Below are 97,601 nucleotides of genomic sequence, written 5' to 3'. Positions count from 1 at the left end.
ATTCATCGCTGAATCCCGCTGACCCGGCGGCTTGCGTGCCGTTGTTCCGTGTCAGTGGAGGCGCATTATAGGGAGTTCTGAGACGTTGACAAGCCCTGTTTTCAAAAAATCTTTCAACCGTCTCTTTTTTGTGCAAAACGCTATGAAAGCGGTAATTTTTCCAGCGATTCGAAGCCGTAGCGCCGCAAAACGCTCAAAAGCTGTTCGGTTTCAGGCGTCAGCGCCATACAGTAGGCAATATTGGCATCACTCGATTTTGCGTCAGGCGCTTCGTGCTCTAATAGCCAGGCCGTGCGACGCGCAATCGCCGCCCCGGAGTCGATCATTCTCGTCCCTTCCGGCAGAACCTGCTGCAGCTCTTCCTGTAATAGAGGGAAATGCGTACACCCCAGCACAACCGTATCAGGCGGTTCCTGCATTCGCAGCCAGGGACGCAGGATACGCCGCAGTTCATCCAGCGGGACCGGCTCACCGTGGAGCTTAGCCTCCGCCAGCTCCACCAGCTCTGCCGACCCCAGCATTTCGATTTTGCATTCATTCGCAAAGCGGGAGATCAGTTCGCGCGTATAAGGACGTTTTACCGTTCCGCGCGTTGCCAGCAGGCCAACAACGCCATTCGCCGTTAAGCGTGCCGCGGGTTTTATCGCCGGAACGACGCCGACAACCGGAAAGGCGAATTTATCGCGTAATGCGGGGAGGGAAACGGTACTTGCGGTGTTACAGGCAATAACGGCCAGCGCCAGTGGATAGCGCTGCTGAACTGCGGTAACGATCTCAAGGACGCGTTCAACAATAAACGCTTCGCTCTTCTCGCCGTACGGGAAAGCAACGTTGTCGAAAGCGTAGATATAATGCAGATCCGGCAGAAGCTGCCGAATCTCGTTGTAAACCGACAGCCCACCGACGCCGGAATCAAACACCAGCACGGTGGGACGTGGATCAGAAGGTGTAGCTGCCAGACAAGTAGTATTCTCGTCCTGCAGTTTGGTAGCCATAAGCTGTCTCGTAATCTTTATCGAACAGGTTAGCTATTTTACCACGAACTGTCAGGCGATCGGTGATCGGATACGATGCAGAAACGTCTACCGTGCTGTAGCTCGGCAAAATCCTTTGCGTATTGTTGTACTGGGAGGTGTTGTTATCGTAGCGCTTCCCATAATACTGCCAGGACACATCCATATCGACATCAAACACGGACCAGTCCAGCTGATACTTTGCCTGTCGTTTAGAACGTCGGGCCAGCACTTCACCGTTATCATCGTTACGCGGATCGACATACTGCAGCGTTACGCGATGGCTGAAAATACCGGTGTCGACACTTCCCGTCCACTCCACGCCTTTAATCGTCGCGGCATTAATATTGTCGTACTCCCCTTCATAGGTGACAGGATCGGAGTAATAGGTAATCAGATTAGTAATCTTGTAATGGTACGCGGACAAGCGCCAGTCCACGGGACCAGTGAGCCCTTCCAGCCCCGCTTCCCACTGCTTCGACTCTTCAGGCTTCAGGTTGGGATTCGCGTTGATACCAAATCGGGTCGAACCAAACTGTTGCCCTAACGAAGGCGCAAGGAAGCCGGTACCGTAGCCGAGGGTCAGGCGATAGTTTTCGACAAATTCCCAGCCTGCGGTCGTCTGCCAGGTACCGTGCCAGCCAAACTGCTCATCGTGGTCTTCACGCCCGGAAGCTTCGAGGGTCACATCGCCAAACTGCTGCTGGCCCGTCAGATATAACCCCGTATTGTCACGTTTATAGGTATCCGACATCGTCGTGTCTGATGACGTTAACCGCTGCTGCTGCCAGTCCACCCCTGCGCTGACAGAACCATGACCCACAATAACGTTATTGCCCCACTGCAGGTTACGCTGCGTCATCCTGTCGAGCGTCGTCCCATCATTATAACGCCCATAAATACTGCTGTAGTTATAGTCCTTTACCTTCTGATAGCTGGCGATAAGCTGAGAGGAGTAGATACCGGAATTAAAGTTCAGCCCCGCATCCCAGCTTTGGTTATAGAGCTGGCTTTCATCGGCGCTGTAGGCCGGGCTATACGGCGGGCTTCCAAGATCGTAATCAGAGTTGTTGGTATAGCTGTGTCCGCGGAAGAAACCGTCAAAATTCTCGTTAAATTTATGCTCGAGGCTGCCCCAAAACGTTTTATTACGAAAACCGTCGCGATCGCCGTCGTGCTCCCAGGTTGAACCCGGCTGAACGTTGAAGCCTTTATTACCCTCATAGGAGCCCGCAACCGTCGCCACCGTATCGCCAAAGCGATGGCGCAGGGTGCCGTCATATTGTTGGTAACCTTTAGAACCTACCCCAGCGGTAATTTTGGATTGTTCTTTATCAGAATGCGTAATGACGTTAATCACCCCGCCCATAGCCCCGGATCCATAAATCGCCGAACGCGGGCCACGGATATATTCGACGCGCTGCACCAGTGATAAAGGGATCTGATTCAAATCAGGGTTGTTTGTAATTCCAGGTCGGGCCATGGGAACGCCGTCAACCAGCACCAGTACCTGTTTGGCTTCAGTACCACGGATAAACAGAGAGGAAGATTGCCCCATGCCGCCATTTTGCGCGACGTCCACGCCAGGCAATCGGCGCATCACATCGTTCAAATCTTTCGCCTGCCAGCGCTCGATATCTTCCCGGGTAACCACATCAGTCGGCGCAAGGACCGTATTGACCGGCTGTTGAAAACGGTTTGCTGTGACCACTAACGTATCTGAATTGCTGTCCTGCGCCCAGCCGGAAAATGCCGTGACGGAGAGCGCCGTCATCAGCGAAGCTTTTTTAATCATTTTAAAGCATCCGTAATAAACAAAGGATGCCGCCGGCTCTATCAGTAGCACGCGATGATAGAAACCAAATGCGACGTATTCCGGCAGGTCTTCGGGCTTGGAGTGTTTGATGGATGAGGACTTCCCGCTAAATAACCGCAGTGTCTGCATAATGCGCTCATCCCACTTTTCCTTACCGCTGCGCGTCAGCTCCAGATTTACACTGGATTCCCTATTAACTCATAGGACCGGTAGCACGATGCTATAATCAGAAACATATAGATGTCCAGACTTCTACCGTTATATTTCCTTATATCATCAGGGCTGGACATCCCCGGCGCTTTCCCTACAATCCCCCGCGTACTTATTTTATTCAGGATGCACCATGACCCCCGAACACCTTCCTACCGAACAATATGAAGCGCAGCTGGCAGAAAAAGTCGTCCGTTTGCAGAAAATGATGGCGCCTTTCAGCGCCCCGGTTCCGGAAGTGTTTCGTTCGCCGGTCAGCCACTATCGTATGCGCGCAGAGTTCCGTCTGTGGCACGATGGCGACGATCTGTACCACATTATGTTCGATCAGCAGACCAAATCCCGTATCCGCGTCGATACCTTCCCGGCCGCCAGCGAGTTGATTAATCAGCTGATGGCCGCGGTGATTGAAGGCGTACGCGATAACCCGGTACTGCGTCATAAACTGTTTCAGGTGGATTATCTGACCACCCTGAGTAATCAGGCCGTGATATCACTGCTGTATCATAAGAAGCTTGACGACGAATGGCGTCAGCAGGCTGAGCGCTTCCGCGATGCGCTGCGGGCGCAAAATCTGAATGTGCACCTGATTGGCCGCGCCACAAAGACGAAAATCGAGCTGGATCAGGACTATATCGATGAACGTTTGCCAGTTGGCGGGCGCGAAATGATCTATCGTCAGGTTGAGAATAGCTTCACCCAGCCGAACGCGGCGATGAACGTCCAGATGCTGGAGTGGGCTATCGATGCTACCAAAGACGCAACCGGCGACCTGCTTGAGCTGTACTGCGGTAACGGCAACTTTTCGCTGGCGCTGGCGCGTAATTTCGAACGGGTGCTGGCAACGGAAATCGCCAAACCGTCCGTCGCGGCGGCGCAATACAATATTGCAGCGAACCACATTGATAACGTGCAGATTATCCGGATGTCGGCGGAAGAGTTTACCCAGGCGATGAACGGCGTACGGCAGTTTAATCGTCTACAGGGTATCGACCTGAAGAGCTATCAGTGTGAGACGATTTTTGTCGATCCGCCGCGCAGCGGGCTGGATAGCGAGACGGAGAAAATGGTGCAGGCGTACCCGCGTATTCTGTATATCTCCTGCAATCCTGAGACCCTATGCCAGAACCTGGAAACGCTCAGTGAGACCCACGAGATCGCGCGCCTGGCGCTGTTCGACCAGTTCCCGTATACCCATCATATGGAATGCGGCGTGCTGTTGACGAAGAAGTAAAGTCGGGTGAGAAAACCCGGCAACAACGCTGTTGCCGGGGGAAAGATTATTCCGCGACCGCGTTCTTGCGATTGCGCAACTTGTAGCCAATCCAGAACACCATAATCACCGACAGAACCGCCGGGAAGAAGTTAGAGCCGATGTCCGGATATTCCGCGCGCACGACGGTGCTGTAAACCAGCACGCCGAGAATAAAGCAGGCTGCGGCAAGCCCCGGCAAACCCACGGGCATACTACGATTCTGATAGCGCTGATGCAGGCAGTAAACCGTCAGCACCAACGACAAAATAGGGAAGATGGAAAAAGGGACAATGGAGCTGAATAGCGCGGCGAAGGTACCATTAATGGATAAACCTGCGATCAGCGCCAGCAGCAGCGTACCTCTATCTTGTACTGAGTGTTTCATTGCTCGTCCTTCACGTTATTCGGAATGATTTGATATTTTTTCTTGTTCACGGCGATACCAGTAATACGCGCCTTTCGAGATCATTCTGAGCTGCAGCACCAGGCGTTCTTCCAGCTGTCGACGCTGCTCCGGGCCCACATCGAGAGCCTCGGCGCCAGCGCTAAATACGATGGTGACCATAGCTTCAGCCTGCGCTTCGGTAAAGGCGCGCGGCATATGGTTTTCGATTTCTAAATAGTCGGCAAGTTCCGCGATAAAATGCTGAATTTCACGCGCCACGGCGGCGCGAAACGCCGCAGACGTACCGGATCGTTCCCGCAGCAGCAGGCGGAAGGCGTTCGGATTGTTGCCAATAAATTCCATAAAGGTGGAAACAGAGGTGCGAATGACGCTGCCGCCTTTCGCAATACGCTGGCGCGCCTGGCGCATCAGCTGGCGCAGCATAAGCCCGCTTTCATCCACCATGGTCAGACCAAGCTCATCGACATCACGAAAATGGCGATAGAAGGACGTCGGGGCGATCCCCGCTTCCCGCGCAACTTCGCGCAGGCTTAAGCTGGCAAAACTGCGTTCAGCGCTTAGCTGACTAAATGCCGCTTCCACCAGCGAACGCCGGGTTTTTTCTTTTTGTTGCGCTCTTACGCCCATCACGTTGTCTGAATCCTTCCATAAGCCCTTCCGGCACTATACCAGAGATCAGAACCAATCGGTTTACACTGGATTGTGAATGATTGTTTACGAGCTGTTTCTGCTTTTATGCCGCAAAAAAGCACAACGATAATTGGGTTAAAGCGCGGCGAATGTTATCATCGTGTTTATTTTATGTATAAAACAGGTGAGTAATGCCATGTCACACTCTTGGGATTATGATGCAATTGTGATTGGTTCCGGTCCTGGCGGAGAAGGTGCCGCCATGGGGCTGGTGAAACAGGGAGCACGCGTTGCCGTCATTGAGCGCTACCATAACGTCGGCGGCGGTTGTACCCACTGGGGTACCATCCCGTCAAAAGCCCTCCGCCATGCCGTCAGCCGTATTATCGAGTTTAACCAAAATCCCCTCTACAGCGACCATTCCCGTCTTCTTCGTTCTTCCTTCGCCGACATCCTGAACCATGCAGACAGCGTCATTAACCAGCAAACCCATATGCGTCAGGGTTTCTATGAGCGTAACCACTGCGAAATCCTGCAGGGCAATGCCCATTTTGTTGATGAGCACACTATCGCGCTGGAGTGCCACGACGGTACCGTGGAAACGGTGACGGCGGAAAAGTTCGTGATTGCCTGTGGTTCACGCCCGTACCATCCGGCAGACGTCGACTTCCATCACCCGCGCATTTATGACAGTGACTCGATCCTTAGCCTGCACCACGAACCGCGCCATGTGATCATTTATGGGGCCGGGGTGATCGGCTGCGAATATGCATCGATCTTCCGCGGAATGGAAGTGAAGGTGGATCTGATCAACACCCGCGATCGCCTGCTGGCGTTTCTCGATCAGGAAATGTCCGACTCCCTCTCCTATCACTTCTGGAACAGCGGCGTGGTCATTCGCCACAATGAAGAGTACGAAAAGATTGAGGGCGTGGATGATGGCGTCATCATGCACCTGAAATCCGGTAAAAAGCTCAAAGCGGACTGCCTGCTGTACGCTAACGGCCGCACCGGGAATACCGACTCTCTGGCGCTGGAAAATATCGGCCTGCAAACCGATAGCCGCGGTCAGCTGAAGGTCAACAGTATGTATCAAACCGCCCTGCCGCATATTTATGCCGTCGGCGATGTGATTGGCTACCCGAGCCTGGCCTCTGCCGCCTACGACCAGGGGCGCATCGCAGCCCAGGCGCTGGTGAAAGGCGAAGCCTCGGCGCATCTGATTGAAGATATCCCTACCGGTATTTACACCATTCCGGAAATCAGCTCCGTTGGCAAAACCGAGCAGCAACTGACGGCCATGAAAGTGCCTTACGAGGTAGGGCGCGCGCAGTTCAAGCATCTGGCGCGAGCGCAGATTGTCGGCATGAGCGTCGGTACGCTGAAGATCCTGTTTCATCGCGAAACGAAAGAGATCCTTGGGATTCATTGCTTTGGCGAGCGCGCGGCCGAAATCATTCACATCGGCCAGGCGATAATGGAGCAGAAAGGCGGTGGTAACACCATTGAGTACTTCGTTAACACCACCTTTAACTACCCGACGATGGCGGAAGCCTATCGGGTAGCCGCGTTAAATGGCTTAAACCGCCTGTTTTAACGCGGTATCGAAATGGCCATCCATCTTCCCGCGGATGGCCTCTGCCAGATGTTCATAGCGGCTACGCAGCGGCGAACCCGGGCGATAAACCAGCCCCACGGTACGTCTCGGTTCCGGCTTGATACAGGGCACATAGACCACGCCATCGCGCTTTCTCTCCTGCGGCACGGCTAAGGCTGGCAGCAACGTGATGCCGCTACCGGCAGCCACCATGTTACGCAACGTTTCGAGGCTGGTCGCCCGGAAATGCGTATCTTCATCGGCGCCCGCTTCAAAGCAAAAACCCATCGCCTGATCGCGCAGGCAGTGGCCGTCTTCCAGCATCAGCAGCTTTTCACCGGCCAGGTCCGACATCGGCACGCACTCGCGGTTCGCCCACGGGTGATCTTCGTAAATAGCCAGCATCATGGGCTCATCAAACAGCGGCACCTCAATAAACGCTTCGCTCTCTTTGACCAGCGCCAGAATCGCGCAGTCGAGCTTACCGCTATCAAGCTGCGCTAAAAGCTGATGGGTTTGTGCTTCATGCAGGTACATTTCCAGCTTGGGAAAGGTCTGATGCAGCATCGGGATAATCAACGGCAGCAGATAAGGGCCAATCGTCGGGATCAGCCCAATATGCAGCGGCCCGGACATGGTCTCTCCCTGCTGGCTTGCCATTTCCTTCAGCACTTTGACTTCGCGTAGCACGGTACGCGCCTGATCCACCAGCAGCAGCCCTGCCTGGGTGAACAGAACCTTACGGCTGGTGCGTTCCAGCAACATCACGCCGAGCTCATCCTCCAGCTTACGGATTTGCCCGCTAAGCGTAGGTTGGCTGACGTGGCAAGAATCCGCCGCACGGCGGAAGTGGCGGTGTTCGGCTAGCGCTACCAGATATTCAAGATCGCGAATATTCATTATTCATCCTCCATCGCCACGATAGTCCATGGCGATAGATAGAATAGCAACGAACGATTATCCCTATCAAGGTTTCTGTTCAATAATAAACCCATAAATGAGGAAAACTGCAGAAAATCATCGCGCTTCCTCAACAGTTTTCTACCCGGATAACTAAAGCCAACGTGAACTTTTGCGGACCTTGTGTCCGCTTTTTTTTGGCATAAAAAAAGCCCGGGCGTTGCCCGAGCTTCATATATTGACCACCTTACAGGCAGCCCGCAGACGACTCAAACCAGGCGCTGTTTAGCGTCGGCAATCGCCTGAGCAACCTGCTGAGGAGAAACGCCGCCTTTAGCCGCACGCTTATCCAGACACGACTGCAGCGACAGGATTGGATAGACATCCTCGGCGATAACGCGGCTAAATTTCTGTAAATCGGCCAGGGGCAGATCTTCCAGCGGCTTGCCCTGGGCAATGGCCTCGACCACCGCTTCACCGACAATATGGTGCGCTTCACGGAACGGCACGCCTTTAGCAACCAGATAATCCGCCAGTTCGGTGGCATTCGCATAACCCTGCTGCGCCGCTTCTTCGCAGCGCGGGCGTTTTACCTGAATACCGTCGAGCACCAGCGCCGCCATATGCAGGCAGTCGAGCCAGGTATCAAGCGCGTCAAACAGCCCTTCTTTATCTTCCTGCATATCTTTATTGTAGGCCAGCGGCAACCCCTTGAGGGTCATCATCATGCCGGTCAGCGCGCCCTGCACGCGGCCGCATTTACCGCGGATCAGCTCCAGCGCATCCGGGTTTTTCTTCTGCGGCATCAGGGATGAGCCAGAAGTCACGCGGTCAGAAAGCTCAACAAAGCCCGCTTCGCCGGTATTGAAGAAGATCAGATCTTCGGCAAAACGCGACAGGTGGACCATACCGATTGAGGCATCGGACAGCAGTTCCAGTACGTGATCGCGATCGGACACGCTGTCCAGGCTATTGCGGGTCGCCGATGCGAAGCCCAGCCAGCCGGCAAGCTGTTCACGATCGATTTCATAGGCGGTACCCGCCAGCGCTCCGCAGCCCAGCGGGCTGACGTCCAGACGTTTAAGCGCATCCTGCAGACGGCTTTCATCACGCGCCAGCATTTCGACATAGGCCAGACACCAGTGGGCGAACGTCACCGGCTGCGCGCGCTGCAGGTGAGTATAGCCCGGCATGACGGCGTCCTGGTTATTCTCCGCCGTCTCGACCAGCGCGCTTTGTAGCTGACGATTCGCCGACAGCAGTTCCACAACGGTATCTTTGCACCACAGCTTCAGGTCGGTCGCCACCTGGTCATTACGGCTACGCCCGGTGTGCAGCTTTTTGCCCAGCTGGCCGACTTTGTCGATCAGCTTACCTTCCACCCAGCTATGAATATCTTCCGCATCGCTTTCGAGGATCTGCTGCGGGTTAGCCCGCACGTCTTCCAGCAGAATGTTCAGCGCCTCTTCCAGCTGCTGTTGTTCATCAGCAGTCAAAACACCCACCGTCACCAGCGCTTTGGACCAGGCGACAGAGCCAACGATATCCTGCTCCGCCAGGCGATAGTCAAAGCGCAAAGAGTCGTTGAACTGTTTGAACCGCTGATCCGCTGCCTGAGTAAAACGCCCACCCCAAAGTGCCATAACATGCTTCCTTAATATCTTTGAATTTTATTGCCCGGCGGCGCTGCGCTTACCGGGCCGACAAAATGATAAATTGATTATGCCAGAATACGCGTGCCGATCGGCGTGCCGTTAAACAGCGCCGGAAGCTGCTCCGCGTGGCGCCAGGAGGCGATATCGACCGGGCGGCCTAATGTCCGCGCCGCGTCCAGGGCCGCATTCACTTTGACGATCATGCCGTCGGTGATAATGCCCTGCTCGATCAGCTGTTCAGCCTTCTCGGCGGTCATTTCCGCAATGCGCTGCCCTTTGCCATCAAGAATGCCGCTCACGTCAGACAGCAGAATCAGGTCTGCGCCGAGCGTTGCCGCCAGCGCGGTCGCCGCCTGGTCGGCGTTGACGTTCATCAACTCGCCTTCATCGGTGACGCCGATGGAGCTAACGACCGGCATATAACCGCCCGCCAGCAGCGTGTTAATCAGCGCCGGAGAACCCGGCTGAGCGAATCCGACATGACCGAGCTCTTCATCAAGCTGCGTCACTTTGACGCTATCGCCGTCGCCGAGGAATAGCCCAACGGCAGCCAGGCCGTGCTTCTTCGCCCATGCCAGCAGCGTTTTATTGGCAGTTCCCGCCAGCGCGCCGGTAATAATGTCGATCTGATCCGCCGGCGTGACCCGCAGACCGTTTTTCTTATTTACCGGCAGGTTGAGCTGCTTCATGAGCTCATCCACCACGCAGCCGCCGCCGTGCACAATAATCAGCGGGCGCTGATGGGATTCGCGGTAGTTCACCAGCGCCGTAAACAGGCGCTCCAGCGCTTCTTCGCTATCCAGCAGGACGCCGCCGAGTTTGATAATTAAAGGATTCATCATCACACCTTAAATAAGAGACTGCGTCTCAGCGAAGCCGAAACGAATATTAGCGCACTGCACGGCCTGCGCGGCCGCGCCTTTCAGCAGGTTGTCTTCCGCCGCCACCACGATGATGTGTTCATCCTGGACCGCAAAACCGATATCACAGAATGGCAGACCCACGACATTTTTCAATGCAGGGACACCTTTATCGTATAAACGTACCAGCGGTTTATCCGCATAGGCCTGCTGGAACACCGCCGCGACCTGCTCTTTGCTCACGCCGGGCTTCAGACGGCAGGTAATGGTCTCCAGAATCCCACGCTTAAAATTGCCCAGATGCGGGGTAAAAATCACATCCGCGCCCAGGTGGGTTGAAATTTCCGGGTGATGACGGTGGTTGAAAACGCCGTAAGGTTGCAGGCTGACTTCGCAGAAGCTATTGCCGATAGAGGCTTTACGCCCGGCACCGCTGACCCCGCTGGTCGCGTTGATCACCGGCCACTGGTTAAGATCCAGCAGCCCCGCGTCGATCAGCGGTTTTAACGACAGCTGAGCCGCCGTCGGGTAGCAGCCCGGTACGGCGATCAGATTGGCTTCTTTTAGCTTTTCGACGCTCCACTCGGCCAGGCCGTAAACCGCCTGCTCCAGCAGTTCAGGATGCTGATGAGTGAAACCGTAATATTTTTCATAGAAGGCGCCGTCATTCACGCGAAACGCCCCGGAGAGATCGAACACGACGCAGCCAGCGGCGAGGAACTGCGGCGCCAGGTCATGGCTGACCTCGTGCGCGGTAGCCAGAAAAACGACATCGACTCCGGCGCTAAACTCGCTGATATCGGACATCGGCTGCAGCGGCAGATCGACAATGCCTTTCAGCTGCGGATGCAAATCGGAAACTAATTTTCCCGCATCATTGCTTTGCGCGGAGACCGTCAATGCGGTTATGGTCATATGAGGATGGCGATTTACATAGGCCACTAGCTCTGCGCCGGCATAACCGCTGGCGCCCACAATCAGCGTGTTCAACATTGGGGCTCTTCACCTTCTTGCTTACGTATATTTGCCCTGGAAGACCGTTGCCTTCCCCACCCTGTTGAGCCGTAAGAGCATCATCCTTACATTCGATGGGTTTTCTTACGCTCAACGATAATGTATTTTTATTCACAAATAATGCATGAATATTGATACTATCACGACCCGAGGTGTGTCAACAATGAAAAACAAATTACCGCCCTTTATCGAGATTTACCGCGCGCTGATCGCCACACCCTCCATCAGCGCAACCGAAGAGGCGTTGGATCAAAGCAATGAGTCTTTAATCAATTTACTGGCTGGCTGGTTCCGCGATATCGGCTTTAATGTTGAAGTTCAGCCAGTCCCGGACACGCGCAATAAATTCAACCTGCTGGCCAGCAGCGGCCACGGCGCTGGCGGCCTGCTGCTTGCCGGGCACACCGATACCGTCCCGTTTGATGATGGCCGCTGGACCCGCGACCCTTTTACCCTGACCGAGCACGACAATAAGCTGTATGGTCTCGGCACCGCGGATATGAAAGGCTTCTTCGCTTTTATTCTTGACGCCCTGCGCGACGTTGACGTCACTCAGTTGAAAAAGCCGCTCTATATTCTGGCGACGGCCGATGAAGAGACCAGCATGGCCGGCGCCCGCTACTTCGCCGAGACGACCCAGTTGCGACCGGATTGCGCCATTATCGGCGAGCCCACATCGCTGCAGCCGATACGCGCGCACAAAGGCCACATGTCCAACGCGGTTCGCATTCAGGGGCAGTCGGGCCACTCCAGCGACCCGGCACGCGGCGTCAACGCGATTGAACTGATGCACGACGCCATTGGCCGCATCATGCAGCTGCGCGACGACTTAAAAGAGCGTTATCACTATGCCGCCTTTACCGTTCCCTGGCCGACGCTGAATCTCGGCGCCATCCACGGCGGCGATGCCTCCAACCGCATTTGCGCCTGCTGCGAACTGCATATGGATATTCGTCCGCTGCCTGGAATGACGCTCAACGATCTCAACGGGCTGCTGAACGAGGCGCTGGCGCCGGTGAGCGAGCGCTGGCCTGGCCGCCTGACCGTTTCTGAACTGCATCCGCCGATCCCCGGTTACGAATGTCCGCCGGACCATAAACTGGTTGAGGTCGTAGAAAAACTCCTCGGCGCGCAAACCGACGTGGTGAACTACTGTACCGAAGCGCCGTTTATTCAGACCCTCTGTCCGACGCTGGTATTAGGCCCGGGCTCTATCAACCAGGCCCACCAGCCGGATGAGTACCTGGAAACGCGCTTTATTAAGCCGACCCGCGAGCTCATCACTCAGGTGGTCCACCATTTTTGCTGGCATTAAATACGCATCCTCTCGGGCGATTTCATCGACGCGAGAGGGTGACAATTATCACATTTTCATAAGCAACACTTATCAAGCGACCTCCGAGTTAAATTTCGCAAATTGCCGCCATTTATTCGTTTGCTGAAGCGATTTCGCAACAATTGACGTGGGGGTTTTTACGTGGCTTTATAAAAGACGGTTGCTTATCCACTGCTCAAATTATCGAGCGCCGGATATAACAAAATAAAATGAGATGGGGTGTCTGGGGTAACATGAACGAACAATATTCCGCTTTGCGTAGTAATGTCAGTATGCTCGGTAAGGTGCTGGGCGACACCATCAAGGATGCGCTAGGAGAAAACATTCTTGATCGTGTCGAAACTATCCGTAAGTTGTCCAAATCTTCTCGCGCTGGCAATGAAGCCAACCGCCAGGAACTGCTCACCACGTTGCAAAACTTGTCCAACGACGAGCTGCTGCCGGTGGCGCGCGCCTTTAGCCAGTTTCTGAACCTGGCGAATACCGCTGAGCAATACCACAGCATTTCGCCAAAAGGCGAAGCGGCCAGTAATCCTGAAGTGATTGCCCGCACCCTGAGAAAGCTTAAAGAGCAACCCGACCTCAACGAAACCATTATTAAGCAAGCCGTTGAATCCCTGTCGCTGGAACTGGTGCTGACCGCGCACCCGACCGAAATCACGCGTCGTACGCTGATCCATAAGATGGGTGAAATCAACAGCTGCCTGAAGCAGCTCGATAACAACGACATTGCGGACTATGAACGTCATCAGGTCATGCGCCGTCTGCGCCAGCTGATTGCCCAGTCGTGGCACACCGATGAAATCCGCAAACATCGCCCGACCCCGGTGGATGAAGCGAAATGGGGCTTCGCGGTTGTTGAAAATAGCCTGTGGGAAGGCGTGCCAAACTACCTGCGCGAGCTGAATGAACAGCTGGAAGACAACCTGAACTATCGGCTGCCGGTCGACTTTGTTCCGGTTCGCTTTACTTCCTGGATGGGCGGCGACCGCGACGGCAACCCGAACGTGACCGCCGACATTACCCGCCACGTCCTGCTGCTCAGCCGCTGGAAAGCAACCGATCTGTTCCTGAAAGACGTCCAGGTGCTGATTTCCGAGCTATCGATGGTCGAGTGCACCGATGAGCTGCGCGATCTGGCCGGCGCAGAAGGCGCGCAGGAACCCTATCGTTACCTGATGAAAAAGCTGCGCACGCAGCTGATGGAGACGCAGGCCTGGCTGGAAGCGCGCCTGAAAGGGCAGAAACTGCCGAAACCAGCGGGTCTTATCACGCAAAACGAGCAGCTGTGGGAACCGCTTTACGCCTGTTACCAGTCGCTACAAGCCTGCGGTATGGGCATTATCGCCAATGGCGAGCTGCTCGACACCCTGCGCCGCGTAAAAGCCTTTGGCGTACCGCTGGTGCGTATCGATATCCGTCAGGAAAGTACCCGCCACACCGAAGCGCTGGGCGAAATGACCCGCTATCTCGGCATCGGCGACTATGAAAGCTGGTCAGAAGCCGATAAACAGGCCTTCCTGATCCGCGAACTGAACTCCAAACGCCCTCTGCTGCCGCGCCAGTGGGAGCCAAGCGAAGAAACTCGCGAAGTGCTTGAGACGTGCAAAGTGATCGCCGAAGCGCCGCGCGGCTCGATTGCGGCCTACGTGATTTCGATGGCCAAAACGCCGTCTGACGTCCTGGCTGTGCATCTGCTGCTGAAAGAGGCCGGTATCGGCTTCGCGCTGCCGGTCGCTCCGCTGTTCGAAACCCTGGACGACCTGAATAACGCCGACGACGTCATGACCCAGTTGCTGAATATCGACTGGTATCGCGGCTTTATCCAGGGCAAACAGATGGTCATGATTGGCTACTCCGACTCGGCGAAAGATGCGGGGGTTATGGCCGCTTCCTGGGCGCAGTACCAGGCGCAGGACGCCTTAATTAAGACCTGTGAAAAAGCCGGTATTGAGCTGACCCTGTTCCACGGTCGCGGCGGTTCTATCGGTCGCGGCGGCGCGCCGGCGCACGCGGCCCTGCTCTCTCAGCCTCCGGGAAGCCTGAAAGGCGGCCTGCGCGTCACCGAACAGGGCGAGATGATCCGCTTTAAATACGGCCTGCCGGAAGTCACCATCAGCAGCCTGTCGCTCTATACCAGCGCGATTCTGGAAGCCAACCTGCTGCCGCCGCCGGAGCCCAAAGCGCAATGGCGCGACATCATGGCCGAGCTGTCAGACGTCTCCTGCGAGATGTACCGCGGCTACGTGCGTGAAAATAAAGATTTTGTTCCTTATTTCCGTTCCGCAACGCCGGAGCAGGAGCTGGGTAAACTGCCGCTGGGCTCGCGTCCGGCCAAACGTCGCCCGACCGGCGGCGTCGAGTCGCTACGCGCCATTCCGTGGATCTTCGCGTGGACGCAGAACCGCCTGATGCTGCCAGCCTGGCTGGGCGCCGGCGCCGCGTTGCAAAAAGTCGTCGAAGGCGGCAAGCAGAGCGAGCTGGAAAGCATGTGCCGCGACTGGCCGTTCTTCTCGACCCGCCTCGGCATGCTGGAGATGGTCTACTCAAAAGCCGACCTGTGGCTGGCGGAATATTACGATCAGCGTCTGGTGAAACCAGAACTGTGGAAGCTCGGCGAAGAGCTGCGCAAACTGCTGTCCGCCGATATCAACGTGGTGCTGGCCATCGCCAACGACTCCCACCTGATGGCGGACCTGCCGTGGATCGCGGAGTCTATTCAGTTGCGTAATATCTATACCGACCCGCTGAACGTGCTCCAGGCCGAGCTGCTGCACCGTTCGCGTCTGGCAGAAGAGAAAGGCGAAAAACCGGATCCGCGCGTTGAACAAGCGCTGATGGTCACCATCGCCGGCGTTGCGGCAGGTATGCGTAATACCGGCTAGTTCGCCTTAAGAAACCTGTAGCCCGGCTAAGCGTAGCGCGAGCCGGGTTAAAAACCGTAGCTCCGGTAAGCATCGCGTTTACCGGAGCTATTTTTTATTAGTGGTGCAGCATTTCGTCGACAATCTGCTCTTTATGCAGCGCATAAGGATAGTAGGTTGGCCAGTTATCCATCTCTTTCAGCAGCGCTTCCTGGGACTCATTGCCCATAAAGATGTGGAAATGCTGGGACTTGCGTGGCGCGATGGTGTGATCGCTAAACTGAACAAACTTCGGCGCTTTTGAATCCGCCTGCTGGCATTCGAACAGGTAGCGCACGCCTTTTTTACCGGATGCGTAGGTCAGAATTTTGTAACCGGAATAGCTGTACTTACAGGCGTTGACGGTTTTCCCGACGTGAAACTCCATGACGTTATCCTCGATACCAATCTGGTCGACATCGGTAGCGTAGCCCTTCTTATAATATTCCCGATATTCCGCCACGCTTTTACCGGCCTTTTTGGCCTTCTGCTCCAGAACCGGATCTAAATCCCCGTTCAGCAGATAGGGGTTAACCGACTGCCAGATCCCCTCCCAGTCGCTCAGCGCCCTGTCCTTTACGTCATGGTCAGCAAAAATGCCTTCACTCGCCTTTTGTTCCGCTTCGGTCAGCGCCGGGCCATGACTATGGTGACCGTGGGCAAAGGCCTGGCTGCTCGCCATTACCATGCCAATGCCAAACGCTAGGGCGGAAATCTTTTTGGTCATCACTCTCTCCTGAGTTTATGTTTGCAATAATATGTTACGATATAACATATCAACCAAATCTTACAATACACTTCGCAGAAAAACCGCGCGGCTTTTCCCTCTGCCAGTTTGTTAGGTATGATGAAAAAAGATCGCATTACGCGGAGAGAGAATGGATAGCGACATTAATCAGGTCATTGATTCTTTTGTTAAAGACCCGGCGGTCGTGGGAAAGATTCGCTTTTCCACCGAGACCAGGCCGGCTTCTGAGAATGCGCTATGCGTCGATTTTCCGCGCCTCGAAATCATGCTTACGGGTCAGCTTCACGATCCGGCGATTAAAGCCGATCGCGCCCAGCTCATGCCGCACGATGTGCTGTATATTCCCGCTGGCGGATGGAATGACCCGCAATGGCTGGCGCCCTCCACTCTGCTCACTATCTTATTTGGTAAACAGCAGCTGGAATTCGTCCTGCGCCACTGGGACGGCAGCGCGCTTAACGTGCTGGATAAACAGCAGGTTCCGCGCCGCGGTCCCCGGGTCGGCTCTTTTCTGCTGCAGGCGCTGAATGAAATGCAGATGCAGCCGCGGGAGCAGCACACGGCCCGCTTTATTGTCACCAGCCTGCTCAGCCACTGTGCCGATCTGCTGGGCAGCCAGGTACAAACCTCATCGCGCAGCCAGGCGCTTTTTGAAGCGATTCGTAAGCATATTGACGCCCACTTTGCCGACCCGTTAACCCGGGAGTCGGTGGCGCAGGCGTTTTATCTCTCGCCAAACTATCTATCCCACCTGTTCCAGAAATGCGGGCCAATGGGCTTTAACGAGTATCTGAATCACATCCGCCTGGAGCAGGCCAGAATGCTGTTAAAAGGCCACGATATGAAAGTGAAAGATATCGCCCACGCCTGCGGTTTCGCCGACAGCAACTACTTCTGTCGCCTGTTTCGCAAAAACACCGAACGCTCGCCGTCGGAGTATCGCCGTCAATATCACAGCCAGCTGACGGAAAAAACAGCCCCGGCAAAAAACTAGACTTTTGTGTGTTAAACCTGACTTTTGTGCGCGCTTTTATTCCGGCCTTAATCCGGATGACGGGATAAACGTGATCTAAATCATCCTTACTCATAATGCGTACATTTATCCAGTTTTTGGCAAATTTGTCATCTGGCGACCCTTCGAGTGAAAGCCGTATTCTTACCTCAACGACACTACCGAATTAAGCACTGAGGAAAGCATCATGGAACTCTATCTGGACACCGCAAACGTAGCAGAAGTTGAACGCCTGGCACGTATCTATCCGCTGGCTGGAGTCACCACCAACCCCAGCATTATCGCTGCCGGTAAAACGCCGGTTTGGGATGTTCTGCCGCGCCTGCAAAAAGCCGTCGGCCCGGAAGGTATTTTGTTCGCCCAGACCATGAGCCGCGACGCGCAGGGCATGGTGGAAGAAGCCAAACGCCTGAGCAACGCCGTCCCCGGTATTGTAGTAAAAATTCCGGTGACTGCTGAAGGCCTTGCCGCTATCAAGTTGTTGAAAAAAGAAGGCATCCCTACGCTTGGCACAGCGGTCTACAGCGCCTCTCAGGGTCTGCTGGCCGCGCTCGCTGGGGCAAAATACGTTGCGCCTTACGTGAACCGCGTCGACGCCCAGGGCGGTGACGGCATCCGTATGGTCCAGGAACTGCAATCCCTGCTGGAACTGCATGCGCCGGAAAGCAAAGTGCTGGCCGCCAGCTTTAAGACGCCTCGTCAGGCTCTGGACTGCCTGTTAGCCGGTTGCGAAGCTATTACCCTTCCGTTAGACGTAGCGCAACAAATGCTCGGTACCCCTGCGGTAGAGTCAGCCATTGAGAAGTTTGAGCAGGACTGGAATAACGCCTTTGGAACTCTGAACCTGTAACCCGATCGGCGAGCCGCCCAGGGGGGTGGCATCACGGTCATCCAGGAGGAATAGAAATGGATCGCATTATTCAATCACCCGGTAAGTATATTCAGGGCGCGGACGCAATGACTCGCCTTGGCGGCTACCTCAAACCGCTGGCTGAACGCTGGCTCATCGTTGGCGATAAATTTGTCCTCGGTTTTGCCGAAGAAAAACTGCGTAAAAGCCTGGCGGATGCTGGGCTGGTCGGCGAAATCGCTCCATTTGGCGGTGAATGCTCACACAATGAAATCAATCGCTTGCGTGGTATCGCCGATTCTGCCCAATGCACAGCCGTGCTCGGTATCGGCGGCGGCAAGACGCTGGATACCGCAAAAGCATTAGCACATTTTATGAATCTTCCGGTGGTTATTGCGCCGACGATTGCCTCTACCGATGCGCCGTGCAGCGCACTCTCGGTCATCTATTCCGATGATGGTGAGTTTGATAGCTATCTGATGCTGCCGCGCAACCCGAACATGGTGATTGTTGACACGCAAATCGTTGCTGGGGCCCCGGCACGCCTGCTGGCAGCCGGTATCGGCGATGCGCTGGCGACCTGGTTTGAAGCGCGTGCCTGCTCCCGCAGCGGCGCGACCACCATGGCGGGCGGTAAATGCACCCAGGCGGCGCTGGCGCTGGCTGAACTGTGCTACAACACGCTGATTGAAGAGGGTGAAAAAGCGATGCTGGCGGCAGAGCAGCACGTTGTGACGCCGGCGCTGGAACGGGTGATTGAAGCCAACACCTACCTGAGCGGCGTCGGGTTTGAAAGCGGCGGCCTGGCGGCTGCGCACGCTATCCACAACGGCCTGACCGCGATTCCGGATGCCCATCATTACTACCATGGTGAAAAAGTCGCCTTCGGCACGCTCACGCAGCTGGTTCTGGAAAACGCGCCGGTGGAAGAGATTGAAACGGTGGCAGCGCTGTGCCATAGCGTCGGGCTACCGATCACCCTGGCGCAGCTGGATATTAAAGCCGATATCCCGGGCAAAATGCGTACCGTGGCGGAAGCCGCCTGCGCGGAAGGTGAAACCATCCACAATATGCCCGGCGGCGCGACGCCGGATCAGGTCTATGCGGCGCTTCTGGTGGCCGACCAGTACGGCCAGCGCTTCCTGCAAGAGTGGGAATAACCCCTCCAGACACGTCCGTCTTTTGACGGACGTGTTCTTTTATGTTCCTTTCACGCCCCATTGCCAGCCAAAACGATGTGTTTTATAGTGCGATTTTCCTTTGGGTGAATCGTAGATATGCAGTCATCAGATCGAAGAATGAGCATTTACGCCATTCTGCAACAGGACAAAAAAGTCGTCGTTAATGAACTCGCCGACAAGTTCGGCGTCACCAAAATGACCATCCGTCGCGACCTCTCTTTCTTTGAAAAACAAGGCATTGTAAAAACAACCTACGGCGGAGCCTATTTAACCAGCGGCGCCAGCGTCGAGCCCAGCTTTCAGCTAAAATCGATACAAATGGTCGATGATAAGCACCTGATTGGCCAGAAAGCCGCCGGGCAGGTTGAGGACGGCGACACGATCATTATCGACTGTGGCACCACGCCACTGGCGCTCGCCCAGTTTATTTTCGATAAAAAAATCATGGTGATAACCAACTCCGTTCCGGTAGTTAATCTACTGAAAGGAAGAAAAAATATAAAATTGATCGTGGCGCCTGGCGAATATGAAGATGACAGCCAGGGGTTGATCTCTTTCAGCACCGCCGACTTCTTTCGTCATATCCACGCCGACAAGGTTTTCCTCAGTACTCAAGGCGTCAACGAACTCGGTGAGTTAACGGTACCCAAAATGACCGACGCCCACGTCAAGCAAGCGCTGATGCGCGCCGGGCGGCAAAAAATCCTGCTGGCGGACAGAAGTAAATTTGGTCAAACGTTCCTTGCGGGCCATGGTCGTCTGGCCGACTTTGACCTCGTTATCAGCCAGACCGGCCTGCCCCCTGATACCCTTTCTCTGATGAAGACGCAAAACGTACCGCTGCTGCTGGCTGATAGACACCTCTGATTGCTCAGGCGCCTGGTTTTATCGATCGTACAAGTGTTTCAGCAGGATGCTTTTAAGGAATAACCAGAACACGCGGCGCCGAATAATATGCTTCGACGCCGCAAAGAAAAGAGAGAATAGAAGGAAGCCTGCTTACGCCGGGCGCACGCCCAGCGTGTGGCAAATCGCGTAGCTCATTTCCGCGCGGTTCAGGGTATAGAAGTGGAAATCCTTCACCCCTTCGCGGCTTAGAATCTTCACCATATCCATGGCGATATTCGCCCCTACCAACTGGCGGGTTTCGGCGTCATTGTCCAGACCTTCAAACATTTTCGCCATCCACGTCGGGATACGCACGTTGGTCATATCGGCGAATTTTTTCGCCTGCTTAAAATTAGAGACCGGCAGAATGCCCGGAATAATTTCGACGTCGATACCTGCGGAGACGCAGCGGTCGCGGAAACGCAGGTAGCTTTCCACATCAAAGAAAAACTGGGTAATCGCGCGATTGGCGCCGGCGTCGACCTTGCGCTTCAGATTAAGCAGGTCAGCCTGCGCGCTTTTAGCTTCAGGATGGACTTCCGGATAAGCCGCGACGGAAATATCAAAGTCCCCAACCTCTTTCAGCAGCGTGACCAGGTCGACCGCATACATATCCGGCTTACCGCTCCCCGGCGGCAGGTCGCCACGCAGCGCAACGATATGGCGAATCCCGCTATCCCAGTAATCTTTGGCAATGGTACGCAGCTCATCACGGCTGGCATCGATACAGGTCAGATGCGGCGCGGCTTCCAGACCAGTACGATCTTTAATGCCTTTGATAATGCTATGGGTGCGATCACGTTCACCGGAGTTGGCGCCGTAGGTCACGGAGACAAACTTCGGCTTCAGGCTGCTCAGGCGATCGATGGATTTCCAGAGGGTTTGCTCCATTTCACTGGTGCGCGGCGGAAAGAATTCAAAAGAGACGTTAATCTGGCCCTGTACTTCCGCCAGGCTCTGATTCAGGGCTTCCCGCTGATTGGCGTGAAAAAAGCTCATACCTTACCTCATCAATCGCATTTTATTGTTTGTTGTGTCGCGAACTTCTATACGTTTAGACGTCCAGATGTAAAAATGACGGAAAAGAGCACCGGCGTCAATAGAAAAATCAGCGTAAACAGTGAGGAATATTCAGACAAGATGAAATTAATTCAAGTCGCATTCGCTAAGGTAATGATTTTTCAAGGACTGCTATCACCCTTTCCCGTAACCCCTCATTTGCGGGCATTGTGACCACGCCCAGCCTAAGCGGAAGCTGCTGGCTGGCATCACGCAGAGAACAAAAAACCACCCCCTGACGCTGGATAGCGGAAAATGATGCCGGCAGGAGGATCATGCCTTCTCCGCGCGCAATGCGCGCCAGCAGAACATCATGCTCGGCGGGCTCCTCCACGTAAGCGGGCGAATAGCCTGCCCGATCAAAAATACGTCGCGTATAGTCAAAAAAATCGGGATTACGCTCGCGTCTAAACCAGAACAGCGGCCGATGATTGAGCGCGCTTAACGCCAGGTCCGCCGTGGCGGCCTCCGGCCAGGATGCGGGTAACGCAGCGATGAGCGGCTCCTGGTAAGACAAAGGATGCAGGTGAAGCCCCTCGGTATTCAGCGGCAGCGCCACCAGCGCCGCATCCAGCTTGCCCTTTCGCACCAGCCGGGCCAGCGCCGGTGATGACTGACGAGTGATATGCAAAGCGCCGGTCTGTTCCCCCAGAGCGGATTCCGCGGCGGCGAAAACGCCCTGTTCAAAGGCCGTCGTCAGCCCCAGTCGCAGAAGCTGCTGCGCAGGCGCCGAGAGCTGGCTCAGCGCCGCCAGGGTGTGCTCCTGAAGCGCCAGCAGCGGCCGAACGATGTCCAGCACCCGTCTTCCCTCGTCGGTAAGGATCAGGCCTTTGGTATGGCGTAAAAACAGCGTCACCCCTAGCTGCGTTTCCAGATGACGAATATGGCGGCTCAGCGGCGGCTGCGAGATAAAGAGCCGCTCTGCGGCCCGGCTGATGTTATTCTCCTCCGCCACCACGGCAAAGTAGCGCAGCAGGCGAATATCGAGGGTATGTAAGCGTGAATTTGTCATGCTTAAAAGGTATCACGAAAAGGGTATTACTCAAGTCCGCTAAACTTCCCTAACCTTCCTCGTAACGCATAATCACACCGAGGAATAGGCTATGAGCAGCGAACGTTATACCACCGGACAAGAAATGCTACAGCGCGTGGACGGCAAAGGCGGCGATGCCGTCGTCAACAGCCTGAAGGATATCGCCCCCGATTTCGCCCGCTATCTGATTGAGTTCCCCTTCGGCGATATTTACGCCAGGCCGGGACTCGATTTACGCAGTCGTGAAATAGCCACCATCGCCGCGCTCACGGCGCTCGGCAACGCCGCGCCGCAGCTAAAAGTGCATATTGCCGCCGGGTTAAATGTCGGGCTGACGCAGGAAGAGATTACGGAAGTTATCATGCAGATGGCGGTCTATGCCGGATTCCCGGCGGCTCTGAACGGTCTGTTTGCCGCCAAAGACGTTTTCGCGGCGCACTAGAGCGGAAAGACCAGGCGTCGCCTGGTCTTGTATTTATGGCTACAGCAGCTGCGCCAGGCGGTTGATATCCGACTGAATCGCCCCGGCGGTCACATCGCGACCGGCGCCCGGACCGCGGATCACCAGCGGATTATCGCGATACCAGCGGCTCTCAATGGCAAAGACGTTATCACACGGCAGCAGCGCCGCCAGCGGGTGCTCTTCGCGCACCGCTTCCACGCCGACGCGGGCTTTACCATTGGCGTCAAAACGCGCGACGTAGCGCAGCACCAGGCCCATCTCGCGCGCCGCTTCCAGACGCTGCAGCATCTGGTCGTTCAGCGCTTCACCGTTCTCGAAGAAGTGATCAACAGAGCCCTCTTCGCAGTGGGCCGGCACCAGGGACTCCACGCGCACCTGATCCGGTTCGATGTCGTAACCCGCCTCACGTGCCAGAATCACCAGCTTACGCATAACGTCTTTCCCGGAGAGATCGACGCGCGGGTCCGGCTCCGTCAGTCCTTGTTGCCAGGCCTGATCGACCAGGTCAGTAAACGGCACGGTACCGTCAAACTGCAGGAACAGCCATGAGAGGGTGCCGGAGAAAATACCGCTCAGCGCCAGAATGGTATCGCCGCTATCAATCAAATCGCGCACCGTGTGGTTGACCGGTAAACCGGCGCCGACGGTGGCGTTGTACAGCCAGTGGCGCCCGGTCTTCTCGAACGCGTCGTGGATCTGGCGATACTTACTGCTGCTACTGGCGCCAGCCAGCTTATTCGCGCTGATAACGTGGAAGCCGTGGCTGGCGAAATCCAGGTACTGGTCGGCCAGCTGCGCGCTGGCGGTCACGTCCAGCACCACAAGATCATCGTACGGATGCGCGCGCATCCACAGGAACAGCGACTCTTCATCCTGTTCAATCGCTTCATCATTAAAGAACGCCAGCGCACGACTGGCGTCGAGGCCTTCATAATTGAGCAGGCTGCGGCGGCTATCCACGACCCCGGCAAGAATAAATTCAAAACCGGTACGAGCGGAGAGCGTCGTCTGCTCGCGAGCGAACAACTCCAGCCAGCGGGAGCCGATATTGCCTTTGCCAAACAGCACCAGGCCAATGCGTTTTTCCGCGCGGAACAACGACTGATGCAGCCCCTGAATAAGGCTTTCCGTCGGCCCGGCGCGCAGCACCGCGACCAGGCTGATGCCCTCTTCTGATTGCCAGGTAAACTCTACCGGCTGGCCTTTCAGCTGCTGCCAGAAACGGTGGCAGTGCAGCGGATTACGGGTCACGCCAGCGCCAACCATCGCCACCAGCGCCAGCTTCTGACGCAGACGCAGCTCGCCCGGCAGCCCCGCTTCGTCCAGCAGCTTCAGCGCGCTGTCGGCCACTTCAGAGGTGTAGCAGAACTGCAGCAGCTTACGGTCGGCGTGTACGCCAACCGCCAGCGGCCGCAGCTGGGCGCGTTTTAAAATGGCGTCCAGCTCTTTATGCGCCAGTTTGAAATCCTGACCGCCGGGCACCTGGAACTCAATCAGGCAAACATCGTCATGGCTGGTGACGATGCGCGCCCCGGTACCGGAAGCCAGCACGCGTTCGATGCGCGTAGAGCCCTGATCCGGGGTGTAGCTACAGCGTAATTGTAAATCGATATCGCTGCCGGAGACCGGCTGCAGCGTACGGGCATGCAGCACCGGCGCCGCCAGGCGGGCCAGCTCGCTGGCTTCATCCAGGCGCAGCAGCGGCAGCAGGCAGGCGTCTTTCACTTTCCGCGGATCCGCGCTGTAAACCCCGGCTACGTCGCTCCAGATAGTGACGCGAGACGCCCCGGCCAGCGCGCCGATTTGGGTGGCGGAATAATCAGAACCATTACGCCCCAGCAGAACGGTTTCCCCGGCGTTGTTACGCGAGATAAAGCCGGTCACCACCAGGCGTTTGTTCGGGTGCTGCGCCATCAGCTGCTGCAAAAGCGGATAGGAGAGGCCTTCATCCACCTGCGGCTGCGGGGAGCGCTCGGCGCGTAAGAAGCTACGCGCATCCAGCCAGGCGGCCTCTACGCCGAGATGGTTCAGCACCGCCGCCATCAGGCGGGCCGACCAGACTTCGCCGTGACCGACGACTTCGGCATATACCGCGTCAGTGACGCCGCCATCCAGTAGCCCGGCAAGACGCTCAAGATCCTGAATAAACGTGGCGATCAGCGTATCGGCAGCGTCTGGCGACAGCAGTCCAGAAATGAGATCCATCTGATAACGACGGAGCGATTGTTGCACCTGATGCGCAGAGAGGCGATCGGTCTGGCTGAGCTTCAGCCAGCTGATCAACTGGTTGGTGGTACTGCCGGCGGCAGAGACGACCATCATATCGCCCGCCTGCGAATACTCCGTCATGATACCCGCGACGCGCAGGTAACATTTCGCATCCGCTAAACTACTCCCACCAAATTTGTGCAGCTGACGACCCTTCGCCCCTGCCTGCGCAATCACACTCATGTTTATTCCTCGTTTGCTGCCCGGAAGCCATTTTCCAGGTCGGCAATTAAATCTTCACCATCTTCAATACCGGTCGAAATCCGCAGAAGCGTTTCTGAGATCCCGGCGGCCGCACGCGCTTCAGGCGCCATGCCCGCATGGGTCATCGTCGCGGCGTGGGAAATCAGACTTTCCACGCCGCCCAGCGATTCCGCCAGCGTAAACAGCGATAGCCCGCTCAGGAAACGACGCAGCGTCTGCTCATCGCCATCCAGCTCGAAGCTTAACATCGCCCCAAAACCTTTTTGCTGACGCGCCGCAATCTCATGCCCCTGGTTTTCCGGCAGGGACGGATGGTACAGTTTTTTCACCAGCGGCTGGGTTTTCAGATAGTCGACAATCGCCAGCGCGTTGCGCTGAGCCACTTCCATACGCGGAGAGAGTGTACGTAAGCCGCGCAGCAGCAGATAGCTATCAAACGCTCCGCCGGTGACGCCGATATTATTCGCCCACCATGCCAGTTCGGTGACGGTCGCCGGATCTTTGGCGATAACCACCCCGGCCACCACATCAGAGTGGCCGTTCAGATATTTGGTGCATGAATGCAACACCAGATCGGCCCCCAGCGCCAGCGGATTCTGCAAAGCCGGGCTCAGGAAGGTGTTATCCACCACGCTGACCGCTCCGGCCTCACGCGCCAGACCGCAGATTTTCGCAATATCCACAACTCTCAGCAATGGATTACTTGGGCTTTCGACCAGAACCAGCTTCGGTTTTTCCGCCAGCGCGGCGCTCAGCGCCTGTTCGTCGTTTTGATCGACAAACAGCACGCGATAGCAGCCGCGCTTCGCCAGGCTATCAAACAGGCGGTAGCTGCCGCCGTAGCAGTCGTGCGGCGCCACCAGCAGATCGCCCGGCTTCAGGAATACGGTGGTGACCAGCAAAATGGCCGACATGCCGGTGTTGGTCAGAACCGCCCCCGCGCCGCCCTCCAGCTCCGCCAGCGCGCGCTGCACCACATCACGGGTCGGGTTACCGCGACGAGAATAGTCGTGGGCGCGAGGTTCGTTAAATCCGGTGAAGTTATAGGTGCTGGAGAGATGAATGGGCGGGACAACGCAACCGTACTGCTCGTCGTCATTTAAACCGCTACGCACTGCGATGGTGGCCTGTTTACGCGTCATGTTGGGGAGTTCCTGGGCTGAGTCGGTGAAAAGTCAGGCACCAGAGTAATCATTGTTATAATAGACGTCAATACATCTGGACATCTAAACTTCTTTGCGTATAGATTGAGCAAACTGGAAATAGCCGTTAAAATTATATGCATTAGCGCACATCCGTAGCGGCTTGTTTGGTGTCAGACGCGCCCCTCTACGGTAAACTACGCGTAATTATGGCCAGGACTCGCGTTCAGGCCCTTAACTAATGAATAGAGGATTAAAGGTAACTCATGGCTGAATGGAGCGGCGAATATATCAGCCCATACGCTGAGCACGGTAAGAAGAGTGAGCAAGTAAAGAAAATTACGGTTTCCATTCCTCTGAAGGTGTTAAAAATCCTCACCGATGAACGCACGCGTCGTCAGGTGAATAACCTGCGTCACGCGACCAACAGCGAACTGCTGTGCGAAGCGTTCCTGCATGCCTTTACCGGTCAACCGTTGCCTAACGATGAAGACCTGCGTAAAGAGCGCAGCGATGAAATCCCGGAAGCGGCGAAAGAGATTATGCGCGAGCTGGGCATCGACCCGGATACGTGGGAATACTAAAACCATAAAAAAAAGCAGAAGAAATCTTCTGCTTTTTTTGCGCGGTTGCGCGCGAGAGACAAAAAAGCCGCCCTGAGGCGGCTTCTTCAGCAAATTACTTGCTGGTACCCGGTACGCTGAAGCGCTTGTTGAAGCGGTCAACACGACCACCGGTAGCAACATCACGCTGTTTGCCAGTGTAGAACGGGTGGCATTTACCGCACACGTCGAGGTTCAGGTCGTGACCTACGGTAGAACGGATTTTCATGACGTTACCGCAAGAGCAGGAAGCAGTAACTTCTTCGTATTTCGGATGAATATCTTTTTTCATGGGAGAACCTCAGTTAAGGCCGCGTCGCTCTTCCAGCCCTAACGCCAGACACCACGCGATGTTAATAATTTCCCGGTGCGATTGCGCAAAGCGAAATTGCCGGGTAATAGATTTTGATGCCGCACAAAGCGCATCAAAGGCGGCGAATCATACAGAATTTGACCAGCATATGCAAACTGATCCGCGAGCCCTTATCACAATGTGTATACTAAGCCGCCAGATTTCAAGTCAGGAAGATTAAATGCCCGTCGCTCACGTTGCCCTGCCCGTTCCGCTGCCCCGCACTTTTGACTATTTGCTGCCTGACGGCATGCCGGTCAAAGCGGGCTGTCGCGTGCGCGTCCCGTTCGGCAAACAGGAGCGGATAGGTATCGTAACGGCGGTCAGTGAGCGCAGCGAACTGCCGCTCGACGAACTCAAGCCGGTGGCTGAAGTCCTCGACGCCGAGCCGGTCTTCTCCTCTTCGGTCTGGCGGCTGCTGCTGTGGGCGGCGGACTACTACCATCATCCCATCGGCGATGTGCTGTTTCACGCGCTACCGATCATGCTGCGCCAGGGGAAACCCGCCAGCGCGGCGCCAATGTGGTACTGGTTTGCCACCGAACAGGGGCAAGCGGTTGATATCAATAGCCTTAAGCGCTCACCGAAACAGCAGCAGGCGCTGGCGGCGCTGCGTCAGGGGAAGATCTGGCGCCATCAGGTCGCCGAACTGGAATTTAACGACGCCGCCCTGCAGGCGCTGAGGGGTAAAGGCCTGGCGGAACTGGCCAGCGAAGCGCCGGCCATCACCGACTGGCGCGCAGGCTTCTCGGTACCCGGCGAGCGCCTGCGTCTTAACACCGAACAGGCCACCGCCGTGGGCGCGATCCACAGCGCCTCGGACAGCTTTTCCGCCTGGCTGCTGGCCGGGATCACCGGCTCGGGCAAAACGGAAGTGTATCTAAGCGTCCTTGAAAACGTGCTGGCACAGGGTCGCCAGGCGCTGGTGATGGTGCCGGAAATCGGCCTGACGCCGCAGACTATCGCGCGTTTCCGCCACCGTTTTAACGCCCCGGTGGAAGTGCTGCACTCCGGGCTGAACGACAGCGAACGCCTCTCCGCGTGGCTAAAAGCCAAAAATGGCGAAGCGGCGATTGTGATCGGTACCCGCTCGTCGCTGTTTACCCCGTTTAAAGACCTCGGTGTGATCGTTATCGACGAAGAGCACGACAGCTCTTACAAACAGCAGGAGGGCTGGCGCTATCACGCTCGCGATCTGGCGGTCTGGCGCGCCCATAGCGAGCAAATCCCGATTATCCTCGGCTCGGCGACCCCGGCGCTGGAGACGCTCTATAACGTCCGCCAGGGCAAGTATCGCCAGCTGAAGCTGACCAAACGAGCGGGCAACGCGCGTCCGGCTCAGCAGCACGTCCTGGATTTAAAAGGCCAGCAGCTGCAGGCCGGATTGTCTCCGGCGCTGATTGGCCGTATGCGCCAGCATCTGCAGGCCGATAACCAAGTGATTCTGTTTTTGAACCGTCGCGGCTTCGCGCCGGCGCTGCTGTGTCACGACTGCGGCTGGATAGCGGAGTGTCCGCGCTGCGACAGCTACTACACGCTGCACCAGGCCCAGCATCATCTGCGCTGCCACCACTGCGACAGCCAGCGCCCGATTCCGCGCCAGTGCCCCTCCTGCGGTTCGACGCATCTGGTACCGGTCGGTTTGGGGACCGAACAGCTTGAGCAGGCCCTGGGACCGCTGTTTCCCGATATCCCGATTTCCCGAATTGACCGCGATACCACCAGCCGCAAAGGCGCGCTTGAACAATATCTTGCCGACGTCAACCGCGGCGGCGCGCGCATTCTTATCGGCACCCAAATGCTGGCGAAGGGGCACCACTTCCCGGATGTCACCCTGGTTTCCCTGCTGGACGTCGATGGCGCGCTGTTTTCCGCCGATTTCCGCTCGGCGGAACGCTTCGCTCAGCTCTACACCCAGGTTTCAGGCCGCGCAGGCCGGGCGGGCAAACAAGGCGAGGTGATCCTGCAGACCCACCACCCGGAGCACCCGTTACTGCAAACGCTGCTTTATAAAGGATACGACGCGTTTGCCGGGGAGGCGCTGGCGGAACGGCAGAGCATGCAGCTGCCGCCGTGGACCAGCCACGTGCTGATTCGCGCCGAAGATCATAACAACCAGCAGGCGCCGCTTTTTTTACAGCAGCTGCGCAATCTGCTGCAGGCCAGCCCGCTGGCCGATAAGAAACTGTGGGTGCTCGGGCCGGTTCCGGCGCTGGCGCCAAAGCGCGGCGGCCGCTGGCGCTGGCAAATTCTCCTCCAGCATCCGTCGCGCGTTCAGCTGCAGCATATCGTCAGCGGAACGCTGGCGTTGATTAACACGCTGCCGGAAGCGCGAAAAGTGAAATGGGTTCTGGACGTCGATCCTATTGAAGGTTAAGGCTTCTCTTGCGAGGCGGATCGAAAAATTCAACCGTCATCACGTTTTTCATGAAAATTCTGTAACTCTCTGGATGTACTATCTGTTAAAAATGTTGCTGATGTCAGAACGCCAGGGATGTGTCTGCGCCAGTCAGCGAGGAGAAATCAGGTGAAGCCCAAAAAACAGGTCGTTGCCGCCACTATGAAAGACGTTGCCCAAAAGGCAAACGTTTCCACGGCAACCGTATCCCGAGCGTTAATGAACCCCGATAAGGTTTCGCAGAGCACCCGTAACCGGGTTGAGCAGGCCGCGCTTGAAGTCGGCTATTTACCGCAATCGCTCGGGCGCAATATGAAGCGCAACGAGTCGCGCACCATCCTGGTGATTGTGCCGGATATCTGCGACCCCTTCTTCAGCGAGATCATTCGCGGTATTGAAGTCACCGCCGCGGAGCAAGAGTACCTGGTGCTGATCGGCGATTGCGCCCACCAGAACCGTCAGGAAAAGACCTTTATCGACCTGATCATTACCAAGCAGATCGATGGCATGCTGCTGCTGGGCTCCCGATTACCCTTCGATGCGGGCGTGGAAGAGCAGCGCAATCTGCCGCCGATGGTGATGGCCAATGAATTCGCTCCCGAGCTGGAGCTGCCGACGGTCCATATCGATAACCTCACCGCCGCGTTTAACGCCGTGAACTATCTGCACGAGTTGGGGCACCGCCGTATCGGCTGTATCGCCGGCCCGGAAGAGATGCCGCTGTGCCATTACCGCCTGCAGGGCTATGTCCAAGCGCTGCGTCGCAGCGGGATAACCGTCGATCCGCACTATATCGCCCGCGGCAACTTTACCTATGAAGCCGGCGCCAGCGCGCTGGAACAGCTGCTGGCGCTGCCGGTACCGCCGACGGCTATTTTCTGCCATAGCGATATTATGGCGCTGGGCGCATTATCGCTGGCGAAGCGTCGCGGCCTGAAAGTTCCTGAAGATCTGTCTATTATTGGTTTTGATAACATCTCTTTGTCTGAATTTTGCGATCCGCCATTGACGACCGTCGCGCAACCACGTTTTGATATTGGCCGCGAAGCGATGCTGCTTTTGCTGGACCAACTGCACGGTCATAACGTCAGCAGCGGTTCACGATTACTTGACTGCGAGCTTATCGTTCGCGGCAGTACGCGCAAAATCCGAACATAACCACCAGGCTTTCGGGCCTGCTCTTCTGGTCAAAGCCCCGCCGCTTAAGTAACATGGCGGGCTGAAAAACGAATAAGACAGCGAAACGATAGTGGCACAACGAGATTATGTACGCCGCAGCCAACCGGCTTCTTCGCGGCGCAAAAAGAGCAATACGCGAAGCTCAAGGAACAAACAAGGCGGCCTTTCGGCGGTTTCACCGACTATGGTGGCCATCGCCGCGGCAGTGCTGGTGGCCTTTATCGGTGGACTGTACTTCATCACTCACCATAAGAAAGAAGAAGCTGAAGCGCTGCAGAACCGCCAGGCCGCGGGCAACGGCCTGCCGCCGAAGCCGGAAGAGCGTTGGCGCTATATTAAAGAGCTGGAAAGCCGTCAGCCCGGGGTACGCGCGCCTACGGAACCCACGGCGGGCGGCGAAGTCATGAAGCCGGAGCAGCTGACGGACGAGCAGCGCCAGCTGCTGGCGCAGATGCAGGCCGATATGCGTCAGCAGCCCACGCAGCTGACCGAAGTGCCGTGGAATGAACAAACCCCGGCGCAGCGCCAGCAAACCTTGCAGCGTCAGCGTTTAGCTCAGCAGCAGGTACAGCAACAGCAGCTCGCGCAGGCCCAGCAGCAGACGCAGGTACAGCAACCGCGAACCCAGCCGCGGGTCGTCGAGCAGCCGAAGCCGGTACAACAGCAGCCGAGGCAGACGGCGTCTAATCAGCAGCCGTACCAGGACCTGCTGCAAACGCCAGCGCATACCAGTACCGCGCAGCCTAAAGCCCAGGCCGCCGCGCCGGTAACCCGCGTAGAAGAAGCGCCGAAAACCGCCGCGACGGAGAAAAAAGACGATCGCAGCTGGATGATCCAGTGCGGCTCCTTTAAAGGCGCTGAGCAGGCGGAAACCGTGCGCGCGCAGCTGGCGTTTGAAGGCTTCGCCTCGCACATCACCACCAATAACGGCTGGAATCGCGTGGTGATTGGGCCGCTGAAAGGCAAAGAAAACGCCAGCAATATGATTGAACGGCTGAAAATGGCCGGACACGCAAACTGCATTCGTCTCGCCGCCAGGGGTTGAAACCCTCAAAATCCCCCCCATCTATAATTGCATTCTGCCCCGCGTAAACCGCGGGGCCCCTATTCCGCTTTTGCAACCAAGGGGTCTGCTCGTGACTACAATTGTAAGTGTTCGCCGTAACGGCCATGTCGTTATTGCCGGTGATGGCCAGGCCACGCTGGGCAACACCGTAATGAAAGGCAACGTGAAAAAAGTGCGCCGCCTGTATAACGACAAAGTGATTGCCGGCTTTGCGGGCGGCACCGCTGACGCCTTCACGCTGTTCGAACTGTTTGAACGTAAGCTGGAAATGCATCAGGGCCACCTGGTAAAGGCCGCCGTTGAGCTGGCGAAAGACTGGCGTACCGACCGGATGCTGCGCAAGCTCGAAGCGCTGCTAGCGGTGGCTGACGAAAACGCCTCGCTCATCATCACCGGTAACGGCGACGTGGTGCAGCCAGAAAACGATTTGATTGCTATCGGCTCCGGCGGTCCCTACGCCCAAGCCGCGGCTCGCGCCCTGCTGGAAAATACCGATATGGGCGCACGCGATATCGCAGAGAAAGCGTTGAGTATTGCAGGTGATATCTGCATTTATACCAACCACTTCCATACCATCGAAGAATTGACCTCCAAAGCGTAAGGATCTCCCATGTCTGAAATGACCCCACGCGAAATTGTCAGCGAACTGGACAAACACATTATCGGCCAGGACGCAGCCAAGCGCTCCGTCGCCATCGCTCTGCGTAACCGCTGGCGTCGTATGCAGCTCAACGAAGAGCTGCGTCACGAAGTCACGCCAAAAAACATTCTGATGATCGGCCCGACCGGCGTCGGTAAAACGGAAATCGCCCGCCGTCTGGCAAAGCTCGCCAATGCGCCGTTCATCAAGGTCGAAGCGACGAAATTCACTGAAGTCGGCTATGTTGGTAAGGAAGTGGACTCCATCATCCGCGATCTGACCGATGCGGCGATCAAAATGGTGCGCATGCAGTCCATCGACAAAAACCGCTATCGTGCGGAAGAGCTGGCGGAAGAGCGCATCCTTGACGTGCTGATCCCGCCGGCGAAAAACAACTGGGGCCAGGCTGAACAGCCTCAGGAACCCTCCGCCGCGCGCCAGTCTTTCCGTAAAAAACTGCGCGAAGGTCAGCTCGATGATAAAGAGATTGAGATCGATCTCGCGGCTGCGCCGATGGGCGTTGAAATCATGTCCCCTCCGGGCATGGAAGAGATGACCAGCCAGCTGCAGTCCATGTTCCAGAATCTGGGCGGCCAGAAGCAAAAACCGCGTAAGCTGAAAATTAAAGACGCGATGAAGCTGCTGATTGAAGAAGAGGCGGCGAAGCTGGTCAACCCGGAAGAGCTGAAGCAGGATGCCATCGACGCCGTTGAGCAGCACGGTATCGTGTTTATCGACGAAATCGACAAAATCTGTAAGCGCGGCGGCAACTCCTCCGGCCCTGACGTATCCCGTGAAGGCGTACAGCGCGACCTGCTGCCGCTGGTTGAAGGCTGCACCGTCTCCACCAAGCACGGCATGGTGAAAACCGATCACATTCTGTTTATCGCCTCCGGCGCGTTCCAGGTCGCCAGCCCGTCTGACTTAATCCCGGAACTGCAGGGCCGTCTGCCGATTCGCGTTGAGCTGAAAGCGCTGACCACCCACGACTTCGAGCGTATTTTGACCGAGCCGAACGCGTCCATCACCGTGCAGTATAAAGCGCTGATGGCGACCGAAGGCGTCAATATCGAATTCACGGAAGAGGGTATCAAGCGTATCGCTCAGGCCGCATGGCAGGTCAACGAAACCACCGAGAACATTGGTGCCCGTCGTCTGCATACCGTGCTGGAGCGTCTGATCGAAGACATCTCCTACGACGCCAGCGAAATGAACGGCCAAACCGTCACCATCGATGCGGAATATGTCGGTAAGCATCTGGATGTTCTGGTGGCAGATGAAGATCTGAGCCGTTTTATCTTATAATCCGGTTCAATATATTTTCATCACACTAGATGGGGCTATAGATACCCTACTAATTTGAGTTGCAGGACAAAACGGTTAACCGTTTGAACAGCGCTTGCGCTGGTCCCGAAGGCCGAATCATGCGGCAAGGGAATTCATCCCCAGGAGTGTGCATAAGTACATGACTGGGGTGAATCAGCGTAGCCTACGTATCTGCAGCTTGAAGTATGAAGGGTAGAGCCCCATTTTTTATTGGCCGGGACTTATGACCGAACACGCAATCACTCGCACCCAGGCCTGGCTGGAAAGCCTGCGCCCAAAAACGTTACCTCTGGCCTTTGCCGCCATCATTGTCGGCTCCGCGCTTGCCTGGCATCAGGGCAGTTTCGATCCCTGGGTTGCGCTGCTGGCCATCATTACCGCCGGTTTATTACAAATCCTCTCCAATCTGGCCAACGATTATGGCGACGCGATAAAAGGCAGCGATAAACCTGACCGTATCGGCCCGCTGCGCGGTATGCAGAAAGGCGCCATTACCCAGGCGCAGATGAAACGCGCGTTGATTCTCACCGTGGCGCTGATTTGTCTCTCCGGCCTGGCGCTGCTGTTCCTGTCCTGGCAAACCATGGCCGATTTTATCGGTTTTATGGTCCTCGGCGGGCTCGCGATCGTGGCCGCCATCACCTATACCGTCGGCACTCGCCCTTACGGCTACATCGGTCTTGGCGATATCTCTGTGCTGGTGTTCTTCGGCTGGCTTAGCGTCGTCGGGAGCTGGTACCTGCAGGCGCACAGCGTTGAGGCGGTCATTTTCTTACCCGCCACCGCCTGCGGCCTGCTGGCGACGGCGGTGCTGAATATTAACAACCTGCGCGATATCGACAGCGATCGCGAAAACGGTAAAAACACCCTCGCCGTGCGCCTGGGGCCGGTTAACGCTCGCCGCTATCACGCCTGCCTGCTGTTTGGCGCGCTGCTGTGCCTGGCGCTGTTTAACCTGATCTCGCTGCATAATCCGTGGGGCTGGCTGTTCCTGCTGGCGACGCCGCTGCTGGTTAAGCAGGCGCGTTATGTGATGCGCGAGCGCGACCCCGTCGCCATGCGTCCAATGCTCGAAAGAACGGTTAAAGGGGCGCTGCTGACCAACCTGCTGTTTGTTATCGGAATTATTTTCAGCAGGCTTGCGGCTTAACTGACAAATATCAATTAACAATTGATGATTTTGCCAACAGCATGATTCACGCGATATACTGAAAATTCTCGCAGCAACTGAACGTTAAGCCTATGAAATACGATACTTCCGAGCTTTGTGACATCTACCAGGAGGATGTCAACGTCGTGGAACCTCTGTTCTCCAACTTTGGGGGGCGCTCGTCGTTTGGTGGACAAATCATCACGGTAAAATGTTTCGAGGATAACGGGTTGCTCTACGATATGCTCGAACAGAACGGCCGTGGTCATGTCCTGTTGGTTGACGGCGGTGGTTCCGTTCGACGCGCATTGATTGACGCTGACCTGGCGCGTCTGGCCGTACAAAACGAGTGGGAAGGGCTGGTCGTCTATGGCGCGGTGCGTCAGGTTGACGATCTGGAAGAGCTGGATATCGGTATCCAGGCGCTGGCCGCCATCCCCGTCGGAGCCGCAGGTGAAGGAATCGGCGAAAGCGACGTGCGCGTCAACTTCGGCGGCGTCACCTTCTTTTCCGGCGACCATCTCTACGCCGATAATACCGGGATTATCCTTTCCGAGGATGCCCTGGATATCGAGTAGCGTCCCGCCCATAAAAAAAGGCCTTCTCTCTGAGAAGGCCTTTTTGTTTCCGCCGGAGGCTTAGTACAGCTTCTTAGCGCAATCCAGCCAGTCGCTTTTGAACGGACGCTTCATGTTTTCGATAGCGTCGATAATGTCGTGGTGCACCAGCTTCTCGTTCTGAATACCGACGCAGCGGCCGCCGAAGCCCTGCAGCAGCAGGTCAATCGCGTACGCGCCCATGCGGGATGCCAGTATACGGTCATAAGGAACCGGGGAGCCGCCGCGCTGAATGTGGCCCAGTACGGTTGCGCGAGTTTCACGGCCGGTCTCTTTCTCGATGTAGTGAGCCAGCTCGTCGACGTCGCACATATGCTCGGTGATCGCCACAATCGCGTGCTTTTTACCTTTGGCGATACCCGCCTTAATTTCTGAGACCAGGTCGTCGCGAGTGTATTCAACCTCAGGCACCATGATGAACTCACAGCCGCCGGAGATAGCTGCCGCCAGGGTCAGGTCGCCGCAGTAACGGCCCATCACTTCCACAACGGAAATACGCTGGTGGGAGGAAGAGGTGTCACGCAGGCGGTCAATAGCCTCTACCACGGTGCTCAATGCGGTAAAGAAGCCGATGGTATAGTCGGTGCCTTTGATATCATTGTCGATCGTGCCCGGCAGGCCGATGCAGGGGAAGCCCATCTCAGTCAGACGCACGGCACCCATATAGGAACCGTCACCACCAATAACCACCAGCGCATCCAGGCCGCGCTTTCTCATATTTTCAATGGCGACGGCGCGAATATGTTCTTCACGAAATTCTGGAAAACGCGCCGACCCCAGGAAGGTGCCGCCGCGGTTGATCATGTCGGAAACGCTGTAGCGGTCGAGCTGAACCATACGATCTTCATACAGGCCGAGGTAACCGTCATAGATTCCAAAAACTTCCAGACCTTCCGTTAATGCCGCACGCACAACGCCACGGATTGCTGCGTTCATGCCCGGGGCATCACCGCCACTTGTCAACACACCGATTTTCTTAATCATGACTACCTCTGAACTTAGGAAGCAAAAAATAATCCTGTTGCCTGAAGCGCCCCTCACCAGGAGTGCACAACGATAATTGCAATAGTATATCAAACGCTTCTGGCTGAATTGATTCAGGTCAGACCAAATGGCGGTAATTTATACAAAAAATGCCGATCCGCCCCACACTTTTACATCGAGTTTACAGACTATAACCTAAAGATCATAAAACACCCTGCCGCCCTAACGGCACCACAGAGCAGGGGTCCTGGTGGATAATGACATCGGACCCAGGAAAACGGAGCAACAGCGCCTGCTCCACCTGGTCGGCAATCACGTGTGCCTGAACCAGCGGGAGGTTGTCTTCCATTTCCAAATGAATCTGAATAAAGCGAGTCGGCCCTGACTGCCGCGTTCGTAGATCGTGCGCCCCGCTGACGCCTGGCCATGCGGTCACGATATTGATAATGTCCTGGCGTTCCTCATCAGGCAGCGCGCGGTCTAATAACGACTGAACGGCGTCATAGGCCATACGCAGCGCGCTATATAAAATATAGACGCCGATACCTAATGCAAACAGCGCATCGGCCCGGTGCCAGCCGTACCAGGAGAGGGCCAGCGCCACCAGAATTGCGCCGTTCATCATAACATCAGACTGATAATGAAGCATATCCGCCCGTACCGCCTGACTTTGGGTTTTTCTCACCACCCAGCGCTGGAACGTGACCAGCAGCAGCGTGCTGACCAGCGCAATCAGCGTCACCACCATCCCTACGCCCGCCGCATTCATCGGCTCAGGACGAACGAGATGATCAATACCGGTCAAGAACAGAAACAGCGCCGAGCCGGAGACAAACATACTTTGCGCCAGCGCGGCCAGCGATTCCGCTTTACCGTGGCCAAAGGTATGTTCTTCATCAGCGGGTTGCAGCGAATAACGCACTACCAGCAGGTTGGTCAACGAGGCGGCGATATCCACCAGTGAATCAACCAGCGCCGCCAGAATACTCACAGACCCGGTATACCACCATGCAAAAATCTTGATCAAAAGTAACGCAGAGGCCATCACCGTCGCCGCAATCGCCGCGCGGCTCACCAGTTGCCCATAGGATTGATTCATAAACGCTCCTTACTTCGCGATGCGCTTAGTATAACCCGATCTTTTACCGCGACGGGGAGCCAGGAGGGCGCTGAATAAAGGGCAAAAAAAACCCCCACATCATGTGGGGGAAGACAGGGATGGTGTCTATGGCAAGGAAAACAGGGTTGTTACTGGGGTTGCAGGGTATTGCTACTACTCGAAAGCATCATCGCTGAGCCTTTTTGCATCCGTGCAACCTCACGCAACTGATCCATTCGTTGCTGGTGCTTAGCGTTTAAAACCGCTTGCTGCTCTGGCGTTAGCAGGTGATACATCTGGTTGCGAACTTTTGCCATTTCGACCTGGCGGGCAACCTGTTCCTGCGCCATCTTATCTGCCTGAGCGCGTACAGCGTTTTCATCAAAATTTTCTGCGGTGACAAGGCGATGCATTGTCTCCATTTCGCTAACATTAACGGGTGGCCTGTCGTGGCGTGCCCGCTGCATAAGATCTCGTAACTGTTGCCGTTGCTGTTCAGTTAAACTTATGCCGTCAAACATATGGCTCTGGCTGCTGCGCTGGACACTTTCGTCTCCGGGAAGCCAGTTAACGCTGGTGACGACTTCAGCGGCTTGGCTATATGCACTTAGCGCCAGCGTTGAGGCCATGACGGCAGCGATAACATTGCGCATCACATACTCCCAAAACGTTTGTGTCGCGATTCAACGAGAGAGAGTTTACGATGCAGGCTGCAAACATGCGTCAGGGGGTGTAAAACAACGTAAAGTCATGGATTAGCGAGCCTTGATGACGTAATTTCTGCCTCGGAGGTATTTAAACAATGAATAAAATCCTGTTAGTAGATGATGACCGGGAGCTCACCTCCCTGTTAAAAGAGCTGCTCGATATGGAAGGTTTTAATGTGCTCGTAGCCCATGATGGGGAACAGGCGCTGGCCCTTCTGGACGACAGCATCGATTTACTTTTGCTTGATGTGATGATGCCGAAGAAAAACGGTATCGACACGCTCAAAGAGTTGCGTCAGACACACCAGACCCCGGTTATCATGCTAACGGCCCGCGGGAGCGAGCTGGATCGCGTTCTCGGCCTCGAGCTGGGCGCGGACGACTATTTGCCTAAGCCGTTCAACGATCGTGAGCTGGTGGCGCGTATACGCGCGATTCTGCGCCGGTCGCACTGGAGCGAGCAGCAGCAGACGACCGAAGCCGGTTCACCAACGCTGGAAGTGGATGCGCTTAGCCTTAACCCCGGTCGCCAGGAAGCCAGCTTCGATGGCCTGACCCTGGAGCTGACCGGCACCGAGTTCACCCTGCTCTATCTCCTGGCGCAGCATCTTGGCCAGGTGGTATCGCGCGAGCACCTGAGCCAGGAAGTGCTGGGTAAACGCCTGACGCCATTCGATCGCGCGATCGACATGCACATCTCCAACCTGCGGCGCAAGCTGCCGGAGCGCAAAGACGGCCACCCGTGGTTTAAAACCCTGCGCGGACGCGGCTATCTGATGGTATCGGCTTCATGATTGGAAGTTTAACCGCACGCATCTTCGCTATTTTCTGGCTCACGCTGGCGCTGGTGTTGATGCTGGTTCTGATGCTGCCCAAGCTGGACTCGCGCCAGATGACCGAGCTGCTGGAGAGCGAGCAACGTCAGGGCATCATGATTGAACAACACGTCGAGGCCGAACTGGCGAACGATCCGCCAAACGACCTGATGTGGTGGCGTCGTCTGTTTCGCGCCATCGATAAGTGGGCTCCGCCGGGCCAGCGTTTGCTGCTGGTTACCAGCGAAGGTCGCGTTATCGGTGCCGAACGCAACGAAATGCAGATTATCCGCAACTTTATCGGCCAGGCGGATAACGCCGACCATCCGCAGAAAAAGCGCTATGGTCGTCTGGAAATGGTCGGGCCTTTTTCCGTCAGGGATGGAGAAGATAACTACCAGCTCTATCTGATTCGCCCTGCCAACACGTCGCAATCTGACTTCATCAATCTGCTGTTCGACCGGCCGTTACTGCTGCTGATCGTCACCATGTTAGTCAGCGCCCCGCTGCTGCTGTGGCTGGCGTGGAGCCTGGCGAAACCGGCGCGTAAGCTGAAAAATGCCGCCGATGAAGTCGCCCAGGGCAACCTGCGTCAGCATCCGGAGCTGGAAGCCGGTCCGCAGGAATTTTTAGCCGCCGGGACCAGTTTTAACCAGATGGTGACCGCGCTGGAGCGCATGATGTCCAGCCAGCATCGTCTGCTGTCCGATATCTCCCACGAGCTGCGCACGCCGCTGACCCGCCTGCAGTTAGGCACCGCCCTTCTGCGCCGCCGCAGCGGGGAAAGTAAAGAGCTGGAGCGTATTGAGATGGAAGCGCATCGGCTCGATAGCATGATCAACGACCTGCTGGTGATGTCGCGCAATCAGGCCAAAACCGCGCTGGTCAGCGAAACGGTGAAAGCCAACCAGCTGTGGGGCGAGGTGCTGGATAACGCCGCCTTTGAAGCCGAACAGATGGGGAAATCGTTCACCGTCGAATATCCGCCGGGGCCCTGGCCGCTGTACGGTAACCCCAATGCGCTGGAAAGCGCGCTGGAGAATATCGTGCGCAACGCGCTGCGCTACTCGCATACCAAAATTTCAGTGAGCTTCTCGGTGGATAAAGACGGGATTACGGTTAACGTCGATGATGACGGGCCGGGCGTGAGTCCTGAGGATCGCGAGCAGATTTTCCGTCCGTTCTACCGTACCGATGAGGCGCGCGATCGCGAGTCTGGCGGTACCGGCCTGGGTCTGGCGATTGTCGAAGCGGCGATTCAACAGCACCGCGGTTGGGTAAAAGCCGACGACAGCCCGCTGGGCGGTCTGCGTTTAACCCTCTGGCTGCCGCTGTACAAGCGCACCTGATCCCCCGGCCTGCGCTTCGCCAGGCCGGATTCGAAACGGGTAGCCCGGATAAGGCGCAACGCGCCGCCATACGAAAACGCGCACGGAAGCGCTACTTTCCCCACAATCTCCGCGAATTATTCTCGATCTGCCCGCTTAAACGCCGCTTCTGCATCGTTCTGCTCCAGCTTACCGACAGCCCCGCCGCGGAAAGTAAACGGCGGTACTGGTCATCATCAAACGGCATCTGCCAGGCGATAGCCCCCGCTTCGTGAACGCTGACGTCGCTAAGCCGGGATACCAGCGCCAGCGGCGCATCGCTGGAGACCAGCCCGCCCGCCACCACCCGATACAGCCAGCCGGTTTTGCCGCTGTTCTGCATAAGCTGGGCCATATCGCTGACGGCAAAATGATAGTTGAGCTTGAAGCACGGAGAGCGCGGCTGCGTCACCTGGATCAGCGCCTCTCCCCAGCGGAAGATATCGCCGATGTAGACGTTTTTTTCCGTCAGCCCTTCGGTCGAGAGATTCTCGCCAAACGCCGGGGCGCAGAAAAGATCCGCCTGCTGCGGCAGTTCAAGCGCCCAATGGGCGTAGTGTTCTCGGGGATAGTGGCACAGCGCGCGGTCCGGTCCGCCGTGAATTTTCTTCTCGGCCTGCTCATCGCCCTCCAGCCCCAAATCGCCGAGGGTCAGTTCACCATCGACCTGGACTTTCCCGATGGCGCTTGGACGGCTGCCGTCGTAATCCCTTACCTTGCCCACAAAGACATTCACCGGATAGTGCATCGCTGCTCCTTTGCTGCGGATATAAAAAAAGCGAGTCATCAGACTCGCTTCTCGCTCAGCACAATGCAACCTTATTTTTTGGCGGCAAAACGCGCTGCGGCTTCGTCCCAGTTCACCACGTCCCAGAACGCTTTGATGTAGTCCGGGCGACGGTTCTGGAATTTCAGGTAGTAAGCGTGTTCCCACACGTCCAGGCCGATAATCGGGAAGCCGGAAGCGCCGGAGATAGCTTCACCCATCAGCGGGGAGTCCTGGTTAGCGGTAGAAACCACCGCCAGCTTGTCGCCTTTCAGCACCAGCCACGCCCAGCCGGAGCCGAAACGGGTCGCCGCCGCTTTTTCAAATTCCGCTTTGAAGTTGTCAACGGAACCGAAATCGCGTTCGATAGCCGCTTTCAGGTCGCCCTGCAGAGTGGTACCGGTTTTCAGGCCTTTCCAGAACAGGCTGTGGTTAGCGTGGCCGCCGGCGTTGTTACGCAGAACGGTTTTTTTGTCTGCTGGCAGCTGATCCAGTTTGGTAATCAGCTCTTCTGCGGACAGGCTCGCGAATTCAGGCAGGCTTTCCAGCGCCGCGTTGGCGTTGTTCACGTAGGTCTGGTGGTGTTTAGTGTGATGGATTTCCATCGTCTGCTTGTCAAAATGCGGTTCCAGGGCGTCATAAGCGTACGGCAGGGCAGGCAGTGTGTAACTCATAATCATCTCCATTATTGTCGAGCGGCGGAAAGTGTTAATGCCGCGTAAGCAGTTGGTTCATTATAGTTAATTAAATGATATTGAAAACGCTTATCAATGCCGTATTTTTAATAAGGTTATAACAAGGGGTGATAGATGTCATTTTGTGATACAGAACAACTAATTAAGTTTTTGGTTGCCAGGTTCAGGCTTACGGTGGCAACAGCTTAAAGGCGGAAAAACTGACCGATTTTTACACTCATCGGGTCGGAAGAAGATTTATCCGATAAAAAATAGATGAGGATAAAATCAATGAATCACGCGATTACGATGGGTATTTTTTGGCATTTGATAGGTGCGGCCAGTGCAGCCTGTTTCTATGCCCCGTTCAAGAAAGTTAAACATTGGTCCTGGGAAACCATGTGGTCTATCGGCGGTATTGTCTCCTGGCTGATCCTCCCCTGGGCCATCAGCGCCATGCTGCTGCCCGACTTCTGGTCCTATTACGGCTCTTTTGACGCCTCCACGCTTCTGCCCGTCTTCCTGTTCGGCGCCATGTGGGGTATCGGTAATATCAACTACGGCCTGACGATGCGCTACCTCGGCATGTCGATGGGGATCGGCATCGCCATTGGTATCACGCTGATTGTCGGCACGCTTATGACCCCGATTCTTAACGGTCAGTTTGATGTTCTCATTAACACTAAAGGCGGTCAGATGACGCTGCTCGGCGTGCTGGTGGCGGTCATTGGCGTGGGTATCGTCACCCGCGCCGGCCAGCTGAAAGAGCGCAAAATGGGTATCAAAGCCGAAGACTTCAACCTGAAAAAGGGGCTGGTCCTGGCGGTGATGTGCGGCATCTTCTCGGCCGGTATGTCGTTTGCCATGAACGCCGCCAAGCCGATGCATGAAGCCGCCGCCGCGCTCGGCGTCGACCCGCTCTACACTGCGCTGCCAAGCTATGTGGTGATCATGGGCGGCGGCGCGCTGGTTAACCTCGGCTTCTGCTTTATTCGTCTGGCAAAAGTGAAAAACCTGTCGATAAAAGCCGACTTCTCGCTGGCAAAACCGCTCATCATCAGCAATATCCTGCTTTCGGCGTTAGGCGGCCTGATGTGGTATCTCCAGTTCTTCTTCTACGCCTGGGGACACGCCAGCATTCCGGCGCAGTACGACTACATGAGCTGGATGCTGCATATGAGCTTCTACGTCCTGTGCGGCGGCCTGGTGGGTCTGATCCTGAAAGAGTGGAACAACGCCGGTCGTCGTCCGGTGGGCGTCCTCAGCCTCGGCTGCGTAGTGATTATTATCGCCGCCAATATCGTTGGCCTGGGGATGGCAAACTAATTTACGCCCCTGCCGTATCGGGCAGGGGCAGGGTTTTAACGCGCGGAGATTTCACCCGTTTCGCTATTCAGATGGAAATTTCGTGAGGGGTTACCCCGCAGATATTTATCTATCACGCTAAAAATGCTGCCAAAGCGCAGGCGGAAGATGGCTTCGAAGCCGCTATCCGCCGTCAGCGCCGAGGCCTCAGCAGGTAACGACTGCGCCAGGGTGCGAGTCAACAGCTGATATTCGCGTAAGCGTTGTGCGGAAATATCGCGCAGCGCCAGCTCATCGGCATTGCGCAGACGATAAAAATCCACTGCCAAATCAAAGCCATTCCATGAGGCGAACTGATCCAGCGTCATACCAGCATCTTGGGCCAAAGCCTGGGCTTTTTGCTGCGCAAGCTGCCATGCTGCGGCATTCTTTTGCAGATAAATTTGCCCGATAGCCCTAACAGGCGGTGCATCTCCTTTAGCGCAAACGGCACGATCGCTGCTCATCGGGACGGTCAGAACATCATGGTAAGAGGTATGGCTGCTCAACTGACTCAGCGTCAACATTTCCGCACCGTTCAGGCTAAAAAGCATCTGACGAATTTCACATGGCCACTCTTCGGGAATAAAACGCAGCCGGGTAAGTTCGGTGATATGCCAATTGGTAAAGTCATAATAATCCTTCGCGCTTAGCACCGCTTTGTTCCAGAGGTGCGGAGAACCTGTGGCTTTCAGATGCTCCCACTCTTGCTGGTAGTGTTCAAAAAGCTCATTAAAGCGCGGCACGCTGTCCAGGATAACGGTCTGAACATCAATCTCGCTCCGATTAGAGAAATTGAGGATTTTATACGCCGGAACGTAGGCCGCCATGGAAGGCGCCTGAATATTAAATAGCAGGCTACCGTCAGGATATTTACGCACGCCGGTATCGTTAAAGTGCATATGTCCGCCTACGTGTACGCCAATACCCGTCTTCGCTAACGCATGACTGGTATCCTCTTTCGGGGCCCTCTTCAACTGAAATTTACCTTCGCCAAAGATGGACTCCAGATCGCCAGCAGCACCGTTATCGAATTCGACCATCGGGAAGTGGCTAAAGGTGATCAGCGTCTTTTTCTGCTCTTTTGCCCGCATGGCAACGGACGTCATCCACGCCACCACCTGCTGCTTGTGAGTGAGCATTTTGTTGTAGCCTGCGTCACCTGAACCCGCGAAGTTTTTAGCAGACTGCGGATTCGTCAGATCCGCATCCTCGCGCGGCACGTAGACATTCGCATCAACGGCCAACAGCCATAGACCCGGTATCGGCTCAACGAGATAGCTGCTATCAGCGACAGTAAAACAGGGGCCATAATCCGGTTGCCGATATGCACCGCCGGTTCCCTGGGCGCAAATCTCATACTGCCGCTGGCGGAAGTCGCTGGCCTGTTTGGCTTTGTCAAACGTGTAATCCTGCTGCCCATAGGATGAGTAAGGCGTTTCCCAATAGATATCTTCAGGCTGCGGATCGATACCGAACGGCGCCATCATTTGCATAATGTACTCATAGCCGCGGCTTACCATCTCCTCGCTACAGATAGTCGGCAATTCCGCACCTGTTGGAATAAGTGCGGTTTTCCCCTGATAGCCTGTACACTCTTTGGCGCCAAAACTAAAAATCCGCTGCGTTTTCCCTCCCTGCCCTAAGAAATCCTCTTCCCCATCAGGTAAATCAAAGGGTCGGTTCGGGTCGTGATTACCCGGCGTTGCAAAGAATCGCATGGCATATTTTTGCTCATACTCCTTCAGCAGGGTCACCAGTCCGCGAATATGCACAGACTGTCCATCGTCGCTAAAGTCTCCGGGCAGCGCGATCAGTTTTATCCCCTTTTTCCCGGCGTCATCCAGCGCCGCGCGCAGGGCAAAGTAGTTTTCATTAAATAATCGCGTTGACGTAAGCTGCGCATACATGGTGCGAATCATTGCATTCTGCCCGCTCTTGCTATTCTTCAGCCCGCTAAATGCGCCGTCCTGAAATTCGCCGTACACGTCATGAAAATGGATATCCGGCATAAATGCGACACGGTATTGATAATTTTCTGTAGCCATAGCCGCGTGCGTACAGAGAAAAAACGCCGCTACTCCAGCAATGGAAATTACTCTCATTGCATCTCCTTATTTTTAGATAAAAATAATTAGAAGTTGTAGGTAATACCTACGCGATAACGCATCTCCCAGGCATCACGATAAGTTTTGCCATCTTTTACATATGAACCATCATCATATGAAACATACCCTAATTCGACGTAAGGCACCCAGGTTTTGTTTCCTCTCCAGGCCACCGTCACATTATGCACATAATCTTTTTCTTTTCCGCGTAAGGCTGGATAGTCGGTATCGAATTTATATTCAAAATCGTAATCAAAAGAGACGTCATAAATCCGGTAGCCTAGATAGAAGTTTGCCTGCCAGTAGTGCTGGCTGGCTCTATCGGGATCATACTCTCGTTCATAGTCGCGAACAGCGTAGCGCAGCCGAACTCCGCTGGAGAAAGCATCGGTCCAGTTATAGACGCTCTTCACACTAAACTTGTATGCCGTATCGCGTTCCCCCGAATCCAGCGCAAACGAGGGAGTAATGGAGAGATTGTCCAGTAGCTTATATTTGTAGCCAAGTTCAAATTCGTTCCCTTTTGAGGAGAGATTATCCCAGAAGCCGCCCTGTTTACTCTCCCACTTCCCCTCAACGCTAAAGTAAATACCGTTATTTAAAGGATGCCCCATTTTGATACGATCTTCTTGTTTATGCTGATCGCCCAGCCACTCATGCCGGTAATCAATATAGGTGGCGTGCGAGGAAAAGCTTGCTGCTAAAAATAGTCCACAGAGGTATTGTTTTTTCATAAGAATCATCCATTTTATTAATTTATTAAAATAAGAAAGCTAACTAAAGAAATGTTTCTCCTCCTGATTACGTAGTGAATAAAGGCAGCACGATGCCGCTGCCCTGAAAGCAGTAAAAATCAGCACATCAATAAATTAACTTTTAGCAACGGCTAAATAATTACATCGCAATTTCCCGTTGCAGCAATTCGGCAACCGCCTGCGGGTTATTGCCCTCCAGCAATTGTTGGCGAAAATCAGCATGCATTAATTTTCTTGCCAGCCGAGAAAATATTTTCATATGGTCACCTTTCTCCTCCTCACTCACTGTCAGCATAATTATCAGCGATACGGAAACCTCCTCATTCCACGCCAGCGGTGAAGCGAGACGCATAACCGATACGCTGCTGCTGGTAACGGCGGGCGATTTGCAGTGGGGGAGCGCGATAGCAAAACCTAGGGCGGTTGAAAAGATGGCCTCGCGCTGCCAGATTGCCGCTTCCACCTCCGCACCACAGCGCGCACGCTGCTCAATTTCCAGGTTGTCGGTCAGGCGCTTAATCACCTCAGCCTTAGCGTCAATGCCCCGATCGAGCAGGATCAGCCGGGGATCGAATACCGGAAAGGTAGTTATCGACTGTTTCTGCAAAAGGGCCACCACATCTTGCCCGCTCTCGGCCGCCACGACCTGTTTCAGCATCTGCTGGCATTCAACGGCGGAAAGCGTTGTTAACTGCGCTTTCGCGCTACCGATACGGCTGGCGGACATACTGATATGGCGCAGCCCGGCCCCCAGCAGCAGCGGCAGCGCCTGCGGGTCGCCGCCCATTTCTCCGCACAGGCTAATCTCCACGCCTGCACGATGCGCCCGCGCCGTCATCTCTTGCAGCAGCTGCAAAAATGCCGGATCAAAGTAATTGTAAAGATGGCGTACGCTGGCATTGCCCCGGTCGCAGGCGAGAAAATACTGCGCCAGGTCGTTACTGCCAATGGAAACAAAATCAATCCAGGCGGCGGCTTTATCCAGTAAATAAAGCACCGAGGGGACTTCAGCCATCATGCCCAGTGACCAGGTTCCGGTCGCCACACCCTGCGCCGTCAGCTCAGCCTGAGTCTGCGTGAACTGCGTATGCAACCACTTAATCTCCTCAAGCGTCGCCACCATCGGAGCCATAATATGCAACGGCCCGACGGCGCTGGCGCGCAAAAGCGCCCGCATCTGGGTGACAAAAAGGGCCATAAATGCGGGATAAAGGCGAACCCCGCGCCAGCCGAGGAACGGATTCTCTTCCTCAGGTAAATTCAGGTAGTCGCAGGGCTTATCGCCGCCAATATCCAGCGTGCGGATCACCACTTTGCGGCCCTGCGCCTGCTCCAGCACATGACGATAAGCCTGGTACTGCTCTTCTTCGTCGGGCGGCGAGCTGCGTTCGCAGAAGAGCATTTCCGTACGGAACAGCCCAATACCCTGCGCTCCGGCAGCAAACGCCGAATCGGCTTCCGCAGCCAGGGCTATATTCGCCAGCAGCGTAACGCCTTCGCCATCCTGCATGACCCCTGGCTGGTCGATAAACGGTTGCAGGCGGTTAGCAATACGCTGATGTTTTTCCGTTTCCAGCTGATACCAACGCTGCGCCACCGCGTCCGGTGAGAGGATCGCTACGCCATGGCGAGCATCGAGCAGCAGCGTTTCACCACCCGGTATCGACCCCGATTCCGCCACAGGCAGACTGAGCAGCGGGATACCAAACGAACGCGCCAGAATCACCGTATGCGACGTTTCGCCGCCATCGCCCATAATAATCCCTTTCAGCCTGGGGCCACGCAGCGCCAGAAGCTGGCCAGGGGTCATCGGCGCGGGGCTTATTACAATCGTATCCTGAAGCAAAGGCGCAAGCGTAGTAAGCGGCTGCGCTGTCAGATATGCCGCCAGACGCAGCCCGAGATCCTGCAGGTCCAGCACCCGCTGGCGTAAATAGACGCTTCTGCTTTCGCGCAGAGGAGCGCAAAGCTCATCCAACGCCGCCGCCAGCGCCGCCAGGGTATTTCTCTGCTGGCGAGGCGCGAGTAATGTGCTTTCCAGAAGCGCGTCATCCAGCAGCTTACTGTGCGCCTGTAACACCGACGCCGCGTCCCCTTGTGCATGCTGATGCTCCTGGCGCAGCTGCTGACGGACCTGAAGCAGCGCATGTTGCATGGCGTTATGCTGAGCTGCGGATTCTTCTGGTTCTTGCTGCTGCGCCAGCGCCCACAGATCGACCGTTCCCAGCAGCATCGTCCTGCCAAGGGCCAGCCCCGGGCTCACGCCGTTGCCGCGCACAAAAGGCGAAGTTGTCTGCGCAAGGAACACCGGTAAAGGTTGCTCAGAGCGAGTTGAAACCACCGCAACGGGCGCATCGCACCCGGCCAATTCATCATGAATAAACCGGCTCAGCGCCTGATACGCCGCCGCCTCATCCTGGCCATCAATCACCAGTTCACACGGATCCTGATAGACCACATCCGCACCAATCATCGCCAGCACGCTGCGCGCATCCGCCCGTCGTTGGTTACGCAAATTACACAGATCAATCCGGGCGCTAAAGGCGTTGACGCGTTGCTCCAGTTCGCTGGCGGGTCGCGCATGTAGCCCGTTTTCCAGCGGGCAGATAAAAGAAATCTTCAACACAACGTTATCCTCTAGAGTTCGACGCAATGCGCCAGGTAACAGGTGCGCAGGCGGGCACGCATGTGCGAGGGAGGGCGCAAGGCTGTTCGGCGAGCGTGACCTCGCACAGGTCATCAACCGTTTCAGGCGTCAGGCTGCTAACCGGCTGCGAACCAGGGTTCCAGCCACGCAAAATTAATGCCTCTTCATACTGTGCCTTTTTCAAGGTGCTGAAATGCAGCGCCGTATCCCAGCGCAGCAGGCTGTACGCCGCCGGGAAGGTCTGTTCTGAAGGGTTGGTTTTGAATCGCGCCCAGCCTGAATCCAGCCAGCCAATAGCAGGTGTACGCCAGGCCTCCACTTCGCGCCAGAAGTTCGGGCTTTCACCATCGTGCAGCGGAATCAGGGCGAATCGGGCGGTGAATTCACCTGCAATTTGCGAGTCCGGCGAGGGGAGAGCCATACCGGAAGCCCGGCCCGGTCGCCAGGGCATGCCGGCTTTCCCCAGCCATCCCACGCTGCGCAGCAAGGTGATCGCCAGTACGGACGGACGTTCCTCGGGGATCTCATATTCGCGTAATCCCTCCGTCACCACGCTCATGCCTTGCTGTCCATCGTGCATCATAACCAGACTTTGCATCGGCCAGAGCGCGGTCGGCGCTTCGCTCCAGTTTTCCTGTTGCCAGACATCCAGCGTTGAAGGCCGATTATCGCGGTGAATCAGGCCAAACGGCTGATCGGCGAAATGGACGCTTTGCGCGATGTCAGTGGGTATTTCAACCTGTAGGCGATGATCGCGCAGGGTGTTGTTAACGTGAACCTGCACATCAAGCACGGGACGTTGATGCTCCAGCGTAATCAGCATATTGACGTCGAGCCGCGCATTACGCTGACGACGCAGGCGATCTTCCAGGGTCAACGGAGCAGCAATAGACCAGCTCAGCGCCAGCGTATCGGCCAACGCGCCCTGCTGCCAGGCGACGGACACCAGTGCCCCTTCCGCGCTAATGCGCCAGTCAATTTCCGGCGGGGAATAGTTATAGGTATCCCCCGCATCGCCGCCATCCACCAACTGGATTAAGTCCGCCCAGCGCTTACCGCTGCGTTTATCCAGCAGAACGATGCGCCCCTGCTCAAGCGTCAGGCGCAGCCAGGGATTCTCCAGCGCGCTGTCTGCCGATGACGGAGCGGCAAAATCACACGCCCTCCCTTCTTGCAGATAAAACGTTGTATAGCCGCAGGCGGGCAGAGCGGAGGCTTCCAGTAAGATTTCGCATTTGCGATAAAAAACCGCTTCGCTACTGTTCGACAGCTCCTGGACTATGACCGACATGTCCTGTGATGTTTCGCGCAAGATTTGCCAACGGCAGGTCTGCCCATCACCATCAACAATGCGAAAATCAGCGCCGGGAAGGTATAGCGTCAGCGCTACCAGGCCATCACGTGTGTAGGGCAACGCATTAAAAACCAGGATTTTCTTACCCTGCTGCTGCGCGCTGATCCCTTTCGCCAGCATCTGCATATTCAGTTCATAGAGCTGGCTTGCTTTCTCCTGGCCAGATAACAGCCGGGCTTTTACCATCGCGTTAACCCGGTCAGAGTTACACCCGCCGATGCTATCGTGAGCGTGAGATTTCATCATCTCGCGCCAGATGGCCTCTACCGCCTGCTGCGGATATGGAAGCCCCAGGCGCCAGGCGACGCTGAGCAGCGGTTCAAGCTGGCGGCTGAGGAAATTCTCCAGCCGGGCATTCGCCTGTTTGATATCCATTCGGGTGGAAAAAATCCCACGATGGATACGCATATATTTTGGACTGAGCAGCTCGCCTTCAAAGGTATCCAGCGGCGTGCCGGACTGCGCAAGAGCGGTAAAATAGCGCTTAAAATCACTGCGGATAAAATGATAGTGATTTTGCCGGGCGTTCAGCGCCTCCAGCATCGCGGGTACACCATATTCAAAAGGCGACTGGTCATTGCCGTTGGGCAGTAATAGCTGCGAACTCCGGCTAAAGAGGCCCTGCTTTTCGAGGATCGCAGAGAGCCGCGGCCAGGCCTGCTCCGGCTCAGTAGGCAGCCATTTCGCACAACCATAGCCCTGAGGTAATACTGCCGTCGTGACGCAACTACCGTCCTGGCTGCGCCAGCAAAACTCGCTGTTTTCGCTATCGTATTCACTCCAGCCTCGCCAGATCACGGCATGCTCAATGGCGAACTGATTGAGGAACATCGGTAGCTGCGCGCTCTGGCCAAAGGAGTCCGGAATATAGCCCACGGCCATACGCGGCCCCATTTTTTCGCAGTCCAGCGTTCCCAGCAGCAGGTTGCGGGTGATGGACTCCGCGCCGACCACCAGAAAATCCGTCTGGGTATACCACGGGCCAATTAACAACCGCCCTGCCGCCACCAGCGCCTGCACGCGTTCGCGATTTTCCGGTGCCAGTTGAAAGTAATCTTCGAGCACTACGGTTTGGCCATCAAGCATAAACGGACCTAATGTTTCATCGGCTTCCAGACGTTGCAGGAGATCGGCCATAAAATAATAAAGCAGGGCCTGAGAATCATTCTCCGTAAAATACCATTCGCGATCCCAGTGCGTATGCTGAATTAAATGAACGGTTTTCATTAGTTATATTCCTGTTTTCAGACATGCGTATCCCGTGCAAATATTTATCCACACTGAATAGAAAAAATTTAAATTCAGAGGCGCGTAGCGCGCATCTATCGACTGGCTTTAAATTTGGGCGCTGGTGAGTTTTTTTTCACGCTGTCTTTCTCTGCACTCTCCGCAACCCCGCGAAAAATAAGCAGCGATCCTACTGCGATTATCGCTGAGCCGCAGGCGATAGACAGGACATAAACGGGCCAGCTCTCAACGGCCAGCCAGCCATAGAATCCAGAGATTGGCGCGTGGTTTACCGAGCCTAGCCCTACCGCCATCGCCGCCCCCACGGCAGAGCCAATAACGTTAACGATGATGATGCGCGGGTTTGCCAGCGCAAAAGGAATTGCCCCTTCTGAAACACCGATCAGTCCCATTAACGTCGAGGCTTTTCCCGCTTCTCGTAGCGATTCAGGGAAGCGCGATGACCAGATTAACGTCGCCACGCCCAGACCAATGGGCGGCACAATTATCGCGACCTGCGCGGCGGTGTTGGGATCGTAAATACCGGAAGCGAGCAGCGCCATCGCCGTGGTAACCGCCGCCTTGTTGACCGGCCCGCCGAGGTCAAAGCCCACCATCCCGCCAATCACCGCCGCCAGCAGAACCTTATTTGTCCCGGACATCGACAGCAGCCAGCTTTCCATACCGTGATTCAGTGCCGCCAGCGGCGCGCCAATCACAAAAGCCATAATGATGCAGGTCAGCAGCGTCCCGCCCACTGGCAGAATAAAAATTGGCCCGGCTGAGGCCAGCGCTTTCGGTAGTTTTACGTAGCGATTGAGCGCCCGCACGATATAGCCTGCGACAAATCCCGCCGCCAGCGCGCCCAGAAAGCCGGTTCCCAGATTGCTGGCCAGCAGCCCGCCGACCATACCCGGCGCCAGGCCCGGCTTATTCGCCAGCGCAAAGCTGATATACCCCGCCACCACCGGCAGCATCAGGGATAGCGCCAGACCGCCAAAACCATCGAACTTATGCAGCGCCTGTACCACGATGCTGGCGGCCTGCTCATGGCTGGCGTCCCAGATATTATCAATGCCCCAGGCAGAAGCGCCGATACGCGCAATCCCCATTAACACCGCACCGGCAATGACAAACGGCAGCATCCAGGAAACACCTGTCATAATCGCATTTTTCACTTCAGCGCCCGCCGAAGGCTTCCCTCCCCCCTGAAACTTAGCCATTGGCGACCTCCTGCTCCACCGCTTCAAACACGGCATCGCCAAATTTAATCGGATCGGAAACGGCGCACTCCAGCTTAATCATGCCGTCAAAACGTTCTTTACCATCGATAGCGACATCGGCGGCAATAATGACGGCATCCGCCCGCATCAGGTCGTCATCGGTAATAACGTTCTCCGCACCGAGGCTCCCCTGCGTCTCAACCTTCACTTCATGACCGCGGTTGTTACCCGTCATTTCAAGCGCTTCCGCAGCCATATAGGTATGGGCCACGCCCGTTGGGCAAGCAGCTACACAAACAATGTACATAACGCATCCTTCTGGTCGATTCAGGCGATAAAAAAAGCACAATGGCGAGAATGCGCATTGTGCTTTGAGAAAAACAAATTGGGTTATTTGCGACGCTGTCGCTATCGGCACCGCTGGCGTGGCGGCACACTACAAGCTGATGCAGGCTGGAAATACGGAAGCTGAACGCCAGTTCATCGCGCTTACGCGAGCACAGTAAAGCCTGCGGCAGCAAGCGGCGGCAGTGCCCCTCTTTCTGAACGGCCTGGCTAAACCCGGAACACAGCGCCTGGCCCGCGCAATCCCAAAGCTGGGACCACTTCTGGGTTATCTGGATTTCATCACAAGGCGCAGGAGCAATATCACTTTCAGCCAGGTCGTTGACGGAATTAAACCAGCATGAATCAGCAAGCATGACTTTAATTTTGCTATCGATTGAAAGCAAAATTAAAGTCATGCTTTTTAATACTCGCAATATCAATGAGGTTAACATAAGGCCTCCGTGAAAATAGTACAGCGAGTGTAGAGTAAAAAAAGGGCAATAACTGTGATTTATTCCACAGAGCATTAAATATTTATTTTGTTTTTTACTAAATGCAGAATAAACATTTCAGAAAATACATTACAAAAACTAATCAATCAGACCACTACGCGACTGCGCTGCCGCCACTGCCCCGGCGTCATGCCTATCTCGCGGTTGAACACCACCGAAAAGTAGTTGCTGTCTTCAAACCCGCACTGCATCGCCACTTCGCCAATCAGCCGTTCGGTATGCTGCAGCAGATACTGCGCGTGACAGATGCGCAGCTGGCGCAGGTAGTGGTTGATGGTCATCCCCGTCTGCTGACGAAACTGCTGGCGCAGCGCGCGTTCGCTGCACCCTTCCCGCTCGCAAAAACGGTCAAGAAAGAAGGGACGGTTGAGGCTGCCCGCCAGCTCGGTGAGCAGCTTATCGAGCAGCGCTTCGCTTTGCGTCGCCGCCAGATTATCGGTGGCGTAGCGATAGCGCTGAAGAATAAGCGCCAGCTGGGCAAACAGCAGCTCGGCCATATTATTGGCCTGCGCATCGCTGCGGCTGCTCTCATGTTCAAGCTGGGTAATCACCTGCCTGACCTGCGCCATGCCGCTGCTGCCAATCCGCCAGTGCGGAACCCACGGAGTACCGAACAGGCCGGGAATGTGCGCCGCCCAGTCAAAGTTAAGCCGCAGCCGGTCCGGGCAGTAAATGACGTTTTGCAGGACGAGATCGTTCACCGAGGCGTAGGAGTGTTTGTCTTCCGCGCGGATATAGAACAGATCGCCGCGGGTAATGCGCCACGGGCGATCGTTAAGGACGTGCAGGCCGTTCCCCCGCCACACCAGCACCAGTTCGCAGAACTCGTGGGTGTGCTCGGCGAAGACGTTTTGCGGATAGCGATCCGCTACCGCCACCGCCTGAGCGGGAGAGGCGAAAAATTCATCTTTGCGAAGAATCAGCTGAGCTGCCACGACATCAACTCCAAACGCGAAAAAACGAGTCATTATTCGCGTTTATGCCTGCTAAAACGTTGACTGTTCTCGCGTTACTGAAGAATGGCGTCGCGTCCCTGGCGAATATCGCGCGGCGACCAGGCAAACTCCCGGCGAAAAAGCGTCGAAAAGTGGTTACTGTCGCCGAATCCGCAGCGATAGGCGATATCGGTCACGCTGTCATCGCTATGGCGCAGCAGGTGGCGCGCCTTCATCAACCGCACCCGATTCAGATAGCGCTGCGGCGTCAGCCCGGTTTGCTGTTTTAACTGGCGATGCAGGGTTCGCAGGGAGAGTGAAAACCGCGCCGCGACCTCTTCCCAGCAGATATCTTCGGCAAAATGATCTTCCAGCCAGGCCATTAAATGGTTCAGCCGCGCCTCGTTGTCCGACGCCCCTTCCGCCAGGCTGCTTTTACGCAGGTGCACCAGCAGTTGCATAAATAAAATCTCGCGGCTGGCGATAGCGTGCATATCCGCATCCGCGCCGACCTCCTCCATCTGCTCCACAATCTGGCGCACCTGCTGCAAAGCACTCTGATTAACCCGCCAGTGCGAAAGGTAATTTCCCTCCTGCTCCTGCGGCAGCAGCGCGTTCAGGCCGGACAAAAAGCGAAACGCGTCCGGCGCGCGATAGAGCACATTGGTCAGGCACAAATTATCGGTATGTTCGTAGAGATGGCGGTCGTGATCGCGAATAAAGCAGACAGAACCGCCGCTGATGGTGTAGGGCTGGCCGTTGAAAACGTGAATTCCCGTACCGTGTTCCACAATAACAATCTCATGAAAATCATGGTGATGTTCGGGAAAAGCGGATTGCGGGAGCCGCGGCTCAATGGCGACAGCTGAAACGCCGGACTTAAAGAAATCCACACTGTGCAACATGGTCATAGCAGCTCCTCGAAATGAGAAATGTTATCAATCAGAGGAGCAAATAGTAATTAAGGGGCGGCGATCCGGCCTTCAATTTTTGACCGTAAAAATCGTAAAGCCTGCCGCTTTTTCAAGAAATGACGGGAAAGATCGGGAACTGCGGACAACATCACATCCCTCACGCCACCGCGGAGAAAGCGAAACTGTGACCTCTCTCACGGTCACCTTTGCTTTCTTGCCAGCGGCCAATTTTCCCTGTCAGTAACAAGAAGGTGAGCCTGACGCGACTTTTTTAGACTGCATGCAATGATTTTCACAAGGATCTTCCCATGAGTCTTCGTCATTGTGTCGCCGTCGATTTAGGCGCCTCCAGCGGGCGGGTGATGCTGGCCAGCTATCAACCCGGCCAGCAAACCCTGGCCCTGCGCGAAATTCACCGCTTTACCAATAGTCTGCAGAAGGTCGATGGCTTCGACTGCTGGGATCTCGATAGCCTGGAAGGGGAAATTCGCCGCGGTCTGGAGAAGGTCTGCGAACAAGGCATCCTGATCGACAGCATCGGCATTGATACCTGGGGCGTGGATTATGTCCTACTGGATAAACGGGGCCAGCGCGTCGGCCTGCCGGTTTCCTATCGCGACTCCCGCACCCAGGGCCTGATGCGCCACGCCGAAGCCCAGCTGGGCCGCGCGGAAATCTATCGCCGCAGCGGCATTCAGTTTCTGCCGTTTAACACCCTTTATCAGCTGCGCGCGCTGGTTGAACAGCAGCCGGAGCTGGTCAGCCAGGCCGCGCACGCGCTGCTGATCCCGGACTACTTTAGCTTCCGCCTGACCGGCAACATGAACTGGGAATACACTAACGCCACCACCACGCAGCTGGTCAACATCAACAGCGATAGCTGGGATGAAGACCTGCTGAACTGGAGCGGCGCGCCGCGCGAATGGTTCGGTACGCCGACCCATCCCGGCAACGTCATCGGCCACTGGATTTGCCCGCAGGGCAATCACATTCCGGTGGTCGCCGTCGCCAGCCACGATACCGCCAGCGCGGTTATCGCCTCGCCGCTGGCCAGCAAAAACGCCGCGTATCTCTCTTCCGGCACCTGGTCGCTGATGGGCTTTGAAAGCAAAACCCCCTGCACCAGCGATGCGGCGCTAAGGGCCAATATCACCAACGAAGGCGGCGCCGAAGGCCGCTATCGGGTGCTGAAAAATATTATGGGTCTGTGGCTGCTACAGCGGGTGCTCAGGGAGCAAAACGTCAGCGACCTGCCGGCGCTGATCGCGCGTACCGCCGCGCTTCCGGCCTGCCGCTTCGTCATCGATTGCAACGATGACCGCTTTATCAACCCGGACAACATGAGTGCGGAAATTCAGGCCGCCTGCCGCGAATCCGGGCAACCGGTTCCTGCCAACGATGCCGAGCTGGCGCGCTGCATTTTCGACAGCCTGGCGCTGCTTTATGCCCGGGTGCTTAACGAACTGGCGGCGCTGCGCGGTCAGCCGTTCAGCCAGCTGCATATCGTCGGCGGCGGCTGCCAGAACGAGCTGCTTAACCAGCTCTGCGCCGACGCCTGCGGCATTACCGTAGTTGCCGGCCCCGTTGAGGCCTCGACGCTCGGCAATATCGGCATCCAGCTGATGACCCTGGACGAGCTGAACAACGTCGATGAATTCCGTCAGGTGGTACGACAAAACTACGCTCTCACCACCTTTACCCCTAATCCTGAAAATGAAATTGCCCGCTTCGTTGCGCAGTTTCAGCCACAACAGAACAAGGAGCTTTGCGCATGACCACTCAACTTGAACAAGCCTGGGAAATTGCCAAACAGCGCTACGCCAGCGTCGGCGTGGACGTCGAGGAGGCCTTGCGCCAGCTGGACCGCCTGCCCGTTTCCATGCACTGCTGGCAGGGCGATGATGTCGTCGGTTTCGAAAATCCGGAAGGAAGCCTGACCGGCGGTATTCAGGCCACCGGCAACTATCCGGGTAAAGCGCGTAACGCCAGCGAGCTGCGCGCCGACCTTGAGCAGGCGCTGAGCCTGATCCCCGGGCCAAAACGTCTGAACCTGCACGCGCTCTATCTGGAGTCCGACGCGCCGGTATCGCGTAATGAAATTAAGCCGGAGCACTTTAAAAACTGGGTTGAGTGGGCGAAAGCCAACAAGCTGGGGCTCGATTTTAACCCCTCCTGCTTCTCGCATCCGCTGAGCGCCGACGGCTTTACGCTGTCGCACGCCAACGATGAAATCCGTCAGTTCTGGATCGATCACTGTAAGGCCAGCCGCCGTATTTCCGCTTACTTCGGCGAGCAGCTGGGCACGCCATCGGTGATGAATATCTGGATCCCGGACGGCATGAAGGATATTACCGTTGACCGCTTCGCGCCGCGCCAGCGCCTGCTGAACGCGCTCGATGAAGTGATTAGCGAGAAGCTGGACCCGGCGCATCATATTGACGCCGTCGAGAGCAAACTGTTTGGGATCGGCGCGGAAAGCTACACCGTCGGCTCCAATGAGTTCTATATGGGCTACGCCACCAGCCGCCAGACCGCCCTGTGCCTGGATGCCGGCCACTTCCATCCGACGGAGGTCATCTCAGACAAAATCTCCGCCGCGATGCTCTATATCCCGCGTCTGCTGCTGCACGTCAGCCGTCCGGTTCGTTGGGACAGCGACCACGTGGTGCTGCTGGATGACGAAACCCAGGCTATCGCCAGCGAAATCATCCGCCACGATCTGTTCGACCGCGTGCATATCGGTCTCGATTTCTTCGACGCCTCGATCAACCGCATTGCGGCATGGGTGATTGGTACCCGCAATATGAAGAAAGCGCTGCTGCGCGCTCTGCTGGAACCAACCGGGCAGCTGCGTCAGCTGGAGCTCGACGGCGACTACACCGCCCGTCTGGCGCTACTGGAAGAGCAGAAGTGCCTGCCGTGGCAGGCCATCTGGGAGATGTACTGTCAGCGTCACGATACGCCGGCGGGCAGCCAGTGGCTGGATAACGTACGCGCTTATGAAAATGCGGTTCTGAGCCAGCGCGGGTAATGCCTGGCCGTTCCCCGGGTCGCGGCCGGGCTACGAACCGGTAGCCCGGATAAGCCGTTTACGGCGCAATCCGGGGGCTCGCACATATTTAGGGTGAGGGGCCAACCCCACGCCGAATCAACAGGAAAGACAAGACTATGCAGACCATTATCGACGCCTGGTTCGTCCAGGGCATGATTAAAGCCACTTCCGACGCCTGGCTAAAAGGCTGGGACGAGCGCAACGGCGGCAACCTGACGCTGCGCCTGGACGAAGCGGATATTGAACCCTACGCGGCGGATTTTCACGCCAAACCGCGCTATATCGCCCTGAGCCAGCCGATGCCGACGCTGGCTAACAAGCCGTTTATCGTCACCGGTTCCGGGAAGTTCTTCCGCAACGTTCAGCTCGACCCGGCGGCCAACCTCGGCGTGGTGAAAGTGGACAGCGACGGCGCGGGATACCATATTTTGTGGGGGCTGACGGATGAGGCGGTGCCAACCTCTGAGCTGCCGGCGCACTTCCTCTCCCACTGCGAGCGCATCAAGGCGACCAATGGCAAGGACCGCGTGATCATGCACTGTCACGCCACCAACCTGATCGCCCTGACCTACGTGCTGGAGAACAGCAGCGATCTGTTCACCCGCAAGCTGTGGGAAGGCAGCACCGAATGTCTGGTGGTCTTCCCGGACGGCGTCGGCATCCTGCCGTGGATGGTGCCGGGCACCGACGAAATCGGCCAGGCCACCGCCGAGGCGATGCAGAAACATTCGCTGGTGCTGTGGCCGTTCCACGGCGTTTTCGGCAGCGGCCCCAATCTGGACGAAACCTTCGGCCTGATCGATACCGCTGAGAAATCCGCCGAGGTGCTGGTGAAAGTCTATTCGATGGGCGGGATGAAACAAACCATCACCCGCGAAGAGCTGATAGCTCTTGGCAAACGCTTCAACGTTCACCCCCTGCAGTCCGCGTTAGACCTTTATCAATAACAACATCGCGCCCCGCTCACCGAGACGGGGCGAAAAAATCACCTGCAAACCCTACAAAACTAACTCATGTGGAGTAAAAGCAATGAAAACAAACACAAGCTTGATCCTCACCGTTGCCATCCTGGCGTTGTCCGGTTCCGCTTTAGCCGAAGTCAAAATCGCCCTCGTGGCGAAATCATTGGGAAATGGATTCTTCGAAGCAGCGAACGTCGGCGCGCAGGAGGCGGCCAAAGAGTTAGGCGATGTCAAAGTGATCTATACCGGCCCGACCACTACCACCGCCGAAGCGCAGATCGAAGTGCTCAATGGTTTGATCGCCCAGGGGGTGGATGCGATCGCCATTTCCGCTAACGATCCCGACGCCGTGGTACCGGTGCTGAAGAAAGCGATGCAGCGCGGCATTAAAGTGGTCTCCTGGGACTCCGGCGTCGCGCCGGCGGGCCGCCAGATCCATCTTAATCCGTCCAATAACGCCTTGATTGGCGAAACCAACGTTAAGCTCGCCGCCGATGCGCTGAAGGCGCTGAACGTGGAAAAAGGCGAGGTGGCGATTTTAAGCGCCACACCCACCTCCACTAACCAGAACATCTGGATTGAGGAGATGAAAAAGATGCTGCCGCAGTATCCGTCCGTCAATCTGGTGACCGTCGCCTACGGGGACGATCTGTCGGATAAAAGCTACCGCGAAGCGGTGGGCCTGCTGAAGTCATACCCGGATCTGAAAGTGATTGTTTCGCCTTCGTCGGTAGGGATCGTGGCCGCCGCGCAGGCGGTAAAAGATCAGGGCAAAATCGGCAAGGTCTACGTCACCGGGCTGGGGCTGCCGTCGGAAATGGCCGGGGCGATTAAATCCGGCGCCAGCAAAAGCTTCGCCATCTGGAACCCGATTGACCTCGGCTACGCCGCCACGTATCTGGCCGACGATTTAGTCAAAGGCACGGCGACCAAAACCGAAGCCAATATGGGCAAGCTGGGCAAAGTGAAGCTGGATGCCGACGGTAGCGGCGCGATGGCCGAGCCGTTCGTCTACGATGCCAGCAACATCGATAAGTTCTCAAAAATCTTCTGATCCCCTTTACCCGGCCCTCTCTCCTCAAGGGAGAGGGAACAACCCCCTCCCTCGCTCTTTGGGGGAGGGTAAAGGGTAATTTTACGGAGAACTATCATGTCAGCATCCACCCCACTGCTGTCGCTGAAGGGCATCACCAAGGTTTTTCCCGGTGTGCGCGCCCTTGAAAACGTGCAGCTCGATCTGTGGCCCGGCAAAGTGACCGCTTTAATCGGCGAAAACGGCGCGGGGAAATCGACGCTGGTCAAAGTGATGACCGGCATTTATCAGCCCGAAGAGGGCGAGATTCTCTATAAAGCGATCCCTATCCAACTGCCGAACCCGGAGTCGGCGCACAAGGTCGGGATCACCGCGATTCATCAGGAAACCGTGCTGTTCGACGAACTCTCGGTCAGCGAAAATATCTTCGTCGGCCAGTATCTGCATCGCGGCCTGCTGAAGAAGCTCGACTGGCCCGCCATGCACCGCAAAGCCAGCGAAATTCTCACCCGCCTTGAGGTGCAGATTGACCCGCGCGCGACGCTGAAAACCCTCAGCATCGCCCAGCGCCATATGGTCGCCATTGCCCGGGCGCTCTCCTTTGAAGCCCAGGTGGTGATCCTCGATGAGCCGACGGCGGCACTCTCGCAGCATGAAATTCTGGAGTTTTATCAAATCGTTGAGCGCCTGAAGCAGGACGGCAAAGCCATTCTGTTTATCTCGCATAAGTTTGATGAGATTTTCGAACTGGCGGACTACTACACCATTTTGCGCGACGGCGTGTACGTCAGCTCCGGCGCGATTACCGACATCACCGAAGAGCGGATGGTGGCAATGATGGTGGGTCGCGCAATTACCCAAACCTATCCGAAAGTCGACTGTACGCCAGGAGAAACGGTGCTGGAGGTGAAAGACCTCTGCCACCCCACCGAGTTTGCCCATATCAATTTCAGCCTGCGCAAGGGAGAAATCCTGGGCTTTTATGGCCTGGTCGGCGCCGGGCGCACCGAGCTGATGCAGGCGCTCTGCGGAATTTCGCATCCCTCTTCCGGCGACATCGTGCTGAAGGGCGAGACGATGCGCTTTCGTCAGCCAGCCGACGCTATCAGCGCCGGGATCGTCTGCGTGCCGGAAGAGCGGCAGAAGCAGGGAGCGATTATCGCCCTGCCGATCGCCCAGAACATCAGCCTGCCGCAGCTCAGCAAACTCAACCCCAGTGGAATACTTAACGACGCCCGCGAATGGCGGCTGGCGGATGAGTACGCCTCGCGTCTGCAGGTTAAAGCCTTTAGCTGGCGGCAGGCGGTGGAGACCCTTTCCGGCGGCAATCAGCAAAAAGTGGTGATCGGTAAATGGCTGGCGACCCATCCCGAGGTGATTATCCTCGACGAACCGACCAAAGGCATCGATATCGGCTCCAAAGCGGCGGTGCACCAGTTTATGTCCGAACTGGTCAGCCAGGGGCTGGCGGTGATTATGGTCTCTTCGGAGCTGCCGGAAGTGATGGGTATGGCCGACCGGATTATCGTGATGCATGAAGGGCTGATGGTCGCCGAGTACCGCGCCGGTGAAGCGACGGCGGAAACCATCGTCAGCGCCGCCAGCGGCATTGGTCAGGAGGCAGCGTAATGTGGCGACAACTACTGAAACACCGCGAAGCGCTGCTGGCGGCGGTCGTCATTTTGATGATCGGTGCGATCGGCAGCCGGGCGCCGTCATTCGTCTCGCCGGGCAATCTGGTGGAGATGTTTAACGACACCGCCATTCTGATCATCCTCGCCCTCGGCCAGATGATGGTGCTGCTCACCAAAGGCATCGATCTGTCGATGGCCGCCAACCTGGCGCTGACCGGGATGATCGTCGCCCTGCTCAACGCCCACTATCCGGGTATCCCGGTGGCGGCGCTGCTGGCGCTGGCGACCCTGCTGGGCCTGCTGATGGGGATGATTAACGGTCTTCTGGTCTGGCGGCTCGGTATTCCGGCCATCGTGGTCACCTTGGGCACCATGAGTATTTACCGCGGGATTATCTTCCTGCTCTCCGACGGCGGCTGGGTGAACTCGCACCAGATGAGCGCCGATTTTCTCGGCCTGCCGCGCGCCTCGCTGCTGGGGCTGCCGCTGCTGAGCTGGTGCGCCATCGCCGCGCTGCTGCTGGTGGGCTATTTCCTGCGCTACAGCCGCACCGGGCGAGCGCTGTACACCGCGGGCGGCAACGCCACGGCGGCGTACTACACCGGGATCAACGCCGGGAAAATGCAGTTTGTCAGCTTCTGCCTTTCCGGCGCGCTGGCCGGGTTCTGCGGCTACCTGTGGATCTCGCGCTTTGCCGTCGCCTACGTCGATGTCGCCAACGGTTTTGAACTGCAAGTGGTCGCCGCATGCGTCATCGGCGGCATCAGCACCATGGGCGGGACCGGACGGGTGCTCGGCTGCCTGTGCGGCGCGCTGTTCCTCGGCGTTATCAATAACGCGCTGCCGGTGATTGGCATTTCGCCGTTCTGGCAAATGGCCATTTCCGGCGCGGTGATCGTGATTGCGGTGCTGCTTAACGAGCGCAGCAATAAGACCCACGGGCGGTTAATCCTGCGCAACGCGGCGCTGGCGCGGCAGAAACAGGCGGTGAAATCATGAGCAAAATAATGATGTCTGAAGAGATGAAAAGCGCCCCGGCCGTGCCGTCGCCGCTGCGTCGTCTGCTGTGCTGGGAAGGGTTTCTGCTGGCGGTGACCCTCGCGGTATTCGTGGTTAACGCCCTGGCGTCGCCCTACTTCCTTAATATCTGGAACCTGTCGGACGCCACGTTTAACTTCGCCGAAAAAGCGATCATCGTGCTGCCGATGGCGATGTTGATTATCGCCAGAGAGATCGACCTTTCGGTGGCGTCGACGATGGCGCTGAGCTCAACGGCAATGGGCTTCTGCGCGGCGGCGGGTATGGATACGCCGCTGCTGGTGGCCGTCGGGCTGGGCGTGGGGCTGCTGTGCGGCCTGTTCAACGGTATCCTGGTGACGCGCTTTAACCTGTCGTCGATCGTCATCACCATCGGCACCATGAGCCTGTATCGCGGGATAACCTACATTCTGCTCGGCGACAAGGCGCTCAACCACTACCCGGAGAGCTTCGCCTGGTTCGGCCAGGGCTACGTATGGGGGGCGCTCTCTTTTGAGTTCGCGCTGTTTATCCTCCTCGCCGCCGCCTTTACCTTCCTGCTGCATAAAACCAACTTTGGCCGCCGGACCTACGCCATCGGCAATAACCCGACCGGGGCCTGGTTCTCTGGGATCAACGTTAAGCGCCACAATCTGATGCTGTTCGCGCTGGTCGGGCTGATGGCCGGGCTGGCGGCGGTACTGCTGACCTCGAGGCTCGGCAGCACGCGTCCGACGCTGGCGATGGGCTGGGAGCTGGCGGTCGTCACCATGGCGGTGCTCGGCGGCGTCAATATTCTCGGCGGCTCCGGCAGCATGGTGGGGGTGATTATCGCCGCCTTCCTGATGGGGCTGGTGACGTTTGGCCTGAGCCTGCTCAACGTGCCGGGGATCGTGATGTCGATCATCATCGGCGCGATGCTGATCGTGGTGATCTCGCTGCCGATTATTACCCGGCGGATGATGCAGCGAAGACGAATTTAATTTCCCCCTCATCCTCAATCCCGGAGGCGGTGCTACGCACCTGTCCGGGCTACCGGCCCACCCTGTAGCCCGGGTAAGGCGCCAGCCGCGACCCGGGGATGGGTGAGGGGAAACGGATTTCCCAAAATCAATATTAAGGAGAATTATCATGAGTTTTATGTTGGCACTGCCCAAAATCAGCCTTCACGGCGCAGGCGCAATCGGCGATATGGTCAAGCTGGTGGCGGGTAAACGCTGGGGCAAGGCGCTGATCGTCACCGACGGCCAGCTGGTGAAGCTGGGGCTGCTCGACAGCCTGTTCGCCGCTATGGATGAACAGCAGATGGCTTACCATCTGTTTGACGAGGTGTTCCCTAACCCCACCGAGGCGCTGGTGCAAAAAGGCTACGCGGCGTATTGCGAGGCCGGGTGCGATTACCTTATCGCCTTCGGCGGCGGCAGCCCGATTGATACCGCCAAAGCGGTCAAAATCCTCACCGCCAACCCGGGGCCATCGACCGCCTACTCCGGGGTCGGCAAAGTGACCAACCCCGGCGTGCCGCTGGTGGCGATCAACACGACCGCCGGAACGGCGGCGGAGATGACCAGCAATGCGGTGATCATCGACGCCGAGCGCCAGGTGAAAGAGGTGATTATCGACCCCAATATCATCCCGGATATTGCCGTCGATGACGCCAGCGTGATGCTGGATATTCCGCCCGCCATTACCGCCGCCACCGGCATGGACGCGCTGACCCACGCCATTGAAGCCTTCGTGTCCGTTGGCGCGCATCCGCTGACCGACGCCAACGCCCTGGAGGCGATTCGCCTGATCAACCTGTGGCTGCCGAAAGCCGTGGACGACGGACATAACCTTGAAGCCCGCGAGCAGATGGCGTTTGGCCAGTATCTGGCGGGCATGGCGTTTAACAGCGCCGGTCTCGGCCTGGTGCACGCGCTGGCCCATCAGCCGGGCGCCACCCACAACCTGCCGCACGGCGTGTGCAACGCCATCCTGCTGCCGATCATCGAAAACTTTAACCGCCCGAACGCCGTCTCCCGTTTCGCCCGCGTGGCGCAGGCGATGGGCGTCGATACCCGCGGCATGAGCGATGAGGCGGCCAGCATGGAGGCGATTAACGCCATCCGCGCGCTGAGCAAACGTGTCGACATTCCGCAAGGCTTCAGCCAGCTTGGCGTTAGCAAAGCCGATATCGAAGGCTGGCTGGACAAAGCGCTGGCCGACCCGTGCGCGCCGTGCAACCCGCGCGCCGCCAGCCGCGATGAAGTCCGCGAGCTCTATCTGGAGGCCTTATGATCCGCAAAGCTTTCGTCATGCAGGTCAACCCGGACGCGCATGAAGAGTATCAGCGCCGTCATAACCCCATCTGGCCGGAGCTCGAAGCGGTGCTGAAGGCCCACGGCGCGCACCGCTACGCGATTTATCTCGATAAACAGCGCAACCTGCTGTTCGCCACGGTGGAGATTGAATCGGAAGCGCGCTGGGACGCCGTCGCCAACACGGAGGTGTGCCAGCGCTGGTGGCGCCATATGCGCGATGTGATGCCCGCCAACCCGGATAACAGCCCGGTAAGCGCGGAGCTTAAAGAGGTGTTTTATCTCGATTAAATCCATGACGGCCCCGCTGCGTTTAGCGGGGCCACCGCTTGAGGTTGAAGAGCGTTAAATCGTTCCGGGAACGGGCGTGGCCCTGAAGGCGTTTACCGCCCTGTCCATCAGCACCTGACTGTCGCTTCCGCTATCCAGTATCGTGTTTTGCGCAGAGCTCTTTTCTACCAGCACGGCGACCGCATCGAGGGCTTTTAATCTGTCCGTGGTGAGCAAGGCGCTGACCTGCGCCGCAAAACAGGCATCCTCTTCCGACGGTTGCGCCTGCGCCGCCGACGCCTCAGTTGTCGCCACGATATGGTTATTGGCAAGGTAGTTTCCCTTACCGGCAACAAGACGGATGACGATCGGCTTTATTCCCCGCGGCTTGAGATACTGGACATCGAGGGTTTCGGAAATATGATTGGCAATTATCGAGTTATTACTTCCCTCAATATACAGCAGGCCATAGGTATCATCCCGCCCATTGTCATAAGCCTGCATCGGCGGCCAGGGCTCACGATCGCGCAAGAAGTGGTTTGCCGAGATCAGATTCTCCGCGCAGTTGTTCTCCATTATCAGCATGCCTGGATAAAACGAATGGAATCGATTGCTGGTGACGCAGGAGCGTACAACGCCGGATAAGTGGACGCTGCTGGCGCCGCGCGGGAAAATATTGTTGGTAGAAATTAATAACCCGCCGAAGTTTTGCGCGTAAATGGAATAGCCTTTATAGCCTGCGCCAATCAGGTTATCGGTTATTTTTGACGCCTGCCCGGCGCCGCGGAGCTCGATACAGTTACCGCATTCGGCAATAAAGTTATTATGGATCGCCATCGCATCGCTGTTGTACGCGGTGAGGCCATGCTCGAGGTAGATGAACCCCATCCCGGTGATCCGAAAGGCGTCCTGCGCGCTAGCGATATAAATTCCAGTTTTACCGTTGGTGTAGGTATTTTCCGGGTCGTTGTTTCCCAGCCCATCATCAACAAAGTGCAGGCCATCAATACAGAAGTTTTCGAACGCGACCGAACTGATACGCGGCGCCCCGCTGCGCTTTACATAAAACGCGGCGCCGGCGTGCTCTTCATCGCCGTCCTGCGGGCAGAGATCGACCAGGATACGGCTCCCGCCCGGCCACAGATCGTGCAGGTTCGCCCATTCATCCGCAGGGGTATTAAAGCGAATACTTGAAGAGACAAAACCATGCCCGGCGCCCATTATTTTTAAATAGCTTATATCAATCAAGACCTGCGTCGTCAGATGATAATCGCCGGGCGGGATAAAAATAGCGGCGCCCGGTTTTCCACCGTCGTTGATATCGGTTTCGGTTTGCCGGGATTTAATATCGGCGATAATACTATTAATCACTTCGCCAATATCCTGATAGGGATTACCCACCGGCCACCGCGTGACGTCATAATAATTTTCAGGCACCATAAAACCTCCTTTGATATTAAATGGAAATCAATAAAAAATATTTAAATCGTAGATATATCATTGTTGAATAAAACCGATACTCTGCGCTCCCGATCATTAACCGCGGCCTTTTTCCAGCTCGCGCTTTGCCAGATCCGTTTTAATTCTTTCAAGAAAAGCGTTATTGAGCTTAAAGTAGCGCACCAGATACGCGCTGATGAAATAGCTCACCATCGGCAGCAGGGAGAACATCACGATAATGCCCTGGAGGGTCTGCGAATTTTGCTGCGGCTCATTCGCGACATAGCCGGTAAACGCCAGAATCCAGGCGACGATAGCGCCGGCCACCGCCAGCCCCATTTTCAGCATAAAAAGATTACCGGCGAAGGAGATACCGGTCAGGCGTTTACCAAATTTCCAGTCGCCGTAGTCGTCGACGTCGGACATCATCGCCCACAGAATAGGGCCAGACTGGATGAGATGCAGGACGTTAATAATGATGAACAGCGTCATCAGCGGGGTCAGCGATTGCGGATCAATAAACCACAGCGCAAACGAGAGAATACCAAGGATAATATTAATAACGCGGAACAGCGCCAGCTTATCAAAACGATCGGTAAGCGGTTTGGCAAGCACGCTGCCCAGCATATTACAGGCCACGCCCAGCGCCATAAAGAAGGTAATAAATCCGACAGACGCCTTCATCACATAGGTAGCATAATAGATGATTACACCGCCGCGGATAAATGCCGGGAAAACGTTCAGGAAGGTAATAGAGATCATCAATAGCCACTGATCGTTTTTGATGATATCGCGCAGGTCTTTCTTTAACGACTCGTTTTGCTTCACCGACACCACCCGCTCTTTAATGCTGGAGAAGCAGAACAGGAACATTAGCGTTGCCGCGCCGCCCATAATGATCATGGTCAGTTGGAAACCGGAGGCGCGATCGCCGTTACCCAGCCAGTCCGTTAACGGCAGAATAGAGGAGGAAATAATTAATGTCGCCAGGCCATTAAGGAAAAAGCGCCAGGACAGACAGCCCATACGCTCTTTCTGATTGAGGGTAATCACGCCGCCGACCGAGCAATAGGGAATATTAATCGCGGTGTAAATCAGCGACATGACAAGGTAGGTGACCCAGGCATAGATAATCTTGCCGTTCATGCTGAGATCGGGGGTAGTAAACATCAGTACCGCGCCCAGGCCAAACGGAAACGCCATCCATAATAACCATGGGCGGAATTTACCCCAGCGCGAGACGGTGCGGTCGCAGATTGCCCCCATTAGCGGATCGCTAAAAGCGTCAAAGATACGGATAACCAGGAATAATGTGCCAACCACCCCGGCATTCAGGCCATAAACATCGGTATAAAACCACGTCAGATATAGCGCCAGGACGCTCCATATCATTCCCGACCCGGCGTCACCCATGCCGTAGCCGATCTTCTCCCTGAGCCCGAGCTTTTCATAAGCGCCTGGCTTTTCCATTGCGGTAGCAGACATAAATACACCTATTTTTTGTTAAAAGGAGCCCATGACGCTAACGTTGCGCCATTACTAAATACCTATCCCTTACAGGGAGGTAATATTAATCTTTACGCTGCTCTCGCGGATAATTAACCGGGAGACGATTTCATGCATTTCAATACTGTCCGGCTGCTGTTGATGCTTTACCATCTGGAACGCGAGGTGAGCAATTTCATTGACCGGCTGTGCCACGCTGGTAATTTTTTTGGTTTGCGCCAGCAGGGTATTATCAAAACTGGCAATAGCGATATCTTCTGGAATGGAGATACCTTTTTCTTTAAGCCCATCGATAATATAGTTGGCAGCAATATCGTTATAAACCAACAGGCATGAACAGGTACGATCTGGCTCGCTGAGCTTCTCGATAATGACATCAAGAATTTGAATATGCCCGGAAACTCTCTCACCTTCACCTTTGGTTATCCAGAACGAATTATCTTTGGCGAGCGTTAAGCCGTGGCTCGCTATTTTTTTGCTATACGACGATACCTTGCGATTATCAACGCCTTCCTGGGCAACAAAGCCAAATGAAACATGACCCGTGTGGATAAAATGTTCCGCAATGCTTTCCGCCCCGCGATCCTGATTAATCGAAACGGAATTAAAGAAGCGGGACACCTGGGTGACGATGGCGACCGGGATGCGGGTAATGGTTAACCATTCGGAAAGTTCGGCCTCCGCTTCCGTCGGTACCCATAACAAACTGTCAATGCCCATTCCCACCAGGGTATGAATAATATGTTTATCCTGCTGCGGCTGATTCTGATGCGTTTTAACGATCACCGATTTGCCAATATACCGGGCCTCTTCCTCCACTGTCGCCAGCAGTTCACAGAAGTGAGGATTCATCAGATTAGGCAACACCACGCCAATCAGCCCTGAACATTTACCGCTAAGCTGAAACGAACTCTTACTGGGCACATAGCAGAGATAATCCATCGCATCGCGTACCGCCTGCCGGGTTTCCGGCACCACGCTGGGATGATTGTTAAGCACTCGTGATACGGTCGCCGTCGAGACCCCCGCTCTTTTCGCTACGTCTTTGATCGATGCCATGATGATTGAGTACGCCCCCTAACACTGGTGCTTACTATAAATTGTGATCGCGATCGGAAATGTAAGCCAGTTCACATGTTGCTTTGTTACATGGAAGCACGTTCGGCCTTCTCAATTTAGCTGGCTGAGACAAGTTTAATCGGAAGGGCGTGTATGAAAGGGCCTCATCCTTATAATCCATGTAAACCACAACGTTGTGGATTTCATGTTCACTAAGAATGAGGCATTGGTATAATTTTTATATTATTGAAATTATTATCAATAAAAATACTATTCAATAATATGATCGTTGAATACTTAAATAATTAGAAGAAATACTTAAAGCGCAACCGCGCGCCATAGCGATCGTCGTCATCGCTCTGGCTCAGCTTATCGTCGCTATCCAGAATAGAGTAATAGGCCCCAAGATAAATATTAAAATTCTGCATATTCATCACGTTCGGAATTTGATACGACGCGTGGATAGTATGAATATTGTAGGTACCTTCGTCTTTAATCCAGCAGTCGTTATCGCAAATGACTCCAGCATAATCGCTGATTTTGTTATGCGCGTAGATATAGCCCAGTTCGAAGCGCCGCCACAGCGCGTTCACCCCGGTGGTAAAATCTTTTTCGTTGCTGGCATCCATATAAGCGGTGTTCAGGTTCACCACCACGCCGTTATCCGGGTCGCTCTTCAGGCCGTTCCAGGTCATAGTCAGGCCATAACCTGTGCGGCCGGACTGATCGACGAAGTTGCCCTGCGCATCGTGATAGCCATAGGCGTTTTGCACCACGTTCGCTTCCATGGCCGCCGCCACGGACACTTCGTCCTTCGCCCAGGAGACCACCGGGCGCAGGTAAGCGACGTTCTTTTTCTGATCCATATCGCGACCGTGGTAACCGCCGTCGTTATACAGCGAAGTGCCGTCTTCCAACAAAGTGTTGAGCTCAAAATACCAGTTATCAAGCTGCTTGCTTAGCAGGAAGTTGCCGCCTGCGTCAGAACGCCCGCGCCCCTCTTTCATCATATAGATATAGCCATGACCGTCGCTATACAGGTCGTTGGCGGTATTGCCGGAGTGCTCGACAAAGGTATCCTGATTTAGCGGGAACATGTCGTAAGCTTCAAAACGCCCCACCTTAACCTTCCAGTCATTTTCCTGACCAAAGAAGAACGCGGCATCATCAAGATTCATCGAACCAGTCATATCCGCCAACGGTTGGACGGTGAACCCGGCAAAATAGCCGCTGTCCGTTTTACGCATACCATCGAAGCCGAGCAGGATACGACCGTTTAAATCCCAGTTCTCGTAGGTTGGGTCGCTACCAACATCAGCGTTAGTCATCGCCAGCAAGCCACGTTTGCTTTCCGCATCCATATTGAATTCCACGTCACCGTAGATTTTCAGATCGCCATAGCCCGTTAATTTCAACTCCGGCGCGGTCATATTCTTTTTACTCTCTGCAGCCGGAGCCACGCTTTTAACCGCTACGCTGGTTTGTGCCGCCTGAATAGCGGCATCCTGTTGCGTCTGTAAATTCCGAACCTGCTCTTCCGCTACCGTCGCCCGATTCTCAGCGGCGGCAAGCCGCGCTTCCAGTTGTTCCATACGCTGTTCAAGAGTCAGGTGATTATTTTTTGCTACCGCTGAACCCGTTATTAAAGACAAACCCATGGCTATCGATAATGCTTTTTTATTCATTTTTATTTTCCGGAGGTAAAAGAGGGCCAGGTGAGTCATAAACTCACCCGTATTTATTTTTTGTTTTTTATATCAGGCAGATTTTTCTATTTTATTTTGGCTATTCACCCCGCAAACAGTTGATATTTATTCTTATCCTCATCGCTAATTTCTCTTAATATCCGACAAGGGACGCCAGCAGCGACGACATTCGCTGGTATTGAGCGATTCACCACACTTCCGGCGCCGATAACCGAGTTTTTACCAATAGTGACCCCAGGGTTGATAATCACCCCGGTGCCAAGCCATACGCCATCCTCGATGATAACCGGCTGCGAGAATTGCTGCTGGGTGTGGCGCAGATCCGGATGAACCGGATGGCCCGCGGTGGAAATAGTCACGTTGGGCGCAAACATCACGTTATTGCCGATGATAATGTCGGCATCATCAACCAGCGTCAGGTTGAAGTTGGCGTAAAAATTATCGCCGATAGTGGTGTGAGTTCCGTAGGCAATATTAATCGGCGGTTCTATCCAGCACGCTTTACCGACGCTGGCAAACATGCGTCGAATAATATCGTCTCTTAATTCCTGATTAAAAGGATGCGAGTGATTGTACTCATAGGCCCGCGCCTTGCCCATCAGCCGCTGTTCCGGTAAACCATATCCTGAATCAAGATAGAGCTCGCCGCTGTTCATTCTTGCTTTCATATCCATAGTGCAAATTTTCCTCATCTCTCCAGCACATCCCTGTGCATTATCGACCTGTTTTCTAAACCGTCATGGCGTTATCGCGCATCTTTTCCGACGTGGCCTTGCCCGATAAGGTAAAGGCGGATATCAAGGTGACGGTCAGGGCGATGCCGCCAAGGATCATATAGGTATCCTGGAAGCCGATACGGTCATACATATTTCCGGCAAAAGCGGAGAGAAAAATCGCCGCCACCTGTTTGGAAAACTGGAAGCCGACCAGGTAAATCGTCGCCGACAGCCGAACGTCAAACACGCCGGTAATGTACTTAAACGCCCCCACCAGCAGGAACGGGACCTCCAGCGCATGGAGCATTTTCAGCGCCACCACTTCAGCGGCCGTCGTGGCGAACGATGAGCCGATCATCCTCGCCGCCATCACCATCCCGGCAATCAGCAGCGTATTCTTCGCGCCGATGCGGTTAATAATCCACGGCGAGCTGAACATGATAATCGCGTTGCATATTTCCCCGGCGGTGGTCGCGAAACCAAAGGCGCGGGTGCCCGATTCCGGCGTGGCGAAGAAAGATTTAAAGAAGGTGGCAAACTGCTGGTCAAAGACGTCATATACGCAGGCGACGCCGATAACGTAGAGAATAAACATCCACATTTTGCGCTGACGGAACATGCGCACGGCGGTTTTTAAATCGACCGATGATCGGTTAGCGCCCAGCGAGTCCATCACCTGCGCGGTCTGGCTGGCCTGCGGTTTCGCGATAGCCACCAGTACGACCAGCACCAGCGCGGCGGCTGACCCCATCCAGAACACCCACTCGGGGTTAACGCTGAATAGCATCCCCGCCGTGGTAGCGCACAGCGCCCAGCCGAGGCAGCCAAAAGTCCGCGCCTTGCCGTATTCAAACCCGCTGTTGCGGCTCACGCGCTCAATATAGGCTTCCATCGCCCCGGCGCCGGCGGAGAAAACAAAGCCGATGTAGGCCCCGCCGCTCAGTGCCCCGAGCCAGATATTGGTTTTCAGCAGCGGCGCAAAGACATAGAGGAAAAAGGGGGCGATCAGCACCAGCAGCACGGTCACGATCCACATCAGATGCTTTTTCAGCCCCAGCTTATCGGAGATCACGCCCAGTATCGGCTGAAAGCAGATAGCGAACAGCGACAGGCTGGAGAAAACAATACCGGTCTCGGTTTTATTCAGGCCGATGACGTCCGATAGCCAGATCGGCAAAAACGGAAAGCAGGTGGCCATAATGAAAAAGTAGAGAAAGAAGAACAGCCCGAAAATCCAGAAATTGGGGTTGTTTTTATGGGTACAGACGGTCGGGTTCATTGTGTACTCCTCAAAAAGGGCCGACGCGCGGCCCGTTACCATCACACGCGTTGCAGGCCAATCAAAATGGCGCTTTCCGGGTCGAGGATTGGCAGCGCCAGCCCCGCCTGTTGTAACCACTCGCCGCTTACGGTCTGCGGTGTCGTCATCCATTCCGGCAGCTTACGCATCGTATGGCCGCCCTCTCCCGTAATCTGGATATCGGGATGGTCGAGAAGCGTCACCCGGTAGCGGGCTCCCGCTTCCAGTCCCGCCACGCGCAGCGGCGCCATCAGGGTGTAGTCCGGCATCGCCAGCTGACTGACGAGGAAAATCGCCTGGCTCTTATCCTCACTCACCACGCCGTGCGCGAGGGTTGTGGCGTCCGGCATATCGATACGCCACTGCACGCCGTGATGAATAACATCGCGCCACTGCTTGTGTAGCGCCGCGTATTTGCGGTAACCCGCGCGCTCTTGCTCATCGGCGCTCACCGGATCCAGCTCAAGCCCCATATGGCCGAACAGCGCCGTCAGGCCGCGGAAAGCGATACTGTGCTGGCGGAAAGTGGCGTGACAGCGGCGGTTGCCGATGTGCGCGCCCATCACTTCCGGTGGGAAGAAGTAGCTCATGCCGCGCTGAATGGTGTTGCGCTCGAGGGCATCGTTATTGTCGGAAGCCCAGAAGCGATGGCTGCGCTTCAGCACTTCATAATCGATACGCCCGCCGCCGGAGGAGCAGGACTCAAATTCAATATGCGGGAAGCGGGCCACCAGCGTATCCAGCAGGCGATAGAACTGGCGAGTTTGCGCATCGGCGGCGGCTTTACCGTTATGCGCAGGCTGCACCAGCTCGCGGTTCATATCCCACTTCACATAGTCCACGGCGTGCTCGCCCAGCAGCCAGCTCATCCGCTCCAGCAGATAATCAAAGGCTTCCGGGATATTCAGGTTCAGGACAAACTGATGCCGTCCGGGGATCGGCGTATAGCCCGGCAGCGCCAGCACCCAGTCGGGATGCGCGCGGTATAAATCGGAGTTCGGGTTGATCATCTCTGGCTCAACCCAGATGCCGAACTCCATCCCCAGCGACTTCACGTGGTCGATAACCGGGGTCAGACCGTCAGGATATTTTTCTTCATCGAGATACCAGTCGCCGAGCGCCGCCCAGTCGTCGTTGCGCCCTTTAAACCAGCCGTCGTCGATGATAAAGCGCTCTACGCCCAACCCCGCCGCCTCATCCGCCATGCGCATGATGTACTGCGGGTCGTGGTCAAAATAGATCCCTTCCCAGGTGTTGAGATGCACCGGGCGCGCCTTGTTGTCCGGGAAGCGAATAATCTGTTCGCGCAAATAGCGGTGGAACTGCTGGCTCATGCCGTTCAGCCCTTGCGCTGAATAGCTGGCGTAGAGGTTCGGCGTCCACAGCGTTTCCCCTTCCGCCAGCGCCATTTCGCCCGCCAGATAGAGCGCTTCCGCCTGCAGGTAGCGCCGCCCGTCGGTTTTCACTTCCGCCCGCAGGCGGTGATTACCGCTCCAGCCCAGGTGCACGCCCCACACTTCGCCCTGCATCTCGCTAAAGGCGCGGCTGCCGGTAATCAGCGCCGGAAAATGTTCGTGAGAGGTGCGTCCGCGGCGGTTTTCCAGCACAAAGCTGTCGTGTTCCAGAATGAGACGATGGGGCTGGAATTCGCGGATCCAGCGGCCATGAAAGGCCATCACTTCGCGGGCGCGTTCGGCGACCGGCAGCGTGACGGCCAGGCGATCCACCTGCCACGGCTGCGGGCGCAGGTTGGTTAAGCCATGGCGCACGCTCAGTACGCCGCTGCTATCAAGCTGGATTTCACTGCATAACCGCAGGCCAGCCTGCGCGTCTTCGCTGAAGAGAGTAACCTTCTGCCCGTCCTGCACCACCTCGGTGGTGGTGAACATCGGTGAGGCATCCAGCCCCTGACGGTGGCCCTCAATGCCCGGCGCGCCAAACAGACCGTGCCCCAGTTCGGCCATCAAGGTCACCGGGGAATCGACGTCGAGGCGACCGTTGGCCACCGGGCGGGCGATGCTGGCGGCATCCTGCGGCGAAAAGTGGCTTAAATGCGGCCCCCAGTAGATAATTTCGGCGAACGGATGGGTTTTGATCACCACGTCGGCCACTGCGCTTTGCAGGCGTAAAATCGAATCAGACATTAGACATCTCCACAACAAGGAATGTCTTACTGTTGATCCGAAACGTTTCGGACGCCAACCAAAACGTTTCGGATCCGTGATCGAGTTCAGGAAATTAATCTAACGGGCGGGAAATCAGGCGGTTTCGCCGGAGATAAATTCAGGCTGCCAGAGCACCTGGAGCGAGGCGAGATCGTCACCGGCGATTAAGCGGCGAACCATGCTGGCTATCTGGCGACCCACACCCTGGCGGGTGGATTGAATCACCGCGCCAACCGGAGTTTCAATGATGCTATCCTGCGGTAAACCGTCGTAAACCACTAATGCAACACGGTTATCGCCAGTCAGACGCCCCAGTTGAGCCAGGGCCATCGCCGCGCCGTCGCCGTGAGTATTGCAATCGGTGACAATCGCCGTTGGCGGTTCAGGCAAGCGCAGCAGTTCCATGGTTGCCTGAAACCCGCCGCGGCGGGTGGGCGGCACGCTGCGCAGCCAGGTATCCGCCAGACCCGCTTCGCGCAGCGCCTGCAGATAACCGTTGCGGCGCTGGGTAATAAAAGCCTGATTGTTATTTTCGCTCAGCAGCGCGATGCGTCGGTGCCCCTGGCTAATCAGGTGGCGGGTGGCGCGATACGTTCCCGCCTGGTTATCGAAATCAAACCAGGCGTAGGGCTGCGGCAGGCGGCTGCGGCCCAGCGCCAGAAAAGGAAAGCCGGCAGAGAGCAGTTGAATCAGGCGCGGGTCGTCATCGAGCGTATGCGCGACGATCAGCGCATCGACGCGGCGGCTCTGCACCATACGCATATAGCCGTGCTTATCGGCCTGTTCATCGTCGGCAATCAGCAGTAAATCAATCTCGTAGCGCGCCAGTTCGTGGCTGATTTCGCCCACCATTTCGAGAAAGACGTTGTTATTCAGCGGCGCGGGACGCACGGGGAACACCAGGCCGACGGCGTCGATTTTGCCCATTTTCAGGCGGCGCGCAAAGGTGTTTGGCCGATAGCCGCGACGCTGCGCTTCGGCCTCGACGCGGGCGCGCGTCTCCTGCGACACGTCGTCATAGCCGTTCAACGCGCGGCTGACGGTTGTAACCGAGATCCCAAGTTCTTTAGCAATGGCTTTCAGCGACATAAGTTTCCCTGTCTTCGCGGGAGAATGCGGCTAGTGTCCCGCAATACGGGCATGGCGTCCACCCTGCCGCCGTGACTAGTTCTGCTCGGCGACCAATAGCGCCTGGGTATCCGGTTCCAGCGCCTGGAAAACGTGCTGCCGATCGGCGGGATAGCAGATGTAATCCCCCTCTCCCAACTCTTCCGGCGCCTCCGTGAGGCCGACCCGCGCCCGCCCCTGGGTGATAATAATATGTTCCACGGAACCGGGTGGATGAGGGTGAGAGATACGGTCAGCCCCCGGCTGGGTTAGCAGAAGATAGATATCGCGCCGGGCGCCCGGCGGGCAGGCGGCCAGCAAAATCGCCTGATAGTTCGCCTGCTCGGCGACCACCTTCGTCCCCTCGCCGCGGCGGATCACCTGCGTGGTGTTGACCTGCGGCTCCAGCAGCCGGGCAAAGGGAATATCAAGAGCCACGCACAGCGCCCAGAGGGTTTCCAGGCTCGGGTTGCCGTTGCCGGATTCCAGCTGCGATAACGTTGATTTGGCAATTCCCGCCCGCCGCGCAACTTCGGCAAGGGAAAGGCCGGTGCGCGCGCGCTCACGTACCAGGCTTTTGGCAATCAGGCTAATTGGCTGAGTCATACAGCCCTCCGTGTTTTTTATAACGAACGATTCGTTCGTCTTGAAATGCGATTCTGTTGCGTTCATTATAATGGAAATTCGTTCGATATGGCTAAAGAGTATGAAACAGCACTTCGCCGCGCTTAAGGGCGACACCCTCAGAGCAATTGTTTTAGTCTGCCTCGCGGTAGGCATCGTCGGGATGTCCTACGGCTCGTTGGCCGTCGCCTACGGCTTCCCGATTTGGGTCCCCTTTGTGCTTTCGGTTTGCGTCCTGGCGGGTGCTTCAGAGTTTATGTTTATCGGCATTGTCGCCAGCGGCGGCAACCCGCTGGCGGCGGCGGCGGCCGGGCTGTTGGTCAACGCGCGCCATATTCCCTTCGGCGTAACGGTGCGCGACCTGGTCGGCCAGCGCGCCGCCAGCTTCCTCGGCTGCCACATCATGAACGATGAAAGCGTGGTGTTTGGTCTGTCGCAGAAAACCCCCGAGCAGCGGCGGGCCGCCTACTGGCTGTGCGGCCTTGGCGTGGCGCTGATCTGGCCGTTGGGCGCGTTGTTAGGCGCGGGCGTTGGCAAGCTGCTCCCGGCGCCGGAGACCATTGGCCTCGATGCGGTATTCCCGGCGATTCTGCTGGCGCTGGTGGTGCCGGCCTTTAAAAACCGCACCACGTTGATCCGCGCCTGTAGCGGAGCGGCGCTATCGCTGGCCGCCGTGCCTTTCGCGCCGGTTGGTCTGCCGGTTTTACTGTCGCTGTTTGGCCTGCTGACGAGGAAAAAATAATGGGCAATATGACGCTATTTATCGCCGGTATTGCGATTTTGTCGCTGGGTACCTACTTAATGCGTTTAGGCGGAGCGAAGCTCGGCAGCCGGCTGGCGTTTTCCGAGCGCTCCCAGGCGCTGCTCTCCGATGCGGCGACGGTACTGCTCTTTTCCGTGGCGCTGGCGACCACCTTTTACGAGGGCGAACATTTTGCCGGGATGGCGCGGGTGCTGGGCGTTGGCCTGGCGGTGTTCCTCGCCTGGCGCAAGATGCCGCTGATCGTGGTGATTATCGCCGCCGCCGTGGCGACGGCGCTGCTGCGGATAGCAGGTATCGCCTGACCCGGCCTACGAAACCCGTAATATCAAATAATTACGCAATTCCTGTAGGCCGCGAAAGCGAAGCGCCGCCGCGCAGCTGCAGTTAAGGAATTACTGCATTTGTACTTCGAGCCAACGGATAACAGGCGCCATCTCCAGCGGTTTTTGCTGATCGACGGTAAACACCGGCCCCAGCCGCATGGGTTCCGCCCGCTGCGCCAGCTGAGCCAGCTCCGGGAGATACTCTTCGCCCGGGTGCCCCGGCCTGCGATCCTGCAACCGGCTGGCATAGCGCGACACCGCAAGCTCGGGCGAGATGCGGTTCCAGATCTCCAGAACCTTTTCAACGCCCGCCTGCTGCAGCTGCCGCTGCAACGTTTCGCGCGGCTGAAAACCAAACCAGGCGTCGATTAACCAGATACAGCCTGCCGGAGCGTGGCCGACGATCGACCAGATGACTTCATAAGCGGCGCAGCCCAGCTGCCGGTTGAAAGATCTGTCGATTTCGCTAAAGCACGCCATAAACGGCTCTTTAATACCGTCGATAGTCAGCTGCGGCAGATTGAAGGTTGCCGATAGCTGCCGGGTGACGGTGCTTTTGCCCGAGGCGGGAATGCCGTTAATTAAAATCACCGTTTTGCAGCCGGATGTGAGATGTTTGTTCATAACAACACGACGACCTCCTCTCTGCTGCTGGCGGCCCGCAGCTTCGCCATGGTCTCGTTATTATCGAGCAGGGCGATAATCGCCCGAATGCCCTCCTCAATATGGGCATTGCTGTCCTGCGCGCCGAACATAATGACAATATCCGCCTTCTCGCTATCGGCAAAATGAATCGGCTTATCCAACACGACCAGGCTAAAACAGTTACGCCTGACGCCACATTCCGGCCTGGCGTGGGGGATGGCGACGCCTTCATCGAAAACGTAATAGGCGCCGTGGTTCAGGGTATTATCGATTACCGCCTGACCGTAATCCGCCGAGATATACCCTTTCGCGACCAGCGGGCTGGCCGCCAGATGGATCACTTTCTGCCAGTCGGACTCCGTGACGCCGACCTGAATCGCATCGGCCTCTATCAGCAGTTCTTTTATCGTCATCATCACTCCCTAAATATTGCGGCGAATTACATTGCGTAACTCATCAATACGCACAAAGAGCGCATCTATCTCCTGCCGATGACTCTTACTTTTGGCATACACCGCCAGCGCCCGGTTATACATCAGCATTAAGGCTTTCTGTATTTCGCCATTAGCCGGGTTGCCCTGTAGTTCCGCTTCCAGTCTGGCTATTTCCCCGGCCAGCTGACGGGACTGTTCGTCATAATCCTGCGGTGGTTGATTCTCTTTTTTCCACAACGTTTTCAAAGATTCAAACATAGCGAGCTCCTCCCTGACGGACAGCAGGGCAACAAAATACGGTTTAAAATAAGCTTTTATTTAAACAGCGCGATTTTTTCCATTAATACATGGGTGACCGCGTTATTCGCCGGAATTAAAAATTTGCGTACGCTGTCGTTCACTTTGCCTTTTTCAAAGGTGGTTTTACAGCGATCGACCCACTGGACGTTCATTTCAGTGCCGACGTTCACCTTATTAATGCCTTCAGTGACGGCCAGGCGCATATCTTCATCGCTGACGCCGGTACCGCCGTGCAGCACTAACGGCACGCCGGTCGCGGCGCTAATCTCTTTTAGCCGCTGGTGCTGGATTTGCGCCTTACCGGTATACAGGCCGTGCACCGTGCCCACGGAGACTGCCAGCATATCCACCCGGGTCTCCTCCACAAAGCGTTTGGCGTCCTCCACCGTGGTGAAGCAGATATCCTCCGCGGCCACGGCTTTGCCGTCTTCCGATCCGCCGATCGCCCCCAGTTCGCCTTCTACCGTGATATTCCGCGGGCGCGCCATCTCCACCACGATGCGGGTATTGCCGATATTCTCTTCCAAATCCAGATGGGAGCCGTCGTACATCACTGATGTAAATCCGGCATCCATGGCCGTTTCGATGGCGCTAATATCAGAGCAGTGATCCAGATGCAGGCAGGTCGGCACGTTTTCACTTTCCGCTAATGAACGAACCGCATCCACCAGTAACCGGTAGCCAAGATATTCCGCCGTCCCGGTAGAGATTTGAATCATTAACGGGCTATGGCTTTGTTGCGCCGCTTTAAAAAATGCTGGCAGCATTTCAATACAGTGCAAATTAAATGAACCAATGGCCTTAAAATTTCTTTCCTGCGCAATTTTCAGAATAGCGTTGAAGTTATACAGACTCATGAACATTTTCCCCTTTCGGCTTCGCTGATTTACCGTTTACGAACCATGCCAGTGCGGCAACAAAAACAATGAACAGGGCGACAAATAGCCAGTTATTCTGGAAAGCGTGGCCTAATACCAGACCGGAACTAATGACGTCCGAATCGCTGAAGGTGACGCCGGTAAAACCGTAGCTTTCCAGCATCGGTACCAAAATGGCGGGCAGGAAGGTGATAAACAGGCCGTGAATGACGCCGCCAATCATCGCCCCGCGGCGGCCGCCCAGCGCGTTGCCGAAGACACCCGCCGTCCCCCCGGCAAAGAAGTTGGTTAACAGGCCGGGCAGGATCATCGCCAGGCCAAACATGGGAAACACCAGCATGCCGATGATGGAGCCGACGGTGGTCGCCAGGAAGCCGACGATCACCGCGTTAGGCGCATAGGGAAACAGCACCGGGCAATCCAGCGCGGGCTTAGCGTCCGGGACAATGCGCATCGCAATCCCGCGAAATGCCGGCACCAGCTCGTTAAGCAACAGGCGCACGCCGCTGTAGAGAACGAATACCCCCGCCACAAACTGAATGGACTGCATAAAGGCGTACATCAGGTAGTTAATGCCGTTGGAGAACTGCGCGATATATTCCGGGCCCGCCGCAACCGCGGGGATGAGGTACATCGGCACCATCACCACCGCCATCGCGAGATAGGTATCCTGAAGAAACTTAAAGTTATCCGGTAATTCAAGGTCTTCTGTTGAGCGAGACCCTTTCCCCACTACTTTAGCCACCGCCGCCTGCACCAGATAGCCGATAGTGCAGAAGTGCCCCAGCGCCACGTCATCGGAACCGGTAATGCGCCTGACCACCGGCTGCGCCAGGGCGGGCATCAGTACCGCCATCACGCCGCCGAAAATACCGCCGGTTAAAATCAACGGAAGCCCGGTCAACCCGGCTTTATAGCCAATCACCGCGCCGATAGTCGCCATCCACAGCAGCGCCTGGCCGGTCAGAAAAATATATTTAAGCGGCGTCAGGCGGGCGATAATGATGTTGACGGCAAAAATCACCATCAGGGTCAACGCGACTTCGGAACCTAATTCACGGTTGGCTAATCCGGCAATGGCGGCGACATCGGTAATGTAGCCTTTCATGCCAAATCCCTGCGTGAAAATATCGTTAAGGAACGTTAGCGTGGCGACAATAATGTTGATCCCGGCCATCATAATTAAGAAACCGAGCAGCGTTTTAAACGTCCCCTCTGCCGTTTTACCCGCTGATTTTTTTTGCAGAATCAGGCCCAGCATCGCAATAAATGCAATTAATATCGATGCCTGACCGAGTAAATCTTTGACGATAAACTCTACAAAGCTATTCATAGTCCGCTACCTTCAGGTTACGTTCTTTTAAGAATGCGACGATCTTTGCCTCAATCTCGTCTTTATCCGTCAGCTTATGCAGTACCACTACGCGTTTAATTTCCTCCTCGCTGGCATCCGCCGTTAATATATCGGCAAAGGTTTTTTGCGTCAGAATCATATCTGATTTAAACGCCCCGGCTTCGGAAATAGTAGTATGTTCAATCTGTGCTGGAATCTCCAGCTTCTTTAAAACCGCCTTCGCCGTCATTTCAATGGCAAAGCTTGAACCGAGGCCGCAGCCACATACGCATAGAATTTTCAGCATGTAGGGTCTCCTCAAATTATATTGAGTTGTTTGGCAAGTTTATAATGATGTCCTTCAGTGTCGACCAGACGTTTTTTCATACTAATTAAATCAATCGGAATAGGTTTGTTACTTGCATTAATTATAATGGCTTTATTTTTCATCCCTGACTGAATGCAGCGAACCACTTCACTGGCCATAATCGTGCCCTGGTAGATCTCTTCGCAGGTCGGATCGCCATTGCGCAAACCGTAGCCAACGATAGTTTTACGAATACGCACGCCAATTTGCGGTTCGAGCTGCTTAATCATGGTATCAATGGCTCCCTGAAATCCGGGAGAGTATTCCCTGGTGTAGCCTTCAGAGCACAGGATCACCACGCTGTTTTGCTGTGTCAGCTTATGCTTCACCCGCTCGGCCAGCGTTTCCAACGGCAGCTGCGATTCCGGGATCAGGGCGATATCGGCGTTACTTTTTATCGCGGATTGCAACGTTAACTCTCCACAATACCCTCCCAGAATTTCGACCATAAACACGCGGCCCGGTAATGCTCTTCCGGTATTTCTTAAGCGGGAAACTTCTTTAATAATCTGCTCGCAGGCGGTGGAGAAACCAATCGTATAATCACTGCCGTACACATCGTTATCGATAGTCATCCCGACGCCAAAGCAGTTAATATCAAATTCGCTCAGCGTATTGAGAAACTGCAGGCTACCGTCGCCGCCGGCCATAATCAGCACATCAATGCGCAGTGATTTAATTTTTTTGGCTATTGTTTCATATTCACTGCGCAGCAACCGACGGCTGGTGCGCCCGGAGGTAATGATCGGAATAGAGGCGATGGAGAAATCGACCAGATCGCGCCAGGCCACCTCCTGATGGTTTTTATCCAACAGCCCAGGTATTCCACCATTAAAAATGGTGATATCGGCATTCGCCAGTCTGGCAATCTGGAATATAAAATTATTAATTCCTGAAACATCGCCGCCGCTAATAACAATGCCAATTTTCATTGCCCGTCTCCGCTGTTTTGCCTGCCCACATTTTTCCCTGAGTTCAAGGGCATTATTTGCAAGAGAGATCACAATATGCTGATAAATCTCTGCCAGCCTAATATTGACAGCGGGTTTATTAGCGCATTTTTTGTGATCAATATCTCTTTTATAAAATGGGCTCGTCTTAACAGTTACGTTTTTATTTTCTTTTATATCATTAGGTTACTTGAGGAGATAATTTCGCCGGCGGGCTGCCCCTTTTCATCTTTAAGCCCAGCGATAATGAAAAAGCAGAAATGTGATAAATAGCGCATTTTTTTACGTCAGGAAGGTTCACGGCGCGTTTATCGCCCCGTTCAGGCTGCCCGGTTCTTCGGCCGCTTGCGGGCGGGGCGCCAGCTTTTACACCCCATCAAATCGGTGGCGATCTTCATCACATTCTAATCAAAACGTAGTTTCATTTTTATCTAATGGCGTAGAAAGTACTCAGTGTCTAATAAAAATAGTAGTGTCTAGTGTCTAAATAAAATCGACGCTATTTTCTACTCTACCCAGGACATTGAAAAATGGCGCTGTCGGCAAAAGAAAAGTTATTCCAGAAAATAGTGACTCATTATGCGCATAAACCCGCGGGATTCACGGCTCAGGACTGTGCGGACTTTATGCAGGTTAACCGCAGCGTTATCAGCCATTACCTTAACAGGCTGTGCGATGACGGCCATCTGAGTAAAGAAAATACCCGGCCGGTGCGCTTCTTTGTACAGACCAACGGTAAGGAAAGCGTTCAGGCATCACTCATAGTGTCGAAAAAGCACGACGCCTTTCAGCCGTTGATTGGCGCACACGGCAGTCTGGCCGAAGCCGTCGCGCTGTGCCGCTCAGCGGTGGACTACCCCGGTGACGGCTTGCCTATCCTGCTCTCCGGAGAGAGTGGCGTCGGCAAAAGCCACCTGGCGACGCTAATTTATCAGTATGCCCTCGAACGCGGCGTTATCGCAGCAGACAAACCTTTCGTTGAGCTTAACTGCGCCGACTACGCCAATAACCCGGAGCTGCTTTCGGCGACCCTTTTCGGCTATATCCGGGGCGCTTTCACCGGAGCCGACCGCGAAAAACGCGGCGCCTTTGATGATGCCGATGGCGGGTTTCTGTTCCTCGACGAGGTTCATCGCCTCTCGGCAGAGAACCAGGAAAAGCTATTTCTGTTTATGGACAAGGGGTATTTCTACCGCCTTGGCGATAACCGTACGCGCCATCCGGCGTCGCTGCGCTTTATCTTCGCCACAACGGAAAATATCGACACCGTCCTGCTCAACACCTTCCGTCGCCGTATTCCGGTGCGCGTCACGCTGCCAAACTATATTTCGCGTCCGCTTACCGAGCGCGTCGCGCAGGTCAGCCACTTTTTGCATCAAGAAGCGCACAGCCTGCGTCGGGATATCCATCTCGATAATCAGCTGATGCATCAGCTGGTCGCCTCACCGGTGCGCGGCAATATCGGGGAGTTAAAAAACCAGATTAAAGTGATGTGCGCCAGCGCCTGGAGCGATAATCGCGAGGCCGAGGTTATTACGCTACGCGGCCCGGCGTCCGGCGGCGAAATAATCCGTATTGCCGCTAATGCGGATAATGACGCGCTGTGCGCCAGCCAGTTTCTGCCAAAGGCGATGCGCGATGAGGTGATTTTTCGCGACTTTTGCCACAGCGGTAACGTGCTGCTGCTGAATCGCAAAATGGAACAGCTGCTGACCACCGTCAGCGGCGCGGTTGCCGCCGAGGCGCTGTACAGGGGCTATATCTGGCAGAACACCGTTCACGCTCTCGACGAACTGGAGAGTTTGACCGGCATCTCCTGTAGCCAGGAGATCCGCAAGGCGGTCTGGCTCTGCGTCAGCTACGCGCTCCATGACGCTGAGGAGACGGCCAATGCAAGCGAACTGCAAACCATTTCCGACTATGTCTCCGCGAAGGCGCGGCTGCTGGCCGAGGAGTGTCTCGCTTTGCTGAGCAAACATGTCACCCGGCAGCCGCTGCCCCTGCTGCTGCCCCTGCTAAGCTGCGCTTTTCATACTCTCGCCGGCGAAGACGATCCGATTCTGGGGATTATCGTTTCCCACGGCCGCGCCACCGCGTCGAGCATTGCCGGTATCGCCAACCAACTGACCGGCGGCTACTACTTTAAAGCCTTCGACATGGCGAACGCGACGTCGACCAGGGAGATTATCGACCTGCTGATCGCCCATGTTTCCCGTCTTAAGCAGGGGGCGGGGCTGATTATTCTGGTGGATATGGGGTCGCTAAAAGAGATTTACGAAGAGATTAAGCTCCATCTGCACGGCGAGCTGTTGGTTATCAACAACGTCAGCACGGCCATGGCGCTGGATATTGCGGCCAAAATCCAGGACAAGCTGTCGATGGAGGCGATTATTGAGAGCGCCAAAGGAGCGTATGAGGTGGAAACGCGCTACTACGCGGGCGTGTTGCCGGGCAATAAAATCATTATCTCCTGCATCTCCGGCGAAGGGATCTCCCGCAAGCTGAAAGATATCGTCCAGCGTTTCCTGGCCCAGGAGGAGATCGATATCATTACGATGGAGTATGACGATCTGAAATGGAAAATCGCCCACGCCGATCCGGCGCTGAACGGTACGCGGCTGATCATTACGACTACCGATCTGGAAGCCGGGTATATTCCGCTACTTAGCGTAGAGCAGCTGATTAAAGAAAAGACGCAGGTGTTAAAACGTGATTATTTCAACGGGCTGCTAATGGAAGGCGGTCTGGAGCCCATGATTGATGAAGTGGTCAAGCTATTCACGGTCGAAGGCGTCGCCAGCCGGCTTAATTTCCTCAATCCGGTGGTAATCATTGATGAAGTTGAAGCGGTCATTAAACAGTATGAATCCTTCTACAAAATCCATTTTGAAAGCTATCTGCGCATCAATCTGTTTATGCATATCGCGCTGATGATCGAACGGGTGATGGTGAATAACGGCGTACGCCATCGCGAAGAAACTGCGCTGACGCTTGAACAGCAGGCCTTTGTCGCCGTCCATGACACTTTTTTCCAGGCCCTGAACCGCAAATACAATATCACCCTGCCGCTCACTGAAGTGCTGATGATTTATGAAATCATGGAGCCATGGATCGCCTTTGCCCCTGAACATTAACCCTCCGCGGTCGGCGTCGTCTGGCCGCGCGCTCGACACTGCCGAACCTCGCCTTTTCAACACTGAAAACAGCGTCCAGAAAAACTATTTTATCGTTTAAAAACATAAAGATAAAAACATGGCACGGTGATTGCTAAATCTCCCTCAGCTACCCAGAACATATTAAGGAACGCAAATGCGAGAGATGTACATCGCAACTCATGGCCGCTATGCCGAAGGGATTGTCTCAGCATTAAATCTGCTGATTGGCGACGATCATGGCGTCACGCCCGTCTGCGCCTACTGCGGCGAAATTGGTTCGACGGCTGAACTGGCCACCCGCTTTGACGCTATCGCCCGGCTGGCAGCCGGTCGCGGCAATGAGCTGGTGCTGTTTACCGATATGCCCGGCGGCAGCGTCAACAATACCGCCGTACAGATGATGGTCAAATACCCTCACGCGCACGTTATCAGCGGCGCCAGTCTGATTATGTTGATGGAGTTTTGCATGTCGGAACACACCGATACCGCCCAGCGGCTCCAGGACGCATTTGCCGCCGCCAGCGGAGCAATGCAGTACATGAATCTGCTGCCGGAAATCATGGCGGCGCGCCAGGCGACACAGCATAAAACGCAGGACAATATTGATGATTTCTTTGCCGGGGAGGACAGCCTGTGACTATCGCACTTGAAGCGCTTGATAGCCGCTACTTCTTACCGCAGCCGGGGCTGGATCGTGCCTGGCTTGACGGGGCCATCGGCGACGTCCTGATCCGGCTTGACGCCATGCTGCCGCGCTTTACGGCAACCTTTCCTGCCGCCAGCGCCAGCCATGGCCGCTATGAAAGCGTTGAAAGAGTCGACTGGACCGAGGGATTCTGGACCGGCATGCTGTGGCTTGCCTGGGAGGTCACCGGCGACGAAAAATATCGGGCGGTAGCGGAAAGCCTGCTCGATAGTTTTGAAGAGCGGCTCGATAAGGAAATCAAGGTTGATACTCACGACCTCGGCTTCCTCTATCTGCTCTCCTGCGTTAACGCCTGGAAACTCACCGGCAACCTGCGCGCCCGCGAACTCGCCCTGCGCGCGGCCGAACTGCTTTATCGCCGCTTCCACGCCACGGCGGGCGTGATTCAGGCGTGGGGAGATTTAAACGACCCGGCGCGTCAGGGGCGAATGATCATCGACTGCAACCTCAATGTTCCGCTGCTGTTTTGGGCCGCCAACGAAACCGGTAACCCACGGTGGCGCGAGGCCGCCAGCCGTCATCTGGCGCAGGCCGCACGCTATCTGGTGCGTGAGGACGCCTCTACTTTTCATACGTTCTATATGGATGTTCATAACGGCAAGCCGCTACGCGGGGATACGCACCAGGGGTTCAGCGATAGCTCCTGCTGGTCGCGCGGTCAGGCCTGGGGAATTTACGGTTTTGCGCTGGGATATACCCACACCGGCGATGCCTGGCAGCCCGAGCTCTCTCGCCGCCTGACGCACTATTTTCTTAACCGCCTGCCGGAAGATTTTGTCTGCTATTGGGATCTGATTTTTACTGCCGAAGATAACCAGTACCGGGATACCTCTGCGGCGGCGATCGCGGCCTGCGGACTGGCGGAACTGCTGAAGCTATTACCCCTCACCGACCCGCTGCGTCCGGCCTACGGCAACGCTATTGAACTGATGATGCGCAATTTACGCGAGCGCTACTTTGCCCACGCGCAGGACGGCCTGCTGCGCGAAGGCGTTTATAACTTTGGCCGCAATATGGGCATTAACGAACCTAACCTCTGGGGCGATTACTTCTATTTCGAAGCCCTGGTTCGCCTTTCCCGCGTCTGGACACCCTACTTTTGCTAACTGGAGCTACACCATGATTTCTTTAGTACGTATTGACGATCGTTTAATCCACGGACAGGTTGCCGTGGTATGGACCAAGCATCTGGGCGTGAACCGCATCCTGGTCGCCAATGACCAGATCGTGAATAACGAAGTGCAGAAAATGTCGCTGCGCATGGCGGCTCCCGATACCGCAAAGTGCGCCATCATGGCGGTAAAGGATGCGGGCGATGTGCTTAACGACCCGCGTTCGGAAGCCATGAAAATTATGGTGATCGTTAACAACGCCGCCGACGCCCGTCGGCTTGTCGAGCAGGTGCCGGGAATAAAAACGTTAAACGTCGCTAACTTCGGGCGCATCACCGACAATCTGGCGGCGAAAAAGCGCATTAGCGATACCGTCTACGTGACGCCGGAAGATGTGGCGGATTTCCACGCCATCGCCAACCGCGGCGTTGCCGTTGAATACCAGGTCCTGCCTTCTCATCCGGTAAAAAACCTGATTGAGATGCTGGGCAACGCCGCCAGCTAAACGAGGTCGCTATGTTAACTTCCGCAATTCTTGTTGCTGTCATTATGTTTCTGGTGAAAACCGCCGACCATACGCTGGGCCAACCGCTGATCGAACGTCCGCTCATCTGCGGCGCGCTGGTGGGTCTGGTGCTGGGAGATTTGCAGCAGGGGATTATCATCGGCGCCACGCTGGAGCTGATTTTCCTTGGCACCATCACCATCGGCGGCTCGGTTCCTGCCGATCTGGCGGTGGGTTCGGTGCTGGCAACCGCTTTTACGATCCTGACCCACGCCGAACCGCCGGTGGCCGTTGCGCTGGCGCTGCCGATCAGCCTGCTGGCGGTGTTTGTTTATCAGGTGCTGAAGCTGGTCTATACCGCTCTGGTTGAAAAATACGATGCGCTACTGGAACAAGGGCGTGACCGTGCGGCGCTGGGTCTGACGCTCGGTATGACCTTCTTTTACGGCATCCCCTTCGCCCTGATCGCCTTTTTTGGCGTGCTCTTCGGCACCGAGGTCATCCGCAGCCTGGTCGAGAGCATTCCGGGTACGGTCATGCGCGGCATGACGGCGGTTGGCGGCATTCTCCCGGCTCTCGGGTTCGCCATTCTGCTGAAGGCGCTGTGGAATCGTAATATTGCCGCCTTCTTTTTTATCGGTTTTGCGATGGCGGCTTATTTGCAGCTGCCGATTATGGGGATCGCGATTATCGCGGCCTCGGTAGCGGTCTATCTGTGCTTTAACGAATTCAATCAACTTAAAGCGAATAAACAAACGGCAACGGCGGCTGCGCCCGCTTCAGTCGACGATAAGGATGGGTTCTTCAATGACTGATATCCAGACACCTGGCGTTAGCGCTTACGCCGATGATAAAAGCGAGAAAAAGCTTTTCCGTCAGCTTTTTATCCGCCAGTTTCCGCTGCTGGGGTCGATGAACTTCACCCGCATGGAGGGATTAAGCTACGGCTGGGCGCTGGCGCCGATGCTGAAGAAAATCTACGCCAACGACCCGCACCGTTATCTTGAATCGCTTAAGCGAAACAGCCAGTTCTTCAATACCAACCAGCATCTGGCGCCCTTTATTATGGGCCTGACGCTGTCGATGGAAAAGGAGAACGCCGCCAACCCGAACTTTGATACTTCGAGTATTAACGGCATCAAAGTGGCCTTAATGGGGCCATTTGCCGGGGTAGGCGATTCATTTTTCTACGGCGTGCTGCGTATTATCGCCACCGGGATCGCTATTGGCCTGGCGTCGCAGGGCAATCCGCTTGGGCCGCTGCTGTTCCTGCTGATTTACAATATTCCCAGCTATCTGCTGCGCTATTACGGCGGCGTGATGGGCTACCGCTTAGGCTCGAAATATATCGCCGAAGCGACGCAGTCGGGACTGCTGAGCTGTATAACGAAAGCCTCGTCGATTATGGGGTTAATGATGGTGGGGGCGATGAGCGCCAGCATGGTGAAATTCACCACTACCTTTAAAACCACCATCGCCGGACAGCCCTTTGTGCTGCAAGAGATCCTCGACAAAATTTGCGTTGGCTTAATTCCTCTGCTTTTAGTCCTGGGCTGCCTGAAGCTACTGAATAAAAAGGTTAGCCCGAATAAGGTATTAATTATGCTGATTGTCTTTGGCTTTGCCGCTGCGGGTATTGGCATAATTTAACGCTTCCCCTGGCTCCCTTTAATAAAAGGGAGCCGTCCTCTTACTCGTGATGTGTATCGACGCAAATAAAAAACCAACCAGTGTCGAATCAATACTCAACACATAAAAAACAACTCCATGTATTTTAATGATTTTATATTCTGGCACAGCAATTGCTATTTAATAAGTGTCTTTTATTGCTTTATCGAAATGATGGTATTCTATAAATCCTACAGGAATAAAAATGAAAATATTACGCACGCTTTTAATCGGCATACCGCTGTCCTGCTTTACACTAAATACGTTTGCCGCGGCAACCTGGGTTGATAATCGCTACGCGCATACTACGGCTTCGGAGAAAAATCAGTATAAAATTGGCCTTGGTCATATATTTGATAATGGCGCAGGGGTGCTGGCCTCAGCAATGTATGACCTCGGACAAGATTTTAATCAAATGAAAAGCTCGTTCCAGGAGTTTGAAGGCTGGTATCCGATCCCGCTTAATGAAAAATGGACGCTGACGCCGGGCGGATTAACCGATATTGATAATAAAGGAACAAAGCTGGCTCCTTATATCAGTCTCGATTATAAAATCAGTAAAACCTTAAGTTTTAGCAGCCGCTATCGCTATAACCATATGACCCATAAAGATCGCGATTACAACGGCTATATGGATTATAACGACAGCCATCAGTTTGACCTGTACCTTAATTACCAGGCGACCGAGAAACTGTGGCTCCAGCTCAACCCGGAGTTCTTTGTCAACACAAACGACTTCAATGCCTCTAACGGGCAGAAAACTCACTGGGAGCCAAGTATTGTGGCGCGCTACCGCGTCGATAAACACTGGCTCCCCTATGCGGAAGTCGCCTGGCTCGATCAGGATCAGAATCACGACGATCAGGTGCGATTCCGCCTCGGCATTCGCTATTACTTCGATTAAACGCCGTAAAGGGCAGCTTCGCTGCCCTTCTGGGGTCGCCCGCGGGGCTTACTGCAAACGCACGATAAACGGTGAGAATATGGCGCTGCCTTTGACGTTTTCACGCTCGCCACGGGCATAAATACCCATACGCGCGCCGATCCATTTTCCCGCCCCGGCGGAAAACTGCGGCGTCACCTGCCGCCATTCACGCTGCGCAAGCCGATAACGAAAATGGACCACCCCGTCATAGTCCACCTGAAACCCTAGCTCAATCTCCTTGCAACCGGTGACCTCCTCAAGTCCGATGGATTGTTGATGCGTTTCACCGCGATCGTCTATCCATCCGTGGCATAGCGCGAGCTGCAAATTCGCCGCGCGGTACGTTACGCACAGTGCGGCAAAGCGCTGACCGTAAATCGCGATCCCCGCTTCATCGCCATCCTGAGAAAACATCGGTTCAACCGCGGTCTGCACGTCAAAACGTTCAGCGGGAAACTTTTGCAGCAGCAGTTGAGGTAAGCGATACAGGCTGATATCGCCTGAGGTTAGCGCGCAGCGCAAGCGTAGCCCTTGCTGATGAGGCGTGAGCCAGTGGCGCTGGGGGTTTGCCTGCCATTGCCATTGAACACCGGGCTGGCCGTGCCGGAAATCGTCGCTGGTCTGTAAACAGCACGGCGCAACGGGCAATGCGGGTAAACGATGCAGGCTGACGGGCTGGCCTTTACCGGTGTCATTAAGCCTCTGGCCAATTTGCGGCCAGCCGTCAGCGCCCCAGCAAAGCGGCTGAAGATGCACTATCCGGCCATACACGCCTTTGTCCTGAAAGTGGAAAAACCAGTTTTCACCATTCTCCAGTTCAACCCATGCCCCCTGATGAGGACCATTTATCGGCGAATTCCCCTGGTGCAGGACATCGCGACTTTGCCATGGACCAGATAGCGTCGGGGCGCGCATGACCGTTTGCCAGCCTCGCTTGACGCCGCCGGCCGGGGCGAATATCCAGTATTCGCCGTTACGCTTATACAGCTTGGGGCCTTCCAGAGTGGGATGCGAGGGCGTTCCGTCAACAACGATCCGGCCGTTATCCAACAGCCGGGATGCATCCGGCGCCATTTCAAAAAGCTGGAGCTTATTTTTCACCCCGCTGCGGCTAAAAGCAAAGGCGTGAATCAGCCAGGCTCGCCCATCATCGTCCCAGAACGGACAAGGGTCTATCCAGCCGGGGGAGGCGTTCAGACAATAGGGTTCGCTCCACTCGCCTAACGGATCCCGGGCGTGGGAAACAAAAATACCCTCGTCGGGCAAACTGTAGAAAACCCAAAACTGGCCATCATGAAAACGAATGGAGGGCGCCCAAATCCCCTTTCCCGGCTGAACGCTGTCATATTCCGGCGAAGGCAGGCGTTTAACAATATGGTTAACGATTTGCCAATGGATGAGATCGCGTGAGTGGAGAAGCGGTAAGCCGGGCAATTGATGGAAACTGGAAGCCACCATCCAGAAATCATCGCCTGTGCGAATGACATCGGGATCGGCATAATCGGCATGAATCACGGGGTTTTGATAGAACAGCGGCATAGCGGGGACCTTTTATTGTCGACTGTTCATCGCGTTGCAATAAGCGGACCATCGAATAAAAACACTTAATTAACAATGAAATAAATATTTCTGTAGACACAAAAAAAGCGCCCCTTGGGCGCTCTTTCGACAGTAGCTTTACGCTTATTTATTCAGTTCCGCAGTCATGTGCACGCGGTTACCGGTAAACGCTTCGGTAATTTTGTAAGACGATGCGCCTGCGGCCTGGGCCTGAGCGGCGATTTTCGCTTCTGCACCGTCCATCGTGGCGGCGGTTGCGGTCACGGTTTCCGCAGCGAAGGAACCAAAAGAAGCGGCCAGAGCGATAACTGCGACAAAAGTTTTGATGCTTTTCATGATATAAACCCTTTACGTTAGTTGTTTGAATAAGGCGCCGTGCCTTGATGTGATAAATAGTAGCTCGCACATCGCCAAACAAAAAGCGGAAGGATTTGTTGTCATCATTCAAAAAAATTGACTTAAATTTAACCCGCGATTAACCGCTGCGGATGCGTGTAAACGGTCGCCCTGCCCGGCTTGCAGAATCCCACCAGCGTCAGGTTGCAGCGCTCGGCGACGTCAACCGCCAGCGTGGTAGCGGCAGAGACCGCAAAAAGGATTTCCACCCCGCACATGGCCGCCTTTTGCACCATCTCATAGCTGGCTCGGCTGGAGACGAGTGCCGCGCCGTTCTGCCAGGCGCCATCTGACTCCGCTCGGTGTCCCAGGAGTTTGTCCAGCGCCACGTGGCGACCAACGTCTTCGTGACCGCCCGCGAGATCCCCGGAAGGGCGCACCCAGGCCGCGGCGTGAGTACAGCCAGTAAGGCGGCCTATCGGCTGAAAATCATGCAGGTGCGCCAGCGCGCGATCGAGATTCGCCAGATCGAACGTCTGGGTAAAAGGCAGCGGCTGCACGGGCTTGCCGATATCGTTGAGCTGCTCAACGCCGCATACGCCGCAGCCGGTGCGCCCGGCCAGCGCGCGACGGCGCTCTTTCAGCCCCATAAAGCGGCGGCTGGAGAGTTCGATTTGCACTTCAAGGCCGTTACAGGCCTGAAGGACGTCCATACCATAAATCTCGCCCCGGTTTTCGATAATCCCTTCGGATAAGGAAAAGCCCACGGCGAACTGCGCCAGGTCTTTCGGCGTCGCCATCATCACCACGTGCGAGATGCCGTTATAGACCAGCGCAACGGGTACCTCTTCAGCTAACTCGTCTGGCTGAGGATGTTGCAAATTTTGGCGCTTCCAGAGCGATACCTGGCGATAACCTGTGATATCTGTCACATTTTCGATTTGTTCAAGAGGCTTCTTGTTCACTTTGTCTTAACCGTATTGGAACAGGCATACACACAATGTGGTATTCTGTTTATATCCCTTCGGGAACGAGGGAAATTACCCCTAATTCTGAACCTTTGCGGCCCTTACCGCAAAGCAAATAACTATATGTGACAATGTCGAAACAAGGAGCGAACCATGCAGGTCAGCAGAAGGCAGTTCTTTAAGATCTGCGCTGGCGGTATGGCAGGAACCACGGCAGCGGCGCTGGGCTTTGCGCCCGGTTTAGCGCTCGCGGAAACACGGCAGTATAAGCTGCTGCGCACCCGCGAAACCCGTAACACCTGCACTTACTGTTCCGTCGGCTGTGGGCTGTTGATGTACAGCCTCGGCGACGGCGCGAAAAACGCCAAAGCGTCTATCTTCCATATCGAAGGTGACCCGGACCACCCGGTCAACCGTGGTGCGCTCTGCCCTAAAGGGGCCGGTCTGGTGGACTTTATCCACTCCGAAAGCCGTCTGAAATTCCCGGAATACCGCGCGCCAGGCTCTGATAAATGGCAGCAAATCAGCTGGGATGAAGCGTTCGACCGTATCGCTAAGCTGATGAAAGAAGACCGCGACGCCAACTTTGTCGCGCAGAATAGCGAAGGCATTACCGTCAACCGCTGGCTGACCACCGGTATGCTGTGCGCCTCCGCCTCCAGTAACGAAACCGGTTATTTAACCCAGAAATTTACCCGCGCGCTCGGTATGCTCGCGGTCGACAACCAGGCGCGCGTCTGACACGGACCAACGGTAGCAAGTCTTGCTCCAACATTTGGTCGCGGTGCGATGACCAACCACTGGGTCGACATCAAGAACGCCAATCTCGTGGTGGTGATGGGCGGCAACGCCGCTGAAGCACACCCGGTTGGGTTCCGCTGGGCGATGGAAGCCAAGATTCACAACGGCGCGAAGCTGATTGTGATCGATCCGCGCTTTACGCGTACCGCGGCGGTGGCTGATTTCTATACCCCAATTCGTTCCGGTACTGACATTACCTTCCTGTCAGGCGTTATCCTGTACCTGTTGAACAACGAAAAAATTAACCGTGAATATACCGAGGCTTACACCAACGCCAGCCTGATCGTGCGTGAGGATTACAGCTTTGAAGACGGTCTGTTCAGCGGCTACGACGCCGAAGCCCGCAAGTACGATAAAACGTCCTGGAACTATGAGCTGGATGAAAACGGCTTTGCCAAACGCGATACCACGCTGCAGCATCCGCGCTGCGTCTGGAACCTGCTGAAGCAGCACGTTTCCCGCTATACGCCGGAAGTTGTCGAAAACATCTGCGGGACGCCAAAAGCCGACTTCCTCAAAGTCTGCGAATACATCGCGGAAACCAGCGCGCACGATAAAACCGCGTCGTTCCTGTACGCGCTGGGCTGGACGCAGCACTCCATCGGCGCGCAGAACATCCGCACCATGGCGATGATCCAGCTGCTGCTCGGCAATATGGGCATGGCGGGCGGCGGCGTAAACGCCCTGCGCGGCCACTCCAATATTCAGGGTCTCACCGACCTGGGACTGCTGTCGCAGAGCCTGCCAGGCTATATGACGCTGCCGAGCGAGAAACAGACTGACCTGCAAACCTACCTCGCCGCCAACACGCCGAAACCGCTGTTGAAGGGCCAGGTGAACTACTGGGGTAACTACCCGAAATTCTTCGTCTCGATGATGAAGGCCTTCTTTGGCGATAAAGCGACGGCGGAAAACAGCTGGGGCTTTGACTGGCTGCCGAAGTGGGATAAGGGCTACGACGTCCTGCAATACTTCGAGATGATGAACCAGGGTAAAGTGAACGGCTATATCTGCCAGGGCTTCAACCCGGTAGCGTCGTTCCCGAACAAAAACAAGGTTGTCGCGTCGCTGTCGAAGCTGAAGTTCCTGGTGACCATCGACCCGCTCAACACCGAAACCTCCACTTTCTGGCAAAACCACGGGGAGTCGAACGACGTCGATCCGACGAAAATCCAGACCGAAGTGTTCCGCCTGCCGTCCACCTGCTTCGCCGAAGAGAACGGTTCTATCGTCAACTCCGGCCGCTGGCTGCAGTGGCACTGGAAAGGCGCGGACGCCCCGGGGATTGCGACCACCGACGGTGAGATCCTCGCCGGCATCTTCTTACGCCTGCGCAAGATGTACGCCGAACAGGGCGGACCGGCGCCGGAACCGGTGCTGAACATGACGTGGAACTACGCCACACCGCATGAACCGGCATCAGAAGAAGTCGCGATGGAAAGCAACGGTAAGGCGCTGGCAGATATTACCGACCCGGCAACCGGGGCGGTGATCGTCAAGAAAGGCCAGCAGCTCAGCTCGTTTGCACAGCTGCGCGATGACGGCACCACCTCCAGCGGCTGTTGGATCTTCGCCGGTAGCTGGACGCCGGACGGCAACCAGATGGCGCGTCGCGATAACGCCGACCCGTCGGGCCTGGGCAATACGCTGGGCTGGGCATGGGCGTGGCCGCTCAACCGCCGCATTCTGTATAACCGCGCCTCCGCGGACCCGGCGGGTAAACCGTGGGATCCGAAGCGCCAGCTCCTGAAATGGGATGGCGCGAAGTGGGGCGGCGTGGATATTGCGGACTACAGCGCCGCGGCGCCGGACAGCGATGTCGGGCCGTTTATCATGCAGCCGGAAGGAATGGGGCGTCTGTTCGCTATCGATAAGATGGCGGAAGGGCCGTTCCCGGAACACTACGAGCCGTTTGAAACGCCGCTGGGCACTAACCCGCTGCACCCGAACGTGGTCTCGAACCCGGCCGCGCGCGTCTTTAAAGGCGACCTTGAGCAGATGGGCAAAGCGGATAAATTCCCTTACGTCGGCACCACTTACCGTCTGACCGAGCACTTCCACTACTGGACCAAGCACGCGCTGCTTAACGCCATCGCGCAGCCGGAACAGTTCGTGGAGATCGGCGAGAAGCTGGCCAACAAGCTCGGCATCGCCCATGGCGATACCGTGAAGGTCTCCTCTAACCGCGGTTATATCAAAGCCAAGGCGGTGGTGACCAAGCGTATTCGCACGCTGAAAGCGGACGGTAAGGATATCGATACTATCGGTATTCCGATTCACTGGGGCTACGAAGGCGTGGCGAAGAAAGGGTTTATCGCCAATACCCTGACGCCGTTTGTCGGTGATGCGAACACGCAGACGCCGGAGTTCAAGGCTTTCCTCGTGAACGTGGAAAAGGCGTAACGGAGACGAATTATGGCTTATCAATCGCAAGACATTATCCGTCGTTC

86 protein-coding genes and 1 riboswitch are annotated in these 97,601 nt (G+C 55.8%); of the genes, 39 read left to right on the top strand and 47 right to left on the bottom strand.

Going from position 1 to position 97,601, the window contains the following annotated elements; translation table 11 throughout:
- Positions 1-140: 140 nt before the first annotated feature.
- Together murI and btuB are read right to left on the bottom strand one after the other, a co-directional pair.
- Complete coding sequence (gene murI, locus CMQ96_RS25290; RefSeq protein ID WP_024360568.1) at positions 141-995, bottom strand: glutamate racemase; 855 nt, start codon at positions 993-995, stop codon at positions 141-143.
- A complete protein-coding gene (btuB, locus tag CMQ96_RS25285; RefSeq protein ID WP_029669986.1) occupies positions 940-2,808 on the bottom strand; it encodes a TonB-dependent vitamin B12 receptor BtuB in 1,869 nt (622 codons plus the stop codon). Before btuB ends, murI begins: the two co-directional genes overlap by 56 nt.
- Before the next feature lie 64 nt (positions 2,809-2,872).
- Positions 2,873-3,055: riboswitch (cobalamin riboswitch) on the bottom strand.
- A gap of 117 nt (positions 3,056-3,172) precedes the next feature.
- Here btuB and trmA point away from each other — a divergent pair.
- Complete coding sequence (gene trmA / locus CMQ96_RS25280) at positions 3,173-4,273, top strand: tRNA (uridine(54)-C5)-methyltransferase TrmA (protein ID WP_082237990.1); 1,101 nt, start codon at positions 3,173-3,175, stop codon at positions 4,271-4,273.
- Between the two features lie 46 nt (positions 4,274-4,319).
- On the opposite strand, the gene CMQ96_RS25275 is transcribed toward trmA, so the two are convergent.
- Positions 4,320-4,679, bottom strand: coding sequence for a YijD family membrane protein (locus tag CMQ96_RS25275; protein WP_004127333.1), 360 nt, complete (start codon positions 4,677-4,679; stop codon positions 4,320-4,322).
- A gap of 15 nt (positions 4,680-4,694) precedes the next feature.
- Positions 4,695-5,330 (bottom strand): HTH-type transcriptional repressor FabR, encoded by a 636-nt coding sequence (gene fabR, locus CMQ96_RS25270; protein ID WP_004107582.1) that lies wholly within the window; start codon positions 5,328-5,330, stop codon positions 4,695-4,697.
- Between the two features lie 196 nt (positions 5,331-5,526).
- Here fabR and sthA point away from each other — a divergent pair, with 196 nt between their 5' ends.
- Positions 5,527-6,927: a Si-specific NAD(P)(+) transhydrogenase gene (sthA, locus tag CMQ96_RS25265; protein WP_004116922.1), complete on the top strand. Its 1,401-nt coding sequence runs from the start codon at positions 5,527-5,529 to the stop codon at positions 6,925-6,927.
- Here the strand turns inward: sthA and oxyR are convergent.
- The 4 genes from oxyR to argC all read right to left on the bottom strand — a co-directional run bounded on the left by oxyR (position 6,910) and on the right by argC (position 11,335).
- Entirely contained in the window at positions 6,910-7,827 is a 918-nt protein-coding gene (oxyR, locus tag CMQ96_RS25260; RefSeq protein WP_004127331.1) for a DNA-binding transcriptional regulator OxyR, read from the bottom strand. The genes sthA and oxyR overlap by 18 nt on opposite strands.
- A 269-nt stretch (positions 7,828-8,096) precedes the next feature.
- A complete protein-coding gene (gene argH / locus CMQ96_RS25250) occupies positions 8,097-9,470 on the bottom strand; it encodes an argininosuccinate lyase (protein WP_004870563.1) in 1,374 nt (457 codons plus the stop codon).
- 77 nt (positions 9,471-9,547) lie between these two features.
- Positions 9,548-10,324 (bottom strand): acetylglutamate kinase, encoded by a 777-nt coding sequence (argB, locus tag CMQ96_RS25245; protein ID WP_086544362.1) that lies wholly within the window; start codon positions 10,322-10,324, stop codon positions 9,548-9,550.
- Positions 10,325-10,330: 6 nt separating this feature from the next.
- Positions 10,331-11,335 (bottom strand): N-acetyl-gamma-glutamyl-phosphate reductase, encoded by a 1,005-nt coding sequence (gene argC, locus CMQ96_RS25240; RefSeq protein WP_004870566.1) that lies wholly within the window; start codon positions 11,333-11,335, stop codon positions 10,331-10,333.
- A 184-nt stretch (positions 11,336-11,519) separates the two neighbouring features.
- Between argC and argE the strand changes: the two genes are divergently transcribed.
- Together argE and ppc are read left to right on the top strand one after the other, a co-directional pair.
- Positions 11,520-12,671, top strand: coding sequence for an acetylornithine deacetylase (gene argE, locus CMQ96_RS25235; protein ID WP_004127321.1), 1,152 nt, complete (start codon positions 11,520-11,522; stop codon positions 12,669-12,671).
- A 254-nt stretch (positions 12,672-12,925) separates the two neighbouring features.
- On the top strand, positions 12,926-15,577 hold the full coding sequence (gene ppc / locus CMQ96_RS25230; RefSeq protein ID WP_049130108.1) for a phosphoenolpyruvate carboxylase: 2,652 nt from the start codon (positions 12,926-12,928) through the stop codon (positions 15,575-15,577).
- Positions 15,578-15,674: 97 nt separating this feature from the next.
- On the opposite strand, the gene zinT is transcribed toward ppc, so the two are convergent.
- Positions 15,675-16,322, bottom strand: coding sequence for a metal-binding protein ZinT (gene zinT / locus CMQ96_RS25225; protein WP_004870571.1), 648 nt, complete (start codon positions 16,320-16,322; stop codon positions 15,675-15,677).
- A gap of 151 nt (positions 16,323-16,473) precedes the next feature.
- Here zinT and CMQ96_RS25220 point away from each other — a divergent pair, with 151 nt between their 5' ends.
- From CMQ96_RS25220 to CMQ96_RS25205, 4 genes are all read left to right on the top strand, one after another.
- On the top strand, positions 16,474-17,337 hold the full coding sequence (locus tag CMQ96_RS25220) for an AraC family transcriptional regulator (RefSeq protein WP_098067515.1): 864 nt from the start codon (positions 16,474-16,476) through the stop codon (positions 17,335-17,337).
- A 205-nt stretch (positions 17,338-17,542) separates the two neighbouring features.
- A complete protein-coding gene (fsa, locus tag CMQ96_RS25215; RefSeq protein ID WP_004107558.1) occupies positions 17,543-18,205 on the top strand; it encodes a fructose-6-phosphate aldolase in 663 nt (220 codons plus the stop codon).
- 56 nt (positions 18,206-18,261) lie between these two features.
- The gene (locus CMQ96_RS25210; protein WP_024360572.1) at positions 18,262-19,365 is read left to right on the top strand and encodes a glycerol dehydrogenase; all 1,104 of its coding nucleotides are present in this window, start codon (positions 18,262-18,264) and stop codon (positions 19,363-19,365) included.
- Positions 19,366-19,503: 138 nt separating this feature from the next.
- Positions 19,504-20,253, top strand: a complete 750-nt coding sequence (locus tag CMQ96_RS25205; protein ID WP_098067514.1) for a DeoR/GlpR family DNA-binding transcription regulator — start codon at positions 19,504-19,506, stop codon at positions 20,251-20,253.
- Positions 20,254-20,385: 132 nt separating this feature from the next.
- Here CMQ96_RS25205 and metF read toward each other — a convergent pair whose 3' ends face one another.
- Both metF and CMQ96_RS25195 read right to left on the bottom strand, forming a co-directional pair.
- Complete coding sequence (gene metF / locus CMQ96_RS25200) at positions 20,386-21,273, bottom strand: methylenetetrahydrofolate reductase (RefSeq protein WP_004870579.1); 888 nt, start codon at positions 21,271-21,273, stop codon at positions 20,386-20,388.
- 166 nt (positions 21,274-21,439) lie between these two features.
- Complete coding sequence (locus CMQ96_RS25195; protein ID WP_098067513.1) at positions 21,440-22,345, bottom strand: LysR family transcriptional regulator; 906 nt, start codon at positions 22,343-22,345, stop codon at positions 21,440-21,442.
- A gap of 91 nt (positions 22,346-22,436) precedes the next feature.
- On the opposite strand from CMQ96_RS25195, the gene CMQ96_RS25190 reads away from it, so the two are divergent.
- On the top strand, positions 22,437-22,808 hold the full coding sequence (locus tag CMQ96_RS25190; protein ID WP_004870583.1) for a carboxymuconolactone decarboxylase family protein: 372 nt from the start codon (positions 22,437-22,439) through the stop codon (positions 22,806-22,808).
- 39 nt (positions 22,809-22,847) lie between these two features.
- On the opposite strand, the gene CMQ96_RS25185 is transcribed toward CMQ96_RS25190, so the two are convergent.
- Both CMQ96_RS25185 and metB read right to left on the bottom strand, forming a co-directional pair.
- Positions 22,848-25,280 (bottom strand): bifunctional aspartate kinase/homoserine dehydrogenase II, encoded by a 2,433-nt coding sequence (locus CMQ96_RS25185; protein WP_004870585.1) that lies wholly within the window; start codon positions 25,278-25,280, stop codon positions 22,848-22,850.
- Between the two features lie 2 nt (positions 25,281-25,282).
- A complete protein-coding gene (gene metB, locus CMQ96_RS25180) occupies positions 25,283-26,443 on the bottom strand; it encodes a cystathionine gamma-synthase (RefSeq protein WP_004127265.1) in 1,161 nt (386 codons plus the stop codon).
- Positions 26,444-26,709: 266 nt separating this feature from the next.
- On the opposite strand from metB, the gene metJ reads away from it, so the two are divergent.
- Complete coding sequence (gene metJ, locus CMQ96_RS25175; protein ID WP_004107547.1) at positions 26,710-27,027, top strand: met regulon transcriptional regulator MetJ; 318 nt, start codon at positions 26,710-26,712, stop codon at positions 27,025-27,027.
- A gap of 94 nt (positions 27,028-27,121) precedes the next feature.
- On the opposite strand, the gene rpmE is transcribed toward metJ, so the two are convergent.
- On the bottom strand, positions 27,122-27,337 hold the full coding sequence (gene rpmE, locus CMQ96_RS25170) for a 50S ribosomal protein L31 (protein WP_004107543.1): 216 nt from the start codon (positions 27,335-27,337) through the stop codon (positions 27,122-27,124).
- A gap of 241 nt (positions 27,338-27,578) precedes the next feature.
- Between rpmE and priA the strand changes: the two genes are divergently transcribed.
- The 7 genes from priA to rraA all read left to right on the top strand — a co-directional run bounded on the left by priA (position 27,579) and on the right by rraA (position 35,734).
- Positions 27,579-29,774 (top strand): primosomal protein N', encoded by a 2,196-nt coding sequence (gene priA / locus CMQ96_RS25165; RefSeq protein WP_024360575.1) that lies wholly within the window; start codon positions 27,579-27,581, stop codon positions 29,772-29,774.
- Between the two features lie 150 nt (positions 29,775-29,924).
- Positions 29,925-30,953, top strand: a complete 1,029-nt coding sequence (gene cytR, locus CMQ96_RS25160) for a DNA-binding transcriptional regulator CytR (RefSeq protein ID WP_004127258.1) — start codon at positions 29,925-29,927, stop codon at positions 30,951-30,953.
- Between the two features lie 91 nt (positions 30,954-31,044).
- Entirely contained in the window at positions 31,045-32,019 is a 975-nt protein-coding gene (gene ftsN, locus CMQ96_RS25155; protein ID WP_071830616.1) for a cell division protein FtsN, read from the top strand.
- A gap of 91 nt (positions 32,020-32,110) precedes the next feature.
- Positions 32,111-32,641, top strand: coding sequence for an ATP-dependent protease subunit HslV (hslV, locus tag CMQ96_RS25150; RefSeq protein ID WP_004127251.1), 531 nt, complete (start codon positions 32,111-32,113; stop codon positions 32,639-32,641).
- Between the two features lie 9 nt (positions 32,642-32,650).
- Positions 32,651-33,985 (top strand): HslU--HslV peptidase ATPase subunit, encoded by a 1,335-nt coding sequence (gene hslU, locus CMQ96_RS25145; protein ID WP_024360576.1) that lies wholly within the window; start codon positions 32,651-32,653, stop codon positions 33,983-33,985.
- 244 nt (positions 33,986-34,229) lie between these two features.
- Positions 34,230-35,156 carry a 1,4-dihydroxy-2-naphthoate polyprenyltransferase gene (menA, locus tag CMQ96_RS25140; RefSeq protein ID WP_024360577.1) on the top strand — a complete coding sequence of 309 codons (927 nt, stop codon included), beginning with the start codon at positions 34,230-34,232 and terminating at the stop codon, positions 35,154-35,156.
- Between the two features lie 92 nt (positions 35,157-35,248).
- The gene (rraA, locus tag CMQ96_RS25135; protein WP_004127241.1) at positions 35,249-35,734 is read left to right on the top strand and encodes a ribonuclease E activity regulator RraA; all 486 of its coding nucleotides are present in this window, start codon (positions 35,249-35,251) and stop codon (positions 35,732-35,734) included.
- A gap of 60 nt (positions 35,735-35,794) precedes the next feature.
- Here the strand turns inward: rraA and pfkA are convergent, their stop codons facing one another.
- The 3 genes from pfkA to cpxP all read right to left on the bottom strand — a co-directional run bounded on the left by pfkA (position 35,795) and on the right by cpxP (position 38,509).
- Positions 35,795-36,757, bottom strand: coding sequence for a 6-phosphofructokinase (pfkA, locus tag CMQ96_RS25130; RefSeq protein WP_004127238.1), 963 nt, complete (start codon positions 36,755-36,757; stop codon positions 35,795-35,797).
- 202 nt (positions 36,758-36,959) lie between these two features.
- The gene (fieF, locus tag CMQ96_RS25125) at positions 36,960-37,856 is read right to left on the bottom strand and encodes a CDF family cation-efflux transporter FieF (protein WP_098067512.1); all 897 of its coding nucleotides are present in this window, start codon (positions 37,854-37,856) and stop codon (positions 36,960-36,962) included.
- Positions 37,857-38,005: 149 nt separating this feature from the next.
- Positions 38,006-38,509 (bottom strand): cell-envelope stress modulator CpxP, encoded by a 504-nt coding sequence (gene cpxP, locus CMQ96_RS25120; RefSeq protein ID WP_004870604.1) that lies wholly within the window; start codon positions 38,507-38,509, stop codon positions 38,006-38,008.
- A gap of 149 nt (positions 38,510-38,658) precedes the next feature.
- Between cpxP and cpxR the strand changes: the two genes are divergently transcribed.
- Together cpxR and cpxA are read left to right on the top strand one after the other, a co-directional pair.
- Positions 38,659-39,357 (top strand): envelope stress response regulator transcription factor CpxR, encoded by a 699-nt coding sequence (cpxR, locus tag CMQ96_RS25115; RefSeq protein ID WP_004127228.1) that lies wholly within the window; start codon positions 38,659-38,661, stop codon positions 39,355-39,357.
- Complete coding sequence (gene cpxA / locus CMQ96_RS25110) at positions 39,354-40,727, top strand: envelope stress sensor histidine kinase CpxA (protein WP_004107505.1); 1,374 nt, start codon at positions 39,354-39,356, stop codon at positions 40,725-40,727. The genes cpxR and cpxA overlap by 4 nt, the downstream gene beginning before the upstream one ends.
- A gap of 91 nt (positions 40,728-40,818) precedes the next feature.
- Here cpxA and yiiM read toward each other — a convergent pair whose 3' ends face one another.
- Together yiiM and sodA are read right to left on the bottom strand one after the other, a co-directional pair.
- Positions 40,819-41,493 (bottom strand): 6-hydroxyaminopurine reductase, encoded by a 675-nt coding sequence (gene yiiM / locus CMQ96_RS25105; protein WP_064411725.1) that lies wholly within the window; start codon positions 41,491-41,493, stop codon positions 40,819-40,821.
- Positions 41,494-41,564: 71 nt separating this feature from the next.
- The gene (sodA, locus tag CMQ96_RS25100; RefSeq protein WP_004127220.1) at positions 41,565-42,185 is read right to left on the bottom strand and encodes a superoxide dismutase [Mn]; all 621 of its coding nucleotides are present in this window, start codon (positions 42,183-42,185) and stop codon (positions 41,565-41,567) included.
- A gap of 291 nt (positions 42,186-42,476) precedes the next feature.
- Between sodA and rhaT the strand changes: the two genes are divergently transcribed.
- Positions 42,477-43,511, top strand: coding sequence for an L-rhamnose/proton symporter RhaT (rhaT, locus tag CMQ96_RS25095; RefSeq protein ID WP_098067511.1), 1,035 nt, complete (start codon positions 42,477-42,479; stop codon positions 43,509-43,511).
- A gap of 35 nt (positions 43,512-43,546) precedes the next feature.
- Here rhaT and CMQ96_RS25090 read toward each other — a convergent pair whose 3' ends face one another.
- The 9 genes from CMQ96_RS25090 to rhaS (CMQ96_RS25055) form a co-directional block, all read right to left on the bottom strand.
- On the bottom strand, positions 43,547-45,634 hold the full coding sequence (locus CMQ96_RS25090; protein WP_098067510.1) for a metallophosphoesterase: 2,088 nt from the start codon (positions 45,632-45,634) through the stop codon (positions 43,547-43,549).
- A 29-nt stretch (positions 45,635-45,663) separates the two neighbouring features.
- A complete protein-coding gene (locus CMQ96_RS25085; protein ID WP_098067509.1) occupies positions 45,664-46,371 on the bottom strand; it encodes an oligogalacturonate-specific porin KdgM family protein in 708 nt (235 codons plus the stop codon).
- Positions 46,372-46,531: 160 nt separating this feature from the next.
- The gene (gene ptsP / locus CMQ96_RS25080) at positions 46,532-49,018 is read right to left on the bottom strand and encodes a phosphoenolpyruvate--protein phosphotransferase (protein WP_098067508.1); all 2,487 of its coding nucleotides are present in this window, start codon (positions 49,016-49,018) and stop codon (positions 46,532-46,534) included.
- Between the two features lie 4 nt (positions 49,019-49,022).
- Positions 49,023-51,620 (bottom strand): glycoside hydrolase family 38 C-terminal domain-containing protein, encoded by a 2,598-nt coding sequence (locus tag CMQ96_RS25075; protein WP_098067507.1) that lies wholly within the window; start codon positions 51,618-51,620, stop codon positions 49,023-49,025.
- A gap of 95 nt (positions 51,621-51,715) precedes the next feature.
- The gene (locus CMQ96_RS25070) at positions 51,716-52,843 is read right to left on the bottom strand and encodes a PTS fructose transporter subunit IIC (RefSeq protein ID WP_098067506.1); all 1,128 of its coding nucleotides are present in this window, start codon (positions 52,841-52,843) and stop codon (positions 51,716-51,718) included.
- On the bottom strand, positions 52,836-53,150 hold the full coding sequence (locus CMQ96_RS25065; RefSeq protein ID WP_098067505.1) for a PTS fructose transporter subunit IIB: 315 nt from the start codon (positions 53,148-53,150) through the stop codon (positions 52,836-52,838). The genes CMQ96_RS25070 and CMQ96_RS25065 overlap by 8 nt, the downstream gene beginning before the upstream one ends.
- Positions 53,080-53,622 carry a hypothetical protein gene (locus CMQ96_RS28495; protein ID WP_133116560.1) on the bottom strand — a complete coding sequence of 181 codons (543 nt, stop codon included), beginning with the start codon at positions 53,620-53,622 and terminating at the stop codon, positions 53,080-53,082. The genes CMQ96_RS25065 and CMQ96_RS28495 overlap by 71 nt, the downstream gene beginning before the upstream one ends.
- A 146-nt stretch (positions 53,623-53,768) precedes the next feature.
- Positions 53,769-54,650 (bottom strand): HTH-type transcriptional activator RhaR, encoded by an 882-nt coding sequence (gene rhaR, locus CMQ96_RS25060; RefSeq protein WP_165774976.1) that lies wholly within the window; start codon positions 54,648-54,650, stop codon positions 53,769-53,771.
- A gap of 41 nt (positions 54,651-54,691) precedes the next feature.
- Positions 54,692-55,528, bottom strand: a complete 837-nt coding sequence (gene rhaS, locus CMQ96_RS25055; protein ID WP_024360579.1) for an HTH-type transcriptional activator RhaS — start codon at positions 55,526-55,528, stop codon at positions 54,692-54,694.
- A 311-nt stretch (positions 55,529-55,839) separates the two neighbouring features.
- Here rhaS (CMQ96_RS25055) and rhaB point away from each other — a divergent pair, with 311 nt between their 5' ends.
- From rhaB to rhaM, 9 genes are all read left to right on the top strand, one after another.
- Complete coding sequence (gene rhaB, locus CMQ96_RS25045) at positions 55,840-57,306, top strand: rhamnulokinase (RefSeq protein ID WP_098067504.1); 1,467 nt, start codon at positions 55,840-55,842, stop codon at positions 57,304-57,306.
- Positions 57,303-58,562, top strand: a complete 1,260-nt coding sequence (gene rhaA, locus CMQ96_RS25040; RefSeq protein ID WP_098067503.1) for an L-rhamnose isomerase — start codon at positions 57,303-57,305, stop codon at positions 58,560-58,562. Before rhaB ends, rhaA begins: the two co-directional genes overlap by 4 nt.
- A gap of 137 nt (positions 58,563-58,699) precedes the next feature.
- Complete coding sequence (gene rhaD, locus CMQ96_RS25035) at positions 58,700-59,530, top strand: rhamnulose-1-phosphate aldolase (protein WP_098067502.1); 831 nt, start codon at positions 58,700-58,702, stop codon at positions 59,528-59,530.
- 82 nt (positions 59,531-59,612) lie between these two features.
- Positions 59,613-60,599: a rhamnose ABC transporter substrate-binding protein gene (rhaS, locus tag CMQ96_RS25030; RefSeq protein ID WP_098067501.1), complete on the top strand. Its 987-nt coding sequence runs from the start codon at positions 59,613-59,615 to the stop codon at positions 60,597-60,599.
- A gap of 96 nt (positions 60,600-60,695) precedes the next feature.
- On the top strand, positions 60,696-62,207 hold the full coding sequence (locus CMQ96_RS25025) for a sugar ABC transporter ATP-binding protein (protein WP_098067500.1): 1,512 nt from the start codon (positions 60,696-60,698) through the stop codon (positions 62,205-62,207).
- The gene (locus CMQ96_RS25020) at positions 62,207-63,211 is read left to right on the top strand and encodes an ABC transporter permease (RefSeq protein ID WP_024360582.1); all 1,005 of its coding nucleotides are present in this window, start codon (positions 62,207-62,209) and stop codon (positions 63,209-63,211) included. The genes CMQ96_RS25025 and CMQ96_RS25020 overlap by 1 nt, the downstream gene beginning before the upstream one ends.
- The gene (locus CMQ96_RS25015; protein ID WP_098067499.1) at positions 63,208-64,212 is read left to right on the top strand and encodes an ABC transporter permease; all 1,005 of its coding nucleotides are present in this window, start codon (positions 63,208-63,210) and stop codon (positions 64,210-64,212) included. The genes CMQ96_RS25020 and CMQ96_RS25015 overlap by 4 nt, the downstream gene beginning before the upstream one ends.
- Positions 64,213-64,360: 148 nt before the next feature.
- Positions 64,361-65,509, top strand: coding sequence for a lactaldehyde reductase (fucO, locus tag CMQ96_RS25010; RefSeq protein WP_098067498.1), 1,149 nt, complete (start codon positions 64,361-64,363; stop codon positions 65,507-65,509).
- The gene (gene rhaM, locus CMQ96_RS25005) at positions 65,506-65,820 is read left to right on the top strand and encodes an L-rhamnose mutarotase (RefSeq protein ID WP_004870631.1); all 315 of its coding nucleotides are present in this window, start codon (positions 65,506-65,508) and stop codon (positions 65,818-65,820) included. Before fucO ends, rhaM begins: the two co-directional genes overlap by 4 nt.
- Positions 65,821-65,874: 54 nt before the next feature.
- Here the strand turns inward: rhaM and CMQ96_RS25000 are convergent, their stop codons facing one another.
- The 9 genes from CMQ96_RS25000 to CMQ96_RS24960 form a co-directional block, all read right to left on the bottom strand.
- Entirely contained in the window at positions 65,875-67,239 is a 1,365-nt protein-coding gene (locus CMQ96_RS25000; protein ID WP_064342043.1) for a NosD domain-containing protein, read from the bottom strand.
- A 96-nt stretch (positions 67,240-67,335) separates the two neighbouring features.
- Positions 67,336-68,724, bottom strand: coding sequence for a glycoside-pentoside-hexuronide (GPH):cation symporter (locus CMQ96_RS24995; RefSeq protein ID WP_098067497.1), 1,389 nt, complete (start codon positions 68,722-68,724; stop codon positions 67,336-67,338).
- 69 nt (positions 68,725-68,793) lie between these two features.
- On the bottom strand, positions 68,794-69,804 hold the full coding sequence (locus CMQ96_RS24990; protein ID WP_024360586.1) for a LacI family DNA-binding transcriptional regulator: 1,011 nt from the start codon (positions 69,802-69,804) through the stop codon (positions 68,794-68,796).
- A 305-nt stretch (positions 69,805-70,109) separates the two neighbouring features.
- Positions 70,110-71,489 carry a carbohydrate porin gene (locus CMQ96_RS24985; RefSeq protein WP_064342042.1) on the bottom strand — a complete coding sequence of 460 codons (1,380 nt, stop codon included), beginning with the start codon at positions 71,487-71,489 and terminating at the stop codon, positions 70,110-70,112.
- Between the two features lie 104 nt (positions 71,490-71,593).
- The gene (locus CMQ96_RS24980; RefSeq protein ID WP_004870640.1) at positions 71,594-72,184 is read right to left on the bottom strand and encodes a maltose acetyltransferase domain-containing protein; all 591 of its coding nucleotides are present in this window, start codon (positions 72,182-72,184) and stop codon (positions 71,594-71,596) included.
- 55 nt (positions 72,185-72,239) lie between these two features.
- Positions 72,240-73,505: an MFS transporter gene (locus CMQ96_RS24975; RefSeq protein ID WP_004870643.1), complete on the bottom strand. Its 1,266-nt coding sequence runs from the start codon at positions 73,503-73,505 to the stop codon at positions 72,240-72,242.
- Between the two features lie 41 nt (positions 73,506-73,546).
- Positions 73,547-75,670 (bottom strand): alpha-galactosidase, encoded by a 2,124-nt coding sequence (locus CMQ96_RS24970; protein ID WP_049085931.1) that lies wholly within the window; start codon positions 75,668-75,670, stop codon positions 73,547-73,549.
- A 114-nt stretch (positions 75,671-75,784) separates the two neighbouring features.
- Positions 75,785-76,780 carry a substrate-binding domain-containing protein gene (locus CMQ96_RS24965; RefSeq protein WP_004870647.1) on the bottom strand — a complete coding sequence of 332 codons (996 nt, stop codon included), beginning with the start codon at positions 76,778-76,780 and terminating at the stop codon, positions 75,785-75,787.
- 75 nt (positions 76,781-76,855) lie between these two features.
- A complete protein-coding gene (locus tag CMQ96_RS24960) occupies positions 76,856-77,404 on the bottom strand; it encodes a helix-turn-helix domain-containing protein (RefSeq protein ID WP_098067496.1) in 549 nt (182 codons plus the stop codon).
- Between the two features lie 100 nt (positions 77,405-77,504).
- On the opposite strand from CMQ96_RS24960, the gene CMQ96_RS24955 reads away from it, so the two are divergent.
- A complete protein-coding gene (locus CMQ96_RS24955; protein ID WP_004870653.1) occupies positions 77,505-78,164 on the top strand; it encodes an AzlC family ABC transporter permease in 660 nt (219 codons plus the stop codon).
- Positions 78,164-78,487: an AzlD domain-containing protein gene (locus CMQ96_RS24950; RefSeq protein WP_004870654.1), complete on the top strand. Its 324-nt coding sequence runs from the start codon at positions 78,164-78,166 to the stop codon at positions 78,485-78,487. The genes CMQ96_RS24955 and CMQ96_RS24950 overlap by 1 nt, the downstream gene beginning before the upstream one ends.
- A 90-nt stretch (positions 78,488-78,577) precedes the next feature.
- Here the strand turns inward: CMQ96_RS24950 and CMQ96_RS24945 are convergent, their stop codons facing one another.
- From CMQ96_RS24945 to CMQ96_RS24915, 7 genes are read right to left on the bottom strand one after another with little or no spacing between them, the layout of a single operon-like run.
- Positions 78,578-79,132 carry an ATPase AAA gene (locus CMQ96_RS24945; RefSeq protein WP_049085934.1) on the bottom strand — a complete coding sequence of 185 codons (555 nt, stop codon included), beginning with the start codon at positions 79,130-79,132 and terminating at the stop codon, positions 78,578-78,580.
- Complete coding sequence (locus CMQ96_RS24940; RefSeq protein ID WP_098067495.1) at positions 79,129-79,566, bottom strand: PTS sugar transporter subunit IIA; 438 nt, start codon at positions 79,564-79,566, stop codon at positions 79,129-79,131. Before CMQ96_RS24940 ends, CMQ96_RS24945 begins: the two co-directional genes overlap by 4 nt.
- Before the next feature lie 9 nt (positions 79,567-79,575).
- Positions 79,576-79,845, bottom strand: a complete 270-nt coding sequence (locus tag CMQ96_RS24935; protein WP_024360596.1) for a hypothetical protein — start codon at positions 79,843-79,845, stop codon at positions 79,576-79,578.
- A gap of 56 nt (positions 79,846-79,901) precedes the next feature.
- On the bottom strand, positions 79,902-80,744 hold the full coding sequence (locus CMQ96_RS24930) for a class II fructose-bisphosphate aldolase (RefSeq protein WP_024360597.1): 843 nt from the start codon (positions 80,742-80,744) through the stop codon (positions 79,902-79,904).
- Positions 80,731-82,098 (bottom strand): PTS sugar transporter subunit IIC, encoded by a 1,368-nt coding sequence (locus tag CMQ96_RS24925; protein ID WP_004127157.1) that lies wholly within the window; start codon positions 82,096-82,098, stop codon positions 80,731-80,733. The genes CMQ96_RS24930 and CMQ96_RS24925 overlap by 14 nt, the downstream gene beginning before the upstream one ends.
- Positions 82,091-82,405, bottom strand: coding sequence for a PTS sugar transporter subunit IIB (locus CMQ96_RS24920; protein ID WP_004127154.1), 315 nt, complete (start codon positions 82,403-82,405; stop codon positions 82,091-82,093). The genes CMQ96_RS24925 and CMQ96_RS24920 overlap by 8 nt, the downstream gene beginning before the upstream one ends.
- Positions 82,406-82,416: 11 nt before the next feature.
- Positions 82,417-83,397, bottom strand: coding sequence for a 6-phosphofructokinase (locus CMQ96_RS24915; RefSeq protein ID WP_004132843.1), 981 nt, complete (start codon positions 83,395-83,397; stop codon positions 82,417-82,419).
- A gap of 548 nt (positions 83,398-83,945) precedes the next feature.
- Between CMQ96_RS24915 and CMQ96_RS24905 the strand changes: the two genes are divergently transcribed.
- The 7 genes from CMQ96_RS24905 (at position 83,946) to CMQ96_RS24875 (ending at position 91,465) form a co-directional block, all read left to right on the top strand.
- On the top strand, positions 83,946-86,549 hold the full coding sequence (locus tag CMQ96_RS24905; protein ID WP_098067493.1) for a sigma 54-interacting transcriptional regulator: 2,604 nt from the start codon (positions 83,946-83,948) through the stop codon (positions 86,547-86,549).
- A gap of 175 nt (positions 86,550-86,724) precedes the next feature.
- Positions 86,725-87,207: a PTS sugar transporter subunit IIA gene (locus CMQ96_RS24900; RefSeq protein WP_098067492.1), complete on the top strand. Its 483-nt coding sequence runs from the start codon at positions 86,725-86,727 to the stop codon at positions 87,205-87,207.
- Positions 87,204-88,382 (top strand): glycoside hydrolase family 88 protein, encoded by a 1,179-nt coding sequence (locus CMQ96_RS24895; protein ID WP_064342036.1) that lies wholly within the window; start codon positions 87,204-87,206, stop codon positions 88,380-88,382. Before CMQ96_RS24900 ends, CMQ96_RS24895 begins: the two co-directional genes overlap by 4 nt.
- 13 nt (positions 88,383-88,395) lie before the next feature.
- Positions 88,396-88,893, top strand: coding sequence for a PTS sugar transporter subunit IIB (locus CMQ96_RS24890; RefSeq protein ID WP_049085939.1), 498 nt, complete (start codon positions 88,396-88,398; stop codon positions 88,891-88,893).
- Positions 88,894-88,904: 11 nt separating this feature from the next.
- The gene (locus CMQ96_RS24885; protein ID WP_004132855.1) at positions 88,905-89,708 is read left to right on the top strand and encodes a PTS sugar transporter subunit IIC; all 804 of its coding nucleotides are present in this window, start codon (positions 88,905-88,907) and stop codon (positions 89,706-89,708) included.
- Positions 89,701-90,543, top strand: coding sequence for a PTS system mannose/fructose/sorbose family transporter subunit IID (locus CMQ96_RS24880; protein ID WP_024360602.1), 843 nt, complete (start codon positions 89,701-89,703; stop codon positions 90,541-90,543). The genes CMQ96_RS24885 and CMQ96_RS24880 overlap by 8 nt, the downstream gene beginning before the upstream one ends.
- Before the next feature lie 223 nt (positions 90,544-90,766).
- Positions 90,767-91,465 carry an oligogalacturonate-specific porin KdgM family protein gene (locus CMQ96_RS24875; RefSeq protein ID WP_049088281.1) on the top strand — a complete coding sequence of 233 codons (699 nt, stop codon included), beginning with the start codon at positions 90,767-90,769 and terminating at the stop codon, positions 91,463-91,465.
- A gap of 48 nt (positions 91,466-91,513) precedes the next feature.
- On the opposite strand, the gene CMQ96_RS24870 is transcribed toward CMQ96_RS24875, so the two are convergent.
- The 3 genes from CMQ96_RS24870 to fdhD form a co-directional block, all read right to left on the bottom strand.
- Entirely contained in the window at positions 91,514-93,025 is a 1,512-nt protein-coding gene (locus tag CMQ96_RS24870) for a glycoside hydrolase 43 family protein (protein ID WP_098067491.1), read from the bottom strand.
- A 144-nt stretch (positions 93,026-93,169) separates the two neighbouring features.
- Positions 93,170-93,382 (bottom strand): YdgH/BhsA/McbA-like domain containing protein, encoded by a 213-nt coding sequence (locus CMQ96_RS24865; protein ID WP_004127125.1) that lies wholly within the window; start codon positions 93,380-93,382, stop codon positions 93,170-93,172.
- A gap of 128 nt (positions 93,383-93,510) precedes the next feature.
- Positions 93,511-94,347 (bottom strand): formate dehydrogenase accessory sulfurtransferase FdhD, encoded by an 837-nt coding sequence (fdhD, locus tag CMQ96_RS24860; RefSeq protein WP_098067490.1) that lies wholly within the window; start codon positions 94,345-94,347, stop codon positions 93,511-93,513.
- 156 nt (positions 94,348-94,503) lie between these two features.
- Between fdhD and fdnG the strand changes: the two genes are divergently transcribed.
- Positions 94,504-97,554: a formate dehydrogenase-N subunit alpha gene (fdnG, locus tag CMQ96_RS24855; protein WP_098067489.1), complete on the top strand. Its 3,051-nt coding sequence runs from the start codon at positions 94,504-94,506 to the stop codon at positions 97,552-97,554.
- Positions 97,555-97,601: the final 47 nt, after the last annotated feature.

This window comes from Klebsiella sp. MBT K-1 (assembly GCF_002556465.1).
Lineage (GTDB): Bacteria > Pseudomonadota > Gammaproteobacteria > Enterobacterales > Enterobacteriaceae > Klebsiella > Klebsiella grimontii.
This window is presented reverse-complemented; position numbering and strand designations above follow the sequence as displayed.

Coding starts and splice junctions, on each gene's coding strand:
- murI (WP_024360568.1), bottom strand. CDS start 995: ATGGCTACCAAACTGCAGGACGAGAATACTACTTGTCTGGCAGCTACA.
- btuB (WP_029669986.1), bottom strand. CDS start 2,808: ATGATTAAAAAAGCTTCGCTGATGACGGCGCTCTCCGTCACGGCATTT.
- trmA (WP_082237990.1), top strand. CDS start 3,173: ATGACCCCCGAACACCTTCCTACCGAACAATATGAAGCGCAGCTGGCA.
- CMQ96_RS25275 (WP_004127333.1), bottom strand. CDS start 4,679: ATGAAACACTCAGTACAAGATAGAGGTACGCTGCTGCTGGCGCTGATC.
- sthA (WP_004116922.1), top strand. CDS start 5,527: ATGTCACACTCTTGGGATTATGATGCAATTGTGATTGGTTCCGGTCCT.
- oxyR (WP_004127331.1), bottom strand. CDS start 7,827: ATGAATATTCGCGATCTTGAATATCTGGTAGCGCTAGCCGAACACCGC.
- argH (WP_004870563.1), bottom strand. CDS start 9,470: ATGGCACTTTGGGGTGGGCGTTTTACTCAGGCAGCGGATCAGCGGTTC.
- argB (WP_086544362.1), bottom strand. CDS start 10,324: ATGATGAATCCTTTAATTATCAAACTCGGCGGCGTCCTGCTGGATAGC.
- argC (WP_004870566.1), bottom strand. CDS start 11,335: ATGTTGAACACGCTGATTGTGGGCGCCAGCGGTTATGCCGGCGCAGAG.
- argE (WP_004127321.1), top strand. CDS start 11,520: ATGAAAAACAAATTACCGCCCTTTATCGAGATTTACCGCGCGCTGATC.
- ppc (WP_049130108.1), top strand. CDS start 12,926: ATGAACGAACAATATTCCGCTTTGCGTAGTAATGTCAGTATGCTCGGT.
- zinT (WP_004870571.1), bottom strand. CDS start 16,322: ATGACCAAAAAGATTTCCGCCCTAGCGTTTGGCATTGGCATGGTAATG.
- CMQ96_RS25220 (WP_098067515.1), top strand. CDS start 16,474: ATGGATAGCGACATTAATCAGGTCATTGATTCTTTTGTTAAAGACCCG.
- fsa (WP_004107558.1), top strand. CDS start 17,543: ATGGAACTCTATCTGGACACCGCAAACGTAGCAGAAGTTGAACGCCTG.
- CMQ96_RS25210 (WP_024360572.1), top strand. CDS start 18,262: ATGGATCGCATTATTCAATCACCCGGTAAGTATATTCAGGGCGCGGAC.
- CMQ96_RS25205 (WP_098067514.1), top strand. CDS start 19,504: ATGAGCATTTACGCCATTCTGCAACAGGACAAAAAAGTCGTCGTTAAT.
- metF (WP_004870579.1), bottom strand. CDS start 21,273: ATGAGCTTTTTTCACGCCAATCAGCGGGAAGCCCTGAATCAGAGCCTG.
- CMQ96_RS25195 (WP_098067513.1), bottom strand. CDS start 22,345: ATGACAAATTCACGCTTACATACCCTCGATATTCGCCTGCTGCGCTAC.
- CMQ96_RS25190 (WP_004870583.1), top strand. CDS start 22,437: ATGAGCAGCGAACGTTATACCACCGGACAAGAAATGCTACAGCGCGTG.
- CMQ96_RS25185 (WP_004870585.1), bottom strand. CDS start 25,280: ATGAGTGTGATTGCGCAGGCAGGGGCGAAGGGTCGTCAGCTGCACAAA.
- metB (WP_004127265.1), bottom strand. CDS start 26,443: ATGACGCGTAAACAGGCCACCATCGCAGTGCGTAGCGGTTTAAATGAC.
- metJ (WP_004107547.1), top strand. CDS start 26,710: ATGGCTGAATGGAGCGGCGAATATATCAGCCCATACGCTGAGCACGGT.
- rpmE (WP_004107543.1), bottom strand. CDS start 27,337: ATGAAAAAAGATATTCATCCGAAATACGAAGAAGTTACTGCTTCCTGC.
- priA (WP_024360575.1), top strand. CDS start 27,579: ATGCCCGTCGCTCACGTTGCCCTGCCCGTTCCGCTGCCCCGCACTTTT.
- hslU (WP_024360576.1), top strand. CDS start 32,651: ATGTCTGAAATGACCCCACGCGAAATTGTCAGCGAACTGGACAAACAC.
- menA (WP_024360577.1), top strand. CDS start 34,230: ATGACCGAACACGCAATCACTCGCACCCAGGCCTGGCTGGAAAGCCTG.
- rraA (WP_004127241.1), top strand. CDS start 35,249: ATGAAATACGATACTTCCGAGCTTTGTGACATCTACCAGGAGGATGTC.
- pfkA (WP_004127238.1), bottom strand. CDS start 36,757: ATGATTAAGAAAATCGGTGTGTTGACAAGTGGCGGTGATGCCCCGGGC.
- fieF (WP_098067512.1), bottom strand. CDS start 37,856: ATGAATCAATCCTATGGGCAACTGGTGAGCCGCGCGGCGATTGCGGCG.
- cpxP (WP_004870604.1), bottom strand. CDS start 38,509: ATGCGCAATGTTATCGCTGCCGTCATGGCCTCAACGCTGGCGCTAAGT.
- cpxR (WP_004127228.1), top strand. CDS start 38,659: ATGAATAAAATCCTGTTAGTAGATGATGACCGGGAGCTCACCTCCCTG.
- cpxA (WP_004107505.1), top strand. CDS start 39,354: ATGATTGGAAGTTTAACCGCACGCATCTTCGCTATTTTCTGGCTCACG.
- yiiM (WP_064411725.1), bottom strand. CDS start 41,493: ATGCACTATCCGGTGAATGTCTTTGTGGGCAAGGTAAGGGATTACGAC.
- sodA (WP_004127220.1), bottom strand. CDS start 42,185: ATGAGTTACACACTGCCTGCCCTGCCGTACGCTTATGACGCCCTGGAA.
- rhaT (WP_098067511.1), top strand. CDS start 42,477: ATGAATCACGCGATTACGATGGGTATTTTTTGGCATTTGATAGGTGCG.
- CMQ96_RS25090 (WP_098067510.1), bottom strand. CDS start 45,634: ATGAGAGTAATTTCCATTGCTGGAGTAGCGGCGTTTTTTCTCTGTACG.
- CMQ96_RS25085 (WP_098067509.1), bottom strand. CDS start 46,371: ATGAAAAAACAATACCTCTGTGGACTATTTTTAGCAGCAAGCTTTTCC.
- CMQ96_RS25075 (WP_098067507.1), bottom strand. CDS start 51,620: ATGAAAACCGTTCATTTAATTCAGCATACGCACTGGGATCGCGAATGG.
- CMQ96_RS25070 (WP_098067506.1), bottom strand. CDS start 52,843: ATGGCTAAGTTTCAGGGGGGAGGGAAGCCTTCGGCGGGCGCTGAAGTG.
- CMQ96_RS25065 (WP_098067505.1), bottom strand. CDS start 53,150: ATGTACATTGTTTGTGTAGCTGCTTGCCCAACGGGCGTGGCCCATACC.
- CMQ96_RS28495 (WP_133116560.1), bottom strand. CDS start 53,622: ATGTTAACCTCATTGATATTGCGAGTATTAAAAAGCATGACTTTAATT.
- rhaR (WP_165774976.1), bottom strand. CDS start 54,650: ATGACTCGTTTTTTCGCGTTTGGAGTTGATGTCGTGGCAGCTCAGCTG.
- rhaS (WP_024360579.1), bottom strand. CDS start 55,528: ATGACCATGTTGCACAGTGTGGATTTCTTTAAGTCCGGCGTTTCAGCT.
- rhaB (WP_098067504.1), top strand. CDS start 55,840: ATGAGTCTTCGTCATTGTGTCGCCGTCGATTTAGGCGCCTCCAGCGGG.
- rhaA (WP_098067503.1), top strand. CDS start 57,303: ATGACCACTCAACTTGAACAAGCCTGGGAAATTGCCAAACAGCGCTAC.
- rhaD (WP_098067502.1), top strand. CDS start 58,700: ATGCAGACCATTATCGACGCCTGGTTCGTCCAGGGCATGATTAAAGCC.
- rhaS (WP_098067501.1), top strand. CDS start 59,613: ATGAAAACAAACACAAGCTTGATCCTCACCGTTGCCATCCTGGCGTTG.
- CMQ96_RS25025 (WP_098067500.1), top strand. CDS start 60,696: ATGTCAGCATCCACCCCACTGCTGTCGCTGAAGGGCATCACCAAGGTT.
- CMQ96_RS25020 (WP_024360582.1), top strand. CDS start 62,207: ATGTGGCGACAACTACTGAAACACCGCGAAGCGCTGCTGGCGGCGGTC.
- CMQ96_RS25015 (WP_098067499.1), top strand. CDS start 63,208: ATGAGCAAAATAATGATGTCTGAAGAGATGAAAAGCGCCCCGGCCGTG.
- fucO (WP_098067498.1), top strand. CDS start 64,361: ATGAGTTTTATGTTGGCACTGCCCAAAATCAGCCTTCACGGCGCAGGC.
- rhaM (WP_004870631.1), top strand. CDS start 65,506: ATGATCCGCAAAGCTTTCGTCATGCAGGTCAACCCGGACGCGCATGAA.
- CMQ96_RS25000 (WP_064342043.1), bottom strand. CDS start 67,239: ATGGTGCCTGAAAATTATTATGACGTCACGCGGTGGCCGGTGGGTAAT.
- CMQ96_RS24995 (WP_098067497.1), bottom strand. CDS start 68,724: ATGTCTGCTACCGCAATGGAAAAGCCAGGCGCTTATGAAAAGCTCGGG.
- CMQ96_RS24990 (WP_024360586.1), bottom strand. CDS start 69,804: ATGGCATCGATCAAAGACGTAGCGAAAAGAGCGGGGGTCTCGACGGCG.
- CMQ96_RS24985 (WP_064342042.1), bottom strand. CDS start 71,489: ATGAATAAAAAAGCATTATCGATAGCCATGGGTTTGTCTTTAATAACG.
- CMQ96_RS24980 (WP_004870640.1), bottom strand. CDS start 72,184: ATGGATATGAAAGCAAGAATGAACAGCGGCGAGCTCTATCTTGATTCA.
- CMQ96_RS24975 (WP_004870643.1), bottom strand. CDS start 73,505: ATGAACCCGACCGTCTGTACCCATAAAAACAACCCCAATTTCTGGATT.
- CMQ96_RS24970 (WP_049085931.1), bottom strand. CDS start 75,670: ATGTCTGATTCGATTTTACGCCTGCAAAGCGCAGTGGCCGACGTGGTG.
- CMQ96_RS24965 (WP_004870647.1), bottom strand. CDS start 76,780: ATGTCGCTGAAAGCCATTGCTAAAGAACTTGGGATCTCGGTTACAACC.
- CMQ96_RS24960 (WP_098067496.1), bottom strand. CDS start 77,404: ATGACTCAGCCAATTAGCCTGATTGCCAAAAGCCTGGTACGTGAGCGC.
- CMQ96_RS24955 (WP_004870653.1), top strand. CDS start 77,505: ATGAAACAGCACTTCGCCGCGCTTAAGGGCGACACCCTCAGAGCAATT.
- CMQ96_RS24950 (WP_004870654.1), top strand. CDS start 78,164: ATGGGCAATATGACGCTATTTATCGCCGGTATTGCGATTTTGTCGCTG.
- CMQ96_RS24945 (WP_049085934.1), bottom strand. CDS start 79,132: ATGAACAAACATCTCACATCCGGCTGCAAAACGGTGATTTTAATTAAC.
- CMQ96_RS24940 (WP_098067495.1), bottom strand. CDS start 79,566: ATGACGATAAAAGAACTGCTGATAGAGGCCGATGCGATTCAGGTCGGC.
- CMQ96_RS24935 (WP_024360596.1), bottom strand. CDS start 79,845: ATGTTTGAATCTTTGAAAACGTTGTGGAAAAAAGAGAATCAACCACCG.
- CMQ96_RS24930 (WP_024360597.1), bottom strand. CDS start 80,744: ATGAGTCTGTATAACTTCAACGCTATTCTGAAAATTGCGCAGGAAAGA.
- CMQ96_RS24925 (WP_004127157.1), bottom strand. CDS start 82,098: ATGAATAGCTTTGTAGAGTTTATCGTCAAAGATTTACTCGGTCAGGCA.
- CMQ96_RS24920 (WP_004127154.1), bottom strand. CDS start 82,405: ATGCTGAAAATTCTATGCGTATGTGGCTGCGGCCTCGGTTCAAGCTTT.
- CMQ96_RS24915 (WP_004132843.1), bottom strand. CDS start 83,397: ATGAAAATTGGCATTGTTATTAGCGGCGGCGATGTTTCAGGAATTAAT.
- CMQ96_RS24905 (WP_098067493.1), top strand. CDS start 83,946: ATGGCGCTGTCGGCAAAAGAAAAGTTATTCCAGAAAATAGTGACTCAT.
- CMQ96_RS24900 (WP_098067492.1), top strand. CDS start 86,725: ATGCGAGAGATGTACATCGCAACTCATGGCCGCTATGCCGAAGGGATT.
- CMQ96_RS24890 (WP_049085939.1), top strand. CDS start 88,396: ATGATTTCTTTAGTACGTATTGACGATCGTTTAATCCACGGACAGGTT.
- CMQ96_RS24885 (WP_004132855.1), top strand. CDS start 88,905: ATGTTAACTTCCGCAATTCTTGTTGCTGTCATTATGTTTCTGGTGAAA.
- CMQ96_RS24880 (WP_024360602.1), top strand. CDS start 89,701: ATGACTGATATCCAGACACCTGGCGTTAGCGCTTACGCCGATGATAAA.
- CMQ96_RS24875 (WP_049088281.1), top strand. CDS start 90,767: ATGAAAATATTACGCACGCTTTTAATCGGCATACCGCTGTCCTGCTTT.
- CMQ96_RS24870 (WP_098067491.1), bottom strand. CDS start 93,025: ATGCCGCTGTTCTATCAAAACCCCGTGATTCATGCCGATTATGCCGAT.
- CMQ96_RS24865 (WP_004127125.1), bottom strand. CDS start 93,382: ATGAAAAGCATCAAAACTTTTGTCGCAGTTATCGCTCTGGCCGCTTCT.